Source organism: Enhydrobacter sp., assembly GCA_025808875.1.
Taxonomy (GTDB): Bacteria; Pseudomonadota; Alphaproteobacteria; order Reyranellales; family Reyranellaceae; genus Reyranella.
In genome coordinates this window covers 560,643-674,764 of the sequence record CP075528.1, presented here as the reverse complement: position 1 = coordinate 674,764, position 114,122 = coordinate 560,643, and the positions used below count along the sequence as shown (strand labels likewise).

General features: G+C 65.9%; 110 protein-coding genes and 2 pseudogenes (2 of these 112 cut by a window edge). 48 read left to right on the top strand and 64 right to left on the bottom strand.

Features of this window, described 5'->3' with window-relative positions; all coding sequences use genetic code 11:
- The 14 genes from KIT25_03270 to cimA all read right to left on the bottom strand — a co-directional run.
- Window positions 1–478 carry the 5' portion of a TRAP transporter small permease subunit gene (locus KIT25_03270; protein UYN95979.1) on the bottom strand. It extends 83 nt beyond the left edge of the window, so only the first 478 of its 561 coding nucleotides appear in the window; its start codon is at window positions 476–478; its stop codon lies off the left edge, out of view.
- 59 nt (window positions 479–537) lie between these two features.
- Window positions 538–1,587 carry a TRAP transporter substrate-binding protein gene (locus KIT25_03265; GenBank protein ID UYN95978.1) on the bottom strand — a complete coding sequence of 350 codons (1,050 nt, stop codon included), beginning with the start codon at window positions 1,585–1,587 and terminating at the stop codon, window positions 538–540.
- A gap of 166 nt (window positions 1,588–1,753) precedes the next feature.
- Window positions 1,754–2,794, bottom strand: coding sequence for an amidohydrolase family protein (locus tag KIT25_03260; protein ID UYN95977.1), 1,041 nt, complete (start codon window positions 2,792–2,794; stop codon window positions 1,754–1,756).
- A 22-nt stretch (window positions 2,795–2,816) separates the two neighbouring features.
- Window positions 2,817–3,221, bottom strand: coding sequence for a DUF3225 domain-containing protein (locus tag KIT25_03255; GenBank protein UYN95976.1), 405 nt, complete (start codon window positions 3,219–3,221; stop codon window positions 2,817–2,819).
- A gap of 2 nt (window positions 3,222–3,223) precedes the next feature.
- On the bottom strand, window positions 3,224–3,769 hold the full coding sequence (locus KIT25_03250; GenBank protein ID UYN95975.1) for a sugar O-acetyltransferase: 546 nt from the start codon (window positions 3,767–3,769) through the stop codon (window positions 3,224–3,226).
- 23 nt (window positions 3,770–3,792) lie between these two features.
- Window positions 3,793–4,974, bottom strand: a complete 1,182-nt coding sequence (locus KIT25_03245; protein ID UYN95974.1) for an amidase — start codon at window positions 4,972–4,974, stop codon at window positions 3,793–3,795.
- Window positions 4,975–4,983: 9 nt separating this feature from the next.
- Complete coding sequence (locus KIT25_03240) at window positions 4,984–8,106, bottom strand: efflux RND transporter permease subunit (protein ID UYN95973.1); 3,123 nt, start codon at window positions 8,104–8,106, stop codon at window positions 4,984–4,986.
- Between the two features lie 18 nt (window positions 8,107–8,124).
- Window positions 8,125–9,357 carry an efflux RND transporter periplasmic adaptor subunit gene (locus KIT25_03235; GenBank protein ID UYN95972.1) on the bottom strand — a complete coding sequence of 411 codons (1,233 nt, stop codon included), beginning with the start codon at window positions 9,355–9,357 and terminating at the stop codon, window positions 8,125–8,127.
- A 142-nt stretch (window positions 9,358–9,499) separates the two neighbouring features.
- Entirely contained in the window at window positions 9,500–10,114 is a 615-nt protein-coding gene (rpsD, locus tag KIT25_03230) for a 30S ribosomal protein S4 (protein ID UYN95971.1), read from the bottom strand.
- A gap of 180 nt (window positions 10,115–10,294) precedes the next feature.
- Complete coding sequence (locus tag KIT25_03225; GenBank protein ID UYN95970.1) at window positions 10,295–10,717, bottom strand: OsmC family protein; 423 nt, start codon at window positions 10,715–10,717, stop codon at window positions 10,295–10,297.
- A 16-nt stretch (window positions 10,718–10,733) separates the two neighbouring features.
- Entirely contained in the window at window positions 10,734–11,498 is a 765-nt protein-coding gene (locus KIT25_03220) for an RNA methyltransferase (protein UYN95969.1), read from the bottom strand.
- A 10-nt stretch (window positions 11,499–11,508) separates the two neighbouring features.
- Window positions 11,509–12,951 (bottom strand): DHA2 family efflux MFS transporter permease subunit, encoded by a 1,443-nt coding sequence (locus KIT25_03215; protein ID UYN97807.1) that lies wholly within the window; start codon window positions 12,949–12,951, stop codon window positions 11,509–11,511.
- 47 nt (window positions 12,952–12,998) lie between these two features.
- Window positions 12,999–14,111: an HlyD family secretion protein gene (locus KIT25_03210; protein UYN95968.1), complete on the bottom strand. Its 1,113-nt coding sequence runs from the start codon at window positions 14,109–14,111 to the stop codon at window positions 12,999–13,001.
- Between the two features lie 56 nt (window positions 14,112–14,167).
- Window positions 14,168–15,775 (bottom strand): citramalate synthase, encoded by a 1,608-nt coding sequence (cimA, locus tag KIT25_03205; protein UYN95967.1) that lies wholly within the window; start codon window positions 15,773–15,775, stop codon window positions 14,168–14,170.
- 44 nt (window positions 15,776–15,819) lie between these two features.
- On the opposite strand from cimA, the gene KIT25_03200 reads away from it, so the two are divergent.
- On the top strand, window positions 15,820–16,941 hold the full coding sequence (locus KIT25_03200) for a mandelate racemase/muconate lactonizing enzyme family protein (protein ID UYN95966.1): 1,122 nt from the start codon (window positions 15,820–15,822) through the stop codon (window positions 16,939–16,941).
- Window positions 16,942–17,106: 165 nt separating this feature from the next.
- Here KIT25_03200 and KIT25_03195 read toward each other — a convergent pair whose 3' ends face one another.
- The 5 genes and pseudogenes from KIT25_03195 to KIT25_03175 form a co-directional block, all read right to left on the bottom strand.
- Window positions 17,107–17,472, bottom strand: a complete 366-nt coding sequence (locus KIT25_03195) for a hypothetical protein (protein ID UYN95965.1) — start codon at window positions 17,470–17,472, stop codon at window positions 17,107–17,109.
- Window positions 17,473–17,487: 15 nt separating this feature from the next.
- The gene (locus KIT25_03190) at window positions 17,488–18,471 is read right to left on the bottom strand and encodes a M48 family metallopeptidase (GenBank protein ID UYN95964.1); all 984 of its coding nucleotides are present in this window, start codon (window positions 18,469–18,471) and stop codon (window positions 17,488–17,490) included.
- Window positions 18,468–19,122, bottom strand: a pseudogene (locus tag KIT25_03185) (hypothetical protein). Before KIT25_03185 ends, KIT25_03190 begins: the two are co-directional and overlap by 4 nt.
- 522 nt (window positions 19,123–19,644) lie before the next feature.
- Window positions 19,645–20,484: pseudogene (locus KIT25_03180) on the bottom strand (PAS domain-containing protein).
- Window positions 20,481–21,641 (bottom strand): DUF898 family protein, encoded by a 1,161-nt coding sequence (locus KIT25_03175; GenBank protein UYN95963.1) that lies wholly within the window; start codon window positions 21,639–21,641, stop codon window positions 20,481–20,483. Before KIT25_03175 ends, KIT25_03180 begins: the two are co-directional and overlap by 4 nt.
- Before the next feature lie 60 nt (window positions 21,642–21,701).
- Between KIT25_03175 and KIT25_03170 the strand changes: the two genes are divergently transcribed.
- Entirely contained in the window at window positions 21,702–23,681 is a 1,980-nt protein-coding gene (locus KIT25_03170; protein UYN95962.1) for a protein meaA, read from the top strand.
- On the opposite strand, the gene KIT25_03165 is transcribed toward KIT25_03170, so the two are convergent.
- Complete coding sequence (locus tag KIT25_03165; GenBank protein ID UYN95961.1) at window positions 23,678–24,052, bottom strand: hypothetical protein; 375 nt, start codon at window positions 24,050–24,052, stop codon at window positions 23,678–23,680. The two genes, KIT25_03170 and KIT25_03165, sit on opposite strands and share 4 nt — an antisense overlap.
- A 135-nt stretch (window positions 24,053–24,187) precedes the next feature.
- Between KIT25_03165 and KIT25_03160 the strand changes: the two genes are divergently transcribed.
- The 10 genes from KIT25_03160 (at window position 24,188) to KIT25_03115 (ending at window position 33,931) form a co-directional block, all read left to right on the top strand.
- Window positions 24,188–25,054: a DUF4743 domain-containing protein gene (locus KIT25_03160; protein ID UYN95960.1), complete on the top strand. Its 867-nt coding sequence runs from the start codon at window positions 24,188–24,190 to the stop codon at window positions 25,052–25,054.
- A 29-nt stretch (window positions 25,055–25,083) separates the two neighbouring features.
- The gene (locus KIT25_03155; GenBank protein ID UYN95959.1) at window positions 25,084–25,443 is read left to right on the top strand and encodes a hypothetical protein; all 360 of its coding nucleotides are present in this window, start codon (window positions 25,084–25,086) and stop codon (window positions 25,441–25,443) included.
- Between the two features lie 90 nt (window positions 25,444–25,533).
- On the top strand, window positions 25,534–25,896 hold the full coding sequence (locus KIT25_03150; protein UYN95958.1) for a hypothetical protein: 363 nt from the start codon (window positions 25,534–25,536) through the stop codon (window positions 25,894–25,896).
- A gap of 91 nt (window positions 25,897–25,987) precedes the next feature.
- Window positions 25,988–27,388 carry a tetratricopeptide repeat protein gene (locus KIT25_03145; GenBank protein UYN95957.1) on the top strand — a complete coding sequence of 467 codons (1,401 nt, stop codon included), beginning with the start codon at window positions 25,988–25,990 and terminating at the stop codon, window positions 27,386–27,388.
- Complete coding sequence (locus KIT25_03140) at window positions 27,385–28,797, top strand: amidase (GenBank protein UYN95956.1); 1,413 nt, start codon at window positions 27,385–27,387, stop codon at window positions 28,795–28,797. Before KIT25_03145 ends, KIT25_03140 begins: the two co-directional genes overlap by 4 nt.
- Window positions 28,794–30,215: an amidase gene (locus KIT25_03135; GenBank protein ID UYN95955.1), complete on the top strand. Its 1,422-nt coding sequence runs from the start codon at window positions 28,794–28,796 to the stop codon at window positions 30,213–30,215. Before KIT25_03140 ends, KIT25_03135 begins: the two co-directional genes overlap by 4 nt.
- 2 nt (window positions 30,216–30,217) lie before the next feature.
- Complete coding sequence (locus KIT25_03130) at window positions 30,218–30,712, top strand: hypothetical protein (protein ID UYN95954.1); 495 nt, start codon at window positions 30,218–30,220, stop codon at window positions 30,710–30,712.
- Window positions 30,713–30,802: 90 nt separating this feature from the next.
- Window positions 30,803–32,965 carry a VTT domain-containing protein gene (locus tag KIT25_03125; protein UYN95953.1) on the top strand — a complete coding sequence of 721 codons (2,163 nt, stop codon included), beginning with the start codon at window positions 30,803–30,805 and terminating at the stop codon, window positions 32,963–32,965.
- Between the two features lie 14 nt (window positions 32,966–32,979).
- Window positions 32,980–33,708: an endonuclease/exonuclease/phosphatase family protein gene (locus KIT25_03120; GenBank protein ID UYN95952.1), complete on the top strand. Its 729-nt coding sequence runs from the start codon at window positions 32,980–32,982 to the stop codon at window positions 33,706–33,708.
- A 4-nt stretch (window positions 33,709–33,712) separates the two neighbouring features.
- Window positions 33,713–33,931, top strand: coding sequence for a hypothetical protein (locus KIT25_03115; GenBank protein UYN95951.1), 219 nt, complete (start codon window positions 33,713–33,715; stop codon window positions 33,929–33,931).
- A gap of 4 nt (window positions 33,932–33,935) precedes the next feature.
- Here the strand turns inward: KIT25_03115 and KIT25_03110 are convergent, their stop codons facing one another.
- Window positions 33,936–34,214, bottom strand: coding sequence for a hypothetical protein (locus KIT25_03110; protein UYN95950.1), 279 nt, complete (start codon window positions 34,212–34,214; stop codon window positions 33,936–33,938).
- Between the two features lie 85 nt (window positions 34,215–34,299).
- On the opposite strand from KIT25_03110, the gene KIT25_03105 reads away from it, so the two are divergent.
- Window positions 34,300–34,851 carry a hypothetical protein gene (locus KIT25_03105; GenBank protein ID UYN95949.1) on the top strand — a complete coding sequence of 184 codons (552 nt, stop codon included), beginning with the start codon at window positions 34,300–34,302 and terminating at the stop codon, window positions 34,849–34,851.
- A 76-nt stretch (window positions 34,852–34,927) separates the two neighbouring features.
- Window positions 34,928–35,377, top strand: coding sequence for a thioredoxin TrxC (gene trxC, locus KIT25_03100; GenBank protein UYN95948.1), 450 nt, complete (start codon window positions 34,928–34,930; stop codon window positions 35,375–35,377).
- Here the strand turns inward: trxC and KIT25_03095 are convergent.
- The 4 genes from KIT25_03095 to gluQRS all read right to left on the bottom strand — a co-directional run bounded on the left by KIT25_03095 (window position 35,374) and on the right by gluQRS (window position 39,253).
- A complete protein-coding gene (locus KIT25_03095; protein UYN95947.1) occupies window positions 35,374–36,480 on the bottom strand; it encodes a 5-methyltetrahydropteroyltriglutamate--homocysteine S-methyltransferase in 1,107 nt (368 codons plus the stop codon). The genes trxC and KIT25_03095 overlap by 4 nt on opposite strands.
- Window positions 36,477–37,622, bottom strand: a complete 1,146-nt coding sequence (locus KIT25_03090; GenBank protein UYN95946.1) for a Rieske 2Fe-2S domain-containing protein — start codon at window positions 37,620–37,622, stop codon at window positions 36,477–36,479. The genes KIT25_03095 and KIT25_03090 overlap by 4 nt, the downstream gene beginning before the upstream one ends.
- Window positions 37,623–37,630: 8 nt before the next feature.
- Entirely contained in the window at window positions 37,631–38,032 is a 402-nt protein-coding gene (locus KIT25_03085; protein ID UYN95945.1) for a VOC family protein, read from the bottom strand.
- A 357-nt stretch (window positions 38,033–38,389) separates the two neighbouring features.
- Window positions 38,390–39,253 (bottom strand): tRNA glutamyl-Q(34) synthetase GluQRS, encoded by an 864-nt coding sequence (gene gluQRS / locus KIT25_03080; GenBank protein UYN95944.1) that lies wholly within the window; start codon window positions 39,251–39,253, stop codon window positions 38,390–38,392.
- A 25-nt stretch (window positions 39,254–39,278) separates the two neighbouring features.
- Here gluQRS and KIT25_03075 point away from each other — a divergent pair, with 25 nt between their 5' ends.
- The 11 genes from KIT25_03075 to KIT25_03025 all read left to right on the top strand — a co-directional run bounded on the left by KIT25_03075 (window position 39,279) and on the right by KIT25_03025 (window position 48,520).
- The gene (locus KIT25_03075) at window positions 39,279–39,932 is read left to right on the top strand and encodes a DNA-3-methyladenine glycosylase 2 family protein (GenBank protein UYN95943.1); all 654 of its coding nucleotides are present in this window, start codon (window positions 39,279–39,281) and stop codon (window positions 39,930–39,932) included.
- A gap of 49 nt (window positions 39,933–39,981) precedes the next feature.
- Window positions 39,982–40,647 carry a dienelactone hydrolase family protein gene (locus KIT25_03070; GenBank protein UYN95942.1) on the top strand — a complete coding sequence of 222 codons (666 nt, stop codon included), beginning with the start codon at window positions 39,982–39,984 and terminating at the stop codon, window positions 40,645–40,647.
- On the top strand, window positions 40,620–41,864 hold the full coding sequence (locus tag KIT25_03065) for a beta-lactamase family protein (protein ID UYN97806.1): 1,245 nt from the start codon (window positions 40,620–40,622) through the stop codon (window positions 41,862–41,864). Before KIT25_03070 ends, KIT25_03065 begins: the two co-directional genes overlap by 28 nt.
- Window positions 41,865–41,910: 46 nt before the next feature.
- The gene (locus KIT25_03060; GenBank protein ID UYN95941.1) at window positions 41,911–43,188 is read left to right on the top strand and encodes an MFS transporter; all 1,278 of its coding nucleotides are present in this window, start codon (window positions 41,911–41,913) and stop codon (window positions 43,186–43,188) included.
- Window positions 43,189–43,279: 91 nt separating this feature from the next.
- Entirely contained in the window at window positions 43,280–44,704 is a 1,425-nt protein-coding gene (locus KIT25_03055; GenBank protein UYN95940.1) for a carotenoid oxygenase family protein, read from the top strand.
- Between the two features lie 10 nt (window positions 44,705–44,714).
- Window positions 44,715–45,380: a glutathione S-transferase gene (locus KIT25_03050; GenBank protein ID UYN95939.1), complete on the top strand. Its 666-nt coding sequence runs from the start codon at window positions 44,715–44,717 to the stop codon at window positions 45,378–45,380.
- 1 nt (window position 45,381) lies between these two features.
- On the top strand, window positions 45,382–45,777 hold the full coding sequence (locus KIT25_03045) for a DUF2306 domain-containing protein (GenBank protein ID UYN95938.1): 396 nt from the start codon (window positions 45,382–45,384) through the stop codon (window positions 45,775–45,777).
- Between the two features lie 63 nt (window positions 45,778–45,840).
- A complete protein-coding gene (locus tag KIT25_03040; protein ID UYN95937.1) occupies window positions 45,841–46,842 on the top strand; it encodes a nitronate monooxygenase in 1,002 nt (333 codons plus the stop codon).
- A gap of 16 nt (window positions 46,843–46,858) precedes the next feature.
- Window positions 46,859–47,440, top strand: a complete 582-nt coding sequence (locus KIT25_03035; protein ID UYN95936.1) for a DedA family protein — start codon at window positions 46,859–46,861, stop codon at window positions 47,438–47,440.
- 10 nt (window positions 47,441–47,450) lie between these two features.
- Complete coding sequence (locus KIT25_03030; GenBank protein ID UYN95935.1) at window positions 47,451–47,960, top strand: disulfide bond formation protein B; 510 nt, start codon at window positions 47,451–47,453, stop codon at window positions 47,958–47,960.
- Window positions 47,957–48,520, top strand: a complete 564-nt coding sequence (locus KIT25_03025) for a demethoxyubiquinone hydroxylase family protein (protein ID UYN95934.1) — start codon at window positions 47,957–47,959, stop codon at window positions 48,518–48,520. The genes KIT25_03030 and KIT25_03025 overlap by 4 nt, the downstream gene beginning before the upstream one ends.
- A 20-nt stretch (window positions 48,521–48,540) precedes the next feature.
- On the opposite strand, the gene KIT25_03020 is transcribed toward KIT25_03025, so the two are convergent.
- A complete protein-coding gene (locus tag KIT25_03020) occupies window positions 48,541–49,104 on the bottom strand; it encodes an HNH endonuclease (protein UYN95933.1) in 564 nt (187 codons plus the stop codon).
- A gap of 116 nt (window positions 49,105–49,220) precedes the next feature.
- Window positions 49,221–50,438, bottom strand: a complete 1,218-nt coding sequence (locus KIT25_03015; GenBank protein UYN95932.1) for an MFS transporter — start codon at window positions 50,436–50,438, stop codon at window positions 49,221–49,223.
- A 78-nt stretch (window positions 50,439–50,516) separates the two neighbouring features.
- Here KIT25_03015 and KIT25_03010 point away from each other — a divergent pair, with 78 nt between their 5' ends.
- Entirely contained in the window at window positions 50,517–51,245 is a 729-nt protein-coding gene (locus KIT25_03010) for a hypothetical protein (GenBank protein ID UYN95931.1), read from the top strand.
- A gap of 24 nt (window positions 51,246–51,269) precedes the next feature.
- Here the strand turns inward: KIT25_03010 and KIT25_03005 are convergent, their stop codons facing one another.
- A complete protein-coding gene (locus KIT25_03005) occupies window positions 51,270–52,775 on the bottom strand; it encodes a hypothetical protein (protein ID UYN95930.1) in 1,506 nt (501 codons plus the stop codon).
- Between the two features lie 102 nt (window positions 52,776–52,877).
- Here KIT25_03005 and selD point away from each other — a divergent pair, with 102 nt between their 5' ends.
- The 4 genes from selD to KIT25_02985 are packed head-to-tail and all read left to right on the top strand — an operon-like array spanning window position 52,878 to window position 57,073.
- A complete protein-coding gene (selD, locus tag KIT25_03000; protein ID UYN95929.1) occupies window positions 52,878–55,112 on the top strand; it encodes a selenide, water dikinase SelD in 2,235 nt (744 codons plus the stop codon).
- 14 nt (window positions 55,113–55,126) lie between these two features.
- Window positions 55,127–55,513: an OsmC family protein gene (locus tag KIT25_02995; protein ID UYN95928.1), complete on the top strand. Its 387-nt coding sequence runs from the start codon at window positions 55,127–55,129 to the stop codon at window positions 55,511–55,513.
- Between the two features lie 13 nt (window positions 55,514–55,526).
- Window positions 55,527–56,477: an LLM class F420-dependent oxidoreductase gene (locus tag KIT25_02990; protein ID UYN95927.1), complete on the top strand. Its 951-nt coding sequence runs from the start codon at window positions 55,527–55,529 to the stop codon at window positions 56,475–56,477.
- Between the two features lie 50 nt (window positions 56,478–56,527).
- Complete coding sequence (locus KIT25_02985; protein ID UYN95926.1) at window positions 56,528–57,073, top strand: transposase; 546 nt, start codon at window positions 56,528–56,530, stop codon at window positions 57,071–57,073.
- A gap of 33 nt (window positions 57,074–57,106) precedes the next feature.
- Here the strand turns inward: KIT25_02985 and KIT25_02980 are convergent, their stop codons facing one another.
- Window positions 57,107–57,826: a ribonuclease activity regulator RraA gene (locus KIT25_02980; protein ID UYN95925.1), complete on the bottom strand. Its 720-nt coding sequence runs from the start codon at window positions 57,824–57,826 to the stop codon at window positions 57,107–57,109.
- A gap of 120 nt (window positions 57,827–57,946) precedes the next feature.
- Between KIT25_02980 and KIT25_02975 the strand changes: the two genes are divergently transcribed.
- Window positions 57,947–59,443 (top strand): DHA2 family efflux MFS transporter permease subunit, encoded by a 1,497-nt coding sequence (locus KIT25_02975; GenBank protein ID UYN95924.1) that lies wholly within the window; start codon window positions 57,947–57,949, stop codon window positions 59,441–59,443.
- Between the two features lie 6 nt (window positions 59,444–59,449).
- Here the strand turns inward: KIT25_02975 and KIT25_02970 are convergent, their stop codons facing one another.
- A complete protein-coding gene (locus KIT25_02970) occupies window positions 59,450–60,184 on the bottom strand; it encodes a hypothetical protein (GenBank protein UYN95923.1) in 735 nt (244 codons plus the stop codon).
- 138 nt (window positions 60,185–60,322) lie between these two features.
- Here KIT25_02970 and KIT25_02965 point away from each other — a divergent pair, with 138 nt between their 5' ends.
- A complete protein-coding gene (locus tag KIT25_02965) occupies window positions 60,323–61,528 on the top strand; it encodes a CinA family nicotinamide mononucleotide deamidase-related protein (GenBank protein ID UYN95922.1) in 1,206 nt (401 codons plus the stop codon).
- A gap of 89 nt (window positions 61,529–61,617) precedes the next feature.
- Here KIT25_02965 and KIT25_02960 read toward each other — a convergent pair whose 3' ends face one another.
- From KIT25_02960 to KIT25_02940, 5 genes are read right to left on the bottom strand one after another with little or no spacing between them, the layout of a single operon-like run.
- Window positions 61,618–62,343, bottom strand: coding sequence for a polysaccharide deacetylase family protein (locus KIT25_02960; GenBank protein UYN95921.1), 726 nt, complete (start codon window positions 62,341–62,343; stop codon window positions 61,618–61,620).
- Entirely contained in the window at window positions 62,340–63,191 is an 852-nt protein-coding gene (locus KIT25_02955) for a hypothetical protein (protein UYN95920.1), read from the bottom strand. The genes KIT25_02960 and KIT25_02955 overlap by 4 nt, the downstream gene beginning before the upstream one ends.
- Before the next feature lie 7 nt (window positions 63,192–63,198).
- Window positions 63,199–63,939 (bottom strand): SDR family oxidoreductase, encoded by a 741-nt coding sequence (locus KIT25_02950; protein ID UYN95919.1) that lies wholly within the window; start codon window positions 63,937–63,939, stop codon window positions 63,199–63,201.
- Window positions 63,939–65,237, bottom strand: a complete 1,299-nt coding sequence (locus KIT25_02945) for a long-chain fatty acid--CoA ligase (GenBank protein ID UYN95918.1) — start codon at window positions 65,235–65,237, stop codon at window positions 63,939–63,941. Before KIT25_02945 ends, KIT25_02950 begins: the two co-directional genes overlap by 1 nt.
- Window positions 65,238–65,244: 7 nt before the next feature.
- The gene (locus tag KIT25_02940; GenBank protein ID UYN95917.1) at window positions 65,245–65,496 is read right to left on the bottom strand and encodes an acyl carrier protein; all 252 of its coding nucleotides are present in this window, start codon (window positions 65,494–65,496) and stop codon (window positions 65,245–65,247) included.
- 270 nt (window positions 65,497–65,766) lie between these two features.
- Here KIT25_02940 and cysD point away from each other — a divergent pair, with 270 nt between their 5' ends.
- The 5 genes from cysD to KIT25_02915 all read left to right on the top strand — a co-directional run bounded on the left by cysD (window position 65,767) and on the right by KIT25_02915 (window position 68,972).
- Window positions 65,767–66,717 (top strand): sulfate adenylyltransferase subunit CysD, encoded by a 951-nt coding sequence (cysD, locus tag KIT25_02935; protein ID UYN95916.1) that lies wholly within the window; start codon window positions 65,767–65,769, stop codon window positions 66,715–66,717.
- A gap of 11 nt (window positions 66,718–66,728) precedes the next feature.
- A complete protein-coding gene (locus KIT25_02930; GenBank protein ID UYN95915.1) occupies window positions 66,729–67,046 on the top strand; it encodes an adenylyl-sulfate kinase in 318 nt (105 codons plus the stop codon).
- 131 nt (window positions 67,047–67,177) lie between these two features.
- Entirely contained in the window at window positions 67,178–67,690 is a 513-nt protein-coding gene (locus KIT25_02925) for a hypothetical protein (GenBank protein UYN95914.1), read from the top strand.
- 76 nt (window positions 67,691–67,766) lie between these two features.
- The gene (locus KIT25_02920; GenBank protein ID UYN95913.1) at window positions 67,767–68,099 is read left to right on the top strand and encodes a hypothetical protein; all 333 of its coding nucleotides are present in this window, start codon (window positions 67,767–67,769) and stop codon (window positions 68,097–68,099) included.
- A 201-nt stretch (window positions 68,100–68,300) separates the two neighbouring features.
- Window positions 68,301–68,972, top strand: coding sequence for a hypothetical protein (locus tag KIT25_02915; protein UYN95912.1), 672 nt, complete (start codon window positions 68,301–68,303; stop codon window positions 68,970–68,972).
- A 24-nt stretch (window positions 68,973–68,996) separates the two neighbouring features.
- On the opposite strand, the gene KIT25_02910 is transcribed toward KIT25_02915, so the two are convergent.
- The 6 genes from KIT25_02910 to KIT25_02885 form a co-directional block, all read right to left on the bottom strand.
- Complete coding sequence (locus tag KIT25_02910) at window positions 68,997–70,268, bottom strand: MFS transporter (protein ID UYN95911.1); 1,272 nt, start codon at window positions 70,266–70,268, stop codon at window positions 68,997–68,999.
- Between the two features lie 88 nt (window positions 70,269–70,356).
- Window positions 70,357–71,193 carry a pirin family protein gene (locus KIT25_02905; protein ID UYN95910.1) on the bottom strand — a complete coding sequence of 279 codons (837 nt, stop codon included), beginning with the start codon at window positions 71,191–71,193 and terminating at the stop codon, window positions 70,357–70,359.
- 64 nt (window positions 71,194–71,257) lie between these two features.
- Window positions 71,258–71,704: a hypothetical protein gene (locus KIT25_02900; GenBank protein UYN95909.1), complete on the bottom strand. Its 447-nt coding sequence runs from the start codon at window positions 71,702–71,704 to the stop codon at window positions 71,258–71,260.
- Window positions 71,705–71,932: 228 nt separating this feature from the next.
- Window positions 71,933–72,571: a hypothetical protein gene (locus KIT25_02895; protein UYN95908.1), complete on the bottom strand. Its 639-nt coding sequence runs from the start codon at window positions 72,569–72,571 to the stop codon at window positions 71,933–71,935.
- A 121-nt stretch (window positions 72,572–72,692) separates the two neighbouring features.
- Entirely contained in the window at window positions 72,693–73,652 is a 960-nt protein-coding gene (gene glk / locus KIT25_02890) for a glucokinase (protein ID UYN95907.1), read from the bottom strand.
- A gap of 116 nt (window positions 73,653–73,768) precedes the next feature.
- Window positions 73,769–74,014 (bottom strand): superinfection immunity protein, encoded by a 246-nt coding sequence (locus tag KIT25_02885; GenBank protein ID UYN95906.1) that lies wholly within the window; start codon window positions 74,012–74,014, stop codon window positions 73,769–73,771.
- A 438-nt stretch (window positions 74,015–74,452) separates the two neighbouring features.
- Here KIT25_02885 and KIT25_02880 point away from each other — a divergent pair, with 438 nt between their 5' ends.
- The gene (locus KIT25_02880; protein ID UYN95905.1) at window positions 74,453–75,283 is read left to right on the top strand and encodes a hypothetical protein; all 831 of its coding nucleotides are present in this window, start codon (window positions 74,453–74,455) and stop codon (window positions 75,281–75,283) included.
- 173 nt (window positions 75,284–75,456) lie between these two features.
- Here KIT25_02880 and KIT25_02875 read toward each other — a convergent pair whose 3' ends face one another.
- Together KIT25_02875 and KIT25_02870 are read right to left on the bottom strand one after the other, a co-directional pair.
- The gene (locus tag KIT25_02875; GenBank protein UYN95904.1) at window positions 75,457–75,951 is read right to left on the bottom strand and encodes a hypothetical protein; all 495 of its coding nucleotides are present in this window, start codon (window positions 75,949–75,951) and stop codon (window positions 75,457–75,459) included.
- Window positions 75,952–76,194: 243 nt separating this feature from the next.
- Window positions 76,195–77,409: an integrase family protein gene (locus KIT25_02870; protein ID UYN95903.1), complete on the bottom strand. Its 1,215-nt coding sequence runs from the start codon at window positions 77,407–77,409 to the stop codon at window positions 76,195–76,197.
- Between the two features lie 361 nt (window positions 77,410–77,770).
- On the opposite strand from KIT25_02870, the gene KIT25_02865 reads away from it, so the two are divergent.
- The 5 genes from KIT25_02865 to KIT25_02845 all read left to right on the top strand — a co-directional run bounded on the left by KIT25_02865 (window position 77,771) and on the right by KIT25_02845 (window position 86,982).
- Window positions 77,771–79,180 carry a tyrosine-type recombinase/integrase gene (locus tag KIT25_02865; GenBank protein UYN95902.1) on the top strand — a complete coding sequence of 470 codons (1,410 nt, stop codon included), beginning with the start codon at window positions 77,771–77,773 and terminating at the stop codon, window positions 79,178–79,180.
- A 1,436-nt stretch (window positions 79,181–80,616) separates the two neighbouring features.
- Window positions 80,617–81,879 (top strand): efflux RND transporter periplasmic adaptor subunit, encoded by a 1,263-nt coding sequence (locus KIT25_02860; GenBank protein UYN95901.1) that lies wholly within the window; start codon window positions 80,617–80,619, stop codon window positions 81,877–81,879.
- Complete coding sequence (locus tag KIT25_02855) at window positions 81,876–85,019, top strand: efflux RND transporter permease subunit (protein ID UYN95900.1); 3,144 nt, start codon at window positions 81,876–81,878, stop codon at window positions 85,017–85,019. The genes KIT25_02860 and KIT25_02855 overlap by 4 nt, the downstream gene beginning before the upstream one ends.
- A complete protein-coding gene (locus tag KIT25_02850) occupies window positions 85,016–86,449 on the top strand; it encodes a TolC family protein (GenBank protein ID UYN95899.1) in 1,434 nt (477 codons plus the stop codon). The genes KIT25_02855 and KIT25_02850 overlap by 4 nt, the downstream gene beginning before the upstream one ends.
- Before the next feature lie 164 nt (window positions 86,450–86,613).
- Complete coding sequence (locus tag KIT25_02845; GenBank protein UYN95898.1) at window positions 86,614–86,982, top strand: hypothetical protein; 369 nt, start codon at window positions 86,614–86,616, stop codon at window positions 86,980–86,982.
- Window positions 86,983–87,220: 238 nt separating this feature from the next.
- On the opposite strand, the gene KIT25_02840 is transcribed toward KIT25_02845, so the two are convergent.
- The 7 genes from KIT25_02840 to KIT25_02810 all read right to left on the bottom strand — a co-directional run bounded on the left by KIT25_02840 (window position 87,221) and on the right by KIT25_02810 (window position 92,836).
- Complete coding sequence (locus KIT25_02840; GenBank protein UYN95897.1) at window positions 87,221–87,694, bottom strand: cytochrome c; 474 nt, start codon at window positions 87,692–87,694, stop codon at window positions 87,221–87,223.
- Window positions 87,695–87,752: 58 nt separating this feature from the next.
- Window positions 87,753–88,016: a hypothetical protein gene (locus KIT25_02835; protein ID UYN95896.1), complete on the bottom strand. Its 264-nt coding sequence runs from the start codon at window positions 88,014–88,016 to the stop codon at window positions 87,753–87,755.
- A gap of 20 nt (window positions 88,017–88,036) precedes the next feature.
- Window positions 88,037–88,327, bottom strand: coding sequence for a copper-binding protein (locus KIT25_02830; GenBank protein UYN95895.1), 291 nt, complete (start codon window positions 88,325–88,327; stop codon window positions 88,037–88,039).
- Between the two features lie 25 nt (window positions 88,328–88,352).
- Entirely contained in the window at window positions 88,353–88,844 is a 492-nt protein-coding gene (locus tag KIT25_02825) for a cupredoxin family protein (protein ID UYN95894.1), read from the bottom strand.
- 21 nt (window positions 88,845–88,865) lie between these two features.
- Window positions 88,866–90,254 carry a copper oxidase gene (locus KIT25_02820; GenBank protein ID UYN95893.1) on the bottom strand — a complete coding sequence of 463 codons (1,389 nt, stop codon included), beginning with the start codon at window positions 90,252–90,254 and terminating at the stop codon, window positions 88,866–88,868.
- A 13-nt stretch (window positions 90,255–90,267) separates the two neighbouring features.
- Window positions 90,268–91,623, bottom strand: a complete 1,356-nt coding sequence (locus KIT25_02815) for a TolC family protein (protein ID UYN95892.1) — start codon at window positions 91,621–91,623, stop codon at window positions 90,268–90,270.
- Window positions 91,624–92,560: 937 nt separating this feature from the next.
- Window positions 92,561–92,836 carry a metal-sensitive transcriptional regulator gene (locus tag KIT25_02810; GenBank protein UYN95891.1) on the bottom strand — a complete coding sequence of 92 codons (276 nt, stop codon included), beginning with the start codon at window positions 92,834–92,836 and terminating at the stop codon, window positions 92,561–92,563.
- Between the two features lie 27 nt (window positions 92,837–92,863).
- On the opposite strand from KIT25_02810, the gene KIT25_02805 reads away from it, so the two are divergent.
- The 5 genes from KIT25_02805 to KIT25_02785 all read left to right on the top strand — a co-directional run bounded on the left by KIT25_02805 (window position 92,864) and on the right by KIT25_02785 (window position 99,231).
- Window positions 92,864–95,239, top strand: a complete 2,376-nt coding sequence (locus KIT25_02805; GenBank protein ID UYN95890.1) for a heavy metal translocating P-type ATPase — start codon at window positions 92,864–92,866, stop codon at window positions 95,237–95,239.
- A gap of 95 nt (window positions 95,240–95,334) precedes the next feature.
- Window positions 95,335–96,525: an adenylate/guanylate cyclase domain-containing protein gene (locus tag KIT25_02800; protein UYN95889.1), complete on the top strand. Its 1,191-nt coding sequence runs from the start codon at window positions 95,335–95,337 to the stop codon at window positions 96,523–96,525.
- Window positions 96,526–96,949: 424 nt separating this feature from the next.
- The gene (locus KIT25_02795; GenBank protein UYN95888.1) at window positions 96,950–97,300 is read left to right on the top strand and encodes a transposase; all 351 of its coding nucleotides are present in this window, start codon (window positions 96,950–96,952) and stop codon (window positions 97,298–97,300) included.
- Window positions 97,249–98,097 (top strand): IS3 family transposase, encoded by an 849-nt coding sequence (locus KIT25_02790; protein UYN97805.1) that lies wholly within the window; start codon window positions 97,249–97,251, stop codon window positions 98,095–98,097. The genes KIT25_02795 and KIT25_02790 overlap by 52 nt, the downstream gene beginning before the upstream one ends.
- 225 nt (window positions 98,098–98,322) lie before the next feature.
- Window positions 98,323–99,231 carry a LysR family transcriptional regulator gene (locus KIT25_02785; protein ID UYN95887.1) on the top strand — a complete coding sequence of 303 codons (909 nt, stop codon included), beginning with the start codon at window positions 98,323–98,325 and terminating at the stop codon, window positions 99,229–99,231.
- Here KIT25_02785 and KIT25_02780 read toward each other — a convergent pair.
- The 14 genes from KIT25_02780 to KIT25_02715 all read right to left on the bottom strand — a co-directional run.
- A complete protein-coding gene (locus tag KIT25_02780; protein UYN95886.1) occupies window positions 99,224–99,469 on the bottom strand; it encodes a DUF2274 domain-containing protein in 246 nt (81 codons plus the stop codon). The genes KIT25_02785 and KIT25_02780 overlap by 8 nt on opposite strands.
- 10 nt (window positions 99,470–99,479) lie before the next feature.
- Window positions 99,480–100,649 (bottom strand): TrbI/VirB10 family protein, encoded by a 1,170-nt coding sequence (locus tag KIT25_02775; GenBank protein ID UYN95885.1) that lies wholly within the window; start codon window positions 100,647–100,649, stop codon window positions 99,480–99,482.
- Window positions 100,646–101,593, bottom strand: coding sequence for a P-type conjugative transfer protein TrbG (gene trbG / locus KIT25_02770; GenBank protein ID UYN95884.1), 948 nt, complete (start codon window positions 101,591–101,593; stop codon window positions 100,646–100,648). Before trbG ends, KIT25_02775 begins: the two co-directional genes overlap by 4 nt.
- Window positions 101,590–102,273, bottom strand: a complete 684-nt coding sequence (locus KIT25_02765) for a conjugal transfer protein TrbF (protein UYN95883.1) — start codon at window positions 102,271–102,273, stop codon at window positions 101,590–101,592. The genes trbG and KIT25_02765 overlap by 4 nt, the downstream gene beginning before the upstream one ends.
- Window positions 102,273–103,526 (bottom strand): P-type conjugative transfer protein TrbL, encoded by a 1,254-nt coding sequence (gene trbL / locus KIT25_02760; GenBank protein UYN95882.1) that lies wholly within the window; start codon window positions 103,524–103,526, stop codon window positions 102,273–102,275. The genes KIT25_02765 and trbL overlap by 1 nt, the downstream gene beginning before the upstream one ends.
- 40 nt (window positions 103,527–103,566) lie before the next feature.
- Window positions 103,567–104,304 carry a P-type conjugative transfer protein TrbJ gene (gene trbJ, locus KIT25_02755; protein UYN95881.1) on the bottom strand — a complete coding sequence of 246 codons (738 nt, stop codon included), beginning with the start codon at window positions 104,302–104,304 and terminating at the stop codon, window positions 103,567–103,569.
- Window positions 104,301–106,739 carry a conjugal transfer protein TrbE gene (locus tag KIT25_02750; GenBank protein ID UYN95880.1) on the bottom strand — a complete coding sequence of 813 codons (2,439 nt, stop codon included), beginning with the start codon at window positions 106,737–106,739 and terminating at the stop codon, window positions 104,301–104,303. The genes trbJ and KIT25_02750 overlap by 4 nt, the downstream gene beginning before the upstream one ends.
- A gap of 10 nt (window positions 106,740–106,749) precedes the next feature.
- Window positions 106,750–107,013 carry a VirB3 family type IV secretion system protein gene (locus tag KIT25_02745; protein ID UYN95879.1) on the bottom strand — a complete coding sequence of 88 codons (264 nt, stop codon included), beginning with the start codon at window positions 107,011–107,013 and terminating at the stop codon, window positions 106,750–106,752.
- Window positions 107,013–107,339 (bottom strand): TrbC/VirB2 family protein, encoded by a 327-nt coding sequence (locus tag KIT25_02740; protein UYN95878.1) that lies wholly within the window; start codon window positions 107,337–107,339, stop codon window positions 107,013–107,015. Before KIT25_02740 ends, KIT25_02745 begins: the two co-directional genes overlap by 1 nt.
- Window positions 107,336–108,304, bottom strand: a complete 969-nt coding sequence (gene trbB, locus KIT25_02735; GenBank protein ID UYN95877.1) for a P-type conjugative transfer ATPase TrbB — start codon at window positions 108,302–108,304, stop codon at window positions 107,336–107,338. The genes KIT25_02740 and trbB overlap by 4 nt, the downstream gene beginning before the upstream one ends.
- A gap of 135 nt (window positions 108,305–108,439) precedes the next feature.
- Window positions 108,440–108,883: a ribbon-helix-helix domain-containing protein gene (locus KIT25_02730; protein ID UYN95876.1), complete on the bottom strand. Its 444-nt coding sequence runs from the start codon at window positions 108,881–108,883 to the stop codon at window positions 108,440–108,442.
- Between the two features lie 8 nt (window positions 108,884–108,891).
- Window positions 108,892–110,892, bottom strand: a complete 2,001-nt coding sequence (locus tag KIT25_02725; protein ID UYN95875.1) for a conjugal transfer protein TraG — start codon at window positions 110,890–110,892, stop codon at window positions 108,892–108,894.
- A gap of 119 nt (window positions 110,893–111,011) precedes the next feature.
- Window positions 111,012–113,117 (bottom strand): relaxase/mobilization nuclease and DUF3363 domain-containing protein, encoded by a 2,106-nt coding sequence (locus KIT25_02720; protein UYN95874.1) that lies wholly within the window; start codon window positions 113,115–113,117, stop codon window positions 111,012–111,014.
- A gap of 349 nt (window positions 113,118–113,466) precedes the next feature.
- A protein-coding gene (locus tag KIT25_02715; GenBank protein ID UYN97804.1) for a lytic transglycosylase domain-containing protein crosses the window boundary here: on the bottom strand, window positions 113,467–114,122 show its 3' portion. The gene runs 55 nt beyond the window's last position; only the last 656 of its 711 coding nucleotides appear in the window; its start codon lies beyond the right edge, outside the window — the gene reads right to left on this strand; it ends in the stop codon at window positions 113,467–113,469.

The following is a 114,122-nucleotide window of genomic DNA, read 5'->3' as shown; positions in this document are numbered from 1 at the left end:
AGGCGATGGCCAGATTGAGAAGCACCAGGCCGGCGAACAGCGCGAATTTCATGATCCAGCGATTGGGCAGGCCATTGGGCGCATCCGACGCTTCGTTCTGGAGGAACGAAACCTCGAAAAAGAGATATGAAAAGTATGTCGCAACCAGAGTGTAGGGGATCGCGAAAACGACGATGCCGAACACCTCTAGCCACGCCTGCGTACGGGCCGGCCGGTGAGCGACGAAAACGTCGATGCGAACGTGCGCGTTGCGAATGTAGCAGTAACCCAGCCACGGCAGAAACAACAGGCCATGGATATGCCATTCCAGTTCCTGGATCGGCGTCGATCCGAAGCCGGGAATCTGGAATCCCACCTTACGCGTCAGGATGTCCCAGCAAATGACGAATGCCAATGCGACGAACAACCAACCGAACACGCGCGCGATGCGCTCCAGCACACGGTCGATCGCGTCACTTGCCCCCAACAGCGCGTACATACGCTCCTCCCAGAAAGAAACGGCCATCCCGACAGGGATGGCCGTTCCGACACCCGACGCTATTTCAGATAGGCGCGGTCACCCCAGACCTTGTAGTCGGCCCGATACTTGTTGAGCGAATCCATCGCCTTCTTGAACTCGGGGCTCTTCTGGGCCTGCTCCTCCGCCACTTCCTTCCACGCCTTCTCGAAGGCGGCGAGGAATTCCGGGGACCAAGTCTTGAGCTGCACGCCCTTCTTGACCAGCTCCGCGATCGCCGGGCCCTGGATGGACTCGCCGTCGCTGATGCCCTTGAGGATGGTCTGGTCGCAGGCTCCCTCGATCGCCGCCTTCTGGAAGGCGGAGAGCCCATCCCACTTGGCCTTGTTGATGATCAGGTCGCCGACGGTGGCCTGCTGGTGCCAGCCGGGGAAGTAGTAGTACTTCGCCACCTGGTAGAAGCCGAGGCTGAGATCCATGACCGGCATGGAGAACTCGGTGGCGTCGATCGTGCCGAGCTGCAGCGCCTGGAAGATTTCACCCGCCTGCAGGAGCTGCGTCGACACGCCGAGCTTCTGCATGACGTTGGCGCCAAGGCCGAAGAAACGCATCTTCAGGCCCTTGAGATCGTCGAGCGTGTTGATCTCCTTGCGGAACCAGCCCGATGCCTCCGGCGGGATCATGTGGCACATGACGGAATGGATGCCGTACTTGGCGTACAGATCCTGCATCCCCTTCGTGCCGCCGCCCGACCTCATCCAGCCGAGGAATTCGGCAATGCCGGGCCCGAAGGGCACCGTCGAATAGACGGCGAAGGCGATGTCCTTGCCCGTCCAGTAACCCGGGGTCGCCCAAGCCGAGTCGAGCGCGCCTGAAGCCACTGCATCGAAATGCTGGCTCGGCGGAACCAGCGCGCCGGGCTCGAAGAACTTGGCGTCGATAGTGCCGTTCGACAGCCGGTTGATCTGCTGGACGGTGTACTGCGCGTTCGGGCCGAGCAGCCCCAGCGTCGAGGCAAAGGCCGACTGCATTTGAAAGCGCACTTTCCTGTCCTGTGCGTTCGCGGCTGTCGCCGCTACCGCAACCGCCGCAGCGACGGCCACACCTGAAAGTCTTGCCACTACTCGCATGTTTCCTCCTCCGTGAAGTCACGGCGGAGGACGTCGCATTTCAAGCTTGGTCTCCCCGCCTGTTTCCGCGGCGGGCGTTGTCCGCCCTGCCGTCGCCGCCCCTTTCGGGGTGCAGCATTTCTTCGCGCCGAGCCTGCCGACCCGAGGTGCGATTGTCAAACGCCGATCAGGCGAGACCGTAAATTCTTTGAGCCGTGCCCGAAAACAGTGCAGCTTTCTCGCTGGCGCTGGCATCCGCGGCGAGATGTTTGAATGCATTCCAGAGAATGCCGTAACCCGACGTAATCTTGTCGACCGGGAAGTTGCTCTCGAACATGCAACGCTCGGCACCAAAGAGTTCGATACAACTTTCTACCCACGGCCGGAAGGCGTCGGCGAGTGTCCGCGATGTGGGCGGCTCCGACCGCTGGTAGAAGTCGAACCAGCCCATCGGCATGCCGAGCCCGCCGACCTTGACGGATACGTTGGGCCGGCGTGCCAACTCCGCCATCGACGTTTTCCATGTCGAGAAGACCTCGTCGTGGCGGCGGGCGTAGGGTCCGTAGCCGAGCGGACCGCCGACATGATCGAGCACGATCGACGTGAGCGGAAATGTCGCGGCGAGGTCGGCCAACTCCGCGAGTTGCGGATGATAGAGCCAGGCGTCGAACGTCAGCCCGCGGCGTCCGAGTTCGGCGAATCCCGCGCGCCAGGTGGAGTCGGCCATCAACCCCTTTCTCGGGTTGGTGTGCGTGCGACGAATCTCGTCGCTATCGTCCCAGCCCGTCGCATACCGAATGCCCCGAAAGCGGCCGTTGCCCGCCGCCACATGCGCATCGAGCACCGCTCCGACCTTCGCGCCGAGCCTCAGGTCGGCGTAGCTCACGATGCCGGCGCACGCCCGCGTTGGGCCGAAGCCGCCGCTGGCGAACATGGCGGCGATGCCGTTGGCGAATTCGGTCTCGCCTATCGGCCGCATCTCGGGCGGCCCGTCCCTGCGGTACATCGAGCGGCAGTCGACGTAGACTGTCGCCACGATGTTGTGTCCCGTGCGCAGATCGCCCAGCAGGTCGCGATGCATGTAGAGCTGGCTCTCGCGTTCCCAAAGATGGTGGTGCGGATCGACGATCGGCAGGTCCGGCTCGAGCGCCGGCTCGCTCAGCCTGGCGACCCATTCGGGGTTCGGCGGCAGGGTATTGCCGAGACGCGGCGTCGCGGGAACGCTCATGGTTTCCTCACCTTGCTCTTTGCTACAGGACCGGCTGGTCGCCGATCATCGAGACATGGGCCGCGATCACTTTCCACCCGACGTCGGGAAAGCGCACCCAGGTTTGCATCTGCCGGCCGGTCATGTCGCGGCCGCGCACCTTGTAGATCAGCGTCACGGTGGCGATGTCGCGACCCAGGGTGATGATGTCGAGGCGCAATCGCCTTTCCTTCGTGCCCGGGCCGGGCGGCCGGGCGACGCGATGGGCATGAATCCGATCGAATCCGTAGCCGTGCTCGTTGTTGGCCAGCCGGATCGCGTGCGGGCTGTTCCAGAAGGTTCCGTCGAGCACCTCGACATTCTTGTCGATCAGCGCCTGTTCGTAGCGCTCGAAGAGCACCCTGACTTCCTCGACGACTTCCGGAACGTTCGGAGTCATGTCCATCACGCTCACCTCTCCCTGGCCGGATTCCCGACAACGGTGGCGCCCGCCGGCACGTCCCGCGTGACCACGGCGCCGGCTCCGACGATGGCATCGTCGCCGATCGTCACGCCGGGCAGCACGATCGCGCCGCCACCGATCCACACATTTGCCCCGATCATCACGGGCCGGCCGAACTCGAGGCCGGCCCGGCGCTGGGCGGGATCGCGCGGATGATCGGCCGTAAGGATCTGCACGTTCGGACCGATCTGCGTGCCGTCGCCGATCGCAACCCGCACCACATCGAGAATCACACAGTTGAAGTTCAGGAATACGCCGCGCCCGAGGCTGATGTTGTAGCCATAGTCGCAGTGGAAGGGCGGGCGGACATAGGAACCCTCGCCGACCTCCGCCAGAAGTTCGCGCAACAGAGACGCATAGTCCTGCTGGGTGCGGGCGATCGATGCGTTGTATCGATCGAGCCAATCGGCGACTCGTCGCGCATCCGACGCGAGTTCCTCGCCTGCGGCGATATAGAGTTCTCCGGCCAGCATCTTCTGCTTCTCGGTAGCCATCGGTCCTCCTACGACGGAATGGATCAAGCCGCGTCGGAGGCCAACGCGCGCGCGACGGAGACAAGCAGCGCATCGTCGCCACGCGCCCCGACGATGGACAATCCGACGGGCAGGCCGTCCACCATCGCACCGGGCAGATTGACCTGCGGATGCCCGGCATGTCCGCCCTGCGCACAAAGGCAGGTGATACGGTCGCGCAGTGGATCGAGCTGCGACAGCCTCTGGCCGACCCGCGGCGCCGGGAACGGCGTCGTCGGCAGGCAAAGGATCGTGTCCGGCGGCACCAGATGGGCCATGCGCGCACGGACCTCCTGGCGCATCAACGCCGCCCAGCTCCGCTCGCTCGCGGATATCATCGAGCCCATCACCAGCGACCGCGCGACCGAGAAGGCGAACCGCGGATTGCGCTCATCCAGCCAGTCCCGGAATGTCAGCCAGGCTTCATGGGGCTGCAGCGTGCGCTGCGCGCGTGCCCAAACCGACAACCCCTGCGGCGCCATGATGTCCTCACGGCTGTGGCCGATCAGCCGCGCAAGGCGCGCGACCATCGGGCGCAACGCCGCCCCCACGCCGGCGTCAGCGAACCCGAAGGCGTCGACGGCGACGACGAGATGCCGCGGCAACTTCGACGGAATCCGCTCCTGCAGGAGGACCGCCGAAACCCGAGTGAAGGTTTGCGCATCCCGCGCGAACCATCCCGTCGTATCGGAAGTCGGTGCCTGCGGCAGCATGCCGGAAAGGTCGAGGCGACCATGCGTCGGCCGGATGCCGTAGAGGCCGCAGAAGCTCGCCGGCACGCGCACCGAACCACCGGTGTCGGTGCCCAGCGCGGTGTCGCAGAGGCCCGCCGCCACAGCGGCCGCCGAGCCAGATGAAGAGCCGCCGGGCACGCGGTCAGGAGCACGAACGTTGCGAGGCGTGCCGTCGAAGGCATTCTCGCCCAGGATGCCGAGCGACACCTCGTCGGTGATCGTCTTGCCGACCAGCGTTGCGCCGGCATCGAGCAGGGTCTGGACCGCCCAGGCATGGCGCACCGGAAGACTGCGGCCCACCGGCCAATCGTGGTTGCCGCCGCCGGTCGGCACGCCGGCGACGTCGAACAGATCCTTGGCGGCGAAAGTGAGTCCGCTCAGTGGCCCGCCGGCCCGGCCTTCGACACGCGCTCTCGGCCCGGGGACGAAGGCCCCAATCTCGTCGTCGTCCATGCCGATGAACTACTCGGCCGGGCGGGCGGTGACACGGCCACCGGTACGCCAGCGTCGCGCCCAGCCCGGGCTCATGCGCATGCCGGTCAGCTTGTCGAACCAGATGTAGACCACCGGGGTGATGAAGAGCGTGAGCGCCTGTGACACCAGCAGACCGCCTACCACCGCTATGCCCAGCGGCTGGCGCAGCTCGGCGCCTGCGCCCGCGCCGATGGCGATCGGCAGCGCGCCGAGCAACGCGCAGACCGTGGTCATCATGATGGGACGGAAGCGCAACCGCGCGGCCTCGACGATCGCCTGCTCAGCCGTCGCACCGAGTGCGCGACGCTCGATGGCGAAATCGACCATCATGATGGCGTTCTTCTTGACGATGCCGATCAGCATGACGATGCCGATCATGGCGATGACGCTGAGATCCATGTTGAACAGCATCAGGATGGCGAGCGCGCCGATGCCGGCCGACGGCAGGCCGGACAGGATGGTCAGCGGGTGGATGAAGCTTTCGTAGAGAATGCCGAGGATGATGTAGATGACCAGGATCGCCGCGAACAGCAGCAATCCCTGGTTGGCGAGCGCCGCCTGGAATACCTGGGCACTGCCCTCGAAACTGGTGGTGATCTGCGGCGGCAGGTCGATCTCGGCTGCGGCCGCCTGAATGTCGGTCACGGCCTGGCCGAGCGCCACCCCCGGCGGGAGGTTGAAGGACAGGATGACGGCGGGAAGCTGGGCGATATGGTTGACCGTCAGCGTCGTCGGCTTGTCGCTGCGCTTGGCGACGGTGTCGAGCGGAACCAGCGCGCCGCTCGGTGTGCGGACCTGTACGCGTCGCAGCACGTCGTTGACGTCGGAATGCTTGGGATCGGCCTCGAGAATCACCTGGTACGTGTCGTCGGCCGCATAGATCGTGGAGACTTGGCGGCTGCCGAAGGCGGAATAGAGCATCAACCGGATCTGATCGACCGACAGACCGAGCCGCGCGGCGATATCGCGATCGACATCGATGACCGTCGAGCGCGCACGCACCTGCAGGTCGGAGTTCACATCGACCACCGAGGGCAGCCGGCGCAGCCGCTCCTCCATGCGCGGTGCGAACTCGCGCAGCGCGGCAAGGTCGCTGGAGCGCAAACCGAATTGGTAGGCGCCTCGCGTCAACGTCGTGCCGAGGTTGATCGATTGAACGGGCCGGAAAAAGACGTTGATGCCGGGGACCGAAGCTGTCGCCCGGCGCAATCGTGCGATCACCTGCTCGGCGCTGTCCTTGCGCTCGGGCTTGTCGCGCAGCACGACGAACATCCGACCCGAGTTGATCGTCGCGGCCGCGTTGCCGCCGCCGACGATGGACAGAACCGACTTGACGTCCGGATCGCGCCGCACGAGCTCGGCAAGCGCCGACTGCCGGGCCACCATCGCCTCGAACGACGCATCGTCAGGTCCCACAGTGGCGCCGGAGAGCTGCCCGATATCCTCCGTTGGAAAGAAGCCCTTTGGAACCGCGCCGAAAAGGATGAAGGTGACCACGACCGTGCCTGCCGTCATGCCGAGAATCGTGCGCGGCATGGCCACCGTCTTGTCGAGCGCCCACGAATAGCCCGCGGTCAGCTTGGCGAAGCTCCACTCGAATGCGCGCAGCATCGCGTTGTGCCGCTCCTCGTGATCAATGGGTTTCAGCATGCGGGAGCACAGCATTGGGGTCAGTGTCAGCGAGACGACGCCGGAAATCAGGATGGCGAAGCTGATGACCAGGCCGAACTCGTTGAACATCCGGCCGACGACGCCGCCCATGAACAACACGGGGATGAACACGGCGACCAGCGACAGAGTCATCGAGACGATGGTGAAGCCGACCTCCTTCGAGCCCTTGAAGGCTGCCTCCATCGGCTTCTCGCCCGCCTCGACGTGGCGCATGATGTTCTCGAGCATGACGATGGCGTCGTCGACCACGAAGCCGACGGCAAGCGTCAAGGCCAGAAGCGAGATGTTGTCGATCGAGTGCCCGCATACGTACATCAGGGCGAAGGTGCCGATGATGGAGATCGGCAGCGCGATCGCCGGGATGATCGTCGCTCTTACGCTACGCAGGAAGAAGTAGATCGCACCGACGACCAGCAGGGCGGCCAGCAGCAGGTGCGACTGGACGTCCGCGATGGCGTGACGGATCGACTCGGAGCGGTCCGCGAGCAGGGTGAGCTCGACGCCGGGTGGCAAGTCGGCCTCGATCGACGGCAGCATCGCCTTGACCCTGTCGACAACCTCGACGGTGTTGGCATCCGGCTGCTTGTAGACGCCGAGAACGATGGCCCGCGTGCCGTCGACCCAACTCGCGACCTTGTCATTCTCTACGCTGTCGACCGCGGTCGCCACGTCGGAGATGCGCACCGGCGCGCCGTTCTGCCATGCAATGATCACCGGCATGTAGTCGGCCGCCTTGGTGATCGGCCCGGTCGCATCGAGGATGGAGTTCTGTCGCCGATCGGAGATCGAACCGACCGGCCGCGTCGAGTTGGCGGTGACCACGGCCGTCTGCAGGTCGTTCAACGTGAGGCCCCGCACGGCGAGCTGGTCGAGATCGGCCCGCACCCGCACGGCGTACTTCTGCGAGCCCCAGATGAGGACCTGCGCAACGCCCGGCAGGGTCGAGATCCGCGGCATGATCGCCCGGTTGGCGAAGGCGTCGATGTCCGAAAGGCGCACCTGCGAAGAGCGCAACGCCATGAACATGACGGCCCAGTCGGCCGGATTGACCTTGCGGAAGCCGGGCGGCGTCGTCATCTCCGGCGGCAGGCGGCGCAAGGCCGCCGAGATGGCCGACTGCACGTCGAGTGCCGCGCCATCGATGTTCCGATTGAGATCGAACTGGAGAACGATGTTGGTGTTGCCGAGCGACGACGTCGAGGTCATCGCGGTCACGCCGGAGATGGTGGAGAACTGTCGTTCCAGGATCGACGCGACGGACGCGGCCATCGTCTCCGGGCTGGCGCCCGGCAATTGCGCGGTGACCTGGATGGTCGGGAAGTCCACCCGCGGAATCGCCGCCACTGGCAATTCCTTGTAGGCGAAGCCGCCGGCCACCACGAACGACAGCATCACCAGGATGGTCATTACCGGGCGACGGATACAGAGCGCCGACAGCATTGCCTCTCCCCTCTTTTCTCACCCGCGCGGCGGCGCATTTGCGGGCGCCGACGGCGGGGTGGAGCGCACGACGACCGTGGCACCGTTCACCAGCCGAAGATGACCGTCGACGACGACGGACTCGCCCGCGGCCAGGCCCTTGCCGACCACGGACTCGCCGCCTTGCGTGCGCTTCACCTCGATCGGCCGCAACTCCGCGACGTTGCCGTCCTTGACCACGAACACAAAGGGACCCTGCGGCCCGAGCTGCACGGCCGCGGTCGGCACGGCAATGGCGTTCGCCTCTATGCCGAGGATCGCTTCGGCACGCACGAACTGGCCGGGCCACAAACCCTCGTTGGCATTGTCGATGCGCGCCTTGGCCGTGACGGTGCCGGTGTTGGGATCGACGGTGTTCTCGAGGAACGCCATGACACCCGATTGCTTGGGCGAGGATTCGTTCACAAAGGCGTTCACCTTCACGTCGCCACGCGCCATGGCGGCACGCAGGTCGGGAAGATAGACCTGCGGTATGGCAAAACTGACGTAGATCGGGTCGATCTGATTGATCACGGCGAGCGCGCTGGTCGCGGTATTGTCACCGACGCGCACCACTGTTCCGGCCTTGCTCGAGATCGAACCGATTCGGCCCGACACGGGTGCGCGGATCTCGGTGAAGCTGAGCGAGGTAAGCACGCTCGTCTTCGCCGCCTCGTCCGCCTGAAGCTGGGCTTCGGCGGCCTTGAGCGCGGTCAACGCAGTGTCGCGCTGGACGATGGTGCCGGCATTGCGCGCCAGCAGTTCCTCGGCGCGTTGCAGGTCGCGTCGGGCCTGGGCCACCTGCGCCTCGTCCTTGCGAATCTGGGCTTCGATCTGCGCCAGCTGCGCGCGCAAAGCACGCGAATCGAGCTCGAACAACAGATCACCTTCCCTGACCAACGCGCCTTCCTCGACGTTGACCTTCATGATCTGGCTGTCCAGCCTCGCCTTGATCTGGATCGAGGCGATGGCCTGAACCGTGCCCACGGCCTCGATCACCACCGCCAGGGACTTCTGGCTCACCTGGGAGACGACGACAGGAACGGCGCCGCCCGGATTGAGTCGCCCCCGCCGCCCTTGGGGTTGCGCGCTGGCCGCCGGGCTCGCACCCTTTTCGGCGGAAGCCGCATGCGCCAGCCCCAGTCTCTGGGCGATATCGTCGCGATAGAGATAGGCGGCACCGCAGGCCACAACGGCGACGGAAGCCATGACCGCCCACCGGACCATGCGCATCTCGACACTCTCCTAGAACCCACCCAAGAGTCATTATAGTCCGGCGCCCGACGGGCGGACAGTCGGATCGGCCTCCTTCTGCCGGTCTCCGAAAGCAAAAAGCCCGCCGCGAAGGGCGGGCTTTCGGCTGAATCTGGGCCGTTTAGCGGCTGTAGTACTCGACCACGAGCGACGGCTCCATCTGGACCGGATAGGGCACGTCGGCGAGCTTCGGGCCACGTACGAAAGTGCCCTTCATCTCCTTGTGGTCGACGGAAACGTACTCCGGCACGTCCCGTTCGGCCGACTGCGTCGCCTCGAGCACGCGCGCCATCTCCCTGGCCTTGGGCGTCAGCTCGATGACGTCGTTGTCGCGCACCAAGTAGGAGGCGATGTTGACCCGCTTGCCGTTCACTTTGACGTGACCGTGACTGACCAACTGGCGGGAGGCGAACGGGGTGATCGCGAACTTCATACGGTAGCAGACCGCGTCCAGGCGGCGCTCCAGCAGCTCGACCAGGTTCTCACCGGTGTCGCCCTTGCGGCGCATCGCCTCGAGATAATAGCGCCGGAGCTGCCGCTCCGAGACCGAGCCGTAGTAACCCTTCAGCCGCTGCTTGGCCATCAGCTGGAGGCGGTAATCGGTCGGCTTGGTGCGCGCCTGGCCGTGCTGGCCGGGACCGTATTCGCGCTTGTTGATCGGGCTTTTCGGACGGCCCCACAGGTTCACCCTGAGGCGGCGGTCGATCTTGTACTTCGAATTCTCGCGCTTGCTCACGCGGACACTCCGTTGTTGCGCGCCATACGACGCCGTTTGTCCGGATAGGCCTGGGTCCGATACTGGGATCGGGGCGGGATGCGGGCCCGGAAGCCCCCAACCACGTTCTCCGGAAGAGCGCGGAAGATACTTGCGCCGGCGCCTCAGTCAAGCCGGCGTTCGTCCTTGTTCTACAAGGGCTTAGACCTCGACGAGCACGATCTCATGCGTCACGTCGGCCGATTTCCTCACCATCGCCGTTGCTGAGCAGTACTTCTCGTCCGACAGGCTGATGGCCCGTTCGATCAGTGCCTTGTTCAGTTTGCGACCGCGTACCGTGTAGGTGAGCTTCACTTGGGTGAAGACCTTCGGATGGTCATCCGCCCGTTCGGCAACCAGCGAAACTTCCACCCCTTCGATATCCTGCCGTTGCTTCCTCAGCATGGAGACCACGTCGATGGCCGTGCAGCCGCCCATGCCCATCAGCACGACTTCCATCGGCCGAGACGCGAGGTTGCGTCCGCCGACGTCGGGCGATCCATCCATGGTGAGGGTGTGGCCGCTGCCGCTTTCGGCCACGAACAGCGCGCCCTCGACCCAGGAGATGCTGGCGGTGGTGGGCATAATCACTCCCTTCCTTCTAATCGTCGTGCTTGCGCTTGCCGAGAAACTTGATGACGCCGTGAAAGGTCCGCACTTCCTGCTCCGTCATGGCGGCGCGCTGCAGAAGGGCACGCAGGTTGTTCACCATGGCTGGCCGCATCGCCTTGTGCCGCAGGAAGCCCGACTGGTCGAGCGTCCGCTCGAGATGGTCGAACAGGTTCTGCAGCTCTTCCTTGGTCGCGGGTCGGGTCGAATGGTCCGACATGCGCGACGCCGGCGTGATGTCGGCCGAGGCCGCCCATTCGTAGGACACCAGCAACACGGCCTGCGCCACGTTGAGAGACGAGAACTGCGGATTGAGCGGGATGGAAAGGGCCGTGTCGGCGACCACCATGTCGTCGTTCTCCAGCCCGGTGCGCTCCGGTCCGAACAGGACGCCGACCCGCCGGCCATCGGCGATCCAGCCCCGCATCTCGCCCGCCGCCTGGCGCGGCGTGACGATACGTTGGGCAAGCTCGCGGTTGCGCGCAGTTGTGGCGACGACATGCTGCAGGTCGGCAACCGCCTCTGCCACGCTCGCGAAGACCTGTGCCCGATCGAGCACTACGTCGGCCCCGGAGGCGGCGCGCTGGGCCTTGGAATTGGGCCAGCCATCGCGGGGCTCGACCAGTCGCAGCGAGTCGAGGCCGCAGTTCAGCATGGCGCGCGCCGCCATGCCGATGTTCTCGCCGAGTTGCGGCCGCACCAGCACGACCACCGGCATCGCGCCGACCGTCGCCTTTCCCTTGGAAGCCCGTCCCATCCGGACTGTTCTAGCGCAGGAGCATCTGCTTGCGCATGAAGAAGAGCAGCGGCAGCACCAACACGGTGCAGATCGTCATGGCCCGGAAATCGTTCAGATACCCGATCATCGCCGCCTGGCGATTGATTTCGGCTTCCCATACGGCGAGCAGGGTCGAATCGGCGCCGGGCATCGTGCTGCCGAAAGGCCAACCAGCGCTGTAGGGCGTGAGTTGCTCGACGAGCTCGCTGCGGTTGGTCTGGCTGTTGCGCGCGAGCAGGGCGACCAGCACGGCAAGCCCGATCGACGCGCCGAGATTGCGCAACAGCGCATTCATCGCCGCGCCCTCGGTGCGCAGCCGCGCCGGCAGGGTGGCGAAGGTGAGGGTCGTGAGCGGTGGGAAAACGAGGCCCAGCCCGAAGCCCAGCAGCACACCGTTCCACACGATGTGGCTCTCGCTGACGTCGAGGTTGAACCGTGTCATGTCCCAGAGCGACAGCGCGCAGAGCAGGAAGCCGATCGCCACCAGCCAGCGCGCGTCGAACCGCCCGATCAGGCGCGCCACCAGCATCATCGCCACCATCATGCCCGCGCCGCGCGGCGCCAGGACGATGCCGGTGGTCAGCACCGGATATCCCTTGAGTTGCTGCAGGAAGGGCGGCATCAGCGTCGCCGTCACGATCAGCACGAGGCCGGCGAGCGCCGTGAACACCAGCCCCACGGTCAGGTTGCGGTCGCGGAAGAGATCGCGCGACAGGAAGGGCTGGCGGTCGGTCAGCATGTGAATCAGGAACATCGTGAAGGCCACGCCCGCGATCAGCCCCTCGACCACGATCTCGAGCGAATCGAACCAGTCGAGCTGCTGGCCGCGATCGAGCATCAGCTGGAACATGCCGATGGCGATCGCCAGCAGCACGAAGCCGAGCAGGTCGAAAGGGCGCGGCCGGTCGTGCGCGCTGTCGCGCACCAGGACCAGGACACCGAAGGCACAAATCAGGCCGACCGGCAGGTTGACGTAGAAGACCCAGCGCCACGACAGCTCGTCCGTCAGCCAGCCGCCGAGCGACGGGCCGACGATGGGGCCGATCATGGTGCCCACACCCCACATCGCCATCGCCTTGCCCTGCTCCTCCCGCGGGAAGGTGTCCATCATGATGGCCTGGGACACCGGCACCAGCGCAGCACCGAAGCCGCCCTGCAGGGCGCGGAACAGGACCAGCTGGTCGAGCGATTGCGCCGCTCCGCACAACATGGACACCACAGTGAAGCCGATGACGCAGGCGAAGAGTGTCGTGCGCAGACCGAAGCGAGTCGCGGAGAAGCCGGCGAACGGCGTCATGATCGCGGATGCGACGATGTAGGACGTCACCACCCAGGAGACCTGCTCCTGGGTGGCCGACAGCGAGCCCTGGATCGACGGCAGCGCCACGTTGGCGATGGTGCCGTCGAGGGCGTGCATGATGGTCGCCATCATGACGACGACGGTGATCAGCCGGCGCCGGCGCAGGACGGCCGGATCGGTCACATCGCGAGCCCGACCGCCTTCAGCACGTCATTGAACGAGCGCTTGTGGCCGGTGTCGATCTCGATGGTCGTGCTCATGCCCACGCGCAGCGGAGGTGCGTCCTCCGGACATTTCACCGTGACCCGCACCGGGATGCGCTGGACCACCTTCACCCAGTTGCCCGACGCATTCTGCGGCGGCAGCACGGCGAACTCCGCACCCGTGGCCTGGGCGATCGACGCCACGGTGCCGACGCAGACCACGTCCGGGTAGGTGTCGATGCGCACCGTCACGGGCTGGCCCGCCCGCACGCGCGTGAGTTCGGTCTCTTTGAAGTTGGCCTCGATCCAGAGATCTCGGTCCGCAACCACCACGATGGCCGGCATGCCGGCAGTCGCATAGGTTCCGGGCACGGGACGTTTGGAGACGACCCCGTCGATCGGCGCCTCGATCATGGTCTTGCGCAGGTTGAGCAGCGCTTCCTCGCGCGCCGCCATCATCTGCTTGACTCTGGGATGTTCATCGACGCGGATCTTGGGATCGCCGGCCAGCGCCGCCTCGATCCGCGTGAGATCCTCCTGCGCCGTGGAGATGCGCTGGCGCGCTACCTCGAGATCGCGCCGCGCCTCTTCGAGGCGCTGGGCCGAGGCGATCTTGCGTTCGGCGAGCTCCTTTTGCCGGTCGTAGTCGGCCTGGAAATAGACCTGCTGACTCAGCGCCGACTTGATCTCCTCGCGCTTGCTGCGCCACTGCGCACGCAGGCCCCGGATCTCGGCGCGCTGGTTCTCGATCTCGGCCTCGATCTTGGCGAGCGCCAGGCGGTAGGGCTGGTCGTCGAGGCGCAGCAGGAGCTGGCCGCGCGACACGCGTTGGTTCTCCTGCACCGGAACCTCGACGATCAACCCGCTCAGCTCGGTGGCAATGGCGGCGCGGTCGCCCTTGACGTAGGCGTTGTCGGTCGAGGTGTAGCGCCCCGCTCCCAGCCACACGAACAGCGCCACCGCGGCGACCAGGAAGGGCAGCGACCACATCACGAGGCGAGCCACGGCCCGGCGCTCCATCACCGGGCGGCGCAACGCGCGCGCCGATATCGGCGCCTCTCCCTCCTTCAGTTCTTCTCCGTCTCGCACTTACGCATGCTCCGCGCCATGGCCCCTATCGTCAACCGAACGGGGAGGCATGGCAGCTAGGTCGGTTGCGCCGGCCTGGCGCCGTCCCGGAACAACTTATAGGTGATGGCATCGTAAAGGGCATTGTAGGACGCATCGACGATGTTGGGCGAAACGCCGATCGTCGACCAGCGCCGGCCCTTGCCGTCGGCGCTTTCGATCATGACCCTGGTTGTAGCGGCCGTTCCGCCTGCCGCATCGAGAATGCGGACCTTGAAGTCGATGAGGCGCATGTCCTGCAACTCGGGATAGATCGGAACCAACGCCTTTCGCAGCGCAGCATCGAGGGCGTTCACCGGACCATTGCCCTCGCCCACTTCCATCGCCCGCTTGCCGGCGACGTCGAGCTTCACGGTTGCTTCCGACAGGGTGATGCGTTCGCCTCTGGCGTTGATACGCCGTTCGGCCAGCACGCGAAAACTCTGCAGGTTGAAATAGTCGGGCACGGTGTGCAGCTCGTGACGCGCCAGCAGCTCGAACGAAGCATCGGCCCCGTCATAGGCGTAGCCTTCGGCCTCGCGGTCCTTGACGATCTCGAGCAGCCGCATGACGCCCGGATCCTTCGCGTCGACCTCGAGCCCGATCTGGCGGAAACGCGCCATGATGTTGGAGCGGCCGGCCTGGTCGCTCACGACGATGATGCGCTGGTTGCCGACGACCTCGGGATCGACGTGCTCGTATGTCCTGGGGTCCTTTTCGACCGCCGACACGTGCAGGCCGCCCTTGTGGGCGAAAGCGCGCGAGCCGACATAGGCGGCGCTGCGATTCGGCACGACGTTGAGACGATCGTCGAGCAGGCGCGAAAGATGCGTGAGCCGTTGCATCGCGCCCTCCTTCAGGCCCGTCTCGAAGCCCATCTTGAGCACGAGATTGGGGATGAGCGCGATCATGTTGGCGTTGCCGCAGCGCTCGCCGAGCCCGTTGATCGTGCCCTGCACCTGGCGCACACCGGCGCGAACGGCCGCGAGCGTGTTGGCGACGGCGTTCTCGGTGTCGTTGTGGGTGTGGATGCCGAGGCGGTCGCCGGGGATCGTCTTGCAGACCTCGCCGACGATGCGTTCGATCTCGTGCGGCAAGCTGCCGCCATTGGTGTCGCACAGCACCAGCCAGCGCGCGCCCGACCTGTCCGCCGCCTTGAGGCAGGCCATGGCGTAGTCCGGGTTCGCCTTGTAGCCGTCGAAGAAGTGCTCGGCGTCGAACAGGACCTCGTCCATACGCGTCTTCGCATGGGCGACGGAGTCGGCGATCATGTCGAGATACTCGTTGCGATCGAGTTCGAGCGCGACATCGACGTGGAAGTCCCAGGTCTTGCCGACCATGCAGACGTTGCGCGCCCTGGTCTGCAGGATGGCGTTCAGGCCGGGATCGTTGGCGGCGCTGCGGCCGGCGCGGCGCGTCATGCCGAAGGCGACGAACCGGGCATTCCTGAACTCCGGCGGATCCGCGAAGAAGCGATCGTCGGTCGGGTTGGCGCCGGGCCAGCCGCCCTCGATGTAGTCGATGCCCAGCAGATCCAGCTCGCGCGCAATCGCCGCCTTGTCCGCAACGGTGAAATCGACGCCCTGGGTCTGGGCGCCGTCTCGCAGAGTGGTGTCGAACAGATAGAGACGGTTGGACGAAGTCATGGCGATGGCATCATGGGCAGGAAAAGACGCGGGAGTTATGCCCTATGACCACGGCCACCACCATCGTCGAACTGCGCTCCACGCTGCTGCAGGTGCCATGGCGCGGCAAGCCGCCGGCCGCCGGGATCCTGTCGGACCCCAACCGCGAAATCTATGTCCTGGAGATCGAAACTCAGGGCGGCCTCGTCGGCATGAGCTATCTGCAGCCCCTGCGTGGCGGGTTGCACACGATCGACGCCTGCATGAAGGAACTGATAGCGCCCCGCGTGCTGGGCCGCGACGCCACCGAGATCGAGGGAATCTGGCAGACGCTCTACAAAAACAACTTCTGGCTGGGACGCATGGGTGTGACGGTGTTCGCCCAAAGCGCGGTCGACATGGCGCTGTGGGACATCGTCGGCAAGCGCGCCGGCCTGCCTTTGTTCAGGCTGTGGGGCGCGTGCCGTGCCGAAGTGCCGGCCTACGGTTCGGGCGTGTTCCGCGGCCTCGGTCGCGACGGCATGATCGCCCGCGCCAGGGAATTCACCGGGCAGGGCCTCAAGGCCATCAAGATGCAGGTCGCGCACATTCGGCCGTGGCGCGAGGACGTACAGAACGTGAAGGCCATGCGCGAGGCGCTGGGCGGCGGCGTGGAGATCATGATCGACGTCAACATGGGCTGGGACGCCGATACCGCGATTCAGGCCGGCCATCGCATCGACGAGTACGATCCTTATTGGTTGGAGGAGCCGGTGGTGGCCGAGGACTTTTCCGGCTACCGCCGTATAGCCGCCGCGCTCAAAACCCGCATCGTCGGTGGCGAGAGCCACTTCACGCGCAACGACCTCAGGCCCTTCCTCGAGGCCCCGCACCCCGTGCCGATCCTGCAGCCCGACCCGATGCGCGGCGGCTATACAGAACTGCGCAAGATCGCCGCTGCCGCCGAACCGTGGGGCATCCGCCTCGCGCCCCATCTCTTCCACGAGCAAATGGTGCATCTGTTGGCGTCGATACCCAACGCCAACTACCTCGAATACATGGACTGGAACGACGATCTCTGGATCGAGCCCGTGCTGCCCGATCGAAACGGCCTCATGAGACCGCCGGAGCGTCCCGGCCACGGGCTTTCCTTCCGGCCCGAGATACTCAAGGACTTCAGGATCGGTGGACAGCGCATGAAGGGCTGAGGATCACCCCGTGGCATTTCAGAGGCAGGCGTAACGATCGATCCCGGAAGTGCGTTAGCTGACCAGCGTCGTCGTTTCGCAGCCGGCGACGCCGTCGGTGGCCCGTCCGCGCCCTTTTAGTTCTCCCCCCGCGGCGCGGCCGCCGACTCCCGCCTGCGAGTCCTACTACAGATCCCGCAACCACGCCCGTGCGTCCTCGACGCGGGAAAAAATGCGTACCGGCCGACGTGCTCCGGTCAGGTTGATGTATCGGTCGACGAAGACCCGCGCTTCAGGGGTGGTCACGACGAAGGCCAGGGGCCCTCCCTCCAGCGTCGCCACATAAGCGCGCATCCGGGCACCAAGAAGCATGACGTCGTCATCGGTCGCGACAGGCACAATGCGAGTCGCGTCGAAGATCTTGCGGTAGGGCATCGCGTCTTCGATGACGATGGCGTCAAGATACTGCTCGACGTCCTCGAGCTGAACCAGACCGTCAGCCGTGACGACGACCAGCCGTTGGTCGTGATCGACTTCCCATCGAAGAGGCATCGCATAGAAAATGCTTCACTTGCAGACATCGCGCAATGCCTTCCATTCCACATCGGAGAAGGGCGGGCGACCCGTGGCCGGCCGGCGCGTCGCGGCAATGCGCTCGCGCGTCGGCGGATGACTCGACCAGATGCCGACGGCTTCCGCCGTATCGTGCTGTTCCCGCTCGAGGAGCTGTTCGAAGAAGCTGGCCACGCCGTCGGCCCGGACGCCGATAGCCTCAAGAAGCTCGACCGCGGTAGCGTCGGCCTCGCGCTCGAACCGGCGTCCGTTGCGCAACGCCAGCAGCAAACCTCCGCCCGAAGCGAGAGTGCCGATCTCGGAGAAGCCTCCTGTAAGCGCCCGCGCGACGATCTCGACCCCGAACTGTCGCACCAGGCCCTTCATCGGATGGTTATGCACGACGTGACCGATCTCGTGGGCGAGCACCCCGGCGACCTGCGTCCCATCCTTCGCCCGATCGATCAGGTCCGAGTAGAAGACGAGGATGCCGCCCGGCAGCGTGTAGGCATTGATCGGCCCGCCTTTGACGACATAGACCTCGACGGGATGGGTGTAGTCCGACGCTCGCGCCAAGCGATTGGCCAGTTCGCGGACCGCCCTCAATCCCGCCTCGCCCTGACAGAGATCCTTGGTCTGGACCAGTTCGCCGAGCACGGCGTGTCCGAGCTTGGCCTGCATCCGATGGGGAACGAAGGCCGCAGCGTGGCCGCTGCCCCAGTCGATGCCGAGCCAAAGCAGGGCGATTGCCGCCGTCAGGGCGCCGCCGAAGGTCGCAATACGCCGTGACGGCGCAGGCTTCACGCCGATCAAGGCCGCGAACTGCGGAACCATGTCGACCAGTTTCCGGCGCGTCTCGTGGTCCTCGATGACGAGGCGGGCGTCGTGGCGGCGGCGCGCCAGAACCGGCACGGCCTCGTGTTCGGCGTCGCCCACCACCACCACCTCGTCTATCGGCCACCGTGCCAGGATCGTCGAGTCGGTAGCGCGTGTGATCAACAGCTCGCCAGCGGTCGCTCTGACGCCGACGTCGTGCATTGCAGCCGTCTCGCCATCGAAGAAGCGCGCGTGCGAAGGCATCGAGCAAACCCCAGAAAGTCGCGCAACGGGACGTTATCCGCCGGCGAAACGAGATTGTAGAGAATCTGGCGAACGCGGGTGACGTCTCTCTGCAGGGTATCGATACTGCCCGCGGCGACCGCGGGTATCAGCGTCAGGCCGCGCTTGTCGGCACTCGGGCGCAGGGCCCGGATCGTGCCTTCGACGACCCCGGTCAGGGAGAATGGCGCTTCTTCCAGCTCTACGACACCGGCCTCGATCTTGGAGAAGTCGAGAACGTCGTCGATGATGCGCAGCAGGGCATGTGCCGATTCGCACATGGTCGCCACGACGTTGTCCTGATCGCTCGACAGGGCCCTTGGCTTCGAGCACGTCGAGCATGCCGAGGACGCCGTTCATCGGCGTGCGAATCTCGTGACTCATCGTGGCGAGGAAGGCGGACTTGGCGCGATTCGCCGCCTCGGCGGCGTCGCGCGCGCTCTCGAGCTCAGTCTGTTGCTGCTTCAGCTCGGTGATGTCGCGGAATACGCAGAGGATGCTGCCGTCGTCGAGGGGCTTCGACGTGAGCTCGACGTGCCGCCCATTCGGCATCTGGCGATCGAAATGCAGGCCTGCGGCCACCTCGTGGATCCGCCGCGGAAGCGACGCAGGTGCCTCGTCCAGCACGATCACTTCGCCAAGCGCCGTGTAACGCGCAACATGGTCGAGAGCGGCACCGAGCTCCGGCTGGCCCGGCTCGGATCCGAACAGGCTCGTGGCCCCACGGTTCACGTCGGCGAGGCGGCGCTCGGCATCGAACAGAACAGTGCCGTCGGTCATGCTGTCGAGCACGGTGGCCATCAGCCGGCGGGTCTTGACGACCTCGGCATGTGCCGCCTCCGCGTCGAGCCTCGCGGCGTCGGCGACAGCCTTCTCCCGCGCCAGTGCCTCCTCCTGCCGCTTGAGGTCCGTCACATCGCGGTGCAGACCCAGCAACCCGCCATCGGCCAGCCGGATGTATCTGTACTCGAGGATCTTGTCGCCGCGCGGCACGTAGCGGACGTCGCCGCCGTCGGTAGGCTCAAGCTCGCCGACACCCGCAAGCATGCGCCGGGCGTCGTCGAGAGTGCGAATGGACGCCGCCTGCTCCTCGCCGATGCCGTGCAGGCTCTGCATCGCGCGATTGAAGAACGCGATCCTGTGCGTGGCATCTACGCGAAAGACACCGTCGTTCAGGTTATCGAGGGTCGTGCGCAACGATTCCTCGGCAGTCGCGAGCTGAGACCGCGCCTCGCCGAGAACATGTATGGCATCCACACTCGCCAACTCGGCGGCGATCCGACGTCGTTCTCGGCGGCGCTCGAAGAAAGCAAAGGCGTTCAAGACGACGAGATAGACGGCAACCACCATGAACGCACTCAAGGCGGCGGTCTGCCCGTGCGGACGCACCAGGGCGATGACCATAACCGCCGGCACCAACAGGGCGGCGCACGACGCCACGAACGCTCGGCCCTCCAGGTTGCGCGATGGCAACAAGCTGGTCATCAGGCACAAGGCGACCAGGATGAAGTAGGCGTCGAGCTCGCCCGGGAGCGACACGTAGTAGCCCCCCATGATGCCGTTGACGAGAGACGTGAGCGCGAGACAGAGCGTGACGAGCAACCGCCACACGGCCGGGTCGTGAACATCCTCTCGCTGTCGATAGAAAGTCCTAAGTTGCCGGTGCGCCACAAGCGCTGTCACGTGCAGGGCGGCATGAACCACGAACGGCCAGAGCGGCGCGACGTTCCAGTAGATGAATGCGGCGCCGCCGACCAACGCCGGCGTCGTGAAGAAGCGCGGCAGTAGCGGATGCGCGATCAGCCGATCCGTCACCACCCGCTCGACGCGTTTGGGGTCGATGGCACTGAGGTCGATCGAAGACAGCGACATGCGCTTTGCCACGTTACCCCCGTGGTACGACAGCCGAGTCATATGCCACTCACGTCGAACATCTCCAGCAGGCCCTCGCCGTATCGCGGGCCGCGATTCGGGGGTTGGCGAATGGTGGCGCCGTCCGGTGTGCCGTAGATCCACAATTGGGAAGCGATCAGGCGCAGGGTCCGGTGCATCACCCATGGCCAGCCCAGACCCAAAGTCAAAAGCACGATCAGGTAGTTCACCACCATGAAACCCCACATCTGCCGGGTGGTGATCGCCGACGCGAACAGGATTTCACCGGCGCGCGTGCGCGAGACGAGATAACGGATCAAGTAGGCCTGCCACCAGCAGCGTAGCGGCAGGATCAGCAGACCGAACAGGACGTAGAGGCCGAACAGCAAGGCAGCGATCAGCAGGATGGTTTGCGGGTTGCCCATGTCGCCGAGCGTCTTGAGGTCGTCCTCGGTCACGCCCGAGATCGCGGCGATACCTCCGAAGGTTCCGATCGCGAGGGCGACGGCAATACCCCAGGCGAGAATGTGCAGGAAGTAGTAGCCGACGTAGCGACCATAGATGTCACCCGCCTGGCCCGCGAACTCGAAAAGCTGCGTCCCGAAGCGGGTGTTGCCGATCCTCGGTCGTGCGAGGTTCACCGATACCACCGGCAACAGCAGCTGCAGCGTCGTGGCGTTCGCGAAAGTGAGGAATGTCGCGCGCGCGCCGTAGGCCCAGGCGGAGCCGTCGAGGCCACAGCGAATCCCGCGCCATCTCGTTCGCGACAGCCGGTAGCGCAAGCCGGCGTAGTGTCCGACGAAGGCGAGCGGAATGCCGATCAACGCCACCGACACGGAGAAAATGTTGAGGAGGCCGAGACCCGGCACCGGGTCGTGCTTCAGGGAGAACTCCCAGATCAGCCAGACCCCGCCGCCCCAGAGCGCCAGAACGGCCAGGACGATCAGGAAGCCGATGAAGAGTTCGATCCCCCGGCCGCGATATTCGAAACGGTCCCCGAGAATGGAGAAGTGGTTCCAGAGGTAGCGCCGAAGCCGCGTCCGGCCCCAGAATCTGGACCAGCCGAGCGTCAGCAGCATAAGCAGCAGGTGGCGCAGATAGATGCCATACAACTCGGCCAGCCTTCCATCATAGGTCGGCCTGCTCGGGGTTTGGTCGGTGGTGGCAGCAGCCGCAGCAGCGGTGGAAGCGTCGGTCACAGCGTTAACTTGCGATTCTATGCTGCAATGCAGCATCGATTGGTGTAGGCAGTCTACACCATGCCCGCCGCGACCCGCGACAAGCCCTGGCTCATCCGCACCTACGCGGGCCATTCGACCGCCGCCAAGTCGAACGAGCTCTACCGCAAGAACCTCGGCCGCGGCCAGACCGGCCTGTCGGTCGCCTTCGATCTGCCGACCCAGACCGGCTACGACTCCGACCATCCGCTGGCCAAGGGCGAGGTCGGCAAGGTCGGCGTACCGATCTCCCACCTCGGTGACATGCACTCGCTGTTCGACGGCATCCCGCTCGATCGCATGAACACATCGATGACGATCAACGCGCCGGCGGCGTGGCTGCTGTCACTCTACATCGCGACGGCGGAGGCGCAGGGCGTCGCGCGGGCAAAACTTCAGGGCACGACGCAGAACGACATCATCAAGGAATATCTCTCGCGCGGCACCTATGTCTTCCCGCCCGAGCCGTCGCTCAAGCTGACCGCCGACACGATCGGCTTCACCTATCGCGAGGTTCCAAGGTGGAATCCGATGAACGTCTGCAGCTACCACCTGCAGGAGGCGGGCGCGACACCGATGCAGGAGCTCGCCTTCTCGCTGGTCAACGCCATCGCCGTCCTCGACACCGTGCGGGCGCGTGGCCAGGTGCCCGAAGCGGATTTCCCGCAGGTCGTGGGCCGCATCTCGTTCTTCGTCAATGCCGGCATCCGCTTCGTCACGGAGATCTGCAAGATGCGTGCGTTCGCCGAGTTGTGGGACGACCTCACGGCGAATCGCTATGGCGTCGCCGACGCCAAGCAGCGTCTGTTCCGCTACGGCGTGCAGGTCAACTCCCTGGGGCTGACCGAGCAGCAACCGGAGAACAACGTCTACCGCATCCTTCTCGAAATGCTGGCCGTGGTGATGAGCAAGAACGCGCGCGCGCGTTCTGTGCAGTTGCCGGCGTGGAACGAGGCGCTCGGCCTGCCGCGGCCGTGGGACCAACAATGGTCACTGCGTCTTCAGCAGATCGTCGCCTACGAGACCGACTTGCTCGAGTACGGCGACATCTTCGATGGCAGTCGGGAGATCGCACGCAAGGTCGAAGCGCTGAAGGAAGAGACCAAGTCCGAGATGGCGCGCATCGCCGAGATGGGCGGCGCAGTGGCGGCGATCGACAATGCCTATATGAAGCAGCGCCTGGTCGAGTCGAACCTCAGACGTCTCGCCGCCATCGAATCGGGTGAGCAGACCGTCGTCGGCGTCAACGCCTTCACCGAGGCCGAGCCCTCTCCGCTCTCGACCGACGGAGGCGCAATCCTGACGGTCGACGATTCGGTCGAGCGCGAGCAGATCGAGCGGCTCAACGCCTGGCGCAGCCAGCGCGACGGCGCGGCGGTGAAGAAGGCGCTGGATGAACTCGCCACGGCCGCCCGGGAAGACCGCAACGTCATGCCGGCCTCGATCGCCTGCGCTCAGGCCGGCGTCACCACGGGCGAATGGACGGACACCCTCCGCTCGGTGTTCGGTGAATATCGCGCGCCGACCGGCGTCGGCCGCGCGGTCGGCGTCAGCGACGGCCGGCTGGAAGCCGCGCGCCGCGAGGTCGAACGCGTCTCGCAACGGCTCGGCCGACGCATCAAGATGCTGGTCGGGAAACCCGGCCTCGACGGTCATTCCAACGGCGCCGAGCAGATCGCCGTGCGCGCCCGCGATTGCGGGATGGAGGTCGTCTACGAGGGCATCCGGCTGACGCCCGAGCGCATCGTCAACGCTGCCCTCGAGGAGAGCGTGCACGTGGTCGGCCTCTCGATCCTGTCGGGCGGCCACGTCTCGCTGGTCGGCGATGTCATGGCGGGCCTGCGCGCGGCCGGCATCGCCGACGTGCCGGTAGTGGTCGGCGGCATCATCCCGCCGGCCGATGCCGAACTGCTGACGAAGGCCGGCGTGGCGCGGGTCTACACGCCCAAGGATTTCGACCTGACCCAGATCATGCGCGACATCGTCGCCATCGTGGATGCCGCCTGGAAGGAAGCGGCTTAGGCTTCGACCGACAGTGTCGCTGTCGCATGCAGCGCGGCCTCCACCACCGCATGGCTGAACAGCCAAGCCTCGGCGTGGACCATATCCCGATCGCGCCGCAGGATGCGCGCCAGGACGATGACTTCGACGCCAGGATCGACCTCGCGTAACCGAGTCAACGCTAGATGAGTGATCTCGGCATTCACGCCTGCCGCGGCGCGCAGCGACGTGTCGACCAGGATCAGCAATGTCGCCATGTGCCACCCCGTCGTGCCGTTCGGCGAGAATCGCAACCGCACGTCCTGGTCCTGGCATTCCTCGACACGCAGGCCATGGCGGGCATGTTGGGGCAATGTCCCCTCGAGGCGCTTCTGCAGTTCGTCTTCTGTCATTCGATGCACTGTTGCAAACCACACCCTCGGTGTCATCCCGAGGCCAAAGGCCGGGGGATCTTTCCTGATCCAGATAAGGTCCCTCGCTGCGCTCGGGATGACACCGGGAGCGTCGCCCGCTATGTGCCTGGGCCGATGTCCTTCCTCGATCACATCGCCCGCTGCAACAATGCCGATCTCGGCCAGTTCGAGCCCTGGTATGTCGGCCGCGAGCGCGCCGGCTTCATCCATCGCGAGTTCGCAGTGGCCCTGGCCGACAAGCCACGCCTGTTCAGCCACCACAAGAAGAGCTGGGTCCTCGATCCCGGGCTCGATTCGCCCGGCAAGCGCACGACGGCGATTCGCACCTTCCTGCACGAGTTGCGCGACCAGGGTCGATTCAAGGGCCTGTGGCGCGGCGAGGAGTATCCCGTCACCTGGGAGTTCGCGCGCCAGCCGCTGCTGACGATGGAGCGCGCGGCGGTGCCGTGGTTCGGCGTGCGCGCCTTCGGGCCGCACATGACCGGCTACGTACGCAAGAAGGACGGCTTGCATATCTGGGTGCCTCGGCGCTCCTACGACAAGCCGACCTTTCCCGGCGAACTCGACAACACGGTGGCCGGCGGACAGCCCGCCGGCATCGGCCTCAAGGAGAACCTCATAAAGGAGTGCGCCGAGGAAGCCGGCATCCCGCGCGAACTCGCCGAGCGGGCACGGGCCACGGGTTTCATCGCCTACTGGAACCAGTCCGGCCCCCAACTCAAGCCCGACATCATGACCAGCTTCGATCTCGAAATGCCGGAGGACTTCACGCCTCACGCCCATGACGGAGAAGTGCATGCGTTCGAACTCTGGCCGATCCGGCGCGTCTTCGAGACCGTGCGCGACACCACCGACTTCAAGTACAATTGCAATCTCGTGCTCATCGACTTCTTCGTGCGGCACGGGTTGCTGGCAGCCGACGATCCGAACTTCTTCGCGATAGTGGAAGGGCTTCGGCCGACGCAACCGCCGGCGAGATGACGCGTTGAGCGCGTGAGGAGGTCCCCCTCATGCGCCTCGCTATCCTCGCTGTCCTGCTCATTTTCAGCCTGTCGGTACGTGGAATGGCACAGGACGGTCACCACGGCCATCACCATGCCGAGAACCACGACTGGTACAAGGAGCTGAAACAACCGGGCACCGGCTACTCATGCTGCAACGGCAGCAGTGACGGCGTCGAGGGCGATTGCCGGCCGACACGGGCACGCCAGGCCGACGACGGTGCATGGCACGCCATGATCAACGGTCGGTGGATTCCGGTCCCGCCGCGGGTCGTTCTGCAGCGTCTCGCTCCCGACGGCAAGAGTCACATTTGCGCCAGCAAGAGCGGTTACATCTACTGCTTCCTCGGCGGCTCGCCGCAAAGCTGAAGGCCATCCACAGTGGGCGCGCTCGCGCAAATCGGGGCGGTGGTGTAGCATAGCTATGAACGTTGGCCTTGCGATGAGACGGCACCGCGCATGCCACGCATATTGCTGTTGTTCCTCGCCGCGCTTTTCCCGCCTACGGCGGGCCTCCTGGCTCAGGATGGCCATCGTGGCCAGGGCCATGCCGAGCACCACGACTGGTATCGGGAACTCAAGCAACCCGGCACCAATCTTTCGTGCTGCAACGGCACCAGCAACGGCGTCGAAGGCGATTGCCGACCGACGCGCGCCTACCAGGACGACGAGGGTCGTTGGCGGGCCATGATCAACGGCCGGTGGATCCCGGTGCCGCCGCGTGTCGTGCTGAAACAGCTGGCCCCCGATGGCGGCAGCCACATCTGCGTATCCCGCAGCGGCCTCATCTACTGCTTCCTCGGCGGCTCGCCCAAGGGCTGACGCGGACACGGTCGACGCGAAACGGCGGGTACCGAGCTTTTGCCCCTCGTCTGATTGCATGCGAAGCTGGCGACCAGTGGGAGCCAGCAGCGTGGCACAGGACGGACAGGGACTGGAGGTGAGCAACGCCGGCCGGGCAGCGATCGCATCGCTCGACCTGCTGCGCGACGAGTGGCTCTCCTTCGGTGGCCGGTTCGACGACTTCGTCGCGGTGGCCTCCCGCGAAGAGAACTGCGCCATGCTGCCGGTCATGGCGGCTAATCTCCTTCTCTCCACGTACTCGCGCGACGGACAGAGAGACGCCGAGCGTCACCTTGCCCGGGCTCGCGCGTTCTCGACCCATGGCCTGACCGCACGCGAGCACGCGTGGCTCTCGGCCACCGAGGCATGGCTGACCGGCGACACGCATGTCGGCCAGTCGATCCTGGAGAAAGTCGTCGAGGAGTGGCCGCGCGACCTGCTGGCGGCCAGGCTCGGCCAGATGCATTCCTTCAACCGGGGCGATACCAAGGCGATGCTTCGCATCGGCGAACGCGCCCTCCAGCCCAACCTGCACAACCACCATGCCTGGTCGATGTATGCCTTCGCGCTGGCGGAAGCTCATCGCCTCGACGAAGCCGAAAGGTCCGCCCGCAAGGCGATCGAGATCGAGCGCCGGAGTCCCTGCGCCCACCTCGTCGTGGCGCACTGCCTCGGCGCGCGCGGCCGCCCGCTCGACGGACTGGCCTTCCTGCATTCCATGGCAGACACCTGGGAGGGCCGTCATTCCTTCATATTCACCCGCAACTGGTGGCACCTCGCGCTCTTCCTGATCGATCTCGACCGGACCACGGACGCGCTCGACCTGTTCGACAAGCGCGTATGGGGAGTTCGGAAGGAGTTTTGCGAGGATCAGATCAACGCGATTTCGCTGCTCGCTCGCCTCGAACTGCATGGCGTCGATGTCGGCGGCCGCTGGTGCGACGTCGCGACCTACCTGAAGCAGCGCCTCGACGAGCATCTCTCGCCCTTCCTCGACCTGCACTATCTCCATGGTCTCGCGCGCGCCGGCGAATACGGCGCCGTGACCGAAATGCTGGCCAACCTCGAGGATCGGGCCGAGCGTGCCAAGCCCCATGAACGAACGGCGTGGGCCGATTGTGCCGTGCCGGCCGCGCACGGCCTCGCCGCCCACGCGAAGGGCGATCATGCAGCGGCCGCCAACCTGTTTGGCCGCGCCCTGCCGCACCTGCCGTCGATCGGGGGCAGTGTCGCCCAGCGCGCGCTGTTCGGCGCTCTGCACGTCGACTCGCTGATCCGCGCCGGCTGGAACGATCGGGCACTGGCGCTAATCGAAGCCGACGATCGCGAGCGCCCGGGTGTACCCGGAACCAAACGCGCACTTGGCGCGCTTCTGCGCAAGCTCGGCCACAGCGAACAGGCGATGGCGGCCGAATACCAGGCCGAGCAGCTTTCACGGCAGTATGCCGCGGCGAAGGAAAAGGGAGCATGACCGATCCCACTCGACTGACAGCCGCAGAAATCTCGAAGCACTACCGGCGCGGCAAGCTCTCGCCGGTCGAAGCGATGAAGGCGGTACTGGCGCGCTGCGAGGCGATCAATCCACGGATCAACGCGCTGACGCGGATCGACGGCGAAGCGGCGATGGCGACGGCGCGCGCCTCGGAGAAACGCTGGAAGCGGGGCAAACCCCTGTCGCCGATCGACGGCGTGCCGGTGTCAATCAAAGAACTCGTGCGGGTCAAGGGCTGGCCTGCCACCATGGGCAGCAAGCTCACCAATAAGGCTCCCGCGGACGCCGACGCGCCGGCGGTGGCGCGTCTGCGCGAAGCGGGTGCCATCGTCTTCGCCCAGAGCACGAGTTCGGAGTTCGGCCACAAGGGCGTGACCGACAGTCCGCTGAACGGCATCACATGCAATCCCTGGAATCTGGGGCGTACGCCGGGTGGCTCCTCGGGCGGCGCCGGGGCTGCCGTAGCGGCCGGCCTGGCGCCGCTCGCCATCGGCACCGACGGCGGCGGCTCCGTGCGCATCCCCTCGAGCTTCTGCGGACTGGTCGGGTTGAAGGCGACGTACGGGCGCGTGCCGGCGTGGCCGCCAGGCCTCAACGGCGATCTCGCCAACACCGGTCCAATGTGCCGCACCGCGCTCGATTGTGCGCTGGTGATGAACGCCATCGCGCGACCCGATCCACGCGATCCGACCCAGCTCCCACCCGACCGGACCGACTATACGCGCCAGCTCGGCGCCAAGCCGAAGGAGAAGACGCGCGTCGGCTTCCTGCTCCGCATGGGCGATCATCCGATCGACATCGAGGTCGCCGCCCTCGTGACGAAGGCCGCGAAGCGTTTCGACAGACTCGGCTACAGGGTCGAAGAGGTCGAGGCGCCCTTCTCCTACGGCGATGCCATGCAATGCTTCGTGACGCACTGGCTCACCAACGCCCAGCGCCTGCTGCAGCTCTACCCCGAGTCGCGGCACGGCGAATTCGATTCCAACATGCTGGCTTCGGCCAGGGCCGGTCAGCGCTATACCCTGCGGGATGTGGTCGATGCCCAGGCCGCGCGGCGCGAGCTCGCGGTGGCGTGGAACCTGTTCTTCGAGAAGTACGACCTGCTGCTTACGCCGACCGTCGCGGTCCAGCCCTTCGAAGTCGGCAAGAGCATGCCCGACGGGGCCGACGGCAAGCCGAACAGGCAATGGTCGCCCTACACCTCGACCTTCAACCTGACGCGTCACCCCGCCGCCTCGGTGCCCTGCGGCATCGGTCGCGAGGGCCTGCCGATCGGCTTGCACATCGTCGCGGGCCACTTCAAGGATGCCACGGTGCTTGGCGCTGCGGCACGCTACGCCGAAGCGTACCCGATCGAGATTCCCGTCCTGCCGGAGACAAGACAATGACCGCCGATCTCGCGATGATGCCAGCTTGGCAGCTGGTGAAGCTCTTCAAGTCGCGCAAGGCATCGCCCGTCGAAGCAACCAAGGCGGCGATCGCGCGCATCGAGGCCTTCAATCCCCAGCTCAACGCCTTCCAGCACCTCGATCCGGACGGCGCCCTGCGGGCGGCGCGTGCCTCGGAGAAGCGCTGGAAGAAGGGCGGCAAGCGCCTCTCCGACATCGACGGCGTGCCGATCACGATCAAGGACATGGTGCTGACCAAAGGCATGCCGACGCGCATGGGCAGCCTCGCCACCGACCCGGATGGGCCGTGGAACGTCGACGCGCCGTCGACGGCGCACCTGCGCGCGGCGGGCACGGTGCTGCTGGGAAAAACCACGTCGCCGGAATACGGCTGGAAAGGCGTGACGGATTCGGCCCTGTTCGGCGCCACGCACAATCCCTGGAAGATCGGCCGCACGCCGGGCGGCTCGTCGGGCGGCGGTGTCGCCGCCGAGGCCGTTGGCATGGGCACGCTGGCGGTCGGCACCGACGGCGCGGGATCGGTGCGCATTCCCTGCTCCTTCACCGGCCTGTTCGGGCTCAAGCCGACCCAAGCGCGCGTGCCGCTGTGGCCGCCCTCCGCGCAGGGCACGCTCTCGCACGTCGGGCCGATGACGCGCACGGTCCGGGACGCCGCGATGATGATGAACGTGATGGCCCGGCCCGATCCGCGCGATCCCTACGGTCGCCCCGACGATGACGAGGACTATCTCAAGGGCTTCGACAAGGGAGTCAAAGGGCTGCGCATCGCCTATTCACCGAACCTTGGCTTCGTGGAGAAGGAGAAGATCGACCGCGACGTCGGCGCCGCCACCGAAGCCGCCGCAAAAGTCTTCAGGACGCTGGGGGCGAAGGTCGTCGAGGATTCACCGGATCTATCGGGCCTCGATCCGCGCCGAATCCTGAACGCGCATTGGCAGTCCAATGTCGCCATTCTCGTCAAGGGCTTCAGCGAGGAGAAGCGTGCCCTGATGGATCCCGGGCTGCTCAAGGCCGCCGAAGTCGGCGCCAATCTAGGTCAGGAAGCCGTGGTGACAGCGATCCACAAGCGCCAGCAGGTCGCCGCGATCATGAATCAGTTCATGGCGAAGTACGACCTGCTGCTGACGCCGACCATGCCGATGACGGCCTTCGCGGTGAACGAGAACGCGGCCTGGGGCGGTGACGGCGTCGATATCGGCTGGACCCCCTTCACCTTGACTTTCAACCTGACGCGACAGCCGGCCGCGACCATCCCCTGCGGCCTCGATCGCGAGGGTCTGCCGATCGGCCTGCAGATCGTGTCGGGCCACGCTCGCGACGCGCTGATCCTGCGCGCCGCCGCAGCCTACGAGAAGGTACGGCCGATCCCGGCGCCGCCGATGGCGCACCAGGTCTGAGCTTGGACGTCGGCTTCTACATAGCGGCGACCGCCATGCTGGCGGCCTCCCTCGCCACGCCGGTGACGGCCTGGGCGGAGCGTCGACATCACTTCCCGCGCCGCCGATTGCCGGTGCCGGGCGTGCTGGCGGCGCTGGCGACGCTCATCCTGCTCAGCCATCCCGATCTGCGCGACCTCTTCGACCCCGAGATTTGGAGCTGTATCGCCGCGGGTCTGCTGGTGGGCGCCGCGCGCGGTGCGCTGATCGCCCTCGAGGCCGACCAGATTCACCTCGTGGTGCGGCTGCGGCGGGCGCGCGATGGCATCGCGGTGGCGGCGATGCTGGCGCTCGCCGCCATCGTCCAGTTCGTCACTGAAGTGGCACGCGCCGACAAAAATCCCACCGAGACGACGTCCGAGTTCGTCATGGTCGTCGCTTCGGGATTCCTGTTCGCCCGTTCGCTGGTCCTCTGGCTGCGCGCCCGCGAACTGGCGCATGTCGATCTCGTGGAGTGACGTCGCCATCCGGGCGCAACCCCCCGCCGCATTTTTCGTTCTCTTGCCTGCATCGCCATGCCGGAAGGATTGTGCAGGGAGAGCGACGACATGTCGGCCGTCCGCTCCGTCGGTCTCGCCGACACCCGATTTCAGACGCGACGGCCGCCTGCCCCCGCCCGATCCAGCCCGTTCGCGCCGGGGCGCAACGTGTGGCGGGTCGAGGCGGCCCGCCGCGCCGCGGTGCTGATCGACGGCGCCGCCTACTTCGCCGCCGTCCGTGCCGCCTTCCTCGCGGCCAGACACTCGATCCTGATCGTCGGCTGGGACATCGACAGCCGCACCCGCCTGGTCGGCGACTGCGAGCCGGACGACGGCCTGCCGGCGGGTTTCGCCGACTTCCTCGCCGCGCTCGTCCAGCGGCGCCCGGAACTGCGCATCGACCTGCTGCTGTGGGACTACTCGCTGCTTTACAGCGGCGAGCGCGAGTTGCTTCCCAGGCTGTCGCTCGACTGGCAGACTCCCGACCGGATCAGGCTCTGTCTCGACGACACCGTGCCGCTGGGCTCCTCCCAGCACCAGAAGATGGTGATCGTCGACGACACGCTCGCCTTCTCGGGCGGGCTCGACCTCACCATCCGCCGCTGGGACACCAGCGACCACTGCGCCGACAACGCCTCCCGCGTCGATCCGGCCGGCCATCCCTACCGGCCGTTCCACGACGTGCAGATCGTGGTCGACGGGCCGGCGGCACGCGCCCTGGCCGAGCTCGCACGCGACCGCTGGTGCCGCGCCGAAGGCGGCACGCCGGAAATCGCACCGCGCGGCGACCCCTGGCCGGCCGTGGTCGTGCCCGACTTCACCGACGTCGAGATCGGCATCGCCCGCACCCAGCCGCACTACGGCACGCTCGAGCGCGTGCGCGAGGTCGAAGCGCTGTTCGTCGATTCGATCGATCGCGCGGAGCGATCGATCTACATCGAGAACCAGTTCCTCAGCTCGCCGCTGATCGCGCGGCGCCTGGCCCGCCGCCTGCGCCGCAAGCCGAAGCTCGAAGTGGTGATCGTGGCCCCGCGCAGCCACGATTCCTGGGTCGAGCGCCGCACCATGCGCAACGGCCGAATCCGCTTCTGGCGCCGCCTGCGGTCGGCGGCGCAGGACCGCGTGCGGCTCCTCTATCCGTCGGTCGCGCAAAACGGCACGACGACCGACACCATGATCCACTCGAAGGTCATGATCGTCGACGACCGGTTCCTGCGCATCGGCTCGGCCAACCTCAACAACCGCTCGCTGGGCGCCGACACCGAATGCGATCTCGCCATCGAGGCGCACGACGCGGGTCAGCGCGCGGCCATAGCCGCCATCCGCAACCGCCTGCTCGGCGAGCATTGCGGCGTGACCGAGGACGACGTGGCGCGGGCCCTCGAAAGCCATGGATCGGTGGTGCGCGCGGCTGATAGCCTCGCCGCCAATGGCCATCGACTCCTGCCGATCGACGACGGCAAGCCCGACCGCACCCGCCTCGCCGGCCTCGTCGAGCGGATCGCCGACCCGATGCGGCCGCTTCGCCTCAAGCGCGTGCTGACCGGCATCGTGCGCCCGAGCCCGACCGTCCTGGCCGTCGCCGGCCTGCTCGTCGCGATCGTCGGGGTGACCCTCGCCTGGCGCCATACCGGGCTTGCCGAGATCGCCGATCCCAAGCGCCTCGCCGCCATGCTGACCGCGGCCCGCGACGAGCCGTGGGCGCCCCTGCTGGCGCTCGGCCTGTTCGTCGTCGGCGGCGCGGTCGCGCTGCCCCTCAACATCATGGTGCTGGCCGCCGCCGCCGCCTTCGGGCCGTGGCTCGGCCTGCTCTACTCGACCGTCGGCGCGGCCCTGAGCTCGGTTCTCATGTACTTCGTCGGCGCGCGCTTCGGCCAGGATGCATTGATCCGCGTGCTCGGACAGCGTGCCCGGCGCGCGCTCGACTCGGTCAAGCGCCGCGGCGTGCTCGCGGTCGCCGCCGTCCGGGTCGTGCCGGCGGCGCCCTTCACCGTCGTCAATCTCGCCATCGGCGCGGGCGGCATCGGCTTCGTCGACTTCGCCGTCGGATCTCTGATCGGCCTGGCACCCGGGCTCCTGCTGCTGTCCATCATCGGCGATCGCGTCATGGCGCTGATCGAGGACCCGAGCGCCGGCGAAATCGCCCTGCTCGCACTCGCCCTGCTCTTCTATCTCGGCCTGGTGTTCGGCGCCCAGGCGCTGCTGTCGCGGCGGAGGCGCGGCCGCCGTTGAACGCGGTTCGGCTGATGACCTGGAACATCCATGGCGCACTGGGACGCAACCCGCGCTTCGACCTCGACCGCGTCGTCGATCTGGTGCGCCGTCACGAGCCCGACATCGTCGCCCTGCAGGAGATCGATTCGCGGCGCGCGCGGGCGGCCCATGTCGACAATCCCTTCGACGTGCTGCAGCACGCGCTGGGCAGCCACGGCGTCGGCGCCAAGACCGTCGTCACCGCGGACGGCGAGTACGGCCAGGCGCTGATCAGCCGGTGGCCGCTGACCGACACCAGCGTCCACGACCTGTCCTATCCCGAACGCGAGCCGCGGCGCGCCATCCACAGCCGCGTCGAAACGCCGTTCGGTCCGCTGCGCGTCGTCGCCACCCATCTCGGGCTCAGCCTGCGCGAGCGCCGCAGCCAGGCCGTTGCCCTGCTCGCGATGCTGGGCCGCGAGCGGGTGACCACCGTGGCGATGGGCGATTTCAACGACTGGATGTGGGCGGGCTCGGTGCGCAACTCTCTCGCCCGCGCCCTGCCCGCCTTCACGCGCCACGCCACCTTTCCGTCGGCGTGCCCGTTGTTTCAGCTCGACCGCATCTATGTGTGGCCGCGCGCGGCCCTGCTGCGCAGCCACACCGATTCCGCCGCCCGCCGCTGTTCCGACCACCTCCCGGTGGTCGGCGACGTCGCGGTCCGGATACACCAATCCGGAGACGATAGTGCGGTGAATACCGACGCGGCGCGGGTATCGTGACGCCATGCGTGACGGTTCGTCCGGCGTACGCCCGTTGGGCGACGCCGCCTTCCTCGCTCTCGGCGCGAGCGAAATCGCCTACGTCAAGGACGTCGCCCTGGACGGCGCGTTCGGGGTCGGCATCTTCTCGGCCGATGGCCGGCCGATGGCCACGGCACCCTCCATCGAGATCGCCCTGGCGATGATCCGGCGCAACGCGCTGGAGCCCGCGCTGGTCCACTGACACGTCATTGATGGGCCGTCGGCGACGGCGCGTCGTCGCGCTCGGCGACCGGCCGAGGACCGGTGCCGTCGTAGCTCGGATTGGCCATCCACATCCATCCCAGCACGACGACCGTGACCGCCAGGGCGCCGACGACCAGCGCGATCAGCGGTCGCGTGTCGCGCGGCGTCACGGCCTGCGGATCGTCCGGCGCCTTCTCCAGGGCAGCCTCGCGGTTGAGCCGCTCGATGCGTGCCCGTTCGTCGCGTGCCCGTTCGTCGCGTGCCCGTTCGTCCTGCTCCATGATCGCCTCCTCGCATCCCTCCGACAGGGAACGGCCTGCCGCCGACGGGGTTGCAGGCAGCGCACGGGAACGGTGTTATCGCGCCATGCAACTCAGCCGGCGCACGCTGATCCAATTGTCGCTCGCGGCCGGCCTGATCGCGCTGCTGGCCGGCATCGGCGAGATCGCCAAATGGGACGCCGGCCTCGGCCCGAGGGACGCCGCGGGCTGGCGGCCGATCGCCTGGCCGCTCGCCGCGGACGACCGGCCCGCCGGCAAGTCGTGGCGCGGCCACGAGCTCGAGATCCACGTGCGCCCGAAGCTCGGCCATCTCGCACAGTGCGACGGCGAGATCGCCGACGACGCGGCGCTGGCGCGCGCCTCGGACATCGCCCTGCTCGATGCGGACGCCGCCCCCGTCGCCGCCGGACGGCGCATCCGTATCACCGACCTGTTCGGCCGCGCGCGACTCCATCGCGCGCGGGTCGACGGCGCGGCGCGGCAGGTCGAGGCCATCGCCGTCTCCTTCGAATGCCACCTGCTCACCGCCCTGGTCGTCGGCCGCACCGTCGACGAGGCGAAGTTCAGAACCGCCCGGCAGTTCCTCGAGTCGAACACGGTGCAGGTCTGGATCAACCAGCAGTTCGGCAGCCGCTGAAACTTGATCCGGATCAAGGCGGCAACGACCGCTCGGGGCGAACGTTGGCATGTTCGCTCCTGTTCGAGGTGAGTCCATGGCCGAGTCGCTGCTCGTCGCCTGCCCTGCCTGCCGCACGCTCAATCGCGTGCCGACGCAACGCCTGATCGCCGGCGAGCGCGGCAAATGCGGCAAGTGCGGCGCGCCGCTGTTCGACGGCCATCCGGTCGCGCTCGATGCCGCCGGCTTCGAAGCGCACGCGGTGAAGAGCGACCTGCCGGTGCTGGTCGATTTCTGGGCGCCGTGGTGCGGCCCCTGCCGCGCGATGGCGCCGCAATTCGAGAAAGCCGCGCAGCGCCTCGAACCGAAGGTGCGGATGGCCAAGATCAACACCGAGGAAGAGCAGGAACTGGCCGGCCGGTTCGGCATCCAGGGCATTCCCACCATCGTGCTGTTGCATCGCGGCCGCGAGGTTGCCCGGCGCTCGGGCCTGCTCGACGCCGCCGGCATCGAGCGCTGGGTCGGCGAAAGCCTCGGCGGCGCCTAGCCCCAGACCTGCCGCGCCACCTCGACGCAGCGCGCGAGCTTGGCCCACTGCTCCTCCTCAGCCAGCAGGTTGCCCTCCTCGGTCGAGGCGAAGCCGCACTGCGGGCTGAGGCAGAGCTGATCGAGCGAGACGAACTTCGCCGCCTCGTCGAGCCGGCGCTTGAGCTGGTCGGCGCTCTCGAGCGCGCCCGTCTTCGACGTCATGATGCCGAGCACCGCGAGCTTGTCCTTCGGCAGCAGCCGCAGCGGCTCGAAGCCGCCGGCGCGTTCGCTGTCGTACTCCATGAAGTAGGCGTCGACGCCCATCCTGTCGAACAGGATCTCGGCCACCGGCTCGTAGCCGCCCTGCGCCATCCAGGTCGAGCGGAAATTGCCACGGCAGAGATGCATGGAGATGGTCATGCCGGGCGTACGGCCGGCGACGGCCGCGTTCACCAGGTCGGCATAGACATGGAGCAGCCTGTCGGGATCGTCGCCGCGGCCGCGCAGGTAGTCGCGCTGCGCCGGATCGCAGAGATAGGCGACGAACACCTCGTCGAGCTGGAGGTAGGTGCAGCCCGCCTCGCCGAAGGCGCGCACCGCCTTGGCGTAGGCGCGGCCGAGATCGGCGAAGAACGGCTCCATATCGGGATAGGCCGAACGCTCGATCGCCTGCCGGCCACCGCGATAGTGCAGGGCCGTCGGCGACGGGATGGTCATCTTTGGCACGGAAGTCGCGACCGACCTGAGATAGCGGAAGTGATCGAGCATCGGATGGTCCGACGGGAAGTCGATCCTGCCGTGGACGTGCAGCCCCTCGGCCTTGGTCTCGGTGCCCTTGAACTGCAGGCCCTGCGCCACCTTGATCAGCTCGACGCCGTCGAGATGGCCGAGGAAATCGTAGTGCCACCAGGCGCGACGGAACTCGCCGTCGGTCACGGCCTGCAAGCCGATCGATTCCTGCTTGGCCACCAGTTTGGCGATCTCCGCGTCCTCGACCGCCTTCAATCCCTCAGCCGGGAGCTCGCCCGTCGCCCGCCGCGTGCGTGCCTGCTTGAGCGGCGCCGTGCGCAGCAGCGAGCCGACCTGGTCGGCGCGGAACGGCGGGCCGCTGCGCCCGCTCATGCCGACACGCCGAGCGCGTGGCGGATCGAGGAATGGAAATGCACCAGCGACGGTTCGTTGCGGCCGTAGATCACTTCCTCGGTGGCACCCGATTCGAAGCCGATCTGCATGCGCTCGCCGAGCGGGAAGTCTTCCTCCAGCACGGTGCGGATGGCGATGTCGCGGTTCTTCTCCCAGTAGGCGTCGGGCTTGTCGGTGTCGCGCGGCTTGTAGATCGCGAGCTCGACCTCGCAGTGACTCGGGTCGTCGCGGCCCGGAAAGGCGCGCCAGATCTCGATGTGATCGACCTGCCAGATGACGATGGTGTTGGGAAAGAGCTGATAGATCGAGATCACATGCGGCCGGTAGATGCGCTCGCCCTCGGCCACGCCCCTCACCGCGTCGATCGACGTGCGCGCCACGCACATCCGGCCGTGCAGACCCGAGGCGTCGAAGGTGCCGACATTGCCGATGAAGTAGGGCGCGATCGTCTTCCGGTGCAGGTGCGGGATGTGATAGCCCTCGAGAAAGGTGTCGACGGCGAACTTCCAGTTGATGCGCGGCGTCACGCGATCGACCGAGAAGTTCGGATAGCTGTCGAGCCTCAGCGCCGCGAGATCGGGAACGATCGCGCCGAGATGGGTGTCGACGTCGATCGCCCCGCCGCCCGGCCGGGGCCGCACGAACAGCATGCCGTGCTTCTCCGCCGCCGGCAGCGGCACCAGACCGTGGCGCGAAAGATCGAGGCCGGCGAAGCCCACCTTGTCGGTCGTGCCGAGCAGCTTGCCCTGCAGGTCGTAGGTCCAGCCGTGATAGGGGCAGGTGAAGGCCCGGGCATTGCCGCAGCCTTGCGCGACGGGCGCGCCGCGGTGGCGGCAGATGTTGGCGAAGGCGCGTACCTGGCCGTCGCTGCCGCGTGTCATCAGCACCGGCATGCCGGCGAGATCCTCGGCCACGTAGTCGCCCGGCTTGGCGAGCCTGGTCGACAACCCCATGAACAGCGGCTGGTCGCGGAACAGCCTGTCGCGCTCCAGCCGCGCGCGCTCGGCACAGGAGTAGTTGATCGTGCGGTTGCGAAAGAGATCGTCCGCGAGATCGGTGGTGCGGCCGTCGATATGGCCGAGCAACCGCCGCCCGACGGTCAGTTCTTCGTTGCGGTCCATGGCGAATGTTAGGTCGGGGTGTGGACGAACTCCAGCTTCAAGCCGTCGGGATCGGCAAAGAACACGGCGTAGTAGCCGGCGCGATACTTCGGATAGTCGGCCGGCGGATCGAGAACCGTGGCGCCGATTCGGACGAGCAACTCGTGCAGGCGGTCGACGTCGGCGCGCGAGTCGGCAACCCACGCCAGATGGTGCAGCCCGCAGGCGTAGCGGTCATGCCGTCGGTCGTTCCGGGCCAGCCGGATGGCGACCGACGGGGCGCAATGCGGCGCGCCCATGTCCCAGTCGATCCAGCTCTCGCCCCGCTGTCCGCGACGATAGCCGAGGAAGCCCAGCACCGCGTCGTAGAAGGCGCCGGAGCGGTCGAGGTCCGAAACGCTGAGATCGATATGGTGAACCCAACCGCGCATCGGCGTCTCCTCGTACTTTTGGACTTTTAGACTTTTCGCTGTCCCGATAAGTGCCTGCCTCCCGAAAAATCGTTCGTGTTCATACAAAAAAGCTCTGCCGGAATTACCGGAAATACCGGAAAGTCCCTCGCCCACCCCCGAAAGATCCCCAGGCGAGACTCCGTCCCGTCCGGCGCCGGTGCCTCGCGACGCACATGTCGATCGCGGAAACCTCGGAAACCTCGCAAACTGTACAAATATTCCGCCATACGGGTTTTCGACCAAAATCTCCGGCGTCGGGGGCCGTGGCGCACTGGTGGAAATTGCGGGAATTCCCGATCGGGGTCCGGCGGCGACGAGTCGTACAGTTCGACCATACTATATTCGTACGCCTGGCCGGGCCGCAAGTCCAGCCCCTTGTGGCGTCGCCATCGCCAGGACCTGCTGCGGCGTCCGGCCGTCCTCGCGCAAGGCGCGGATCGAAGTCGAGCGGTCGCGCTTGGCCAGCCGCTTGCCGTCGGGGCCGAGCAGCAGGCGGTGGTGGGCGTAGCCGGGCGTCTCGTAGCCCAGCAGCCGCTGCAGCAGCACATGGACGTGGGTCGAGGGCAGGATGTCCTCGCCGCGCGTCACCAGGGTGACGCCCTGCAGGTGGTCGTCGACCGTGACGGCGAGGTGGTAGGAGGTCGGCGTGTCCTTGCGGGCGATCACGAAGTCGCCCATCAGCAGCGGCTCGCCCGCGATGCGGCCGAACCGTTCGTCGGTGAAGTGATACGGCCCCACCTCTTTCGCTGCCCCTGCCGCATCGAGCCGCATGCAGTGCTCCTGCCCCGCCATCATGCGCACCTTGCGCTCGGCCGCAGTCAGATGGCGGCAGGTGCCGGGATAGAGAGGCCCGTCGGGTCCATGAGGCGCCGATGCCGAGGCAGCGAGATCGGCGCGGGTGCAGAAGCAGGGATAGACCAGCCCGCGCGCCTCGAGCCGGTCGAGCGCCGCGCCATAGTCGGCGAAATGTTCGGACTGCCGACGCACCTCGCCGTCCCAGGCGAGGCCCAGCCACTTCAGATCCTCGAGGATCCCGGCTTCGTATTCGCGCCGGCATCGGCGGATGTCGATGTCCTCGACGCGCACCAGGAAGCGGCCGCCTGAATCGCGCGCCCGCTGCCAGGCGATGTGGGCCGAACAGGCACTGCCGAGATGCAGTTCGCCGGTCGGGCTGGGGGCAAATCGAGTGACGACGGCCATGCCGGAACGTTATAGCCAAGCGCCCATGGCCAAGCCCACCGCTCGAATCGTTCTCGACGCCGCCAATCTCGGGAAAGCGATGCGCTATCTCGGACGGGCCGATCCCGATTTCGCGCGCGCCATCAAGGAGGTCGGGCATCCCGAGCTGCGCATCGCGCCGCGGGGCTTCGGCGGGTTGATGCGCTCGATCGTCGGCCAGCAGGTTTCCGTCCATGCCGCGCGCTCCATCTGGCTGCGCCTGGAAGAAGCGGCGCCGTCGATGGAGCCGGCCGAGTTCCTGGCGCTCTCCGACGAGCGGCTGCGCGCCGTCGGCCTGTCGGGCGCCAAGATGAAATATGGCCGCAGCCTCGCCACCGACATCGTCGAGGGACGCATCGATTTCGCCGCCCTCGACGGGCTCGACGATGCGGCCGCCGTCGCCATGCTGTGCCAGGCCAAGGGTATCGGCCCCTGGACGGCCGAGATCTACCTGATGTTCGCGCACGGCCGGCCCGACATCATGCCCGGCCTCGATCTCGGGCTGGTGATCGCCGCCCAGCATCTCAAGCGCCTGCGCAAGCGGCCCGACGCAAAGCGGCTATTGAAAATCGCCGAGCCGTGGCGGCCCTGGCGCAGTGCTGCCGCCCTGCTGCTCTGGCACTATCGCCGCAACATGCCGGACTGGAGCAAGAAAGCATGACGCTCTCCTGTTCCTCTCCGCCGCCAGGCGGGAGGAGAAAGAAGCAGAGATGATCGAACTCGAGGGCCCGAGCCACGGGCCGCACAACGGCGGCGCGCCGGGCCATCTGGTCGTGCTGCTGCACGGCTACGGCGCCGACGGCAACGACCTGATCGGGCTCGCGCCGGTGCTGGCGCCGCTGATGCCGGACGTCGTGTTCCATGCCCCCAACGCACCCCACCCCTGCGAGGGCAATCCCTACGGCTACCAGTGGTTCGGCATCTCGCGGCTAGACCCGCAGGTGGCGGCGGCGGGCGTGCAGGCGGCGGCACCGTTCGTCGACCGCTTCCTCGACGCGACGATGGCGCGACACGGCCTCGACGAAAGCAAGACCGTACTGGTGGGCTTCAGCCAGGGCACGATGATGGCGCTGCATGTCGGATTGCGCCGCGCCAGGCCGCTCGCCGGCATCGTCGGCTTCTCCGGCATGCTGGCCGCCGCCGACGCGCTACCGGCGGAGATCCGCTCGCGGCCGCCGGTGCTGCTGGCACATGGCGATGCCGACGAGATGCTGCCCTCGGTGCTGAGCGAGCAGGCCGCTCAGGTGCTGAAGGCGAACGGGCTCAGCGTCGGGCTGCACATCGCCCCGGGCGTCGGCCACGGTATCGACCAGAGCGGCCTGTCGCACGCCGCGCGCTTCCTGCTCGACTGCTTCGGGCTGAAGGTGCCGACGTGAACGTCGAAGGAGTCTGCAAGCCGGGCTTCGAGCGCGTCGCCGAGGCCTTCCGGAAGAATTTCGACGAGAAGGGCGAGGTCGGCGCCTCGGTCTGCCTGACCCTGGCGGGCGACACCGTCGTCGATCTGTGGGGCGGCGTTGCCGAGCCCAGGACCGACGCGCCGTGGACGCGCGACACGGTGAGCATCGTCTTCTCCTGCACCAAGGGCGCGACGGCACTCTGCGCCCACATGCTGGCATCGCGCGGCAAGCTCGATCTCGACGCGCCGGTCGCCGGCCTGTGGCCGGAGTTCGCGCGCCACGGCAAGGAGCGCGTGACCACGCGCATGATGCTCGACCATTCCGCGGCGGTGCCGGCGCTGCGCGACAAGGTGAAGGAGAGCGGCCCCTACGAATGGGACTACATGACCGCGCGGCTGGCCGACGAGAAGCCGTTCTGGGAACCGGGCACGCGCAACGGCTATCACGGCTTCACCTTCGGCTGGACGGTCGGCGAGATGGTGCGGCGCGCGAGCGGCAAGTCGCTGGGCACGTTTTTCCAGGACGAAGTCGCTGGGCCGCTCGGCATAGATTTCTGGATCGGCCTACCCGAGGCGGTCGAGCCGCGCGTCGCGCCCATCATCCCCTACGCCTACAAGCGCGAGCAGGCGGTGACGCCCTTCCTGCGCGATCTCGCCAACAGGCAGTCGATCCCGGCGCTGTTCTATTTCAACGTCGGCGCCTGGCGCAGCGGCGGCGCCAACACGCGCGCCGGCCGGGCCGCCGAGATCGGTGCCGGCAATGGCGTCACCAACGCGCGTGGCCTCGCCGGCATGTATGCCCCGCTGGCGACTGGCGGCGGCAAGCTGGTTGACGCCAGGACGCTCACACGCATGGCCGAGGTGTCGATGGCGACCCACGACGACGCCACCCTGCGCATCCCGACGCGCTTTGCGCCGGGCTTCATGAAATCGATGGACAACCGCAAGCGTGCCGTCGGCGCGAAAGTGTTCGGCGAGGATTGCGACAGCGTGATCCTGGGCAGCGCCGCCTTCGGCCATGTCGGCGCCGGCGGCTCGCTGGGCTTCGCCGATCCGGCCGCCGGCCTCTCCTTCGGCTACACCATGAACCAGATGGGCCCCGGCCTGCTGATGAATGCCCGCGGCCAGGCGCTGGTCGACGCCGCCTATCTCTCGCTCGGCTTCGCGAACAAGGACGGCGGGGTGTGGGTGAAGTGAGTGAAGCTCCTCCTCCCCATTCACATGGGGAGGAAAGCGGCCGCTGATGCTCCCCGTCCTCCGCCCGCTGAAGGACCGGGCCGTCGCCACCGTGTGGTCGGGCCTCGCCGCCTCGACCATCGGCGAGGATCTGTTCCGGGTCGCCGTGGTGTGGATCGCGGCCGAGCAGATCGGCAACGCCGCGGGCTACGTCAACGCCACGCAGTACGGCGCCATGCTGGTCGTCGGCCTGCTCGGCGCCGGCGTGATCGACCGCTGGCGCGCCGATCGCGCCATGATCGGCGCCAAGTACTGGAGCGGCGCGCTGGCGCTGCTGCCGGTCGCCGGCTTCTACGTGTGGGGCGTGTCGATCCCGCTGCTGATCGCCTCGGTGATGGGCATCGCGGCGCTGCGCATGGTGTTCACGCCGGCGCTGCAGTCGAGCGTGCCGGTGCTGGTGCCCAACCGCGACGCGCTGCAGGCGATCAACGGCCTGTTCGACGCGACCTGGCGGCTCGCCCGCCTGATCGGCCCGGCGCTGGCCGCCGTGCTGAACGCGGTGCTGCCGGTCATCCACTTCCTCACCGTCTCGGCGCTCGGCTTCGTGCTGTCGGCGGTGGCGATCTGGGCGGTGCGCGAGCGGCTGATCGACAAGGACCATGCGCCGCGGATCGGCCGCGGCGGCTGGGCCGGCGCGTGGGATGCGCTCGCCGACGGCGCACGGCTGATGCTGCGCGAGCGGCGCACCGGCTTCCTGCTGCTCGCCAACGCCATCGCCAACGGGCCGTGGAGCGTGGCGCTGCAGCTCTGCATCGCGCTGATGGTGAAGGAGCACGATCCGCAGTGGCTCGGCTTCGAGGGCCTGGCCGCGCTGGGCCTCGTCATCAGCGCCTGCGGCGCGGGCGACGTGCTGGGCAACCTGATCGCCGGCAGCGTGCGCTTCCGCCGGCCGCTCTCGACCATGTTCCTGGGCTATGTCGCCATGGGCTCGGGCTTCGCCCTCACCGCCGTCGCCGCCTGGACGTTCGACAACCCGCTCCTGCTGCCAGCGATGATGGTGGCGGGCTTCATCAGCGGGCTGGGCGGGCCGTTCTACTTCATCCCGATGATCACCCGCCTGCAGACCGTCTATCGCGGCGCCGAGATCGCCCGCGTCTTCCGCTTTCGCCTCGCCATCATGGCGGGCTCGATGCTGGGCTTCAACCTCGCCGCCACGCCGCTGTTCGACCTGTGGGGACCGACCGTCACCGAGTTCGTGCTCGGCCTTTCCATCCTCGCGCTCGGCCTCGGCGGCTTCGCCTATTTCCGCCGCGCCGAAATCCGGCCGCAAACTCCGGCCGTATGACCCGAGAATCTTCTTGCCGGTAACGCCGTGTATTGATAGCGTCGAATGAATACACAGCGTTACCGTCAAGCGTCAGACTGAGGAGCGCGCCATGGCCAAGGCCTTCCCGACCGACAACCCCTTCCTGCGCGGCTACTACGCGCCGGTGAACGCCGAGGCGGATGCCGCCCATCTGCACATCACCGGCGAGATGCCGAGGGAACTCTGCGGCACGCTCTACCGCAACGGGCCCAACCCGCAATTCGCGCCGCGCGGTCCCTATCACTGGTTCGGCGGCGACGGCATGATCCACGCCTTCCACGTCGAGAACGGCAACGTCTCCTACAAGAACCGCTGGGTACGCACGCCCAAGTGGGAGATCGAGAACCGGGAGGGCGAGGGCCTCTCCGGCACCTTCGGCAATCCGCGCTACACCGATCCGCGCGTCTTTGCGCTGAACTCGACCATCGCCAACACCAACATCGTCTGGCACGCCGGCAAGCTGCTCGCGCTCGAGGAGGCACATGCGCCCTTCTCGCTCGACCCGGCGAGCCTGATGCCCGTCAACGGCGGCTACGAGACGTTCGGCGACAAGCTGGTCGGGCCCTTCACCGCCCATCCCAAGTTCGATCCCGAGACCGGCGAGATGATCTTCTTCGGCTATTCGGCCAAGGGGCGCTTCACCAAGGAGGTGTCGATCCAGGCCGTCGACAAGGACGGCAGGGTGACGCGCGGCGAGATCATCGACGGCCCCTATCCCTCGATGATCCACGACTTCGCCGTGACGCGGAACTGGATCGTGCTGCCGATCTTCCCGCTCACCAGCTCGATGGAGCGCGCCATGGGCGGCAAACCGCCCTTCGCCTGGGAACCCGACAAGGGCAGCCACATCGCCTTCATCCCGCGCGGCGGCACCGTCGCCGACGCCAAGTGGGTGAGCGCGCCGCCCTGCTACGTCTTCCATCCGATGAACCATTTCGAGACGGCGGACGGCAAGGTCGTGATCGACGTCATGAAGTACGACGTCGCGCCGCTGTTCCCGCTGCCCGACGGCTCGCCCTCGTCGAAGGAGGCGCCGGCGGCGCGGCTGTTCCGCTGGACCTTCGATCCCACGGGCACGGCCAACACCTTCAGGGAGGAGCAGCTCGATGACCGCGCCGGCGAGTTCCCGCGCTTCGACGAGCGCTTCGCCATGAAGGACTACCGCCACGGCTGGATCGTCTCGGGCAACGTCGCCCATGCCGGCGTGCGGCGCGCCGAGGGCATCACGCACTACGACCTGGCGAAGGGCACGAACGCGACCTGGAGCGCCGGCGCCGACGACCGCTTCGGCGAGCCGGTGTTCGTGCCGCGGAGCGACGGCGCGGCCGAGGGCGACGGCTGGGTGCTGAGCGTGATCTTCCGTTCCGAGGAGGGCCGCAGCGACCTCGCCGTGTTCGAGGCGACCGACATCGCCCGGGGCCCGGTGGCGCTCGCCCATCTCTCGAGCCGCGTGCCGGCGGGCTTCCACGGCAACTGGAGACCAGGGCCGCTGTGAGGGAGCCGCTGTGATTACCGTCCATCACCTCAACGCCTCGCGCTCGCAGCGCATCCTGTGGATGCTGGAGGAGCTCGGCGTGCCCTACGAGATCAAACCCTACCGGCGCCTGCCCTCGATGCAGGCGCCACCGGAGCTGCGCGCGGTGCATCCGCTCGGCAAGTCGCCGGTGATCACCGACGGCGACAGGACGGTCGCCGAATCGGGTGCCATCCTCGAGTACCTGATCGACAGCCACGGCGGCGGCGGGCTGCGGCCCGCGCCGGGGACGGAGGAGCACCGGCGCTACACCTACTTCATGCACTACGCCGAAGGCTCGCTGATGCCGCTGCTGGTCATGAAGCTGATCTTCAGCCGCATCCCGGGTCGCGTGCCGTTCCTGCTGCGGCCCGTCGCGCGCATGATCTCGGGCGGCGCCGACCGGACGCTGCTCGCGCCGCAGATCGCCAGCCATTTCGCGTTCCTGGAAGGCGAGCTCGGCGGGCGCGACTGGTTCGCCGGCGGCGAGTTCACCGCCGCCGACATCCAGATGAGCTTCCCCATCGAGGCCGCCGCCGCGCGCGTCGGCCTCGGCGACCGCTTGCCGAAACTGCAGGCGTTCCTTGACCGCATCCGAGCACGGCCGGCATACAAGCGGGCTGCCGAAAAGGGCGGCGCCTCCGCGCCGCTGCGCTGACGTGAGCTGGCAACCGATCCTCCAGGCGGGCACCGCCGTCCAGATCCATCTGGCGTCGATCACGGTGGCCTTCGTGCTGGGAACGTGGCTGATGCTGCGCCCCAAGGGCAGCGCGCCGCACCGGGCGTTGGGCACGATCTACATCGCCCTGATGGTCGTGTCGGCAATCAGCACCTTCTGGGTCCGCGGCCTCGCCCAAGGCGGCTTCTCGCCGCTGCATGCGCTCTCGGTCTTCGTGCTGTTCGCACTGCCCTACGCCTGGTGGGCGGCGCGGCGCGGGCGGCTGCGCGCGCACCGCGGCACCATGATCGGCGTCTACCTCGGCGGCATCTGGATCGCCGGCCTGCTCACCCTGCTGCCCGGCCGCCTGCTGCATCGGGCCGCGTTCGGTTCCTGACCGGCCCGGTCCATGCTAGGCCCGACGACGATTGCGAATGGACATTCCTAGGAGCAAAACCCGATGGCCCTCCCTGCCCTGCTGCGCGACAACCTCTCGATCCCGGTGGTCGGTGCGCCGCTGTTCATCGTCTCCAACCCCGACCTCGTGATCGAGCAGTGCAAGGCCGGCATCGTCGGCTCGTTCCCGGCGCTGAACGCGCGGCCGAAGGAGATGCTGGAGGAGTGGCTGAAGCGCATCACCGGCGAGCTCGGCGAGTTCAAGGCGCGGCATCCCGACCGCAAGGTGGCGCCGTTCGCGGTCAACCAGATCGTGCACGGCTCCAACGACCGGCTGATGCACGACGTCGAGCTCTGCGAGAAGTACAAGGTGCCGATCCAGATCACCTCGCTGCGCGCGCCCGACGAGGTGGTGCCGTCGGCCAAGCGCTATGGCGGCCTGGTGTTCCACGACGTGACCAACGTCAAGCACGCCAGGCGCGCGCTGCAGGCGGGCGTCGACGGGCTGATCCTGGTGTGCGCCGGGGCGGGCGGCCATGCCGGCGGGCTGTCTCCCTTCGCGCTGGTCGCCGAGGTGCGCCAGTTCTACGACGGCTGCCTGCTGCTCTCCGGCTCGATCGCCAACGGCGCCTCGGTGCTGGCGGCACAGGCGGTCGGCGCCGACCTCGCCTATGTCGGCACGCGCTTCATCGCCTCGAAGGAGGGCAACGCCTCCGATGCCAACAAGCAGTGCATCATCGAGTCGAGCGGCGAGGAGATCGTCTACACCAACCTGTTCACCGGCGTGCACGGCAACTACCTCAAGCGCAGCATCGCCGCCGCCGGGCTCGATCCCGACGATCTTCCCGTGGCCGACAAGAGCAAGATGAATTTCGGCTCGGGCGGCAACCAGAAGGCCAAGGCGTGGCGCGACATCTGGGGCGCCGGACAGGGCGTCGGCCAGATCTTCGACGCGCCGCCCGCGGGCGAGATCGTGGCGCGGCTCAAGGCCGAGTACGAGGCCGCCCGCGCCGCGCTATTTACCGGCGAGGCCGTGCCGACGCGGCTGAAACAAGCTGCCGAATAGGCTATAGGCGACGCACATGTTGCGTCGTCTCTATGACTGGGTGATCCGGCTGGCCGGGCATCCCAAGGCCGTGCCCGCCATGGGCGTCGTGTCGTTCGCGGAAAGCTCGTTCTTCCCGATCCCGCCCGACGTCATGCTGATCCCCATGGTCCTGGCCAACCGGTCCAAGGCCTTCACCATCGCCACCGTCTGCACGGTGACGTCGGTGCTGGGCGGCCTGTTCGGCTACGCCATCGGCTACTATTTCTTCGAGACGATCGGCGCCTGGGTGGTCCATGCCTACCACCTCGAGGCCGGCATGGAGAAGTTCCGCCAGGGCTTCGACGAGTACGGCACCTGGATCATATTGATCAAGGGGCTGACGCCGATCCCCTACAAGCTGGTGACCATCGCCTCGGGTGCCGCCCATTTCGACCTCTTCACGTTCGTGTGGGCGTCGATCGTGACGCGTGGCGCGCGCTTCTTCATCGTGGCAGCCTTGCTGTGGAAGTACGGCGAGCCGATCCGCAGCTTCATCGAGGAGCGCTTCACGCTGGTGAGCTGGGCGTTCCTGATCGCCCTGGTCGGCGGCTTCGTCGCGGTGCGCTACCTGTTCTGAGGGCGAAGCGATGTCCCTGCTCGAGCGCCTGCCCCTCCCCAGCCAACTCGGCCTGCTGGCCGTGCTGGGCAGCGGCGCGCTGCTGGGCGGCGCCTATTACTTCCAGTACGTGGTCGGCTTGGCGCCGTGCGAGATGTGCTACTGGCAGCGCTGGCCGCACATGGTGGTGGTCGCCGCCGGTTTGCTCGCCGCGGCCGCCTTCGCCCGGCCTCGGCTGGCGCTGGTCCTCGTGCTCACCGCGATCACGGCGCTGCTGGTCACCGCCGTGCTCGGCGCCTTCCATGTCGGGGTCGAGTACGGCTGGTGGAAGGGCCCGCAGGCCTGCTCCGCCAACGTGCCGCGCGGGCTGTCGGCCGAGCAGCTCAAGCGCCACCTGTTCGGCGCGCCGCTGGTGCGCTGCGACCAGACCGCCTGGTCGATGTGGGGCATCTCGATGGCGGGATGGAACGCGCTGCTGTCGCTGGCGTTGGCGTTCGTCCTGTCCTCGGGCGTGGCGAACTGGGTGAGGTCGCGTCGATGATCACCGCCGGGAACCGCAATCCGGGCGATCCCGACGCCCGCCAGGTCGTCGAGCGCGTCATCCGCGTCGACCAGGCCGGCGAGTTCGGCGCCGTGCGCATCTACGAGGGCCAGCTCGCGGCGCTGCGCTGGACCGGCCGAGCCAAGGGCACCGCCGGCCGCAAGATCGCGGCGATGGCGCGCGCCGAACGGGCGCATCGCGCCGAGTTCGACCGGCTGTTGGTCGAGCGCCGCGTGCGCCCGACCCTGCTGTCGCCGCTGTGGAGCGTCGCGGGCTTCGCGCTCGGCGCGGCGACGGCCCTGATGGGCGAGAAGGCGGCGATGGCCTGCACGGTCGCGGTCGAGGAGACAATCGACGAGCACTATGCCGGCCAGGCCGCCCGGCTCGGCGACGACGAGGCCGAGCTGCGCGCCACGGTGGAGAAGTTCCGCGCCGAGGAGATCGAGCATCGCGACGAGGCGCTGGCCTTGGGCGCCGAGGAGACGCCCGGCTACGGGATGCTGACGACGGCGATCAAGGCGGGTTCGCGGCTCGCCATCTGGCTGTCGACGAGGATCTGACGCCGGCGCATATGAAGGCGCTAGCCCTGCTCCAGCTCGCTGTCCCAATAGAGGAAGTCGCGCCAGCTTTCGTGCAGGTAGCCGGGTGGGAAGGCGCGGCCATTTTCCTGCAGCTCCTGCGTCGTCGGCTCGCTCGGCATGCGCTGGACGGTCATGCCGCTCTCGCGCAGCAGCCGATTGCCCTTGAGCAGGTTGCACGGGCTGCAGGCGGTGACGACGTTGGTCCAGGCGGTGCGGCCGCCGCGCGACTTCGGCACCACGTGGTCGAAGGTCAGCTCGTGGGTGGCGAAGTCCTGCCCGCAATACTGGCAGTTGAAGCTGTCGCGCAGGAAGACGTTGAACCTCGTGAAGGCCGGCCGCCGCGCCGTCGGCACGTACTCCTTGAGCGCGATGACGCTCGGCAGCCGCATCTCGAAGGAAGGGCTGTGGATCTTGCGCTCGTACTCGGAGATGACGCTGACGCGGTCGAGGAACACCGCTTTGACGGCGTCCTGCCACGACCAGATCGACAGGGGGAAATACGACAGCGGCCGGAAGTCCGCGTTGAGCACCAGCGCGTGGCAGGACTCGAGACCCGGCGTCACGGCTAGCCTCGCGGCCTTTGATTGGGACTACTTGGAAAGTCGATGCGGTCCATCATGGCGCGCGCATTTTGCCAAGGTTTCGAGGAAACACAATATGTCGTCGTGCCGCGAACTCGTCACAAACTCCGGCCGACGCGTTCGCGCGCCCGCGCCTCCGCACCGAGCGCCGCCGCGGCAAGCGCCAGCGCGGCGACCGACAGCAGCATGACGGCGGCGTAGTCGCCGGTGAAGTCGTGCAGCAGGCCGCCCAGCCACGCGCCGAGGAAGCCGCCGCAGCCCATGCCGATGCTGATCAGGCCGTAGATGCGGCCGAAATGCCGGCCGCGGTAGCGCAGGGTGGCGAGCGTCGAGATCATCGGGCCGCGCGAGCCCATGCTGCCGCCGAACAGCAGCACGTAGAGCCATAGCCACAGATCGTCGCCCGGCCCGCGCACCAGGGCGAGCGCACCGACGCCGGCGATCGAGCAGCCGTAGGCGAGCAATGCCGCGATGTTGCGCCCGCCGCGATCGGCGAGCCAGCTGAAGCCGACCATGCCGAGCGGCGTCAGGAAGCCCGCGACGGCGAGCGCGCGCGCCGCATAGGCGCCGTCGATGCCGCGCTCGAGCAGGTAGACCATGGCCTGCGGCACCAGCGCGAAGATTCCGACCGAGGTCAGGCCGAAGGAACAGGTGAGCGCCCAGAAGTGCCATTCGCGCACGGCCTCGCCGACGGTCGGCCCGGGCCCAGCCGCCGCGCGCACCGGCGCGAGGTCGGGCGCGCCGCGCTCGATTCGCCGCCACGGCAGCAGCAGGAGCAGCGGCACGAACACCGCGCTCACGATGGCGAAGACCTTGTAGGCCTCGCGCCAGCCGACGGTCTCGATGAGATGCTGGGCAAGCGGCAGCATGACGATGGCGCCCATGCCGGCAGCCGACCACGCCACGCCGAGCGCCACGCCGAGCCGGTGCGCAGGAAACCAGCGGCCGAGCAGGGTGGCGCTCAGCACGCCCGCGGTCGAGGCGCTGGCGAAGCCCATGACGATGCCGAGGCCGATATAGAGGTGCCAGACCGCGGTCGCCTGCGAGGCGCCCAGCGTGGCGAGCGTCGCCGCCGTCATGCCGGCCACGGTTAAAACGCGCAGGCCGAAGCGGTCGACGATCCAGCCCGCGACGGGTGCGGCGGTGCCGCCCACCAGCAGGGCGAAGCTGTAGATGACCGTCACCGAGCTGCGATTGGCGTCGAACGCGCCCTGCAATGCCGGCACGAAGACGACGAAGGTGTCGCTGATCGAACGGCTCGCGACGCCCAGCACGAAGCACAGCGCGACGAGGCTCCAGGGCAGCCAGCGGTTCATCGGCCAACGACCTCGCACGGCAAGACGCTTGCGTCAGCCCGCCATGCGCGGCAGGTTTCGCGCCGCGGAGGAAGTGGCGTGAGCGATACCATCGTCATCGAGCGCAGGTTCAACGGTCCGAGGCTCTCGGGCAACGGCGGCTATGTCGGCGGCGTGCTGGCGAACAGGTTCGCCGCGGCGTTCGGCGGCGACGGCGCCGTCGAGATCACGCTGCGCGCCCCGATCCCGGTCGACACGGAGATGGCGCTGGTCCGCGCCAGCGACGCGCTGCTGCTGAAGCACGGCGAGACGCTGGTCTGCGAGGCGCGCGCCGGCCGCGTCGATCACCTGCAGCCGCCGCCCCCGCCGAGCGACTGGCGCGACGTCCTCAGCCGCGGCGAGGTGGGCGGCAGCCCCGAGGACAGCGATTTCCACTGGTGCATCGTGTGCGGTCGCGGCCGCGCCGTCGGCGACGGCCTGCGCGTGCTCGGCACCGCCGGCCCGCAGCCCGGCTATTCGCTCTCCTGCTACGTCCCGCACGCCAATCATGCCGACGCCGAGGGCCGCATCCGGCCCGAGTTCGTGTGGGGCACGCTCGATTGCCCCGGCGCCTTCGCCGCGCAGGATCCCGACGACTGGCGGCCGGCCCTGACCGGCCGCATGACCGCGAAGGTGATCGACCCGCCGCGTGTCGGCGAGCGCTGTGCCGTCGTCGGCTGGCGCATCGGCGTCGACGGCCGCAAGCTCTATTCCGGCACCGCGCTCTACACCGAGCAGGGAAGGCTCTGCGCGCTGGGCACCTGCACCTGGATCGTGCTCAGGAGCTGATTTCCTGCCCCTCCGTCGCCGTGTTCAGCGGCGCACGAAGATGACGGCGACGTCGTCGCGATAGGCCTCGCGCCAGCCCGGCAGGCGGGCGAGCAGCTTGTTGGCCGCCTGGTCGCTCGCCAGCAGGGTCCAGTCGATGCGGTAACGGTCGAGCATCGCGTCGAACGGCTCCTCGCCGCGCAGCGCGACCGCGCGGACGTAGCTCTTGATGAAGTCGCCGCCGAACAGTTCGCCGCGCCCGTCTATGAAGGTCGGCACGCCCGCGCCGATCAGGAAGCCGCCGAAGCCGTAGTGGTTGAACACCCGGCCGGTGAGGTCGTGCTGGCGCGCGAACTCCAGCGCCGCCGTCGGCGCGTTGGCGGCCGGAGGCCCGATGTCGGCATGGCGGATCATGCCGACGGCGAACGCACCGGCCAGCGCGAGGCCGGCGACCACGGCGCCGATCCCGGCGGGTAGTCCAAGATCGCGCATCCGCCGCGCCAGCGCATGGTCGGCGGGCGCCACCGGATCGAAGCGCAGCGACGGGAATTGGCGCACGATCACCGGCGCCAGCACGAGCGGCGTCAGCATGGCGAGCAGCTCGGCATTGCGCGCATAGCGCAGGAAAAGATGGACCAGCCCGATCACGATCAGCAGGCGCACGAGCGGCACCTTGAGGCCGCGCGACAGCGCGACATAGAGCGCGACCAGCAGCATCAGTTCCTGCATGGGCTGGTTCTGGAAGTTCGGCGACTTCCATTCGGCGATCGTGCCGAGCGCATCGCCCAGCGAGAAGATGCGCATCGTCACCAGGATGGATTCGTAGCCGTAGGGCGTGATGCAAGCGACGAGGACCGCGGCGATGCCGAACTTCAGCCAGGCGACGAAAAGGGCGCGTCGCTCCGCCACGTCGCGCGCGCCGACCAGCGCATCGAGCGCGAAGGCGCCGACCAGCAGCAGGCCGAGCGTGAAGCCGCCATGCAGGTTCGCCCACAGCAGCATGGCGAGCAGCAGCAGCGGCCCGGGCGCGCGGCGCTCCTCGACGGCGCGCACCAGGCCGGCCACCCAGATCAGCATGACCGGGAATGCCAGCACGTGCGGACGCGCCAGGAAGTGCGGCGCCGTCATGATCGCGGCCGCGGCAGTGAACAGGATGGCCGGCAACGGCTTGATGTCGCGCAGCAGCAGCCGCAGCAGCACCGCGTAGGTGACGCCGAGCGCGCCGGCGCTCAGGCTCGTGACGCCGCCCCAGCCGCCGAGCTCGTACGCGACCGCCAGGGCGACCTGCGACAACCATTCCTTGGCGATCCAGGGCTGGCCGGTGAAGGTGAAGGAATAGACGTCGACCGTCGGGACGTCGCGATGGGCGAGGATCCACTGGCCGACCGCGATGTGCCAGTGGCTGTCCGGATCGGCCAGCAACGGCAGGCCGCGCGCATTGTTGAGGAAGACGAAGATCGCGAGGCCGAGCACCAGCGGCCAGGACAGCGCCCAAGGCGAGCGCGAGTCGTAAATGCCGGGAGAAACGGTCAGGCCGGAAGTGGCGGCCATGAGATAGCTCCGAAATGACTAAAAGAAATCGATATAATTTATTGATATACAATATTTTTCGGACTTGTACCAGCACCAGCGGCGATCGGATATAGAAGGTCGATGCAGGCTGCCGCGCCCCAATTGAAGGACCTCGTGCTGGTCGGCGGCGGGCATGCCCACGTCCATGTGCTGAAGAGCTTCGCCATGAAGCCGATGCCGGGCGTGCGCCTGACGCTGATCGGACGGGACATCGAGACGCCCTATTCCGGGATGATCCCGGGCTTCGTCGCCGGCCACTACACGTTCGACGAATGCCACATCGACCTGGCGCGGCTCTGCGCCTGGACCGGCGCGCGGCTGATCCATGCCGAGGCGGTCGGTCTCGACCGCGACAACCGCCAGGTGCTGCTCGGGGGACGCCCGCCGGTGTCCTATGACCTGTTGTCGCTCGACGTCGGCGCCGCGCCCAGCCTCGAGGCAATTCCCGGCGCACGGGAACACACCACGCCGGTCAAGCCCATCGCGGAACTGGGCCACCGCTGGCTCGCCTTCCTCGATCGGGTGCGCGACTGGCGGGGCCCGCTGCGCATCGTCGTGGTCGGCGGCGGCGCCGGCGGGGTCGAACTCGCGCTGGCGATCGACCACCGCCTGCGCGAGGCCGCAATGGCAGCGGCGCCGAGCGTCACCCTGGCGACGCGGGACGAGATCCTCGCCGGCCAGGCGAATTCGGCCCGCCGCGTCGTCCGTCGACTGTTCGGCCAACGCGGCATCCGGCTGGTCGAGAACGCGGCGACGACGCAGGTCGAGGCGGGGGTCATGCGTCTTGCCGGCGGCGCGACGCTCGACTTCGATGCCGCCTTCATCGTCACCGAGGCGAGCGCCGCGACGTGGTTCGCCGGCACCGGCCTCGCGCTCGACGGCCGCGGCTTCTTCGCCATCGATGCGACGCTGCGGACTTCCGACCCCGCCGTCTTCGCGGTCGGCGATTGCGCCACCAGCGTCGCGCACCCGCGCCCGAAGGCCGGCGTGTACGCCGTGCGCCAGGGCCCGCCGCTGGCCGACAATCTGCGCCGTGCCCTGCTCGGACAGAAGCCCGCACCCTTCACGCCGCAGAAGCACCATCTTTCCATCCTCGGCGCCGGCGACGGCCGCGCCGTGGCGACGCGCAACGGCCTGTCCGTCGAAGGCGCCTGGGTGTGGCGCTGGAAGGACCATATCGACCGCAAGTGGATGCGCATGTACCGCGATCCACCCGACCGCAGGATGGCGATGCCGGCACCCGCGGCGCCCGATCCGCGGCTGGCCGACGCCGACGCGCAGCGCCTCCTCGCCGACATCGGCATGCGCTGCGGCGGCTGCGGCGCCAAGGTCGGCGCTTCGGTGCTGGCGCGCGTGCTGGCGCGGCTCGGTCCGTCGCCGGCCACCGGGGTCACGATCGGGCTCGACGCGCCCGACGACGCGGCCATGATCGAGGTACCCGCGGGCCAGGCGCTGGTGCAGTCGGTCGATTTCTTCCGCACCTTCATCGACGATCCGTTCGTCTTCGGCGAGGTCGCGGCGGTCCATGCGCTGGGCGACGTGTGGGCGATGGGCGCGCGGCCGCACAGCGCGCTGGCGCTTGCCGTCGTGCCGGCCGCCGCCGAGCGCCTGATGGAGGAGGATCTTTTCCAGATGCTGGCCGGCGCACGCGGCATCCTCGACCGTGCCGGGTGCGCGCTGATCGGCGGCCATTCCGGTGAAGGCCCCGAAGCGGCGCTCGGCTTCTCGGTCAACGGCCTGGTCGCGCCGGCTCGCGCCCTGCGCAAGGGCGGGATGCGGCCGGGCGACAAGCTGGTGCTCACCAAGCCGCTCGGCACCGGCGTGATCTTCGCCGCCGCCATGCGCGGCCAGGCCCGCGGCCGATGGATCGCCGGGGCGCTGGCATCGATGCGCCTGCCCTCCTCCGCGGTCGCGGCGGCGCTGACGGAGGCCGGTGCCCATGCTTGCACCGACGTGACCGGCTTCGGGCTCGCCGGCCATCTCGCCGAAATGATCCGCGCCACCGGCCGCGGCGACGAGGTTTCGGTCGATCTCCATCTCGATGCGCTGCCCGTCCTGGAGGGGGCGACGGCGCTGTTCGTCGAGGGCCTCGCCAGTTCGCTGCAACCCGCGAATCTGCGGGCCCGCCATCTCGTCGACGGCATGGACAAGTTCGCGGCGCATCCCAAACTGCCCCTGGTGTTCGATCCCCAGACGGCGGGCGGCCTTCTCGCCGCCGTGCCGGCCGACGTCACCGTCGCCGGCGCCATCGAGGGAACCATCATCGGCGAGGTGCGGGCGCGCGACGACCGGCGTTCCTTCATCCACCTCGTCTGACCGGGAGCTGAGACATGGCGCACGCGCGGGCAAGCATCGGCACGACCAACTACGCAACGTCCATCGTCACGGGCCGTCACAAGCTCGCCGCCGACGAAGGACCGGGCCTCGGCGGTCGGGATAGCGGCCCCGCCCCCTACGACCTGCTGACGTCCGCGCTCGGCGCCTGTACCGTCATCACGCTCCGCATGTATGCCGAGCGCAAGCAGTGGCCGGTGACGGCGGTGCACGCCGACGTGACCTTCGCCCGCGCCGGCGACAAGGCGCACATCGACCGCGTCCTGACCATCGATGGCGCGATCGACGAGCAACAGAAGAAGCGCATGGCCGACATCGCCGAGCGCACGCCCGTGACGCTGACACTCAAGGGCGGCATCGACATCCGCACCACCCTCGCCTGACCCGGAGAACATCATGCAGATCGGCTTCAACGCACCGACGGCGGGCCCGCTGTCCCTGCTCGATCCCCTCGCCCGCCTGTGCGCCGGCGCCGAGGAGCTGGGCTTCGACTACGCCACCTTCAGCGACCACGTGGTGATCCCGACCACCATCACGTCGCCCTATCCCTACAGCGCCACCGGCGAGTTCACCAACGCCGGCGCCGGCGAGCGCAACGAAACGCTCATCGAGATGGCGTTCGTGGCGGCGCGCACGAGCCGGCTGCGCCTGGTCTCGTCGGTGATGGTGGTGCCACACCGCCCCGCCGTCCTGGCGGCCAAGCAACTCGCCACCATCGACGTGCTGTCGGGTGGGAGGGTCACGCTGGGCGTCGGTGCCGGCTGGATGAAGGAGGAGTTCGAGGCGATCGGCGCGCCGCCGTTCGAGGCGCGCGGCAAGGTGACCGACGAATACATCGCCGCCTTCCGCGAGCTGTGGACGAACGACAGGCCGCGCTTCGCCGGCCAATTCGTTCGCTTCGACAACATCGTCTTCGCGCCCAAGCCGGCCCAGAAGAACATCCCGATCTGGGTGGGCGGCGAGTCGGGGCCGGCGCTGCGCCGCACGGCGCGGCTCGGCGACGCCTGGTATCCGATCCCGACCAACCCCGCCTTCCCGCTCGACAGCCTCAAGCGCTTCGGCGCGGCGATCGACAGGCTGCGCAAGATGACCGCCGAGGCGGGCCGCGACCCGAAGGCGGTCGGCGTCACGATGCGCTTCCAGCGCTTCGGCGACACGGTGCCCGACAGGGCGGGCGACGGCGAGCGCCGGCTGTTCTCCGGCACGACGGCGGACCTCGCCAAGGACATCAAGGCCATGGAGGCGCTGGGCGTCGGCGCCATCGACATGAGCTTCGCCGGCGGCACGATCCCCGAGATCCTGGCCGAGATGAAGCGCTTCAAGAGCGAGGTGATGGCGCGGGTGTAGTCTTCGCTGGGGGCGCGCCACTCCGTGGCGCATCTTCCTTGCCGCTCACGATGGAACACAAAGGCTGGCACTCGCGGGGTTATCTCCCCCACTTCGACTCGCAAGACGTTGTCCAATCCGTCACGTTCCGGCTCGCCAACAGCTTGCCAGAGATCGCCTTGGCAAAGCTGCGAGCTGCCGATCGAGCCGAGAGCCTGAGAGACGAGATGCTTGATCGGGGCTGCGGCGCCTGCTGGCTGAAGCGCGACGACATCGCCCGGCTCGTGGAGGATGCCTTCCTGGCATTCGATGCTTCGCGATATCGCCTGCTGGCGTGGACCATCATGCCGAACCACGTCCACGTTCTCCTGGCGCCCATGCCAGGTGTCCGACTTGGCGCGATCGTCAGCTCGTGGAAGCGCTTCAGTGCCCGCGAGGCCAACCTGCGCCTTGGCCGGACGGGCGCGTTCTGGCAGCACGACTATTGGGATCGTTTCATCAGGAACGACGAGCACTATGCGGCCGTGCTGCACTATGTCGACTTCAATCCGGTCAAAGCCGGCTTGGTGGAAGCGCCTCAGCTTTGGCCGTGGGGAAGTGCTCGCCTGAACAAATGACGCGCCACGGAGTGGCGCGCTCCCAGCGAAGGATCATTTCTTGCCGCCCTTCTTCTTCCATTCCTCGTAGTCGCGCTTGGCGTCGTCGCCGGCGACGGGGAAGAGCCCCTTGAGCGAGCGGCCCCTGCGGACCTCGAGCTCGGCCCATTCCTCGTATTCGTAGTTCTTGAGCGCCTCCTCGGCGACGGCGTCGACGATGTCGGGTGGGATCACGAGGACGGCGTCGCGATCGCCGACCACGATGTCGCCCGGATAGACGGCGACGCCGCCGCAGCCGATCGGCAGCTGCAGATCGACCGGCCGGTGCACGATCGGGCTGGGCGGCGAGGAGGGGCGGCGGTGATAGGCCGGCAGCCCGGTCTTGAAGACGCCGTTGGTGTCGCGGAAGCCGCCATCGGTGACGATGCCTGCCGCGCCGCGCGCCTTGAGCCTGCCGATATAGAGGTCGCCCGCCGAGGCCGCCCGCGAATCGCCGCGCGAGTCGATCATCAGCACGTGGCCGGGCGGGCACTCCTCCATCGCCTGCGGCTGCACGGTGCTGCGATTGGTCGAGGTCGGGCCGTCCTTGTCCTCGCGCGAGGGGATGAAGCGCATGGTGAAGGCGATGCCCACCATCGGCGGCTGCTCGGGCCGGAGCGGCCAGACGTCGAACAGCGTCATGCTCCTCAATCCGCGCCGGTTGAGCACGCCGGTCAGGGTGGAGGTGCCGACCCTGGCCAGCACCTCGCGAAGATCCTTCGACAGTTCCTTCATCCCACGTTCCCTCCGCTTTCGCGAGCGACCCTACCGGCTAGCGGTACCGCAGCGCAAACCCGGGTTTCGCCTCCGGCGTCGGCGCTTTGTCGAACAGCCACACCGACCTAGCATCGCGCCATGGGAGCCCTCTCCGCCCGACAATGGCTGATCCTGCTGTCGGTGCAGTTCACGACCATCCTGTTCGGCCTGACCGCGACCAGCGTCACGGTGATCCTGCCGCAGCTCAAGGGCGCGCTGTCGGCGACCCAGGACCAGATTTCCTGGGTGCTGACCTTCAACCTGGTGGCGACCGCGATCGCCACGCCGCTCACCGGCTGGCTGGCGGCCAAGCTGGGCTGGCGCACGCTGATGGTCTCGTCGGTCGCGGGCTTCACGGTTTCGTCGATGATGTGCGGCCTCGTCGATTCGCTCGAGACGCTGCTGCTGTGGCGGGTCATCCAGGGCGCCTTCGGCGCGCCGATCTTTCCGATGGGCCAGACCATCCTGCTGGCCAGCTTCCACCGCAGCCAGCACCCCTTCATCATCATGATGTGGGGTGTCGGCGGCGTCATGGGGCCGATCATCGGACCGACCTTCGGCGGCCTCGTCTCCGACATGATGAGCTGGCGCTGGACCTTCTTCCTCATCCTGCCGCTCGGCGTGCTCGCCGGATCGCTCGCCTTCGCCGCGCTCAGCGACGAGGAGAAGGGCCGCGCGCGGCGCTTCGACTACACCGGCTTCGTCTTCATCGCCATCGCCATCGGCGCGACACAGCTGCTGTTCGATCGCGGTCAGCGCAACGACTGGTTCGACTCGCCCGAGACGGTGGTGGAGTGCTGCCTGGCGGTGCTGTTCTTCACCATGTTCGCCATCCACCTCGCGACGACTCGCGAACCGCTGTTCGACCTCGCCACCTTCCGCGATCGCAACTTCTCCATCGGCATCGCGGTCGCGCTGATCATGGGCATGCTGCAGTACACGCCCATGGTGCTGTTCCCACCCCTGCTGCAGGAACTGCAGGGCTATCCCGAAACGATGGTCGGCTATCTGGTCGCGTCGCGAGGGCTCGGCAATCTCTGCTCGTTCTTCGTCGTCGCCCAGCTCACCAAGTTCAATCCGCGTCTCTGCCTGTTCCTCGGCCTGTCGATACAGGCCTACGCCGGGCTGATGATGGGCGCCTTCGACATGCAGATCACGGTCGAGGACGTGATGTGGAGCAACGTTCTGCACGGCTTCGGCTTTGGGCTCAGCTACACGCCGATGGCCGTGCTCGCTTTCTCGACCATGCCGGTGCGGCTGCTGACCCAGGGCAACGCCATCTTCGCGTTGATCCGCATGCTGGGCTCGAGCGTGTTCGTCTCTCTGACTCTCGTGGTGTTCGCCCATTCCATGGCCGAGGCCAACGTCAACCTCGCGAGCTCGATCACGCCGTTCTCGCGCGACCTGGTGGTGCCGTGGTTCTCCGCCTTCGGCCACCTCGGCGAACTGCACGTGCAGTCGCGGCTGGCCGGCGAGATCCATCGACAGGCGAGCATGATCGGCTACATCAACGCCTTCCACCTGATGACGCTGGTGCCGCTGCTCACCGCCCCGCTCGCCTTCCTGTTCGTCTCGCGGCGGACCAGCGAGCGCTAGCGCAGGTCACGGCTTCTTCTGCGTGTAGGCCCCGCCGGAATTGGCGGAGCGGACCTCGGCGGCGGTCCTGGCCTTGCGGATCTCGACCAGACGGCGAGCCTCGTCGTCGAGCATCGCTCGGGCGTTCTTCAGCACCGTGCGGGCATGCTGCACCGGGAACTTCACGGCGCCGTTCTCGTCCATGTGGATGAGATCGCCCGGCGCCACGTCCATGCCGCCGACCGAGACCGGCACGTTGACCGATTGCACGGCCATCTCGCCGTGACCGGCCGTGACCCCACCCAGCAAGAGCTGGAACTTGAGCTTGCGGATGGCGTCGACGTCGCGCGACGGGCCGTTGGACAGCATACCGACGCAGCCCACGGCCATCATCGAGCTCACCATCATCTCGCCGGCGAGGCCCGCCTTGTTGTGCAGTTCGGGCGGCCATTTCTGCTGGATCACCAGGATGGTCGGCTTCTTCATGGCGTCGAGGGCGTCGACCACGTCCATGAAGGAAAGCCGGCCCGAGTAGTTCGGGTCGGGCAGGCCGTAGACGCAGGTCACGGCATAGCCGATGGTCGCGCCCATCTCGGGGTAGATGCAGCGGATCGAGGTGTCGGTGTACCAGTTCTCGGTCCACGGGTTGTAGAGCCCGAGGCAGAGCGGGTTTTTCGGATAGGTCGCCACCACGTTGGTGATGGTGGGCGTGTCGATCTTTCGCAGCTCGGCAAAGATCTCGTCGTCGCTCGGCTCGGCCATCTCTCGCGTTTCCCCTGCAATCGGAACCGGCGCGAGCTTACGCAGGCCGGACGGACGGGGCCACTGTGGAATTCCATTGGACTATCGAGGAGCAGGGCAATTGAGGCGCGGGCCGTTTGCCGCGATACTGGCCGTCGCATGCGCGTCGAGATCCTTTGCACCGGTGACGAGATCCTCACCGGCAAGACCATCAACACCAACTACAGCCACATCTCCCGCCGATTGACCGATCTCGGCCTCGACGTCCATTGGGGAACGACGGTCGGCGACGACCGGTCGAGCCTGCTGCTGGCGTTCCGCCAGGCCGGCGAGCGCGCCGATGCGGTGATCGTCAACGGCGGGCTCGGCCCGACCGTCGACGATCTCTCGCAGGAGGTCGCGGCCCAGGCGGCTGGCGTCGAGCTCGTGCTGAGCGACTACTGGCTCGGCCGCATGGAGGAATCCTACCGTCGGCGCGGCAGGGTCATGCCGCCCAACAACAAGAAGCAGGCCTTGCTGCCGGCCAACGCCGAGTTCATCGACAATCCGATCGGCACGGCCTGCGGCTTCGCCGTCACCATCGGCAAGGCACGCTTCTTCTTCACTCCCGGCGTGCCGCGCGAGATGCGCCGCATGCTCGACGAGCAGATCGTGCCGCGGCTGATGAAGCTCGGCGGCATCCGGGGCGTGACGCGCCTCAAGCGCTTCCACTCCTTCGGCATCGGCGAATCGCGGGCCGACCAGATGCTGACCGACATTCCCGGTCTCGAAGGCAGCGGCATCAAGCTGGGCTTCCAGGCGCACTATCCGCAGCTCGAAACCAAGCTCGCCGTGCGCGGCGACGACGACGCCGATCTCGAACGCCGCCTCGCCCCGGTCGAGGCCGAGGTGCGCAGGCGGCTCGGCAACTTCATCGTCGCGGAAGACGACCAGACGCTGGAGGGTGTCGTGCTGGCGGCGCTCAAGTCACGCGACGCCACGATTGTCGTCGCCGAGACCGTCACCGGCGGCCATCTCGCCGCCCGCCTCGCCCCGCACCCGTCGGCCGCCGCCATCTTCAGGCGCGGCGTCATCGGGGCCGCCACCCCGGCCGAGGCCTTGCGCAAGGAGAGCGGAGCGAGCCACGCGCTGACGCTCGCCGTCGACTACGACGCCGAACTGCTCGCCGGCATCGACCGGCCCGATCTCGGCGGCACCATTTCGGTGCGGATCGCCGACGACAGGGGCTCGGTGGTACGCCAGGCGCGACTGCTGGGCGGCCGCGACTGGGTCCGTGTCGGCGCCGTCGAGCTGGCGCTCGACTGCCTGCGCCGCCACCTGCTCGGCCTGCCGGTCGACGAACGCATCGATTTCGAGCGGCGCTGAGCGCACGAAGTCTTGCGACGCGCGCGATCGCAAGCTTCGACGTTGCCGGCGCGAGCGGAGGAAACAACCGCCCCGAGGCCGCCGGTTCCTCAGGCGAGGAAATGCCGCAATTCGGCGTCCGACGAATGCATGTGGATCACGTCGCGCTTGACCATCGGCAGGCGGTCGCCCGTTCGCGTCAGGCCGCGTGCCGTCGTCAGGAAACTCTTGTAGCCGACATCGAGCGCGATCCGCGGATCGCGGTCGGGCTGGAAGTCGCGCCCCGGCCGGCCCCAGGGGCAGCAGAAATGATCGCACGGCTTGCCGGTGGCGGCCTCGATGCGCTCCTTGGAATCGGCCAACTCGAAGCGCACTTCGTCGGCCGAGAGCCGGGCGAGGTTGCGATGGTTGACCGTGTGGGAGCCGAACGTGACCACCGGCGAGCGCGCCATGCGCTCGATGTCGGCCCAGCCCATGTAGCCCTTGGTGCCGACGAAGCTCGTGATGATGAACACCGAGAAGGGAATGCCCAGTCGCTCGAACACCGGCCAGGCGTTGCTGCATGAGGTCTCCAGTCCGTCGTCGAAAGTGACGGTGAAGAGCGGCGTGGCGATGGCGCCTCCCCGGGCCATCAGATCGATCGCCCCATCGAGGTCGACGAAGGTCCCCATGCGCGCCATCACGCCGAGCTGATGCTCGAGCGAAGCGGTCTCGTGATCGAGCACGTCATGATAGCAGACGAAGCGGATGCCGGGCTGCACCGCGGCTCCGAGCTTGCGCAGCGCCATCAGCCGGATGGCGGCGCCGCGGACGGTCTCGCGCAGGGTTCCGATCACAGGGCCAACTCGCTCCACAGATTGTCGATCTTCTCGCGCGGCAGGCGCGCCGACTTGAAGAGCGGCGGCGCGTTGAGGCGGTACCTGTAGGCGCGGACCGGCGCGCCGGCCAGCAGCCGTTCGTCGGCGGCGACGGCGACGGCCCGCAGACGCCGGCACATCAGCCACACGATGCGCTCGATCATGGGCGCCAGCAATCCGGGACGGCTGACGTGAAGGAGTTCGGCGAAGGGCATGTTCGGCCGCAGCATGCGACGTGCGCCGGCGACGTAGGCGACGCCGCCGTCGGAGACGACCGCGACATGGCAGCAGCGCGATTCGCGATGGCTTTCGAAGGTACGCAGGTCGTCGCCCATCAGGGCGCGGGCGACGTCGTCGGGCCGGGTCAACAGCCGGCCGCGCCATGGCCGCAGTCCGGGCAGATTGAAGAACGGCGGCATCAGGAGCTTGCATTCGTCGAGCCTGGCGAAGCCCAGCGTGCTGAACAGGCGGAACATGTCGCGGGTCGGCGTCAGGTTGACGTAGGTCAGGCTCTTGTCGGAGAGCAGTTTCAGCAGCATCGGCAGGCTATGGCGCCGGTGCTCCTCCCGCACGAACCACGGCGCGATGGCGCAGAAGCGCTCCTCCGCGCCGTCGACCGGCCGCACCGAATAGCTGGCGCCCAGGAAGCCGGCCAGCGCGCCGTCGACCGTCAGCTTCAGCCCGTAGTCGTCACGGCCCGGCATCCAGTTGCCGACGGTGACGTGCCGGCCTTCGGGCGGCGCGATGTATTGCGGCCAGTCGCGCTTGAGGAACGCGGTGATGGCCTCGAGGTCGGCCCGACGCGCCGTCTGGATCTCGACCGCCATCGCCCGCTCAGGCCGTGATGCCGCCGTCGACGACGAGACATTGGCCCGTGACGAAGCGGGCGTCGTCGCTCAGCAGGAAGCGCACGACCGGGCAGACGTCGTCCACCGTGCCGAGCCGGCCGAGCGGCGTGCGGTTGACGATCTGTCGGCGCTGCTCGTCGGCGAGGCCCGACGACATCTCGGTATCGAGATAGCCGGGGTTGATCGAGTTCACGGTGACGCCGCGGCGGCCCATCTCGCGGGCAAGCGCGCGCGTCATGCCGTCCATGCCCGCCTTGGAGGCCGAATAGGCGGCGAGCCCGGTATAGCCGCGCAGGCCGATGATGGAGGAGACGTTGACGATGCGCCCGCCGCCCGTGCGCCGCAGCAGATGCCGAGCGGCGAGCCGAGCCATCTGCAATGCGCCGGTCAGGTTGGTCTGGATGATCCGCTCGATGTCGACATTGGGATAGGTGGCGAGGATGCCCTCGCCGGCCACGCCGGCGTTGTTGACGAGGCCCCAGAAGCCCGCCGCGCCGGCCCACTTCTCGGCAGCGGCAAAGAAGGCGTCGGCCTGGTCGGCGTGGCCGATGTCGCAGCCGTGCCAGAAGACGTCGCCGGCGGCGACCAGCTTCTCCAGTTCGGGCGTCATGCCGCGGCTGCAGCCGGCGATCCGATAGCCGTGCGTGGCGAGGTCGCGCACGATCGCCAAGCCAAGGCCCCGGCTGGCTCCGGTCACGATCACGGTGCGGGGATTGCTCGTCGGCATCAGGCGCGGTGCTTCTTCCCGCCTGCCGTCACGGCAAGTTCAGGGACGACCCGGACGATACGGGGCGCGGCATAGGCTGGCAAGGCGCGCACGGCCGCCTTCACCGCGGCGGTCACACGATCGGCGTCGGCGCCCGGCGCCACGACGATGTCGGCCGCCACCAACTCGCCGGTGATCGGGTTGCGCATGCCCTTGACGTGCGCGTCGACCACATCAGGCACTTTCAGGATGACGGCCTCGACTTCCTCGGGAATGACCTTCTGTCCGCCGACATTGATGACGCTGTTGGCGCGGCCACAGAAGAGGACGCGATCGCCCTCGACCTTCACCAGATCGCCGGTATCCAGCCAGCCCTGCGCATCGAGCGGCGTGGCATGGCCGGAGACGTAGCCCGCCATCCGGCGGGGGCTGTGCAGTTGGAGCACCCCGTCCTCGATGCGCATGGCGAGGCCGTCGCGATCCTCGGCGAGCCAGGCGGCCGGAAAGCCGGCACAACCGTCGCGAACCGCGAATGCAGCGCCCGCCTCCGTCGAGGCATAGATGTGTGTGATCCGCGCCTGCGGAAAATGCGCGCGTAGGCGATCGAGGGTCGCCTGATCGACCGCCTCGCCGCCGAGCGTCGCATGACGCAGGGGAAGGCGTGAGTCCCGTCCGTCCAGCGCCAGCAGGAATGCGCGCCAGAAGGTCGGCGTGCCGCTGATCGCCGTCGGCGCGAAACCGACGGCGAGCTCGGTGAGAGCCACGACATCGGGCTGCGCGAGCGCGGCCAGCGGCGCCTGTCCCAACAAGGCCGTGAGGATGACCTGGAAACCCGCGAAGCTCGCGGGATGGTAGGTGAGCAGCCAACGCGCCGCGGGTCCCGGCCTGTCGACGGGGATCAGCCCGGCGAGACGGTCGAGATCGTGCCCTGCCGCCTTCGGAAGTCCCGTCGTGCCCGAGGTCATCAAGACGACTTGCGGCGCGGCTGGCCTGGTGCGCGAGCGCCCGGTGGCCATGGCGACGAGGTCGGCGCCGAGGACGACATCGGCGTCCATCGCTGCGACCAATTCGCCGGTCGCTCCGGGAGCACGGTGAAGCACGAGATCGCACGACGCAGCGCGACAGGCGAACAGGGAGACGATGAGGTGATCCGCCCGATCGGTCGACAGGAAGACCCGTGTCGCCCGAAGCGCGGTCAGATCCGACGCGAGCTTTGCGGCGTTGTCGCGCACCATGCCGACGGTACTCGCCTGCCGGTCCTGCAGCACGACGAGTGCGCCGGAGTCGTCGGGAAGACGAAGGCGGTCATCGACAGCCATTCAGGAATCAGCCGAGCGACTTGCGATAGAGCGCCGCCAGTTCGCCGATGGTGCGAAACTCGATGAAGCCGTCGGCGAAGGGATCTCGGCCCAACTCGACCTGGAGTTCGATCAACACCGTCGCCAGGTCGAGCGAATCGATCGGCAGGTCGCCTCCGAGCACGCGCGTCTCGGCGGTGAGCACCGGAACCGGCAGGCCCTTCTCCTGAATGCGCGCGGAAACGCTCTTCCGAATCAGCGCATCGACGTCAACGCTCATGATTTCTTCCCCAGTCTCCTCTAACATAGACGAGCGTCGCTTGCAGCGAATGCGCAAGCTTCCGGCGATCCCATTTCGCCGCATCTGCGTGTTGTCTCGGTTGAAGCCCATCGGCTGCAACTCGCGTTTTCTCCTCTCATGGCGGCAGAGCACGGTTGCATGGCTGCATATTGCCTCCCGGCCCTTCGGGGGATAGTGAGGAAGCTGGCTGCGTAAGTAGCCCCAGGAAACTGCGGCGACCGCTGGAACCCAAAAGAAGTCGGCAAAGCCATGGATGGAGAGAATTTTGCCGTGCCGGCGGGGGCGGGTGCGGTCCCCGCGCGTATTTCCGCGCATCTGCAACGCCTCGAGGACGAGGCGATCCATGTCCTCCGCGAGGTCGCCGCGCAATTCACCCGGCCGGTTGTACTTTATTCCGTGGGCAAGGACTCGAGTGTCCTTCTCCATCTTGCGCGTAAGGCTTTTTTCCCAGCGCCGATTCCTTTTCCCTTCCTTCATGTCGCCTCGGGTTGGGATTTCACTGACTTGCTCGCCCATCGCGACCGCATGGTAGCGAAATACGGCGTCAGGCTCCTGGTGCAGACCAACGAGCAGGCGGTATCGGAAGGCGTCAATCCCTTCGACACCGACATCGAGCGCTACACGCGATTGATGCTCACCGAGCCGCTGCGTCAGGCACTCGACCGGCATGGCTTCGACGCGGCGATCGGCGGCGGGCGGCGCGACGAGGAGAAGTCGCGCGCGAAGGAGCGGGTCTTCTCCGTGCGAACCTCGGGCCACGTCTGGAATCCGCGCGACCAGAGACCCGAGCTGTGGTCGCTGTTCAACACGAGGCTGCGGCCCGGCGAGACGATGCGCGTCTTCCCGCTGTCGAACTGGACCGAGCTCGATGTCTGGACCTACATCCACGCACAAGAGATCGAAGTCGTGCCGCTTTACTTCGCCGCCGAGAGGGCCGTCGTCGAACGCGGCAGTTCCCTGATCTTCGTCGACCGGCCGGGCGCGCGGCCCGACGCGGAATGGCGCCCGCACAAGCGCCGCGTCCGGTTCAGGACTCTGGGTTGCTGGCCCCTCACGGGAGCCATCGAATCGGCGGCCGCGGATGTCGCGGGCATTGTGGCCGAGCTCCTGCGCACGCGGTCCTCGGAGCGCCAGGGCCGTCTCGTCGATCTGGCCGCCAGGGGCTCGATGGAGCACAAAAAGCGGGAGGGTTACTTTTGACGCCCGCGCCCATGGTCCACGCGCTTTCCTCCAACAGCCGGCGTGAGCTGCGCTTCCTCGTCTGCGGCTCGGTGGACGACGGCAAGTCCACGCTGTTCCCGGCCGACCGGTTCCTCGAGGTGCATGTCGACGCGCCGATCGAGATTTGTCGACAGCGCGACCTCAAGGGCCTCTACAGAGCTTCCGATTCGGGGAAGGTCACGAACGTCACCGGACGCGATCAACCTTACGAGCCGCCCATGGCGGCGCATATCACAGTGAAGACTGCCGAAATCCTGCCCGAAACTGCAGTGGAACTGCTTTTGGAGACGGTGTCGACGCGCTTGTGATGCGGTGCGGGATCCGCAATTTCGGCGGGTCGCATAAAGTAACTCGGCATCAACCGAGTGCGGTTCAGCTTGCCAAGCCAGCACATGCAAATTAAGCGTTAAGATAGGCCCAGCAGCGCACACCCCATCCGATGATCGCTCCTCTCAGCCTTGCCAATCTCGCGACGATAGTGTTCGCCGCCCTGTGTTTCTCGACGATTTCGCCGCAGGCCAAGGGGGCGGCGGTGAGATATTGGCGACTAGCGGTGCCGGCGTCGCTCGCCATGGGACAGGCGCTGGTGATGCTCGCGGGAATCTTCGACGTGACCCTGGCAAGCGATCTGGTGTGGGTCGCGGCAGCGTTCCTCGGTGGATTGCTGGGCCGCATGAGGGGCTGGTCGACCCCGATCACGATCGACCCACGGGCGGGGCTGGTCCGCCAGTCGAGGGCCTTCGATTCGGCGATCGTCGCCGCCTTGCTGGTCGTGCTGGCTGCCGTCGATTTCGTCTCCGCAGCCCTGCAGAGGCCGCTGATGGATCCCGACTGGGTGGCAGCAGGGGCGGCGTTCTGTGCGGGTTTTCTCTGTTGCCGGGCGCTGGCGACGGTCGCCAAGGCGGAACGCCAGCAGAAGAGTGACGGAGCGATCGCCGGCGCCAGCGACTGAGTTGGATCGTCATGGATGTTCAAAGGAGTTGTGGAGACATCGGGGCGTAGTCATCCCGACCTGCGAGGTTCCGGTCATGCTTAGTGCCAACGGCGAAAAACTTGCTCAAGCGGTGAAGTCCGTGAGGCACGCCGCGGAAGATCTGGAATCCTCTCCGAGCGACAAGGGCGCGCGCGCCGCCTACCTGCACGCCGTGGCTTCGTCGGAGGATATCCTGTCTGCACCGCTCGACCAGCCGTCGAGCGACGCCGATGTCTGGCGGCGTCGGCTGCTGGATGAGGCCGCCATCCTGAGGCACGTCGTCACCGTGGAAGAGGACCCTTCAGCGCGGATGCGTACCCTGAGCTGGCAGGCACGCCTCGTGCATGACTTGTCCAACCTCCTGCTGAGGACGTTGCGCAAGGCGTGATTGTCGGTATCGCAAGTCGTGCCGAATACGATTTGAATTGCACGATGAGGATTCTAGGCTCAGACCAGAGATCGCGCGGCAAGCTGAGGGCTGTTCGAAGTGTTTGTACATGATTGCATCGAGCGGGATCCCCAAAGCGAACTGTCCCTGAAACCCGGAATCGACGCGCTCTTCTTTTTTCATGTACCCAGAACGGGCGGCATGACACTCGACGGGATCTTGCGCCGCGTGAGCGGTCCGTTTCGCCGGATCGAGGACTGGGACGTCGTGGCCGAGCCAGAGGCCTTCCGGCGCGGCATCTTTGCCGGCCATATTTCCTCGCGTGTGCTTCCATTTCTTCCCGCCGGCGCCGCCAAATTCACGTTGTTGCGCGAACCGGTGGATCACGCCGTGTCGCTTTATGCATGGGCGCGGGCCCTTCGCGATGACATCACCCATATGGCCCGGGGCGGCGATGCGGTTCGGCTGGTCGAAGCGGCCCATGACCTCAGTTTCATGGAGTTCACGACCTCCGACGACGGCCTGCTGTGCAGCTACATGCGCAATCCGCAAACCCGCATATTTGCCTGCGGCAACGACCACCTGCCACTGGAGAGAATGGGACCGGACCTCCTCGAGGCCGCGAAGCGCGTTCTCGAGGATTTTGAATTTGTCGGAGTCACCAGTCGATTCGGCCGTTCCTTGGAATGCATCGGCCAACGCTTTCTCAGTGGCACCATCGGGAAGTTTCACAGCGCACACCGGATCAAAATGGTGGTCGAGAAGGACGACGAAGCGATACGCCGCATCAACCATCTCGATTCCCAGCTCTATGACTGGGCGCTCGACTGCTTCGACGATTCGCCGATCGCCGTGTCCGGGAAGGCCCGGTAGGCGCACGAAACGACCGGTGCATCCTCATCGGCCGACGCCCTGCCGCGCCCACATCTCCTGGCTCGGCCGCACATCGGCGGCGCGGCCGTATATCGCCAGCGCAATCCCGAGCACGACGAACATGAAGCCGAACAGCGTGCGATAGGCCTCCTCGCTGCGTGCTCCATCCGCCAGCGGTTCGAACATGCCGAGCACGAGCCCCGACACGGTCTGCATGCAGGCCACGCCCAGCATCACGCTCGTGTTCAGCGTCGCCATGCCGCGGCCGATCAGCCGGTCGGGAAAGATGGCGCGGCCGTGCGTCATGACCATGGTGCTGGAAGCGCTCAGGAAGCCGATGGCGACGATCGCGCCGATGGCGGCCCAGGCCGGCGCATCCCTCCACAACGCGAGCAAGCCGAGGATGACGGCAATGGCCGAGGTGCCCGCGATGGCGATCCACTTGCGCGTATCGAACAGGCGATCGAGCGGGCCGAACACCAGCATGCCGATCTGATAGGCAATCACCGCCGAGAGCAGCACGTTGCCCGCCTCGATGATGCTCAGTCCGTGCACCTCGCGCAGGAATGGTCCACCCCACAGTCCCTGGACGGTGAAGGTGCACGCATAGTTGCAGAAATTGAGGGCCAGGATGAAGGGCAGCCTGGGATTGCGCAGCACCTCGCCGAGGCCGCGCAGCATCTCACCCGGCGTCTCCGACTTGCGGGCCAGGAAAGGATGGCCCGGCGGCGCGTCGCGCACCACCAGCCACACGGCGATCGCGGCCACCGCCGAGAAGACGACGACGGCGGCGAACACGCCGCGCCAGCCGATCTGCTCGGTGCCCCAGGCAAGCGGCGTCGTCGCCAGCAGATTGCCCGTCAGACCGATCGACAGCACCCAGCCCGACAGCGTGGAGAAACGGTCGGGCGGGAACCAACGGGTGATCACCACCATGGTACCGATCAGCATGACGCCGAAGCCCGCGCCCATCAGTGCGCGACCGGTGAGCAGGACCGGCCAGCTCGGCGCCAAGGTGAAAATGGCGGCGCCGATCACCGCCAGCAGCAGCATACCGGTCACCGTGCGGCGAGGACCGAAGCGGTCGAACAGGAAGCCGCAGGGGATCTGCATCACCGAGAAGCCGAAGAAGAACGCGCCGGTCAGGGCGCCCAACGCCTCCGGACCGATGGCGAGGTCGCGCATCAGATCGAGCCCGATCGTGACGTTGGCGGCACGGAAGAAATGGCTGGCGACATACGCGGTGGCCAGGGTGCCGACGATGATCAGCCCCTGCCGCCGAAATTCGGACGACATCTGTGCGCGTTCCTTCCCTGCGCCGGTCCTTAGATCAGATTGCGCTCCGGCTGTACCATCTCGTCACGCACCGCTTCGCGATGCGATGTCAGAACGGCACGCCCTCCAGCCGCCCCATTCGTCCGGCCAGGTAGTCGCGCCGCGCCTGGTCCAGACGCTCGGGCGTGTCCATCACGAAGGGCCCGGCGAACAGGATCGGCCCTTCCGCCGGCTGGCCGCCGAGGAGCGCGACGGAGGCCGCACCCTCACCGGCAGCGGCGATCGTGACGCGCGATCCCCGTCCCAGCACGGCGAATCCGCCGGTGCCGAGCGGCCCGCCGCCGGCGTCCGCGAGAGCGCCGGCGAGCACGTAGAGACCGACTTCATGCCCCGCCTCCACGCCGAGCGTGAAGACCGCTCCGGCGTCGAGTTCGGCATGCGCGAAGACTGTCGGGGTCGCGAGCGTCATCGGTCCGAACACGCCCTCCACGGTGCCGGCGACGACGCGCACGCGGACGCCGGGCCGGCGGATCTCGGGAATGTCGACGGCTCGCCACGAGCGATAGGTCGGCTCGGCGAATTTCAGCGCCGGCGGCAGGCTGGTCCACAGCTGCAGGCCGTGGCGCCCACCCTGCGGCTGCTCGGCATGCAGGATGCCGCGACCCGCCCGTATCCATTGGGCGTCGCCGGGGCCGAGCCGGTCACGAAAGCCCATGCTGTCACGATGCTCGACGCCGCCCTCCAGCAGATAGCTCAGCACCTCGATGCCGGCGTGGGGATGCGGACGATCGCCGATGCCGCGCGCGCTGCGACTTCGATAGTGATCGACGAACACGAACGGTCCGACCGACGGTCGCTCCGGCATCGGCAGAGCGCGAAACAGCAGCATGTCGCCGTCATCGACGACGCGCTGGGCGGCAAAACGGGCTTCGATGCGGCGGTTCATTCGGGTATGGCCCCGGTAGTTGCGAGAGGAAGCCGTACGAGCCCCGGTTCGCGGTGCCTGACCGCTATTCCTTGGGTTTGACGCCCGGCAACATGTCGAGATGGATCGACCGCGGCGCCGTGTAGTAGCGCAGCATGATTACCCGCCCGACGAGGAAGGCGGCGAGAAATGCCGCAGCGGCCCCGAGCACGCCGAACCTGCCGGACTGGCGCGACATCAGATCGGAGGTGACGAACCTCGAAAGCGCGAGAACCAGCAGCAGTCCCGTCGCGGCGAGACCGTCCCATGTGCGCCTCACTCGCACCAGCTTGCGTTCGAAATCCTTGTCAGCATTGAGGATCGCACCTGCGGCGACGCCGAGGGCAAGACCCGCCATGATGCTGACGGTCCACAGTTCGAAGCGCTTGCCGGGTGAGACGATCAGCAGGACCGTCGCCACGATGACCGCGAGCGCTGGGCCGAGCGCCCATTGCAGACGGGTGGCCGCCTTTTCGCTTAGTTCGTGACGCATCGACCAGAGGGCGAGAGCTGCCAGCACCACGACCGCAAGGCGGGCAAAGAAGAGTAGGCTCAGAGGTTACTCCCGCCCGCGCGAAGCCAGCAAATCCATACTGACAAGCCGCCCAGGTTTCCTGTTTTCAGGAACGGATATTCCGTGACCGGCGGCTGGTCTGCAACGGAATTCAGCGGCGGCGCTCCGGGATCGGGCGATCCCGGAGCATCGTCGTTGCATTCCGGGTCAGCGGATGATCGTGACCTTGATCGCCGTCTGCTGGCTCCACACGGTGATCAGAGATTCGCCAGGCTTGATCGTCTTGACGGCGGCGATGCCCGCTGCCGACCGGACCTGCGGCATCTGGATGACTTCGCCGCTGTCGGGCGACGGCTCCTCGGGGAAGCCGGCGGAGGCGTTGACGAGGAAGATCTGGTTGGCAGCGGCATTGACGCGGGTGCACATCCCGTCCATGCGCCACAACTTGATCTGCTCCTGGGCCCCGGGGATGCCCTCGAGCCGCGCGCCCTTGGCGACCATCGCCTTGGCGCTCGCATCGGCCTGCGGTGTCTTCTTGGCGATCAGGAAATCGAGGTAATCGTACCACTGCACGTCGACGATCTGGCCGACCTTGAGCTGGCCATAGTTGGTCACGAGGTCGGCGGCGCGCATCTTCACGCGGCCAAGATCCTCCCAGACAATGTTGAGGATGCGGCGCTCGGGATGAAGGCTGTGGATCGTGCCGCGCTTGAAGTTCTGGTAGGCGTTGGTGACGACCAGATCCTGCTGGGCTGCGGCGTTTCGCGGCAGCATCGATATGCTTGCCGACGCGAGCGCCGCGCCGCCGAGCAATCCCAGGGTCGTGCGACGATGAATGTACGGCATGGAAATCCCCCTAAAGAAAACGACATGTGGAGCCCACGAATGTGAGCCGTGAAATAGTCGGGGGAATCGTTCGCCGATGCCACAATTTTTAGTTTCGTCGTCGAAGAAAAATCGACCCGCCCTAACGCGCCTCATGTGCGAGCTTCGCAAGACCGACGAAGGCGGGATCGGGGCGGACGATGATCGCCGTCGGGATGCGGGAGAGATAGTCGGAGAAGCGTCCCTTGGCTTCGAATCGCGCACGGAACGAAGAAACACTCAGGAACTCGAGGAAGCGGGGCGCGATTCCGCCGCCGATGAACATGCCGCCGACTGCACCGAGCGTCAGGGCAACGTTTCCGGCGACACTGCCAAGGAAGCTGCAGAACTGGTCCAGGGTTGCCCTGCTGACGGAGCAGTCACCCGCGAGACCGTGTGCCATGATGTCCTCCGCGCTGCGTTCTGGAACCGAGACACCGTCGACGCGAGCGACAGCTTCGTACAAGTTCACCAGGCCTGGGCCCGACAGAACGGCCTCCACCGAAACATGATGCAGCCGTTCGCGCAACGCAGCGACGATCGCATCCTCGCGCACGTTCTCGCACGAAAGCGTTGCATGACCGCCCTCCGTGACCAGAACGCTCGGCTTCCTGTCGGTGAAGGTCATCGCCGCGAGGCCGAAACCGGACCCCGGGCCCAGTACCGCCATGGTGCCGCCTTCCAGGTTCCTGCCGCCACCCACGAAACGCAGATCGGCTGGCTGGAACTCCGACAATGCCCATCCAAGTGCCTCGAAGTCGTTCAGCACGCGCACGCGTTCGAGCGCAAGGCCCCGCCGCAACTGTTCGGCATCCAGGGTCCAGGCAGCGTTGGTCAGCTTCACTCGCCCTTGCGCGACGGGGCCCGCCGCGGCGACCACCGCGCGGTCTGGCGGCGCGATTGCGTGGTCCTGGAGGAATGCTCGAATCGCCTCGATCGGCGAGGCATAGTCGGCAACTCCACAGCGCATGGAGGCGACGATGTCTCCCCCGGCGAGCAGTGCGAAGCGCGCGTTGGTAGCGCCAATGTCGGCAAGAATCGCGGAACCGTCTGAAGCACCCATGACACCTGTCCGCTGCAAGCCGTGGCGAACGAGAACGGGAGTATGGCATGGTTGGCTCATACTGGGCATCAAGTCGCGTACCGTTCGACGCCGCGCCGAGAAACGCCAGGGCGCGATCACCGGCGTCTCGAGCGGCGCCGGCGCCGCGACGGCAGGTCGTCCTCGAACTCGGACTTGGTGGCGAGGCGATAGGCGACGACCCAACCCACGATCGTCCAGCCCAGCAGCAGATTGAGCAGGAAGATCGCGCCGGGCCGCGGCTGCTTGCGGGCAAGCGCCATGAACGAGGGCCACAGATAGACGATGGCGACCACGGCCACGATGACGGCGCCGACCCAGCCCCGCATCATCGCCGGCGGCACGTCGTCTCCTCGCCCGTCATCCGGCGTCGATCGCCGTCGTCCCCGTGTTGCTCGCCGGCGCCCGGCACGCCCCGATCATCCTCCCGACACCTTTGTTGGGACCGAGACTAAGGCAGGGGCGTAAGCTTGGATACTGGTGCCCCCGGTCGGACTCGAACCAACACTTCCGTGAGGAAACCTGATTTTGAGTCAGGACGAAACGCCAATGAAATCAAGTCTTTTTGGCATTAGGTGCAGAATAGGTGTTCCGGAACGCGATGCCCGGTGAGGAACTATGAGACCTCCGTTTGGCGTCGAGCCGGGCTTGGGTCTGATCCGGTGGCAGTTGGAGCGCACAAGCTCACACTTCTCAGCCTCGGCCAGGGTGTCCGATGCCGGCCACCGGCCCCACATGCAGTCCGGTAGGTAGGGATGGCAGAAGTCCGCTAAGGTTCGCGGATGGCGGTCCGCAAGACACCCGAAGGCAATAAGGCCCCTCCAGGTAAGTGCATCTTCTGTGGCTTCGCGGGGAAGCTCACGCGCGAGCATGTCATGTCGCGCTGGACCCACAAAAGGTATCTACCGCCACGGACTATGCGGAAGTACCGGCAGTTGCGGGCAACAGCGCAGCGGCAGAGCACGACATTCAAAATCGGCAAGGTCGCCGGAGACATCCGTGATTGGCAGGTGCTCTGTGTTTGCGAAAAGACCTGTAACAACGGATGGATGCGCAAGCACGTCGAGGATATGGCTCGACCGATCCTCAAGGAGCTGATCGCCGGCAAACCACTCATGCTAACGCCTGAGATGCAGGCCAAGATCGCTTCCTGGGCCGCGCTCAAGGTGATGGTCGCAGAGTACGGAATCGGTGAGCACGTCACGACGCACCACACGCAGCGGAAGCGGATGATGCGGCGCCAGCTGCCACCGGATCGTGGGTGGGGCGTGTGGCTCGGCGCATACAAGCGCGGGGCGTGGCCCAACTACTGGACTTCGACGCCTTTCCTTTTGCTGCCGGACGCTCGTGCTGCGGCGCGGCCGGACAAAATTGCCACCTACTACAACAGTCAGGCTAGCACCCTTGCGATTGGCGAGTTGTTCGTCGTGGTTCTCCGCTCACCAAAGGAAGACTTGCCCCGCAGGTTCCCGTTCCGACCACCTGACAAGGGCACGCTATTTCGCATCTGGCCGCCGACGACTACAAATATTCGATGGCCCGGCAAGGTCATGAGCGATCGGGATGCGGATTACACTGCGCACGCCTTCAAGGACTTCATGGAGAAGAGCTAGCGTGGCAAGCTAGTCTGAACCAGTCCGAGTTTTGACGGAGCCGTCCGGTTTGCCGGCGTTGATGCTCATCCTGAATTTGAGTGCCAATAGCAGCGCATCGACCGCAACTTACCGTCGATTGCAGCACACAACGCAAAAACCCCGAAAGGGGCTTGCGACACTCTCGATCACGATCACTCATCGAACGCCGTGCGCGAGTCGCCGTCGGGATAGCGCGGGTCCTGGCGCACGTCGATCGCCATGCCCTTGAGCAAGTGATTGCGCTCGCCCTCGGGGATCATGACGCCCGTGTCTCGCTCGATCTTCTGCATGTACTCGCTGAAGGCTGCCTTGGAGAGCGTGGTGGTGCTTCGGTAGAGCTGTACCTCTTTCGCCTCACCTTGGGCCGTATAAACGATTCTAGGGGGTAGTTTGAGGTACTGCTGCTTGAAGTGCTCGTGGAGCACGTCGCGGTCGTTGCCGGTCTCCTCCTCGATGAGTGTGAGATAAAGCCAGTAGAGGCGGTTCTGCCCATCTGAGCGCGACGGCGCTTTGTCCGTAACCGTAACCCATACCTTCGCGCCTTCGGCCAGTTTGCGGATGCGGGTGAGATAGTAGCGAGGTGAGTTGAAGGCGAGCCGCTTGCGGCCTTCCTGCACGACGATGGTGCCGGTGAAGGTTTCGGTCATATTTGAGGATAGTAAGGGGTAAAATCCTTCGGCTTGCGCAATGATGGCGAGGGGTGGATGAACAAGGTGCAGATGCAATCGGCAGAAGACCTTTACGGCAAGCTGTCTGCGTCCATGTGGGACCTATACTTCGCCCGGCATCACGCAAGGCATCTCATCAAGAAGAAATGGCATAAGCACTTTGCTCAATTGCGCGGCGAAGCGTACTGGCATCAAGCCGCTTACACGTCCGCTCTCGTCACTTCATACACGAGACCATTCACATGGGCCAAAGGGTGGCCGCAGTTCCCACTCGAATTGCTTGGCTACGATGCCGCGGAACTCGAACTTCACACGCGCATGCTCGGCTTGAGAAACGAAGAGTTTGCTCACACAGATTCCAAGACCTACCGGAGAAAGATCACGAGGGTTCACGTTCACGGGTCTGACCCGATTGAGAGGTATTTCGTCCCGAGATATAGCGTCACCGCGCGAGAGGCTGCCGACTTGTTGAGGATGATAAACAAGGCGGTCGACGCGATCGCGAAACGGATCAAGGAACTCGAAGCTCTTCTCAAGGCAACACCTTAGCTTGCACCGCGCCAAGAGGTCGTTGTGCGGGTCCGTCCAGTTGTCCCACGGTTCGCCGTCGTCTCCGGTGAACAGGTGCCCGTCCCCCTGCGGTAGCAGGGAATGGAGTAGGTCCCCGTAGGGAAACGTGAACTCCTTGTTGGTCTTCATGAGCTCAGCAGGCCAGGTGATCTGGCGGCTGCCGCGGTCGATGAAGTCGGAGTGGAGGTTGGCGATCTGCCCGAGCCGTTGGCCGGATGCCAGGAGAACGCGGTACAGGAGGCCGTACGTGCCCATGTCGAGGCTTGCCTGCCAGATGGTCCGGAACTCGTCCGGAGTGAACAGGCGCGACCTGGACTTGCTCTTGGGCGGCTTCTCGACGCCCTCAAGCGGGTTCGGGATGTCGTACCGCCTGGACCACCGGAAGAACGTGAACGCGGCCGTGTAGAAATGGCGGCGGATGGAGACCTTCTCGATCTCGTCCATTATCTCGACCAGTCGCCACTTCTTCGCGTCGTTGAGGTTCTTGCCGGTTAGGGCAGGCTTGAGGTGGCGATTGAGGAGCCGGGTCGTCTCGTAGACCGTCGAGTCCTTGTTCTTCTCGGCGTAGGCCTTGAGGAACGTGTCGAGCGCGTCGTCGAAGGAAACCTCGGGAGCCATGTCGGCCGGAGCCTGCTCCCGCTGCCCGACGATGATGCGCGCCTTCTTCCGCGCGTCCTGAAGCGACACGTACGGGTACTTCCCGAGCGTGTGCCGCTTCCGCTGCTTTCCAGATCCGACCAAGAGCATGAACGTCTTGGTGCGCTTGCCGACGCGAAGCGTGAGCCCCGCGAACGTGTCGTCGGTGTAGTCCTTCTGGCCCTCCTTTTGGAGCGGCAGGGACCTCACGACCATATCGGTTAGGTGCATCCTAGGTGTTCCGTGCCTTGGTGTAGTGGTGAAGAACCTTGCGGCTCTACGCACCATTCTACCAGACAGGGACTGCCGGATATGTCAAGCGGGCCAGCGTTTTACGTTACTCATGAGCAAGCATGAGGTGGTGCCCCCGGTCGGACTCGAACCAACACTTCCGTGAGGAAACCTGATTTTGAGGGGTAACAGATGGCCTATCCTAATTCTAGCCGGCGGCCCGCCACAGTACGATAAGCGCTTGATCCATCTGGCATTTCCGCTTCGTATCGTGATCCAGTCCTAGCCGGTCGTACGCCACGGTTGGATTTCTGGCTGCACTTATTCTGCACCTGAAGTCCGGCCTCGTCGGAGGATAGGAATGACAAGACTCAAACTCACGAAGACCGTCGTGGACGCCGCTCGGCCGGAGAAGGCTCCTTACGAACTCCGCGACGCAGCGATACCGGGTTTCCTGCTCAAGGTCACGCCGACCGGCCGCAAGGTCTTCATGGTGGCCTACGTCGCCAACAACGGCCAGCGTCGCAAGCCCGCCATCGGCCGCTTTGGCGAGATCACGGTTGAGCAGGCCCGGGCCATCGCCCAGGATTGGTTGGCCGACGTCCGCAAGGGCAAGGATCCGAGTGCGGAGAAGAGCGCCGCGCGCCGGGCGCCGACAGTGAAGGAGCTCTTCGAGCGCTTCATCGCCGACTACTCCGAGCCGCGCAACAAGCCCTCTACGGTCGGGGCCAACCGCGGCTACGGCAAGCTCTACGTCATCCCCCATCTCGGCCAAACCAAGGTCGCCGACGTCACACGCTCGGATATCTCAGGCCTTATGAAGAAGATGTCGAAGTTCCCAACGAACGCAAATCGGGTGCTCTCGGCGGTGCGTAAGATGTTCAACATGGCGGAGGTCTGGGGCATGCGTCCAGACGGATCGAACCCATGCCGCCATGTTCCAAAGTTCCCAGAACGAGGAAAGACCCGGCTGATCACCGATGCAGAGTTGAAACGACTGTATGCCTATTTGAGCAAGGCGGAGGACGAGGGCCTCGAGCACCCGTTCATCCTCCTCGCCATCCGGCTACAGTTCGAGTTTGCGGCTCGGATGTCGGAGATCCTCAAGCTCGAATGGGCCTGGGTCGATCTCGACAACCGTCGTATCGAATGGCCCGACAGCAAGACCGGCGGCATGTCGAAGCCGATGAGCGCCGAGGCGGTCCGCCTGGTCGAGGCGGCGCCGCGTTTGGAAAAGTCACCCTACGTCTGCCCATCTATCTTGGATCCCAACCGGCCGATGCCGAAGCACACCTATTACAAGGGTTGGCAGCGCATCCTCGGGCGTGCAGGGCTGCCGCGCATCGGCACACACGGCATCCGGCATCGCGCGGCCACCGATATCGCAAATTCCGGGATCCCCGTGAAGGTCGGCATGGCGCTCACGGCGCACAAGACGGTCACGATGTTCATGCGCTACGTTCATACCGAGGATGATCCGGTGCGGGCAGCGGCCGACGCCGTGGCGTTTCGACGTCAGGGTCTGATCGGGGGTGCCGCGGCAGCGACTGCGGCGACGTCAGCTCCCGCGCCGATCATCGCGCCCGAGACGGTGGCGGAATCGACGGCAGAAGGAGGCAAGCCGCTTGGCTTTGACGACGGCAACTACAGATCTCGAACCAAGCTCGGAAACTATCGGCCGTTTCGTCACCGTGGTGGCCCGAACCGGGCTGTTCCTCCTGGTACTAAGCGGACCGCAGATCAGGCGAAGGAGGCAGCCGTTGCCCGATAGGGCTAGCAGGCTGTTGAAAAGTCGGGGTTCACACGATGACGAGAAACAAGCGAATCGACGGACACGCAATCTTGAATCGATCATGCGTCATGGCTGTCGTTTGCGAATTAACCTTGCCCATCAGCACCCTTCAAAAGCCTATTTCAACAACCTGCTGGGCCAAGTGAGCTGAGGTGCTTCCCTTTTTGGCATCGCGCGTGGCGCCATCTGTCAGGTTGTCTAGCGCAATCTCTAACTCAGGGGCGGAGTCGAACCACCGCCGCGAAGCACTTGTTCGTCTAACTCGCCCTAGCGCATAGGCAGACCAGCGACGTCTCCTTGCCCGTCAAGGCCCGCACCCCTTCGAACGCGCAGTTCAATTGCGAGGCGCAGCGATCACAACTTGCGGACGCAAAAACCCGCCGGTTAGGTCGGCCGATCTGCGCAAGTTGAGCTGGTTGCGGGGGAGTGCAACCAGCTCAACTTGCTTCTCCAAGCTGCCGCGTAAGTCGTCTGCAACTCGAGAGCGGCACCGGTAGACCATTCACGCTGGCACAAGTTGGCCCATCCGCCTCTCGAATACACGGGGCTGCATCGTAGATGAGGTAGTGCGGGAAGCGAATGAGGTCTTCTGGAGAATTTCGGCTGTCCGCTGCGAGCAGAAATTGACCGTGCTGACGCTCGATCCAGTCCGTCAATTGCCAGACTCAACACCCAGCTATCTCGATAGCTCGCGCAACATCATCGACATATCAACCTTATGCTACGCGTGCAGTTCCGCCGAGCGATGCCCAACTACTTGCTGACCAACCGTTCGACCACAGTCGAGGCGACGAGCCTCCACAAGCACTACCGAGGCTACGGAATACTAGCCCCAGAAATGGCGTCCAATGCATCACCGACAGCGCAATCCCCAAGTCGATGGACTGCGAGATGACGCACTCCCCAACATGGGAGCAGTCGGCGGCAATGTTCGATAGATGCGGTAGCGGTAGCGTGATGACGGGCCTGTGATCAAGCTGCCCTTGGCACGTTGCTGTCAGTGGCGCATCATTGTGACATGGAGCGTCTTCGCGCCCTCGCTGCCCTCCTTGGCTGCCTTGCTGTGCTGGCTGGTTGCGTGATGACCGTTGCCACCGCATCGGCGCGCGTTGCCGCCGACATGCCCTGCACGCAGTGCGACGATTGCGACAGCATGCCCTGCCATGCCCCGACCGCTGGCTGCTTGAACGTATGCATAGGGGCTGCGCCGTCCCTCGGGGTAGCGGCATTCCTGACCTCGTCACCTGCAGCCAAAGAGTGTTTCGGCGCCGCCCACCCGGCGCTGTTGACAGGCCTGTCACCACCCCCCGATCCCTTTCCACCGCGCCTGATCTTCTGACCGTCGCTTGAACGTCGCGTGCTGCCGCAGGTGAGCCTCGTCGGGTGCACTACGGCTGTCGGAAGGGATCCTACTCATGTCGAACATCGAAGGCCGAAAGGCCGGTCGCGGATTCGCGGTTGCATTTGTCGCGGCCCTGGCCGGTGCCGCCGCTGGGGCCGGCATCGTGCTGTGGCTGAACGGCGCGCAGCTATTGACCGCGAGCGTCGCCTCGTCCTCATCCGAGGCGCCCGCGCCGACCGGACCTTGCGGCGGCAAGGTCAAGTACTACCGCAATCCAATGGGCGCGCCCGACACCTCGCCCGTACCGAAGAAAGACTCGATGCAGATGGACTACATTCCCGTCTGCGAGGAGGAGGGCTCGTCAGAAGACAGCAACATCGTCAAGGTGAGCCTCGACCGCGTACAACGGCTGGGCGTGCGCAGCGAGGCGGTCGAGGAGCAGACGCTCGCCCGCGTCGTGCGCGCCTTTGCTACCGTGCAGTACGACGAGCGTCGCCAGACGGTGATTGCGCCCCGATTCGGCGGCTGGATCGAGAAGCTATATGTCAGCGCCACCGGCGATGCCGTGACCCCGGGACAGAAGCTGTTCGAGGTCTACAGCCCCGAACTGAACGTCCTGCAGCAGGAGTTCGTGCTGTCGCGCGGCACTCAAGGCAGCGCCGACAACCGCCTGCGCAACCTCGACTACCCCGAAAGCGATCTGGAAAAGCTGCGCCGCGGCGAGCGCCCACCACGCACCATTGCGGTGCCCGCGCCGACAGCCGGGACGGTGATCGAGAAGATGGCGGTCAAGGGCATGCGCTACCAGCCCGGCGATACCCTGTTCCGTATCGTAGATACGTCGGTGATGTGGGTGCTGGCCGAGGTCTACGAGCAGGATCTCGCTTTCGTCAAAGTCGGCGACATGGCCATGGTCACAGTGAACGCGTGGCCCAACCGGCCCTTTGCCGGCCGCGTCACATTCATCTATCCCGGCGTCGGGAAGGACAGCCGCACGGCACGCCTGCGCATCGAGGTCGCCAATAGCGACGGGCTCCTGCGTGCAGACATGGCAGCTACCGCGGAAATCGAGGCACCGATCCCCGGCCGGTGGGTGGCCGTGCCGGAGTCGGCAATGATCGACAGCGGCAAGCGGCAGATCGTGTTGGTCGAGCGCGGCGAAGGCCGCTACGAGCCTCGGCCGGTGAAGTTCGGCGCCCGGGTGCCGGGCTACGTCCAGGTGTTGGGAGGTCTTGAGCCCGGCGAACGCGTCGTCACCTCTGCCACTTTCCTGATCGACGCCGAAAGCAACCTGCGAGCCGCGCTTGCGGCGTTCACCGCTGGGGGCGGCAAATGATCGCCGGGATCATTCGCTGGTCCGGGCGCAACCTGCTGCTGGTCTTCATGGCCACCCTCGCCCTTACCGGCGGCGGACTCTATGCGATCGGCCGCATCTCGCTCGACGCCATCCCCGATCTCTCCGACATTCAGGTGATCGTCTACACCGAGATGCCGGGCCAGGCGCCGCAGGTGGTCGAGGACCAGGTCACCTATCCGCTGACGACTGCCATGCTTGCGGTGCCTCGCAGCAGGGCTGTGCGCGGTTTCTCGTTCTTCGGCGTGTCGTTCGTCTATGTGATCTTCGAGGACGGCACCGACATCTACTGGGCGCGCAGCCGCGTACTGGAATATCTCAATTCCGGCGCCCAGAAGCTGCCGGCCGACGTCCGGCCGACGCTGGGGCCGGACGCCACCGGCGTTGGCTGGGTCTATCAATACGTCGTGGTCGGTGCCAACCGTTCCCTGGCCGAGTTGCGCTCGCTGCAGGATTGGTACATCCGCTTCGGCCTCGCCAAGGCTGAGGGCGTGGCCGAGGTGGCAAGCGTCGGCGGCTTCGTGCGGCAATACAACGTCGTGGTCGACCCAGTGAAGCTGCGCGGCTTCGGCGTGCCGCTGGCGCGCGTTAACTCGGCGATCCGCGCCAGCAATCGCGAGGTCGGCGGCAGGGTCGTCGAGATGGCCGAGACCGAATTCATGGTGCGGGGCCGCGGCTACATCAAGAGCATCGCCGATCTCGAGCAAATCGTCCTGCGCGCCGACGGGCCGGTGCCGGTGCTGCTGCGCGACGTTGCGCGCGTCGAGTTCGGCCCCGACGAGCGGCGCGGCGTCACCGAACTCGACGGCGAGGGCGAAGTGGTGAGCGGCGTCGTTCTGCAGCGCTTCGGCCAGAACGCGCTCGACGTGATCGCCAATGTGAAGGCCAAGATAAAGGAACTCGCGTCGGGCCTGCCCGAGGGCGTCCGCATCGAGCCGGTCTACGACCGTTCCAATCTGATCTATCGCGCCATCGAGACCCTGGTCCATACGCTAATCGAAGAGAGCATCGTCGTGGCGCTCGTCTGCTTCGTGTTCCTGTTGCATGTGCGCTCGGCGCTGGTGGCGATCATCACCCTGCCGGTCGGCATCCTGATGGCGTTCGCCGCGATGCACGTGCTGGGGATCGGTTCCAACATCATGAGTCTCGGCGGCATCGCCATCGCCATCGGCGCCATGATCGATGCAGCCATCGTCATGATCGAGAACGCCCACAAGCACCTGGAGCGCCTGAAGCCGGGCCAGTCGCGGGCCGAGGCGATCGTCGAGGCTGCCGTCGAGGTCGGACCGGCGTTGTTCTTCAGCCTACTGGTTATCACCGTGTCGTTCTTGCCGATCTTCGCACTGGAGGCCCAAGAAGGGCGGATGTTCAAGCCGCTCGCCTGGACCAAGAGTCTGGCGATGGCGGCGGCGGCATTGCTGTCGATCACCCTCGTGCCGGCATTGATGCTGCTGTTCGTACGCGGTCGTATCCTGCCGGAGCATCGCAATCCGGTGAACCGGGCACTGATCTGGCTCTATCGCCCGGCAATCCATCTGGTATTGAAGGCGCGCTTGGTCACGATCGCGGTCGCACTTGCCGCGCTGGGTGCGACGGCGTGGCCGGCGATGAAGCTGGGCACCGAATTCATGCCCGCGCTCGACGAAGGCACGCTGTTCTACATGCCGACGACGCTGCCGGGCCTCTCGGTCACCAAGTCGGCCGAGCTGCTGCAGACCCAGGACAAGATTATCCGCTCGTTCCCCGAGGTGGCCTCGGTTTACGGCAAGAGCGGTCGTGCCGGAACCGCCACCGATCCCGCCCCGCTGGAAATGTTTGAAACGGTGATCAATCTCAAGCCACGATCGCAGTGGCGGCCGGGCATGAACGTCGATGGATTGATCGCCGAGTTGGACCGGGCGTTGCAGTTCCCCGGCGTCAGCAATTCCTGGACCATGCCGATCAAGGCCCGCACCGACATGCTGGCCACGGGCATCCGTACGCCCGTCGGCATCAAGCTGCTGGGCCGCGACCTCGGCGAACTGGAAACACTCGCCCGCCAGGTCGAGGCGGCGGTCCGCACTGTGCCCGGCACCACCAGCGCCTTCGCCGAGCGGGTCACGGGCGGCTCTTTTCTCGACATCGTGCCCGACCGCGCGCGGCTGGCACAATACGGCGTGCTGACCGAGGATCTGCAGCAGGCGGTGTCGAGCGCGCTGGGCGGCGAGGCGGTGACCACCACGGTCGAGGGACGCGAACGCTACACCGTCAACGTCCGCTATCCGCGCGACCTGCGCTCCGACCCGCGGACCATCGCCTCCGACGTGCTGGTCTCGACCATGCGCGGCGGCATGATCCCGCTCGGCCAGCTCGCCGAGGTGAAGGTGAACCAGGGGCCGACCACGATCCGCACCGAGAACGCCCAGCTCGCGGTCTATGTCTTCGTCGACTATCGCGACCGCGATCTCGGCAGCTATGTCGCCGATGCCCGGCGCGCCGTGCAGGAGAATGTGAAGTTTCCGCCCGGCTCGTACGCGATCTGGAGCGGCCAGTTCGAGTTCCTCGAGCGGGCCGAGGCCCGGCTGCAGATCGTCGTGCCGGCCACGCTGCTGCTGATCCTGGTGCTGCTCTATCTCAACTTCCGGCGCCTGACCGAGACGCTGATCGTCATGCTGTCGCTGCCCTTCTCTCTGGTCGGCGGCTTCTGGTTCGTGTGGTGGATGGGCTTCAACATGAGCGTGGCCGTGGCCGTGGGCTTCATCGCCCTGGCCGGCGTCGCTGCCGAAACTGGCGTGGTGATGCTGATCTATCTCGACCAAGCCCTGAAGGAACGGCAGCGACGCCGCGAGGCCGAAGGCCGGCCGCTGGACCGCTCGGACCTGCGGGCCGCCATCATCGAAGGCGCCGTCGAACGCGTGCGGCCAAAGATGATGACGGTGACCGCCATCATGGCGGGATTGCTGCCGATCCTGTGGAGCACCGGCACCGGCTCGGAAGTAATGCAACGCATCGCCGTGCCGATGATCGGCGGCATGGTGAGTTCGACCCTGCTCACCCTGCTGGTGATCCCGGCACTCTACGCGCTGGTCAAGGGCTGGCACCTTCCGCTCGCACCTGCGGTCGATCGGGGGGCGCACGCATGAGATACCTGTCCTTTGCGGCCGTTGCGGTCTTGCTCGCAGGCTGCGCGCAATTTTCAGCCGACGGTGGCATGACCGACGTTGCCCATAGCGTTCAGCAGCAGATCGGCAAGGAGGTGGTCAAGATCTCGACCGACGCGCAGGCCGGGCGCGCCCGTGAGAAGGTGACGGCCCTGCTGGCCGGGACACTATCCGCCGAGCAGGCCGTGCAGGTCGCGCTTCTGAACAACCGCACGCTCCAGGCTGTCTACAACGAACTCGGGATTTCCGAGGCGGCGTACGTCCAAGCCAGCCTCCCGCCCAACCCGGCGCTGTCCCTGATGAGGATCGCCGGCACCGGCGTCGCGAACTTCGAGGTCCGGCTCATCGGGGATATTCTGAGCTTGATCACTCTACCCAGGCGTACTGCGATTGCCGCCGAGCGCTTCGGACAGGCGCGCTACCGGGCGATCGAGGCGACATTGCGCCTCGCGGCGGACACACGCCGCGCCCATGTACGTGCCATCGCCTCACGGCAGCAGGTCGACTTTCTGGAGCAGACCCGCGCCACCGCCGACGCGGCCGCCCGACTGATCGCTGGCATGGGCGAAGCTGGTGGCGGCGACCAACTCGACCAGGCCGAAATCGCTGCATTCCGGGCCGAGATCGGCACGCGCGTCGCACAGGCAAAGCTGCAGGCCCATCGCGATCACGAGGCACTCGCGAGGTTGCTTGGCCTTTCCGGAGCTGGCTTGGACTTCAGGCTGCCTCGGGAACTACCGCCCCTGCCGCTGTCACTGGACAGCTTGAACGATGTCGAGGTCGAGGCGATCAAGCGTCGGGTAGACCTCGAGATCGCGCGCCGCGAAGTTACCGCCCTGGCCAAGTCACTTTCGCTCACCGAAGCCACCCGCTACGTCTCCATGCTTCAACTGGCGGGGATCTTCAACAACGAGACGGCAAACCCGCTGACCAACTTCGACACTGCCATCAACCGCGGCGGCGGCCAGGTCGACCTCCAGATCCCGATCTTCGATACCGGCGAGGCTCGCACGCGCACAGCACGTGAAGCCTATATGCGCGCGCTGAATCTCCTGGCCGGCCAGGCCGTCGACGCTCGTTCCGAAGCGCGCGTTGCCTACGAGACCTACCGCGCCACTTACGATATCGCGCGCTCCTGGCGCGACCGCGTGTTACCGTTGCGTCAGCGCGTCTCGAAGGAAATCATGCTGCGCTACACCACCGGCGTCCTCGCCGGTGAAGGCCTGAGGGTCGATCTATTCAAGTACCTCACCGACACGCGCGTACGCATCGCGGCAAATGCGGCGTCGCTCGACGCGCGACGCGACTTCCTGCTCGCCGCCATCGACCTCCAGGCGGTGCTGACGATCGGAGGTGAAACCGCAAGCAAGTCGGCATCAACCGCCAAGACAACCTCCATAGACATGCAGTGACCATCTGCATGTCTCAGGTACCAAGCGGCCCCTTTCTGTTGGGCGTGAATATCCGTGCGGCAGATTGACCTGGATCAAAACAATACTTCTGCGTCGAGGCAATAGTCGGCCCGAGGGATGAGCATGGTGCTTGCCGACTGCATTGAGTTGACGAGGAGAATCTCATGAAGTTTCACGGTATCGCAGCCCTCGCAGCCATGGGGTTCGTGACCTCGTGTGGGCCGATGTCTTCCGGGCGTGTCCAGGACCTCAATGTAAGAGACTGGGTCGGGCACAGCTCACAGCATTTGATCCAAGCATGGGGGAAGCCTCATCATGACGACGCAATGCCCGACGGTGGTCGCGTGATCGGTTACTTGATCGTCAATCAGGCCATCACCGGACCGAAGTCGCAGGTCATCTTCCAGGCACAACGATGCATGATCACCTTTACCGCAGGCGCTGATGGCATAATCGACGACGCAAATGCGACGGGGGCCAACTGCCGGATTGGCCCGCACGCGACACTGCACCCCCCAGCAAAAAAGTCTTGATAGTCTACATTCGTCGTCAACGCCTCAGAGTATCTGCTTCTCAGAAGTACTTTGCTACGTTGATGCTGGAGGTTACATGTCACCAGTCATCACCCGGAGTCCCAGCATCGTAGTTGTGTGTGGCCTACGAGCCGATTGTGGTTGAAAGAGGCAATTCCTTAGTTGTCCTCATTGTCGAGCGTCATCTCCTGTTGAAATCCCGGTTGATCGAGCGACACCGTGATCTGCTAGGGCCCCATCACCGCGCAGCATTCTGACGACTCTGTCGGGCCCTGATATCGGGCGGCCACTGGCTCTTGATGTATGCCAGAATCGCAGCGATGTCCCTTTCGGAGAGAGTATTCCCGAAGGCGGGCATATCGGTCAGATACCCTTCAGGGTAGGCAGCGGGACCGAGTTGCGTTATCCGCATCAAAAATGCATCCGAATGGTGCCAAGTGTGCCCGGTTTCGTCGTGAGGCGGCGCCGGCAGGCGCCCATTCGGAAGGCGACGTTGCCAGTTCGGTTGCCCCTCCAGCGATGAGCCGTGACAGCTCGCGCATGCGGCGACATACAAACGTCTCCCCCGCTCGACCTGATTCGCATTTGCAGGGTCGATGCGAGGCACATCGCTCGCGAAGAGATAGAACGCTGTACCGACAGCAATCGCCACCAAGCCGACAGCCACCACGACGAGGGATGCTCGCTGAAGCCGCGGGAGTGCTGGCTTCATACCAGCGACACTCCGGCCCGCGGCTTTCCTCCGGAATCGACTGTGCCGCGACACGATCCTACCTGTCGTCGTCCGGACGCAACCGAGGTTGCGTCTGACAGGCGTTGCTCAAGCACAACACGTCAATCTCCTTGCGGCTTCCTTTGCAGGTCACGGTGTAGACCGTAATGGCGCCAGAAACTTCCGTGACAGCGATCTTTGCTGGCACGCAGTTGAGCCTGGCCAGCGTGGCCTGCAGTTCAGAATCGTCAGCACGCGCCGACGATTCCGCGCTCAAAACAGCTGTCGCTGCAAGACACAATAGCAACAGAACCCGCTTCATGGATTACTCTCGACGTCGCGTTAGTGTCCCTTGCCGATCTTGGTTACTGTGATCGCACCGTTGACGCGATCCGCCTCGAACTCGATCTTGTCGCCGGCCTTCACCTTGTCGAGCATCGAGGGATCGGCGACTCGGAACACCATGGTCATGGACTCCATGTCGAGATTCTTGATGGGACCATGCTTGAGGGTCATTTTGCCGGCCGGCTTGTCGACCTTCACGACTTCCGCCTTAACCATGTTGCCGTCCGCCAGCGCAGTCAGCGAAACCAGGGACAAGGCGAATGCACCGAATAGAGTCTTCTTCAACATTTGGTTCTCCTTGGGCGTGGACTAATTACTCGACGACGATGGTGCCGAACATGCCGGCTTGACGATGTCCGGGAATGAGGCAGGAGAAGTCGAACGTACCCGCCTTGGTGAACTGCCAGAGGATTTCGCCGGTTGCCTTCGGCTTCAGGCGCTTCGCATTGGGATCGTCATGCTCCATGTCGGGGTTCTTCTCCATGTCCTTCATGTGCTTGAGGTTTTCCTCGACCGTACCAACGACGAACTCGTGATCGATCGCCCCATTGTTGCGGAGCTGGAAACGTACCTGCTCGCCCTTCTTGAACTTCAGCTTGTCCGGCAGGAACAGCATCTTCCCGTCGTCCTCGCGAAACACGATCTGGACAATGCGGGCCGGCTTCTTCGGATCCCCCGGCTTGCCGTAGTCGGTGTCGTCCGCGTGGCTGTGTCCTTCGCCGGGTTTGTGCCCCGGAGCCGCCTGTGTCGTGACAGAGATCAGGCTGGCTGCGATTGCCACGGTAGTGAGACGCTTGAGCTTCATCGATACCTCCTTCAGTTGAGCCTACTTGTGAGAGCCGTGTGAGGTCGGCTTGACGACCTGAAGCGTGGCGCCAGGCTTGGCAGGAGGGACTGGCTTCGCCGCACGCGTCGTGGCGGGTGCAGGCCCCTTCCATTCATACGCAACGGTCCCGGGTGGATTCTGGTACCAGCCGGGATCCTTGTAGTCGCCGGAGGCCAGTCCCTCGCGCACTTTGACCACCGAGAACATGCCGCCCATCTCGACGGCGCCGAACTGCGCGAAACCGGTCATCATGGGCAGCGTATTGTCGGGCAGCGGCATCTCCATCTCGCCCATGTCCGCCATGCCGGCCGACCCCATGGCCATGTACTCCGGCACCATGCGTCGCATCTGTTTCGAGAACTGCTTCTTGTCGACGCCGATGAAGGTGCGGATGTCGTGGCCCATCGCGTTCATGGTGTGGTGCGATTTGTGGCAGTGAATGGCCCAATCGCCGGGATAGATTGCGTCGAACTCGTAGGCCCGCATTCCGCCCACGGGAATGTCGATCGTGACTTCGGGCCAGCGTGCCTCCGGTCGCACCCAGCCCCCATCGGTACATGTCACCTCGAAATCGTAGCCATGCATGTGGATCGGATGGTTGGTCATGGTGAGGTTGCCGACGCGCACCCGCACGCGGTCGCCCTTGGCGATCACCAACGGATCGATGCCGGGGAAGACGCGGCTGTTCCACGACCACATATTGAACGCGGTCATCTCCGCGACCTTTGGTACGTAATTGCCCGGATCGATGTCGTAGGCATTCAGCAGAAACACGAAGTCGCGGTCGACCCGGTGCAGCTTGGGATCGCGGGGATGGACAACGAAGAAGCCCATCATGCCCATCGCCATTTGCACCATCTCGTCGGCGTGAGGGTGGTACATGAAGGTACCGCTCTTCATGAGCTGATACTCGTAGACGAAGGTCTGTCCGGGCTTGATGTGCGGCTGGTTGAGCCCACCGACACCGTCCATGCCGCAGGGCAGGAGCTGGCCATGCCAGTGAATGGTCGTGTGCTCGGGCAACTTGTTGGTTACGAAGATGCGGACCTTGTCGCCTTCGACCGCCTCGATGGTCGGACCTGGACTCTGGCCGTTATAGCCCCACAACCGGGCGATCATGCCCGGTGCCATTTCGCGCTCGACCGGTTCGGCGACGAGATGGAACTCCTTCCAGTCCCCGTTTTGCCGCCATGGCAGGGTCCAGCCATTCAGGGTCACGACAGGCTGGTAGTCAGGTCCGCTCGTGGGATGAAGGGGCGGCTGCATGGTGTTGGTTGTGGTCGTCGGCGCTTCCGGGATCGATTGCGCCTGGACGCGGCCGCTGACGGCGGCAGCGCCAATCAGGGCGAGGCCCGAGGCCCCGACGAGATCGCGTCTGGAGAGGCTCATGTCTTTCTCCTTTCTAGAGTCCAAGAGGAATGGTTTCGGGTGGAGGCGTCGTGTTGATCACGCCGGACGGTGGCACGAGGCCGCCGACGATGAGAGCTGCCTGCAGGTCGGCGACTGCGAGATGGTAGTCACGCAGCGCATCGAGCGATGCCACGTTGGCGGTGATGCGTTCCCGCTCCTCGATGAGGAGCTCGAATACGTCGACCAGCATGCCGTTGTAGCGGAGCAACACCTCCGCCGAGATCTGCCGACGCAGTGGCAGGATGCGGGTCTGGTAGTAGCGGGCAATCTCGTGCGTCGCCCGGTAGGTTGTGTAAGCCACACGCGCTTCTGAGCGTGCGTTGACGGAGCGCTCGATCAGACGATTGATCGCCCGCATGTAGGTCTCCCGAGCCGCAGTAACCCGCGCTTCGCCCCTGTCGAAGATGGGGATGACGATGCCGAGGTCGAGGCCGTAGCGATTCTTGGTGGATCGTTCGCCCGCTTCGTTGCTCTCGGCCTCGTTCCGATAGCCGAGGCCGAGCTCGAGGAACGACATGTAGCGCGTCGCATCCACGAAACCGACCGACTTTGCCAGAGTCACGATCTCATAGCGCAGGATGATGAGATCGACCCGCCGCCGCATGGCTTCGACCTCGACATCTGCGAGCATGTCCGCCGCGGCAGGCAATGCGGGCAGTCGTGGCGGAAGCTTGTAGGCAAGATCGGAGCCCCAAAGACCAAGCATGCGGTTCAGGGCCTCGCGCGTTCCGGCAACGTGCAGTCGAGCCTGCGCTACCTGGGCGCTGAGGTCGGCGTAGAAGGCCGAGACCCGCGCCTGATCGAGCTTGTTGGCGGCGCCGGTCTCACCGAGCTGTCTCATCATTTGTGCGGATGCGTCGGCGGTTTGACGGGCCTGTTCGAGCAACGCCAGTCTCTGTTGCGCGGCTATGGCGCGGACATAGGCCCGGCGGACGTCTACGGTCAGGCTGAGCGTCGTCGCGACCGCGCGATAGCGCGCTTCCTCGAACTCGCGCTTGGCGATCTCCGTGCGCCGCGGCAACGTCGCAATGGCGAGCAGGTTGCCGACAAGCTGGAAGCCGATCTCGGCAAAGTTTCCTGGGCTTCCGAACGTGGAACCCAAGGTGAGTGCAGGATTGGGCGGCAAGCTCGTCTGGACATACTCCGCTTCGGAGATTCCGAGATCGTTGTACGCCGCCTGTAGCCCGCGATTATTGAGCAACGCGACCTGGACGGCGGTATCCTCGGTTAGGGGCTCTGCCAGGAGAGCCTGGACGCGCTCGCGGGCGCGGCGCAAGTCCTCCGGCGAGGACAGCTTGACGGCGTCGCGACCGGTTTCCTTGCGGACGCTGTCCGTGACCGGCGCCATGCCACCATCCTCCGTGAACTTTGCGCAGCCCGCGGCCAGGAGGCCGACGAGGACCACGGCTATTGATCTCGGGACGAGGTTCATTGGGACCGGGCGGCGCCGGGGGCGACGCGGTCATTGAGTTCCCGCCAGGGCTTCAGCCCGACGGGGGCATACGGAGCAGTGCCGGACATTACCGGCTGGTACGGCGCGACCACAGTGGGAGCATCGGGGCTGGATGCGTCGGCAGGAGACAACTCGGGCAAAGGCGAAGCGGAACAAGCAGCCACTCCAAGCGCGAGCATGGATGGAACCAGGAGTTTCATGGCAACTACCCAAACGAAATTGACGTGAACGCGAAGAAACAAGCATCGCGCCGAGCGGCGGCGAGCTTCTGGCGTTCGCGCAGGTCAGGTGTCTGGAACTATTGAGCCGGCGATAGACTCAAGACCGGACACGCGCCGAAGGCGCGAACGCGGTCAGACGAGTCTGGGAGGACGCTCGGAACGGTCGCCGCAGCAGCCCTCGAGCAAGTCGCTCAGCGGAAACAGAAGAAGCGACGCGGTAATGGGGCCAGGCAAAACGCCAATGACAGGCGTGGCCATGGCCGCATGGCAGGCGACCGTGCAGCAGTTTCCAGCGTGCTTCGTCGGAGCTCCGCTCGGGCAGGAGCTTCCGCCGTGATCGCCGAGCGCCTCAGGTGTTTCCGGGAGACTAGTCGCGGATACCGCGGGGTCTTCGTTCTGAGATTTCGGCAGGGATGCTTCGGCTTCGACTGGCGGACGCAATTCTGCGCCGACATGACCACCGTGGGCCGACGCGACGCCAGCGGTGACCACCCACGCCACAAGCGCAAGCAGAACTGCTTGTGCGAGTTTCCGAAAGGAAAGGGCGGCGGTCATGACGATATAGATGATCAGCGTTGGACGAGTTGTCAATCTACGGAATCGAGAGGTCGTCAGTGGCGACGACTGTCGAGCACTTCGAGGATCTCCTCGATCTTGTCCTTACGGTCCTTCTCCGATCCGGCGTGGAACGCATGGGCGACACAATGTTGAAGATGGTCACCGAGCGTCTCCTGCTCGACCTTGTTCAGAGCGGCACGAACCGCACGAAGCTGGTTCAGCACGTCGATACAGTAGCGCTCTTCCTCGATCATCCGGGCGATACCGCGCACCTGGCCTTCGATACGGCCGAGGCGGGCGAGTTGCGACTTCTTGATTTTACTGTCCATGCCTTGCACTATACCCCCGTACGGTATATGTTGGCAAGCATGAAACACGATTGCTGCAGCGGCGGACACGCCCATCATCACGATCATCCCTCTCACCAGCCCGGCGAGCCACAGACGGCGATAGATCCCGTCTGCGGCATGAAGGTAAAGATCGCCACGGCCAAACACACCGCCGAGCACGAGGGGCATACGCACTACTTCTGCAGTCCCAAGTGCCTGCAGAAGTTTACGGCCGAACCGGACCGGTACTTGAAGCCGGACAAAGCCGCACCGCAAGCACCTGTCGCGCCCGGCACCGTCTTCACCTGCCCCATGCATCCGGAAATCCAGCAGATCGGGCCGGGAAGCTGCCCGATCTGCGGCATGGCACTGGAGCCTGCGGAGGTCTCGCTCGACGACGGGCCGAACCACGAGCTGATCGACATGTCGCGGCGTATGTGGATTGGCCTCGCGCTGAGCCTGCCAGTGGTCGCGCTGGAAATGGGGGGACACCTCACGTCGCTGCATATGCTCCTCGGGCAGAAGACGTCGAACTGGATACAACTGCTGCTCGCCAGCCCGGTTGTGCTGTGGGCCGGCTGGCCGTTTTTCGTGCGCGGCTGGCAGTCGCTCGTAACCCGCAATCTCAATATGTTCACGCTGATCGCCATGGGCACTGGCGTGGCATGGGGCTACAGCGTCTTCGCCGTCCTCGCCCCTGGGCTGTTCCCTGCCGCCTTCCGAGGCGCCGACGGCTCGGTTGCCGTCTACTTCGAGGCCGCAGCGGTCATCACAGTTCTCGTTTTGCTGGGCCAAGTGCTCGAGTTGCGGGCGCGCGCTCAAACCTCGAGCGCGATCAAGGCCCTGCTCGACCTCGCTCCGAAAACGGCGCAGCGCCTGAAAGACGATGGGACGGACGAGATCGTATCGCTCGACCTGATCGCCGTTGGCGACCGCTTGCGCGTGAGGCCTGGCGAGAAGGTTCCTGTCGACGGAGAAGTCGTAAGCGGCCGATCGGCGATCGATGAATCGATGGTCACCGGTGAATCGATGCCCGTTACAAAGGAGACAGGCGGTCGGCTCATCGCCGGGACACTCAACACGACCGGTGGTCTTGTCATGCGTGCCGACAAGGTCGGGCGGGACACCATGCTGGCCCGCATCGTCCAGATGGTTGCAGATGCGCAGCGTAGCCGCGCACCGATCCAGAGGCTGGCTGATCAGGTCTCCGGCTACTTCGTCCCCGTTGTCATCGCCGTCGCGGTCGCCGCATTCGTCGCATGGTCCATCTTCGGGCCAGAACCGCGGTTCGCCTTCGGCCTGGTTGCAGCCGTTGCAGTCCTCATCATTGCCTGCCCGTGCGCATTGGGCCTCGCCACCCCCATGTCGATCATGGTTGGCGTCGGACGCGGCGCGCAGGCTGGCGTATTGATCAAGAATGCCGAGGCGCTGGAACGCATGGAGCGGATCGACACTTTGGTCGTCGACAAGACCGGCACTCTGACCGAGGGCAAGCCGAAGATTGTGGCGATCGTGCCGGCGGCAGATTTCACCGAAAACGCGGCGCTGGCGCTAGCCGCCAGTGTCGAGAAAGCCAGCGAGCATCCGCTCGCGTTGGCCATTGTCAATGAAGCCGCCGACCGGAAGCTGGCGTTGTCCGAGGTAAGTGACTTCGACTCGCCCACCGGCAAGGGCGTGACCGGCACCGTGAGTGGTCGCAAAATCGCCCTCGGAAATGCGAAATTCCTGGCAGAAGGGGGTGTCGACACCGCCAGCCTGGCGGCTGAAGCGGAACGCCTTCGGCATGAGGGAGCAACTGCAATCTTCCTCGCCGTCGATGGCAAGGCCGCGGCTATCTTCGCCATTGCCGATCCCGTGAAGCCAACGACGCTTGAGGCGGTGCGAGCACTAACGGCCGAGAAGATCCGCATCGTCATGCTGACCGGAGACAACCGCACGACGGCAGAAGCCGTGGCACGCCGCCTCGGCATTACCGAAGTCGAAGCGGACGTACTTCCTGAACAGAAAAGCGCAGTGGTCGAGAGGTTGCGTGCCGAAGGTCGCGTCGTTGCCATGGCGGGCGATGGAGTGAACGATGCGCCGGCACTGGTGGCGGCCGACGTAGGTATCGCCATGGGCACTGGCACAGACGTGGCAATCGAGAGTGCGGGTGTGACCCTGCTCAAGGGCGATCTGATGGGCATCGTGCGTGCCCGTCGACTGTCCGAAGCAACGATGCGAAATATCCGCCAAAATCTGTTCTTCGCCTTCATCTATAATGCGGCAGGTGTACCGATCGCGGCAGGGCTGCTTTACCCGGCATTCGGCATTCTTCTCTCGCCAATCATTGCAGCGGCGGCGATGGCACTGTCCTCGTTCAGCGTCATTGCCAACGCGCTGAGGCTCAGAGCATTGCGATTCTAATGGTAGCGGCCAACCCCGCCAGGAACGAAATTGGCCTCTCCCTTAAGGAGCGTCGGTGGCGACGCGAGAGGCGCTCCGCCTGGTTGCGGCTACTCGTGCTTGGTGTCCTGGTACTCAATCTCTTGGCAAGCGGACATGGCGACAGTGTGCTCGTCCATGGTCAAGTGATTGCAGGCTACAGTGTGGCGACAATTGTCGCGCTCATACTTGCTTTGACACGCCGCGGCCCAGCATGGTCGACGACCGCATTCGTTGTTGTAGATGCGCTGCTGGTCGTGGCCCTGTTCCACGAGCATCTTTTCGCTCCCGGCCAAGACTTCGACCACAGTCTGACAGCGCCCACTCTGGCAGTCGGATTCTTGCTGCTGACTCACGCGGCATTGCGGCTGAAGCCTGGTCTCGTCGTCCTCTTTTCTGCCGTAGTGCTCATAGGCTGGCTATTGCTGCTCGCGATCACGCTTGTCATTCATGCGAAATTGCACCCGATGGCCCACAGCGAGTGGTCGACGTTTGGCGTCGAGGGGGCGCTCGCTGCTGCGTTCACTTTCGCGGGCTTCGTCTGCTACCTTCTGACAAAGGAGCACAACGTAGCGCTCGCCGAAGCGTTAGGGAGCGAAGGCCGGCGCCGAATGTTGGCCAGGTTTTTTTCGCCAAGCCTTGTCGCCGAGTTGCAGAGCAACGATGCCGCTCTTGCGCTTACTCGCAGGAGGGCAGCCATAATGTTTGTCGATCTCCGCTCTTTCACTCGGTTGACTGAAGCCTCCGAGCCCGAAGCGATGGCCGCGCTTCTGTCAGAGTATCGGCAAGTTGTGACGGAGGCCGTGTTCGAGTGTGGCGGCACCGTTGACAAATTTATCGGGGACGGCGTGATGGCGGTGTTTGGTCATCCGAAAACATCGCTGGACGATTCAGCGAGAGCAGTGAAGTGCGGTTTGGCTTTGAGCAGCTCACTTGAGCAGTGGAGGAAGGCGCGTCTAAGCAAAGGGAGTGCCGCTCTCAAGGCAGGAATTGGGCTACATGTCGGGTCCGTCATCGGCGGCGTACTCGAAAGCGGAACTCACGCGGAGTTCACCGTGTTTGGCGATGCCGTCAATGTGGCCGAGCGACTCGAACGCCTCTGCCGCTCTCTTGATGCATCTTTGGTCGTTTCAGAGCGTTTGCTAATCGAGGCCCCGAGTTTTCGGGATGGAATCGATTGGCGATGGAAAGACGCGGCGCTCGACGGCAGGCACGAGAAATTGCGGATCGCCTTCCTTTCCCAAGCCGACGGGTATTCGACGGCCTGACTTTGGTCGAGCACCTAAGTGTACCTCGCCTCCATGCGGAGATCTCCGAGAGGATCAACCCGTCGTTTCTAGGGCATCGAACCTCCAATCAGGCGCATATTCGCCATTGCCGATACCGTGTAGCCAACGTCACCCGAGGGGATTCGCGCCCTCACCGGTCGCGATATGCCGTGTGGCTCCTTCGCTCATCGGCGCCGCTGTCGTGCGGGGTAGAGTCCCGCCAGGACCACTCCCGATAGCGTTCCGAAGCCTGCGGACCCGCCGATGACTGACGCGATTAAGGCTTCGCCGTCCGAGCAAGGCAAGTGGAGGTGCAATCAACTGGCTCCAAAAGTGAACAGCCACGTGGAGTGCGCCCCTGAGGCTGGACAGGTCGGGGCCTCAGGATTGACCCGTGAGCGAGGCTTTCGAAGGATGGAAGCCAATGCCCAGACACCGTTCCCACAGTATCGAGTTCAAGCGCCAGGTGGCGCAGGAATTCATCGGCGGCGAGACCCTTCATGGACTTGCCAAGCGCCACGACATCGCCCGGAACCTGATCCGGATCTGGGTCACCAAGTACGAGGCCGGCGCCTTTGACGACGACGCCAAGGCCGCCGAGCTGCTTCAGGAACAGGAGGCCCGGATCGCCGCCCTCGAACGGCTGGTCGGTCGCCAGGCGCTCGAGCTCGAGTTTCTAAAAAAGGAGATGCGCTCCGCTCGCTCGACGAGAAGCGCGACTACATCCGTGATCACCGGCCCGCCGGCATCTCTGTCGCGCAAGGATGCCGACTGATGGGGATCTCACGCTCCAGCTTCTATGCGCTGGCTGCCGACAGGCCGGACGACGGGAAGATCGTTGGCGAGATGCAGGCAATCGCCGACGAATTCGAGGCCTACGGCTATCGTCGGATGACTGCGGAACTGCGCCATCGTGGATTGGTAGTGAATGCCAAGAAGGTCCGCCGCCTGATGCGCGAAAACAACCTGAATCCACGGCACCGGCGGCGATACGTGGCGACGACCGACAGCGATCATGACCATCCGATCTTTCCCAACCGCGCCAGGAAGCTGGTGCCGGACGGCCCGAACCAGCTCTGGGTCGCAGACATCACGTATGTCGCGATAGAGGTCGGCTTCGTCTATGTCGCGATCATCCTGGATGCTTGGTCGCGCAAGGTCGTGGGCTATGCGATAAGCCGATCAATTGACGCCAGGCTGGCGATCGCAGCCCTCAAGATCGCCATCGCTCGCCGTCGACCGCCGCGCGGATGCATTCACCATTCCGATCGCGGCTCGCAATACGCTGCCGAGGCCTACCGGAAGATCCTGGCTCGCCACGGCTTGATCGGTTCGATGGGACGCCGCGGTAATCCCTACGACAATGCCAAAGCCGAAAGCTTCATGAAGACGTTGAAGGTCGAGACCGTTTACTTGATGGCCTACGAGACCTTCGACGACGTCGCAACCGACGTTCCGCGTTTCATTGAGGAGGTCTATAACGCCCGACGATTGCACTCCGCACTCGGCTACGTCAGCCCGAACCACTTTGAGGATCAACACGCCCCGTCCACGGTCAAAACTGCCGCCTGATCTTGTCCAGCACCAAGGGCGCACTCCAACGTGCATGCAAAGATGACCGTGCTCATGTCCGTAGTTGCCGAACTCTGCGGACGCTTGCCAGCGACGAATCTGCCGAGATTGCAAAAATGTGTGCTGATGGAAATCACCGCGCCAGGATTCACCGAGTAAGAGGAGCTACCGATACGCACTGGGAGCCTCTTACTCAAATCCTGCAACTACACACATGGTCGGAATATGAGTCTCGATCTTGGTTCGCTCCGCAGCGTTATCGCTGCTGCCGAGCACGGGAGCTTCCGACAAGCTGCGGCGGCTCTCAACCTCAAACAATCGGCATTGAGCCGTCGCGTTCGCCACCTTGAAGATCAAGTCGGCGTTTCGCTATTCGAGCGCTCCAGTGGAGGAGTGCACCTTACCCCGGCTGGCGCGAGCATGGCACAAGCGGCCCGCCGTCTGTTCGAAGAAATAGACGACATGATCAAGGCTTCGCAGTTGGCCGATCGTGGGGAAGCCGGTGTATTCAAAGTAGGCTTCGGGACGGCTGTATCTGCCAGCAAGGTACGCTCGGTCTTGGCAGATCACATCAGGTCATTTCCCGAAGTCGCCATGCAGGTTACCGAACGATCTCCGGCTCAGCTCATAACGGCACTCGGATCGGGAGATGTGGACATCGCCATCATGGTCGGCGAGGCACGGCAACATAGCGGACCTTCGATGTCTTTGTGGTCAGAGCGCATTGTTGCGGCCCTGTCTTCGCGGCACCCGCTCTCCAACAGCGAGGTCATCGATTGGAGTGATCTCAAAGACGAGACATTTCTTCTAAGCCAATGGGATCCGGGTCTTGATCTTCGCAACCTGATCCTCAGGAAACTCGCAGCGCCGGGTGATACCCCCAGGATCGAGACCTGGGACGCCAGCAATGAGAAGGTTCTCGGGATGGTGGAAGCAGGACTTCATGTCAGCGTTCATTTCGAGTCATGGACCAGTCTTGCCTATACCGGCGTCCGCTTTCGCGAAATTCGCGATGCGTCGGGTCCGAGCCACATCACGTTCTCGGCGTGCTGGGAGGAGCAGAACCGAAACCCTGCGCTCGCCCGGTTTCTGGACACGCTCCGACAAACACACCATCCAACCACCCTCACCTAGCGTCCACTTTCTGCGCCGAAACTTTTGCCGAACGCCGCGCTTTGGCAAAGGCTCGATCAGCCGACATGAACCGGGCTAACATCGGCCCTACGAGCTTTGCGGGATCAATCGTTTGATCTGTTTCGCGACCAAGCGCCTCCGCGTAGACAGTGAGATCGCGGTGGATCGCCGCCGGCAAGTCCACCGTCAGCTTTACAGGCTTCTCGTCCAGGATGGCGCCGAGCTTGAGCTTGGACATGACGTTTCTCCTATCCTCGATAAGGCTGAATCACGAGATCGCGCGTCACGATCACCCGGACCGGATAACCAGGACGGATGGTCAGGGTCGGCTGGATGTTGAGGTTGCGCCGCACCACTTGCTGCCCGGCCTGATTCAGCGTGTCGCCCGCACCACGGCGCAAGGCACGGACGATATTGCTGTCGTTCTGGTCCGAGCCCAGTTCGGTGCCGACCGCCAGGATGGTGGAAAGAAGGGCGGCCTTGAACAAGGATCCCCAGTGGTGGTCGACACCGTCTTCCAGACCGGCCTGCCCGCTGGAATCGGCCCCGGGCTGTTGTTCGAGCACGATCGAATAGCCATTGGGCAAGATCAACCGTGTCCAGACCAGAAGGAGTCGCGACTGCCCGAAGGCAACCTGGCTGTCGTAGACGCCGATCAGCCGTGCCCCTTGAGGAATCAGCAACGCACCACCAGTTGGCGTGTCATAGACGTTCTCTGTCACCTGCGCGGTGATCTGTCCCGGCAGGTCTGATCGAAGGCCGGTGACGAGGGCCGCGGGAATGACGGCGCCAGCCTGCAGCACAAACGGTGAAGCGGGCCGCACCAGACGATCGGGACTCGTCGTCTTCCGATCGACAGGCGCATTCATGAAGGCGAGCTTGCGGTCCTGTCCATTCTGGATCGAGGCTTCATCTGTCGCCGACGCCGCTGCCGAAATTGATGGCTGAGATGGGGGAATACTTGCGGCACCAGGCTGCGTCTGGCGATTGCCGGGAGCGAACAGGCGGCTGACGCGCGCGGCTTCCGCCTCCTGAGCCCGGCGCTGTTGCTCGGCGTCGGACGATGAGGAGGTGGGCTGACCTTGGGCTGCCACGATCGGCCGGCCGAGGTCGCCCGGCAGCGGCGGTCCGAGAGGGGGGACATCCCGAGGAACGCCGGTGTAGTCGCGCGGCAGCGCCGACAGACCGTCAGCCACGCGCGGCCGGTCGGTGGTGTAGAGTTCTTGCGGCGCGACGCCACGCAGCCGGTTGCTCTGCAAAGCCCACAGCACAGCGCCGCAGACCAGGATCAGGCCCAGCGCCGTTCCGCCAATCAGCACAGTGCGCGACAGACGAGTGACACGAGGGCCCTCCGAACGAAGCCTAAAGGGCTGAGCGGTCGTCGATTGTGTGGAATCCGACAGCGACTGATCGGTCATCGTTGCGGCCTTCCGTCCGTGCGCACGATCCGGACGATCGACTGGCTCTCGCCGCCCAGTCGCAATTCGGCCGCGGCAAACAGGCGGTCGACGATCAGGACGTTGGCGTATGCACGGGAGTTGACGAGCTCCGGCTTGCCGTCCGCGCCGACGACGAAGAGAGGCGGCATCTCGCCCTGCACGATGCCGGGCGAGAACTCGACATAGGCCTTGCGCCCATCGTCGTAGGCATTGACCGGACGCCAGGGCGGCTTGTCACCCTCGATCGAGTATCGGTACCGGCGCTGGGCGATCTCAGGGAGAACCGGCACCGGCGGCAGAGCGCGAAGGCTCTTGCCTCGGCTCTCCGGGTAGAACCAGGCGACCGATGGCATGTAAGGCCGCTCGTGAGCTCGCAACTCAATGAGATAGGTGCGCCGGTCGGTGTTCACCACAAGGTTGGTCTCGATGGCAGGCCGGGTCGGCTTGACCAGGATATGGACCCGACGCGTATCGCCGTTACCGCTCTCCGTGTCGCCAATGATCCAGCGTACCGTGTCGCCGGCCGCCACCGGACCTGAGCCGGTCAGTTGTTCGCCGGGCTCCAGAGCGATATCGGTGACCTGTCCCGGCGCGACGTAGACCTGATAGAGGGCGCCCGGGCTGTACGGAAACACCTGCACGGCGTTGAAGTAGCCCTCGCGGCGTGGCTCAACCCGCGCGGCGCCATTGGCAGCCTCGACGCGCGCCACCGGATCTCTCGCATCGCCGGGTCCTCCGCGCGCCGGCGTCCAGGCCGGTGGAACGTGCAGAGGCCGCGGCGGCGGATCCTCGGCAGGCGCGGAGAACACCGGAAGCGGCGGCACGCTCTCGTCGTAACTGATCTGCGGCGGCTTGGTGGACGCGCATCCGGTGATCGCCAGCAGGGAGGCGAAGATGGCTGGCCGCACGCTGCGGTACCTCATTGTGCGAGCTCCTTCGACCAGCTGATGGCGTTGACGAAAACCCCGAGCGGATTCTTGCGCAGGCGATCGGCGTCGCGCGGCGTCTCGATCACGATGGTCAGGATGGCGGTCCAGCGCTCGGTGGCGGCGAGCTGGCCGCTTTCGTAGCGTCGCTCGGTCCAGGCCACCCGGAAGCTGTCCGGCGATGCCCTGATGACACTCGAGACCTCGACGGAGACCTGCATCTTGCCGAGGCTGGCGAAAGGATCGGCGCGGCGGGCATAGTCGTTCAAGGCTGCGGCGCCGCGATCCGTCGTGAACTCGTACGCCCGCAGCCAGCCCTGGCGCAGCACGACCGCGTCGGATGGCAGGCCGCGCACGTCCTCGATGAAACGCGCAAGATGAAAGGCGATCTGTGGATCGGTCGGCCGATAGGAGGCGTCGGCCGGCGCGATCGCCTGCGCCTGGCCGAGCCTGTCAACCTGGACAACCCAGGGCGTGATCGTCCCTCGGGTGGCTTGCCAGACGAGTGCTGTTGCCAGACCGGCCGACAGCACGAGGCAGCCGAACGCCATCAAGCGCCAGTTCCTGGCCTGCACGCGCGCGGAACCGATCCTGTCGTCCCAGACCTGCGCGGCCTTCTGGTAGGGCGTCTCCGGCACAGGTGTGTGGCCGTAACGAACGGACGAACGCTTGAACATCAATGGTTCCCTTCAGAAAGGTCGATGGAGGCGCCGCCACCGCCGTGATCGCCGGACCGGACGGCGTGGGTTGCGGCGGAAGCGCCGTGGCTTGCGGCCTGGCTCCGCCTCATGCGCCGCGCCCAGGCGGGCGGTGCGTCCGGCGGAGCCGCCGCAGCGCCGGTCTCGGCACCGCCGGCAGCGGTGCGCCCGCCGGCTGCGAAGCTGCTCGAAACGCTTTCGGCCGCCCGGCGGAGCGGGCTGGTCGCGGCGGATGCGCCCGACGCGGTCACGCCGGAAAGACCGCCGGCGCGGTAGGCAGTCGCGGCGCCACCTGCCAGGGCGGCAGTTCCCCGGGCGGCCCCGCCCGCGGCACCGCCCAGCGCGCTCGCACCGCCGGTGGCGAGGGCCCCGCCTGCGGCGGCAAGCCCACCGGCCGCCAGCCCGGCACCCACCGCCGCACCGGCCCCCAGCTGGGGTCCGCCCGAGACGATGCCGTTGGCGATGCCGGGCCCGAAGATGCCGAGGCCCAGCAGGGCCAGGGAGGCCAGCACCAGCGCCATGGCGTCCTCGATGGAGGGCTGGGCACCAGTGCCCGAGGTGAACTGAGAGAAGAGCGTCGAGCCGATCCCGACGATGACCGCCAACACCAGCACCTTCACGCCGGAGGACACCACGTTGCCCAGAACGCGCTCAGCCAGAAAGGCCGTCTTGCTGAAGAGGCCGAAGGGAATCAGCACGAAACCGGCGAGCGTCGTCAGCTTGAACTCGATCAGGGTGATGAAGAGCTGGACGGCAAGAATGAAGAAGGCGAGCAGCACCACAATCCAGGCGAACAGCAGCACCACGATCTGGATGAAGTTCTCGAAGAAGCTGATGTAGCCCATCAGTCCCGAAATCGACTCCAGGAGGGGCCGTCCGGCATCGAGACCGACCTGGGCAACCCGCCCCGGTCGCAGAAAATCCGCCGCCGACAGGCCGGTGCCGGAAGCCTTCAGGCCAAGGCCGGCGAAGCTCTCGAACACGATGCGGGAGAGACTGTTCCAATTACCGATGAGGTAGGCGAAGACACCGATGAACAGGGTCTTCTTGACGAGGCGGGCGATGACATCCTCGTCCCGGCCCCACGCCCAGAACAGCGCGGCCAGCGTCAGGTCGATGGCGGCGAGGGTGGCGGCCAGGAAGCCCACTTCGCTGCCCAGCAGCCCGAAGCCGCTGTCGATGTAGCTGGTAAAGACTTCGAGGAACCGGTCGATAACGCCTGTGCCGCCCATCGGCCTTCACTCCGTTCCTCTTGGACACGTGGCGGCGGGCTTATTCATGGAACATGCGGACGGTGGACGGCTGATAGCCCGTGTTGGGCGCGAGGAAGCGGCGAAGCTGCTCCCTCGCCTGGTCCTGGGCGGCCACGCGCGCGGCCGCCTCGAGGCTCTGGGCCCTCCCCTGCGCAGCGACCGTCGCCGTGAGATCGGCAAGCTGCTGCGCCTGGAGAGCCACGAGCTGGTTACCGGCCTGCGCCGCCTCCAGCGCCCCTGCCGCGCCCTGGCTGGCATCGATCAAGGCGGACATCTCGGAGCGGTTGGTGTCGAGATTACCGACCACCGTCGCCTGAATGCGCAAAGCATCCTGCAGGCCCGCCACGGAATTCTGCCAACGCGTCTGCGCATTGGCGATCAGCGATTGGGCCGACTGATTCGCCGATGCCGGCGCATAGGTCGTCGAAAAGGCCCGATCGATCTGCTGGACATCGTAGGCGATGTTCTGCGCCTGACCCAGAAGTTGCCTGGTCCGACCGATCGACTGCTGAAGCTGCTGCAGGGAGGAGTATGGCAGGCTCGTGAGATGACGCGCCTGGTTGATCAGCATCTGCGCTTCATTTTGGAGCGACAGGATCTGATTGTTGACCTGCTCGAGCGTGCGCGCCGCGGTCAGCAGGTTCTGCGAATAATTGGTGGGATCGAACACGTGCATCTGCGCCGAAGCCGGGAGCGCACTGCCGGAGAGGGCGAGAATGGCTGCGAGCGCAACGCCGTAACCACGGATAGAAGTCATGACGATTCTCCTGTGCTGAGGTCGGGGATGAGATCGGCAGCCCACGGCACGCCGCGCGCCTGCAGCCAGCCGGCCAGGAAAAACTTGCGGCCGTGCTCGCCCAGAACGCGTTCGATGAGCGCCTGGTCGGACTTCGACGACGCTGCCGTGAGGGCAAGCGTGACCTCGCCAAGGCCGAGTTCGAACAGGCGATTGCCGCGGCGGGACTGGCAGTAGTAGTCACGCTTGGGCGTCGCCCGGGCGAGAATCTCGATCTGGCGGTCATTGAGACCGAAGCGGCGATAGATCTCGGTGATCTGCGGCTCGATCGCCCGCTCGTTCGGCAGGAAGAGACGAGTCGGACAGCTCTCGATGATGGCCGGCGCGATGGCAGAGCCGTCGATGTCCGAGAGCGACTGAGTCGCGAAGACGACGGAGGCGTTCTTCTTGCGCAAGGTCTTCAGCCATTCTCGCAGCTGGCTGGCAAATCCTTCGTCGTCCAGGGCGAGCCAGCCCTCGTCGACGACCATCAAGGTCGGGCTGCCGTCCAGACGCGCCTCGATCCGATGGAAGAGATAGGCGAGCACGGCAGCCGCGGCGCCAGTGCCGATCAGCCCCTCGGTCTCGAAGACCTGCACCGACGTACTGCTGAGCCGTTCGGCCTCGGCGTCCAGCAAACGGCCATAGGCGCCTCCCAGGCAGTAGGGCTGGAGGGCCCGCTTGAGGGCGGCCGACTGCAACAGGACCGACAGGCCCGTCAGGGTGCGCTCTTCCAGCGGTGCGGAGGCCAGCGACCCGAGAGCCGACCATAGATGGTCCTTCACCTCGGGCGTGAGGACGATCTTCTCGCGGGCCAGGAGAGCTGCAATCCAGTCAGTGGCCCAGCCCCGCTCCGCGACATCGTCGATGCCGGCCAGCGGCTGGAGGGCAACGGGCTCCCTCTCCTCTTCGCCGAGCGCGCTTCCGAGGTCGTGCCAATCCCCACCCATCGCGAGCGCCGCGGCGCGGATGGAACCGCCGAAGTCGAAGGCGAATACCTGCGCCTTGTCGTAGCGCCGGAACTGCAACGCCATGAGGGCCAGCAGCACGGACTTGCCCGAGCCCGTCGGGCCGACAACGAGCGTATGGCCGACATCTCCGACATGCAGGGAGAACCGGAACGGCGTTGCCCCCTCGGTCCTGCCGAAGAACAGCGGCGGCGCATCGAGGTGCTCATTCGTCGAAGGACCGGCCCAGACCGCCGACAGTGGGATCATGTGCGCCAGGTTGAGCGTCGAGACCGGCGGCTGTCGCACGTTGGCGTAGGCATGCCCGGGAAGGGAACCAAGCCAGGCATCGACGGCATTGACCCTCTCCACCATGCAGGTGAAGTCGCGGCCCTGGATCACCTTCTCGACGAGACGCAGCCGTTCGTCGGCAACGCGGGGATCCTCATCCCAGACCGTGACGGTCACCGTGCAGTAGGCGGCGCCGACCGCGTCCGAGCCGAGCTCCTGGAGCGCCGCATCGGCGTCGATGGCCTTATTGTGCGCATCGGTGTCGACGAGCGTCGATGCCTCGTTGGTCATGACCTCCTTGAGGATAGCCGCGATGGACTTCCTCTTGGCGAACCACTGACGGCGTATGCGCGTCAGCAGCCGGGTGGCGTCGGTCTTGTCGAGGAGGATCGCCCGCGTCGACCAGCGGTAAGCGAAGGCCAGACGATTGAGTTCGTCGAGCAGCCCCGGCGTGGTGGTTCCCGGGAAGCCCACGATCGTGAGCACCCGCAGATGGCAGTCGCCGAGCTTCGGCTCCAGACCGCCCGTCAGGGGCCGGTCGGCCAGCAGTCCGTCGAGGTACATGGGCACCTCCGGCACGCGCACGCGCTGGCGTCGAGTGGAAATGCAGGAATGGAGATAGGTCAGGGTCTCCCCGTCGTCGAGCCAGTGGCACTCGGGCATGAAGCCGTCGAGGAGCTGCAGCACCCGTTCGGTGCGATCGGTGAACCCGGCCAGAATCTCACGGCCATCCGCTCCCGCGGCGCGGCTGCGGCCTTCATAGAGAAAGCGCTCGGCACCGGCAGATTCCCAGGCCGGCGGCAGATACAGAAAGGTCAGGTAATAGGCCGACTCGTAATGCGCCCCCTGCTCCTCGAACGCGGCCTTGCGCTCGGCGTCGACCAGCGCCGACGCCGCGTCCGGAAACCGTCCCGCCGGGTAGACACTGGCAGGCAGCCGCTGGGCCTCGACGAAGAGGGCCCAACCCGATCCAAGACGACGGAGGACGTTGTTCAGCCGTCCAGCGACGCCGACGAGTTCCGCCGGCACTGCCGAGTCGAGATCGGGGCCGCGGAAACGCGCGGTCCGCTGGAACGAGCCGTCCTTGTTCAGGACGATGCCGGAAGCGACGAGCGCTGCCCAAGGCAGAAAATCGGCAAGGCGGGTGGCCGAGTTCCGGTATTCGGCGAGATTCATCATTAAAGCCCCCTCACACGCCGAGCCGGCCGGGAATGCGCAGGTGGCGGCGCACCACATCGACGAAGAGCGGATCTCGCTTGGCCGCCCAGACTGCCAGGCCATGGCCGAGCAGCCAGATCAGCAGGCCGGCAACCCACAGGCGCAGCCCCAGGCTGATGGCCGCCGCCAGCGTGCCGTTCAGGATCGCAATCGAGCGCGGCGCCCCGCCCAGCAGGATCGGCTCGGTCAGGGCGCGGTGGAGCGGCACCACGAAGCCGGGAACGGGCTCGGTCATCAGACGACGACCCCGCCGCCGAACGAGAAGAAGGAGAGAAAGAAGCTCGAGGCGGCAAAGGCGATTGAGATTCCGAACACGATCTGGATCAGGCGCCGGAAGCCACCGGAGCTGTCGCCGAACGCCAGGGTAAGACCGGTGACGATGATGATGATCACCGCGACGATCTTGGCGACCGGCCCTTCCACCGACTGCAGGACCTGCTGAAGCGGTTGTTCCCAGGGCATGCTGGAACCCGCCGCATGGGCGGTCGACGAGAGGACGAGCAGCACCGTAGACAAGCTTGCGGCCACCATAACAGCGTGTCGTATCGCGAGGCGCGTCATTTAGATTCTCCTGCAGATGAGAGGGCGTAGTCCGAGGCGGCGCCGAGACCGTCGACGCGAGCCAGTTCTGTCAGCCGACGTGCATCGCCGCGGCCCGACAGTACGGCGATGAGGTCGATCGTCTCGGCGATCAGGGCGCGGGGCACCGTGACGACGGCTTCCTGGATGAGCTGCTCGAGGCGCCGCAACGCGCCGATCGCCGATCCGGCGTGAATGGTACCGATGCCGCCGGGATGGCCGGTGCCCCAGGCCTTCAGGAGGTCGAGCGCCTCGGCGCCCCGCACCTCGCCGATCGGTATGCGGTCGGGCCGCAGCCGCAACGACGAGCGCACCAGTTCGGACAACGACGCCACGCCGTCCTTGGTACGCAAGGCGACGAGGTTGGCGGCACGGCATTGCAGTTCGCGGGTGTCCTCGATCAGCACCACCCTGTCTGACGTCTTGGCCACCTCGGCCAGGAGCGCATTGGCGAGCGTCGTCTTGCCGGTCGAGGTGCCGCCGGCCACGAGGATATTGCGGCGGTCGACAACGGCCTGCCGAAGCGCGCCGGCCTCGTCCATCGTCATGATCCCTGCTCCGGCATAGTCGTCGAGGGTGAAGACGGCGACCGCGGGTTTGCGGATCGCGAAGGTGGGCGCCGCGACGACCGGCGGCAGCAACCCCTCGAACCGTTCTCCCGTCTCGGGCAGCTCGGCCGATACCCTTGGGCTCGCGGGATGGACTTCGGCGCCGACATGGTGAGCGACCAGCCGTACGATGCGCTCGCCCTCGGCGGCTGCCAGTCGCTCCTGCGTCTCGACCAGGCCGGTCGACAGCCGGTCGATCCAGAGCCGCCCATCGGGGTTGAGCATCACTTCGACGACGGACGGATCTTCGAGCCAGGTTGCGATGGCGGGCCCGAGCGCGGTGCGCAGCATGCGGGCGCCCCGGGAAATGACCTCTGCTTGGAAGGAATGGATCGTCATCGTCACCCCGGAATGCAGGACCGCCAACAGCGATCGAACGGGGTCGATTAGAAGAAGCAGCAACGTGCTCGGCGCAACAACAACCGAGTAATCGTAGTGCTGGAGCGCAGAACGGCGTGTGAATGGGCGGGACCGCTAAACAGGCTCCTGGGGCTGGTCGAGTTCCGTGCCCTCTCCTAGCCCGATGTCCTGCGAGATCTCCTCCGAGAGCGTCCGGCCCTTCGCCAGGCGCCGGCCCAGAGCATCGACGAAGCCTTCGTACCGCTCGCGGCCCTTCGCTTGCGCGGCCTGTTGTGCGCCGTCCGGTAAAGACGGCGTAGTGGTCAGCCAGAAGCGCACGAAGAGCGCCAGCGCCTCGTTCGAGATGGTGACATTGCGTTCAAGACGCTCGACCTGTCGGACGAGACGGTCCAGCCGACGGCCGAGCGCTCCTTCGAGTCTTTCGGAAGCATCCGGTGACAGGAACGAGGCGAGTGCGGTTTCCACGATATGGGCCTGCGGCACGCGTTTGCGCGACGCATAGTCGGCAAGCTTCAGCGCCAGATCGGGCGGCAGACGAAACGTATGCTTAGTGCGCATCTACTCCCTCACAGATCGATGCCATCGCCAGGGTCCATCGCGGCCTGGCGAGCGAGTCCCCGGGCCGTCGCGCGTAAACGGCGCGCGCGCACCCCGTCGTCGTCGGCCTCATCCTCGGCGAACTCGAACTCAGGCGAAGGCTTGATCGGCTCCGGCGCGATGTCTTCATGCTCGGCGAGTTCCGGCTCCCGACGGATGCCGCCATTGTCGGGATCGTCGACGGGCTGCTCTTTCTGAAGACCGCCCGTCTCCTCCCCGCTCGCCGTCGGAAGCGGGGGAACAGCATTGGCACTCCAGTCATCCAGGGTGAAGCTGGAGGCGCTCGGTCGTTCTGGCACGGACGGTGGCAGCAGACGCTCCGTCAGCTGCCGGTCCTCGTAGTACCGCACCTTCCTGGCCCGGATCGGCGGGCACCCGGAAACCAGGACCAACTCGTCGGTTGCCGGCAGCTGCATGACCTCTCCGGGCGTCAACAACGGCCGTGCCGTCTCCTGCCGAGAAACCATTAGATGGCCCAGCCATGGGCTGAGCCGGTGGCCGGCGTAGTTCCTGGCATCACGAATCTCCGTCGCCGTGCCGAGCGCATCCGAGACGCGCTTGGCGGTGCGCTCGTCGTTGGTGGCGAAACACACGCGCACATGGCAGTTGTCGAGGATGGCATTGTTCGGACCGTAGGCCTTCTCGATCTGGTTGAGCGACTGGGCGATGAGAAAGCTCTTCAATCCGTAACCGGCCATGAAAGCCAGCGCAGATTCGAAGAAGTCGAGGCGCCCCAGAGCAGGAAACTCGTCGAGCATGAGCAGCAGCCTGTGCCGCCGCCCCTTGGCGTGGAGCTCTTCCGTGAGCCGACGGCCGATCTGGTTCAACACGAGGCGTACTAGTGGCTTGGTCCGGCTGATGTCGGAGGGCGGCACGACGAGGTAGAGCGTCGTAGGTCGCTCGCTCTCGACGAGATCGCGGATGCGCCAGTCGCAGCGACGCGTCACCTGGGCCACGACGGGATCGCGGTACAGGCCTAGGAAGGACATGGCGGTCGAGAGCACGCCCGAACGCTCGTTCTCGCTCTTGTTCAGCAGTTCGCGAGCCGCCGAGGCGATGACCGGATGGACACCCGCTTCGCCGAGGTGCGCCGTGGTCATCATTGCGCGGAGCGTCGTCTCGATCGGCTGTTTTGGGTCTGACAAGAAAGCAGCCACCCCGGCCAGCGTCTTGTCCTGTCCGGCATACAGGACATGCAGGATGGCGCCGACCAAAAGGGCGTGACTGGTCTTTTCCCAGTGGTTCCGGCGCTCCAGGGCGCCTTCGGGATCGACCAGCACATCGGCGATGTTCTGGACGTCGCGGACTTCCCATTCGCCGCGCCGGACCTCGAGCAACGGATTGTAGGCCGCCGACGCCGCATTAGTCGGATCGAACAGCAGCACGCGACCATGCCGTGACCGGAAACCCGACGTCAGCTCCCAGTTCTCGCCCTTGATGTCGTGAACGATCGAGCTGCCGGGCCAGGTCAGCAAGGTCGGCACGACCAGGCCGACGCCCTTGCCGCTGCGTGTCGGCGCAAAGCAAAGGACGTGTTCTGGTCCTTCATGGCGCAGGTAGTCGGCGCCGAGCTTGCCCAGCACTACGCCATCCGGGCCGATCAATGCCGCGCGGCGTGCTTCGCCTGCTGTCGCCCAACGTGCCGAACCGTAGGTCGCCACGTTCTTTGCCTCTCGCGCACGCCAGACAGACATGCCGATCGCGACCCCGATCGAGATGAAGCCGCCAGAGGCCGCGATACAGGCGCCCTCCACAAAGATCGAGGGTGCATAGGCGTCGAAGGCGTACCACCACCAGAAGAAGGTCGGAGGAAAGTAAATTGGGACGTGGGCGAGTTCGAACCAGGGTGGTCCGAGCTGGGATTGGTAACCCAGCCGCCACGCCGTCCACTGCGTCGACGCCCATACTGCTACGAGCACGATGGTGAAAACGAGGGTGATCTGCCCCCACAGGATCTTGGTCGCGGACATGACGACAAGATCAAGCTGTCGCTTGCCAGCTGTTCAATGCCGACGACGCGCGGAGCGCTCGCGCGGCGGCTTTGGCGTGCAATTTGGTGGAACGCCGGAGCAGTCATGCTCTCTTCTGCCTAGAGCCCCAAGCCTCGACGTCGTCCCAAAGACCAGCTGACATCGCCGCCGGGCAAGGCAACCCCCGAAACCAATCGGCCGACATGCTGTTCGAGCGCGGGTCGCCACGGGACCAGGCTGAAGCCGAGCCCGTCGTCGATCATGGCGAACCGTCCACTCACAAGCTGCGTGGATCCGACCAGCGTCCCGGCAACGTGTTTACCCGGAATGGCGGGCTGCCATTCCCGCCCCCTTTCTGCGGCGAGGGCCCGGCCAACGCGCTCGATCTCGCGAGCCTCCAGCCGCTGCACCACATCTCTGGAAATCCGGATCCGCCCGTCGCCGACATCTGTGGCATAGCCCTTGTCAGCCAGCCATCGTCGGCGCCTGGCCAGCGCTGCGGCCACGTCGCGGCCGAAGCCGTCGTCCGCCAGGACGGTGCGTTGACGAGCCCCCAGCTCGCGGTCGAGCCACGTCGTGCCATCATGACCGACCTGCTGCTCGAGCCCCGTCGCCGAGAGAACGGTCACCCGACCGGTCGCGCGGTCCCGCGTGAGGTCGTAGGCCTGCCCCCGCTCGGCCAGGTCGGCCGGAATGCGCCAGTGATCGGCGTCGATCCGCTCGACATGGCCCGCCCGCCGCAGCGCTTCCAGGCGCCGGACATGGGATCGGACGTAAGCCGCAGGATCGCCGCCCAGACGCTCGACGGTACCGACAGCCTGCTCCAGATGCGTGGTCGGCCGATAGATGCCGTCCTGACCGGCAACTGCCAGAATGTTGCGATCCGATGCGCGGGGTCCGGCCTCACCCGCGCCCGCCGCCACGATCATGCCCCGCTGGATATCCTCTGCTCGAGCAGGATCCATCTCAATGTGATGGACCCGCCCGTCCACACCGTCGACGACGAGCCTCATCCGCTCACCCATCTCGTCGCCGGCCAGCCCCTTGTCGAGCACCCGGCCAACGATCGGCTCGGTCATCTCCTCACGATGAAGGACATAGCCCACGACAGAGCGGGTGCCCGCCAATCCTTCCCGGTCCAATGCCCGATGCATCGTCTTGATGATGTCGCCGCGTTCGCCCAGCTCCCGCAAGACGGATTCGGCTTTTGAAGATACCGTCCACCGTTCGGGCTCAACCTCGGCGGCCAGGCCCATACGCTCCAGCTTGCGCGCCCGCTGGATCAGAAGCGCCCGGTTCAGCCGCAAGCTTTCGAGCACATCCCGATCTGGCCGGAGGTCGGCGAACTCGTTGCGGCTCCGCTGCTCGGCGAGCAGCATGCGGTCGAGCCTGGTGAAGCGGTCAGCGTCGACCTCCCGCTCCAGGCCGCGGGACACGTCCTGCTCGGTCTGGCGGCCAAGCTCACGAGTCACGACCTCGCTCGCCCGCTCCCGGATGCCATAAGCGATGTAGTCGCCCGCGATGTTGAGGGTCTTGTCTTCGTCGGTCACACCCCGGACGATGATGTGGGTATGAGGATGGCCGGTGTTGTGGTGATCGACCGCGACCCAGTCGAGGCGGGTGCCAAGGTCGGCCTCCATCTGCTTCATGAGATCGCGGGTAGTCGCGCGATGATCCGGGAGCTCCACGCCCTCCTCGGCCGATACGATGAAGCGGAACTGGTGGCGGTCTTCCCGGCCCCGTTCGACAAACGCACGACCATCCTCGGCATCCCGGCCGGCTGAATAGACCTGACCCCTCTCCCCGTCCTTCGTCACGCCATCACGCTGGAGATAGCGGAGATGCGCGTCGACGGCTTTGGCACTGACGAACTGCCGTCCCCGGACAGAACCGGATTGGGGATTGAGCTTCACGACCCGAGCCTTGACCGCGACCCGCCGCGAGCGCGTTCGGACGCCACCGTCGCGGCTCCATGGCTTGCGGTTCTTCAGCACCGCAGCCACGGAAGCACCACGCCCTCGTTCATTAAACCGGCCGCTTCCCTTTCCGGCCTTCCCCACCCGGGAGGGACTGCCGCCAGCCCGTCGAATAGCCTGCTGAATCTGCCCGTTGAAGCTGGACCTGCGGCTGCCCCCGCCACCATCGCGGCGCTTGCCAATCCGCGCGCCATCGCGATTCCGGATCCTGCCGGGCCGGAGACGGAAATCGTCGTCATCACGTGCCATGGCATAACGATTGGCAGCGACGCGAACGCGTTCAAGCGCCCGAACACACACATCGCTGCGTGGCGTAGAAAAGGCGTCTCCCGGGTAGCATCGGAAGGGTTGCCCAAGAGCGATGGCGCTTGGAGCATTGATAACAAAGAGAAAAGTGCTTCAAGAGCCGAACGCACGTCGCAAAGAGCCGGCGCCGGGCCCTCGAAAAACAACGTGCAGACAATCCCTTAGGAGCGCAGCGACGGCAGCGGGGCCACCCGCTTTATCTTGCCGTCCATGATGTGAGGGCCCTGAGCCGATGAACCTCATGAGCATCTTCTCGAGAACAGCTTGACGATCCAACCGCCTCTTCTCCACATCATGGCAGACGCACTGCGTTTCCACGGCGGACAAACAAGCTGTCGGTTCGTGCCTTCAATCGGGATATGTTTTCGGCAGACTCGCCTTCCGATGGCTGCTCGGTCAACGTGTTGGACGCTTCCTGCGGGACCGCGGATTTGTCCTGGTCACGCGCGACAAACAGTGGCGCTTCCTGCCAGGGAACGAGACGACGGCTGACGGTGACAATGTCATCAACCTGCGCCTGTTCGATCAGGGGTGCGAGCGTGGCCACATAGAGCTGAGTTTCCTGCGGCAGCGCGCGGCCTGTCGCCAAGTGTTCGTCGTAACGCCCGGGACCTGCATTATAGGCGGCCAGAAACCCCGGTGAGCCATAGCGGTCATACAGCTCACGCAAGTAGGCCGCGCCCGCAAGGATGTTGTCGCGCGGGTCATACGAATTGTCACCGAACCCATGCCGGGCACGCAAACCAGCCCAGGTTTCGGGCATGATCTGCATCAGTCCCATGGCGCCTTGAGACGAGAGAGCCAACACATCACCACCGCTTTCGATCGCCATCACCGCTTCAATCCAGGATGCCGGAACGCCATATCGCTGGGCCGCTTGGCGCACGAAGTTTGCATAGGGACCAGTGTCCAGTGAGGTCTTTCGCAACACCGTGGTGGCTGATTGAG

Bases quoted from the DNA above. Each gene is read 5' to 3' on its own strand.
- KIT25_03025 (UYN95934.1), top strand. From the start codon at position 47,957: ATGATCACCGCCGGGAACCGCAATCCGGGCGATCCCGACGCCCGCCAG.
- KIT25_02720 (UYN95874.1), bottom strand. From the start codon at position 113,117: ATGGCACGTGATGACGACGATTTCCGTCTCCGGCCCGGCAGGATCCGG.
- KIT25_02865 (UYN95902.1), top strand. From the start codon at position 77,771: ATGACAAGACTCAAACTCACGAAGACCGTCGTGGACGCCGCTCGGCCG.
- KIT25_02875 (UYN95904.1), bottom strand. From the start codon at position 75,951: ATGACCGAAACCTTCACCGGCACCATCGTCGTGCAGGAAGGCCGCAAG.
- KIT25_02970 (UYN95923.1), bottom strand. From the start codon at position 60,184: ATGGCCGAGCCGAGCGACGACGAGATCTTTGCCGAGCTGCGAAAGATC.
- KIT25_02985 (UYN95926.1), top strand. From the start codon at position 56,528: ATGGAACACAAAGGCTGGCACTCGCGGGGTTATCTCCCCCACTTCGAC.
- KIT25_03215 (UYN97807.1), bottom strand. From the start codon at position 12,951: ATGATGGCGACCATCATGCACGCCCTCGACGGCACCATCGCCAACGTG.
- KIT25_03105 (UYN95949.1), top strand. From the start codon at position 34,300: ATGCAACTCAGCCGGCGCACGCTGATCCAATTGTCGCTCGCGGCCGGC.
- KIT25_02745 (UYN95879.1), bottom strand. From the start codon at position 107,013: ATGACCGAGCCCGTTCCCGGCTTCGTGGTGCCGCTCCACCGCGCCCTG.
- KIT25_02910 (UYN95911.1), bottom strand. From the start codon at position 70,268: ATGTCGTCCGAATTTCGGCGGCAGGGGCTGATCATCGTCGGCACCCTG.
- KIT25_03085 (UYN95945.1), bottom strand. From the start codon at position 38,032: ATGCGCGGTTGGGTTCACCATATCGATCTCAGCGTTTCGGACCTCGAC.
- KIT25_03040 (UYN95937.1), top strand. From the start codon at position 45,841: ATGGCCCTCCCTGCCCTGCTGCGCGACAACCTCTCGATCCCGGTGGTC.
- KIT25_03235 (UYN95972.1), bottom strand. From the start codon at position 9,357: ATGCGCATGGTCCGGTGGGCGGTCATGGCTTCCGTCGCCGTTGTGGCC.
- KIT25_03265 (UYN95978.1), bottom strand. From the start codon at position 1,587: ATGCGAGTAGTGGCAAGACTTTCAGGTGTGGCCGTCGCTGCGGCGGTT.
- KIT25_03030 (UYN95935.1), top strand. From the start codon at position 47,451: ATGTCCCTGCTCGAGCGCCTGCCCCTCCCCAGCCAACTCGGCCTGCTG.
- trbB (UYN95877.1), bottom strand. From the start codon at position 108,304: ATGACGATCCATTCCTTCCAAGCAGAGGTCATTTCCCGGGGCGCCCGC.
- KIT25_03220 (UYN95969.1), bottom strand. From the start codon at position 11,498: ATGGGACGGGCTTCCAAGGGAAAGGCGACGGTCGGCGCGATGCCGGTG.
- KIT25_02980 (UYN95925.1), bottom strand. From the start codon at position 57,826: ATGAAGGAACTGTCGAAGGATCTTCGCGAGGTGCTGGCCAGGGTCGGC.
- KIT25_02905 (UYN95910.1), bottom strand. From the start codon at position 71,193: ATGAACCGCCGCATCGAAGCCCGTTTTGCCGCCCAGCGCGTCGTCGAT.
- KIT25_03110 (UYN95950.1), bottom strand. From the start codon at position 34,214: ATGGAGCAGGACGAACGGGCACGCGACGAACGGGCACGCGACGAACGG.
- KIT25_03195 (UYN95965.1), bottom strand. From the start codon at position 17,472: ATGCCTCTTCGATGGGAAGTCGATCACGACCAACGGCTGGTCGTCGTC.
- KIT25_02835 (UYN95896.1), bottom strand. From the start codon at position 88,016: ATGAAGCGGGTTCTGTTGCTATTGTGTCTTGCAGCGACAGCTGTTTTG.
- KIT25_02850 (UYN95899.1), top strand. From the start codon at position 85,016: ATGAGATACCTGTCCTTTGCGGCCGTTGCGGTCTTGCTCGCAGGCTGC.
- KIT25_02870 (UYN95903.1), bottom strand. From the start codon at position 77,409: ATGCACCTAACCGATATGGTCGTGAGGTCCCTGCCGCTCCAAAAGGAG.
- KIT25_02750 (UYN95880.1), bottom strand. From the start codon at position 106,739: ATGATGAATCTCGCCGAATACCGGAACTCGGCCACCCGCCTTGCCGAT.
- KIT25_02945 (UYN95918.1), bottom strand. From the start codon at position 65,237: ATGGCTGTCGATGACCGCCTTCGTCTTCCCGACGACTCCGGCGCACTC.
- KIT25_03225 (UYN95970.1), bottom strand. From the start codon at position 10,717: ATGCCCACCACCGCCAGCATCTCCTGGGTCGAGGGCGCGCTGTTCGTG.
- KIT25_03250 (UYN95975.1), bottom strand. From the start codon at position 3,769: ATGGCTACCGAGAAGCAGAAGATGCTGGCCGGAGAACTCTATATCGCC.
- KIT25_02775 (UYN95885.1), bottom strand. From the start codon at position 100,649: ATGACCGATCAGTCGCTGTCGGATTCCACACAATCGACGACCGCTCAG.
- KIT25_03125 (UYN95953.1), top strand. From the start codon at position 30,803: ATGTCGGCCGTCCGCTCCGTCGGTCTCGCCGACACCCGATTTCAGACG.
- KIT25_02860 (UYN95901.1), top strand. From the start codon at position 80,617: ATGTCGAACATCGAAGGCCGAAAGGCCGGTCGCGGATTCGCGGTTGCA.
- KIT25_02855 (UYN95900.1), top strand. From the start codon at position 81,876: ATGATCGCCGGGATCATTCGCTGGTCCGGGCGCAACCTGCTGCTGGTC.
- KIT25_03245 (UYN95974.1), bottom strand. From the start codon at position 4,974: ATGGACGACGACGAGATTGGGGCCTTCGTCCCCGGGCCGAGAGCGCGT.
- KIT25_02825 (UYN95894.1), bottom strand. From the start codon at position 88,844: ATGAAGCTCAAGCGTCTCACTACCGTGGCAATCGCAGCCAGCCTGATC.
- KIT25_02780 (UYN95886.1), bottom strand. From the start codon at position 99,469: ATGTCCAAGCTCAAGCTCGGCGCCATCCTGGACGAGAAGCCTGTAAAG.
- KIT25_03035 (UYN95936.1), top strand. From the start codon at position 46,859: ATGTTGCGTCGTCTCTATGACTGGGTGATCCGGCTGGCCGGGCATCCC.
- KIT25_03165 (UYN95961.1), bottom strand. From the start codon at position 24,052: ATGACAGAAGACGAACTGCAGAAGCGCCTCGAGGGGACATTGCCCCAA.
- KIT25_02845 (UYN95898.1), top strand. From the start codon at position 86,614: ATGAAGTTTCACGGTATCGCAGCCCTCGCAGCCATGGGGTTCGTGACC.
- KIT25_02940 (UYN95917.1), bottom strand. From the start codon at position 65,496: ATGAGCGTTGACGTCGATGCGCTGATTCGGAAGAGCGTTTCCGCGCGC.
- KIT25_02955 (UYN95920.1), bottom strand. From the start codon at position 63,191: ATGGCGGTCGAGATCCAGACGGCGCGTCGGGCCGACCTCGAGGCCATC.
- KIT25_02975 (UYN95924.1), top strand. From the start codon at position 57,947: ATGGGAGCCCTCTCCGCCCGACAATGGCTGATCCTGCTGTCGGTGCAG.
- KIT25_02915 (UYN95912.1), top strand. From the start codon at position 68,301: ATGACACTCGACGGGATCTTGCGCCGCGTGAGCGGTCCGTTTCGCCGG.
- KIT25_02965 (UYN95922.1), top strand. From the start codon at position 60,323: ATGCGCGTCGAGATCCTTTGCACCGGTGACGAGATCCTCACCGGCAAG.
- KIT25_03015 (UYN95932.1), bottom strand. From the start codon at position 50,438: ATGAACCGCTGGCTGCCCTGGAGCCTCGTCGCGCTGTGCTTCGTGCTG.
- KIT25_03060 (UYN95941.1), top strand. From the start codon at position 41,911: ATGCTCCCCGTCCTCCGCCCGCTGAAGGACCGGGCCGTCGCCACCGTG.
- KIT25_02830 (UYN95895.1), bottom strand. From the start codon at position 88,327: ATGTTGAAGAAGACTCTATTCGGTGCATTCGCCTTGTCCCTGGTTTCG.
- KIT25_03075 (UYN95943.1), top strand. From the start codon at position 39,279: ATGGCCAAGCCCACCGCTCGAATCGTTCTCGACGCCGCCAATCTCGGG.
- KIT25_02785 (UYN95887.1), top strand. From the start codon at position 98,323: ATGAGTCTCGATCTTGGTTCGCTCCGCAGCGTTATCGCTGCTGCCGAG.
- KIT25_03170 (UYN95962.1), top strand. From the start codon at position 21,702: ATGCCCGCCGCGACCCGCGACAAGCCCTGGCTCATCCGCACCTACGCG.
- KIT25_03070 (UYN95942.1), top strand. From the start codon at position 39,982: ATGATCGAACTCGAGGGCCCGAGCCACGGGCCGCACAACGGCGGCGCG.
- KIT25_03005 (UYN95930.1), bottom strand. From the start codon at position 52,775: ATGGCCGCCACTTCCGGCCTGACCGTTTCTCCCGGCATTTACGACTCG.
- KIT25_03240 (UYN95973.1), bottom strand. From the start codon at position 8,106: ATGCTGTCGGCGCTCTGTATCCGTCGCCCGGTAATGACCATCCTGGTG.
- trxC (UYN95948.1), top strand. From the start codon at position 34,928: ATGGCCGAGTCGCTGCTCGTCGCCTGCCCTGCCTGCCGCACGCTCAAT.
- KIT25_02730 (UYN95876.1), bottom strand. From the start codon at position 108,883: ATGCGCACTAAGCATACGTTTCGTCTGCCGCCCGATCTGGCGCTGAAG.
- selD (UYN95929.1), top strand. From the start codon at position 52,878: ATGCAGGCTGCCGCGCCCCAATTGAAGGACCTCGTGCTGGTCGGCGGC.
- KIT25_02880 (UYN95905.1), top strand. From the start codon at position 74,453: ATGGCGGTCCGCAAGACACCCGAAGGCAATAAGGCCCCTCCAGGTAAG.
- KIT25_03090 (UYN95946.1), bottom strand. From the start codon at position 37,622: ATGGACCGCAACGAAGAACTGACCGTCGGGCGGCGGTTGCTCGGCCAT.
- KIT25_03160 (UYN95960.1), top strand. From the start codon at position 24,188: ATGTCCTTCCTCGATCACATCGCCCGCTGCAACAATGCCGATCTCGGC.
- KIT25_02815 (UYN95892.1), bottom strand. From the start codon at position 91,623: ATGGCGCCGGTCACGGACAGCGTCCGCAAGGAAACCGGTCGCGACGCC.
- KIT25_02920 (UYN95913.1), top strand. From the start codon at position 67,767: ATGCTTAGTGCCAACGGCGAAAAACTTGCTCAAGCGGTGAAGTCCGTG.
- KIT25_03150 (UYN95958.1), top strand. From the start codon at position 25,534: ATGCCACGCATATTGCTGTTGTTCCTCGCCGCGCTTTTCCCGCCTACG.
- KIT25_02990 (UYN95927.1), top strand. From the start codon at position 55,527: ATGCAGATCGGCTTCAACGCACCGACGGCGGGCCCGCTGTCCCTGCTC.
- KIT25_02925 (UYN95914.1), top strand. From the start codon at position 67,178: ATGATCGCTCCTCTCAGCCTTGCCAATCTCGCGACGATAGTGTTCGCC.
- trbG (UYN95884.1), bottom strand. From the start codon at position 101,593: ATGAGGTACCGCAGCGTGCGGCCAGCCATCTTCGCCTCCCTGCTGGCG.
- KIT25_03260 (UYN95977.1), bottom strand. From the start codon at position 2,794: ATGAGCGTTCCCGCGACGCCGCGTCTCGGCAATACCCTGCCGCCGAAC.
- KIT25_02895 (UYN95908.1), bottom strand. From the start codon at position 72,571: ATGCCGTACATTCATCGTCGCACGACCCTGGGATTGCTCGGCGGCGCG.
- KIT25_02930 (UYN95915.1), top strand. From the start codon at position 66,729: ATGGTCCACGCGCTTTCCTCCAACAGCCGGCGTGAGCTGCGCTTCCTC.
- KIT25_03095 (UYN95947.1), bottom strand. From the start codon at position 36,480: ATGAGCGGGCGCAGCGGCCCGCCGTTCCGCGCCGACCAGGTCGGCTCG.
- KIT25_02995 (UYN95928.1), top strand. From the start codon at position 55,127: ATGGCGCACGCGCGGGCAAGCATCGGCACGACCAACTACGCAACGTCC.
- KIT25_02725 (UYN95875.1), bottom strand. From the start codon at position 110,892: ATGTCCGCGACCAAGATCCTGTGGGGGCAGATCACCCTCGTTTTCACC.
- cimA (UYN95967.1), bottom strand. From the start codon at position 15,775: ATGACTTCGTCCAACCGTCTCTATCTGTTCGACACCACTCTGCGAGAC.
- KIT25_03135 (UYN95955.1), top strand. From the start codon at position 28,794: ATGACCGCCGATCTCGCGATGATGCCAGCTTGGCAGCTGGTGAAGCTC.
- KIT25_02805 (UYN95890.1), top strand. From the start codon at position 92,864: ATGTTGGCAAGCATGAAACACGATTGCTGCAGCGGCGGACACGCCCAT.
- KIT25_02840 (UYN95897.1), bottom strand. From the start codon at position 87,694: ATGAAGCCAGCACTCCCGCGGCTTCAGCGAGCATCCCTCGTCGTGGTG.
- KIT25_03140 (UYN95956.1), top strand. From the start codon at position 27,385: ATGACCGATCCCACTCGACTGACAGCCGCAGAAATCTCGAAGCACTAC.
- KIT25_03115 (UYN95951.1), top strand. From the start codon at position 33,713: ATGCGTGACGGTTCGTCCGGCGTACGCCCGTTGGGCGACGCCGCCTTC.
- KIT25_02795 (UYN95888.1), top strand. From the start codon at position 96,950: ATGCCCAGACACCGTTCCCACAGTATCGAGTTCAAGCGCCAGGTGGCG.
- KIT25_03200 (UYN95966.1), top strand. From the start codon at position 15,820: ATGACCACGGCCACCACCATCGTCGAACTGCGCTCCACGCTGCTGCAG.
- trbL (UYN95882.1), bottom strand. From the start codon at position 103,526: ATGGGCGGCACAGGCGTTATCGACCGGTTCCTCGAAGTCTTTACCAGC.
- trbJ (UYN95881.1), bottom strand. From the start codon at position 104,304: ATGACTTCTATCCGTGGTTACGGCGTTGCGCTCGCAGCCATTCTCGCC.
- cysD (UYN95916.1), top strand. From the start codon at position 65,767: ATGGATGGAGAGAATTTTGCCGTGCCGGCGGGGGCGGGTGCGGTCCCC.
- KIT25_03155 (UYN95959.1), top strand. From the start codon at position 25,084: ATGCGCCTCGCTATCCTCGCTGTCCTGCTCATTTTCAGCCTGTCGGTA.
- KIT25_03055 (UYN95940.1), top strand. From the start codon at position 43,280: ATGGCCAAGGCCTTCCCGACCGACAACCCCTTCCTGCGCGGCTACTAC.
- KIT25_02740 (UYN95878.1), bottom strand. From the start codon at position 107,339: ATGACGCGCCTCGCGATACGACACGCTGTTATGGTGGCCGCAAGCTTG.
- KIT25_03120 (UYN95952.1), top strand. From the start codon at position 32,980: ATGACCTGGAACATCCATGGCGCACTGGGACGCAACCCGCGCTTCGAC.
- KIT25_02820 (UYN95893.1), bottom strand. From the start codon at position 90,254: ATGAGCCTCTCCAGACGCGATCTCGTCGGGGCCTCGGGCCTCGCCCTG.
- KIT25_02765 (UYN95883.1), bottom strand. From the start codon at position 102,273: ATGTTCAAGCGTTCGTCCGTTCGTTACGGCCACACACCTGTGCCGGAG.
- glk (UYN95907.1), bottom strand. From the start codon at position 73,652: ATGGGTGCTTCAGACGGTTCCGCGATTCTTGCCGACATTGGCGCTACC.
- KIT25_02900 (UYN95909.1), bottom strand. From the start codon at position 71,704: ATGCGTCACGAACTAAGCGAAAAGGCGGCCACCCGTCTGCAATGGGCG.
- KIT25_02950 (UYN95919.1), bottom strand. From the start codon at position 63,939: ATGCCGACGAGCAATCCCCGCACCGTGATCGTGACCGGAGCCAGCCGG.
- KIT25_02810 (UYN95891.1), bottom strand. From the start codon at position 92,836: ATGGACAGTAAAATCAAGAAGTCGCAACTCGCCCGCCTCGGCCGTATC.
- gluQRS (UYN95944.1), bottom strand. From the start codon at position 39,253: ATGGCCGTCGTCACTCGATTTGCCCCCAGCCCGACCGGCGAACTGCAT.